Here is a 109928-nt window from a genome sequence, read left to right as displayed (position 1 = left end):
CCAGCGGAACGTAATCGTCGCGCGGAATCGAGATCGACGTCGCCTTGCCGCCGTTGCCGGGGACGTGCAGCAGCATCAGCACATTGGCGTTGTAGCCGCCGTCCTGCTGGTCCCCGGCGTGCAGCGAGTTGTAGATGTCCTTCGGCAGCGGGTTGCCGTTCTCGTCGAGCCGCGAATCGAGGCCCATGATGAGGATGTTGGTGTCGCCGCCGCTGGAGGTCGACTGCCCGTCGAGCACGTCGGAAACCTGCAGCCCGGACACGATGCCGTTGTAGGCCGCCCAGCCGTAGCCGGTCAGCGAAAGCGTCAGCGCGGCCGCGAGAGCCAGCGCGACCCGGCCGGTGATCCGCCGTCGCCGGGCAGCGGCGCGGGCGGCGACACCGCGCGCCGCCGCACTGCGGGATGCGGCGGCGCGTCTGTCGTTGGGGTCGGTCATCAGGCCTTCCGGTGCCGGGGCGTCACGGTTACCCACTGTTGTGCACACTCGCTGTGTACACGCTGAGAAGTAGTCTCACGCAGAGTTAACCCAGAGCCAGTTGGACGAGCTTCACGATGACGAGCGCCATCGCCAGGAGCAGATACGTGCGCAGCGCGGTCAGCCCGATCTTGCGTCCGGTCGACATCTCCGGCGGCGGCAAGTACTGCAGCGGCGGCATCCGCCACTCCGCGCGCCCGGTGCGATCGATCGGCGCGGCGCTCCGGCGGCGGCGAAGCAGCGCGTACCCGGCTGTCAGCACGCCGATCCCGCCGCTGACCGCCATGATCAGGAAAATCTGGTCCGCGCTGATGTCGGGGAACAGCACCGCCGCGGTGAGGATCACCGACAGCACCACCAACACCCCGACCACCACGGAGGTGAACAGGTTGGTGAGCCGTCCGTTGACCCACGGCCCGAGCACCGCTTTGTCGTTGCACAGCAGCAACAGGAACACCGTCGCCGACGGCAGCAGCACTCCGGCGAGCGTCTGCACTCCGGTGGTGAGCAGGCCGAGCGGCGAGCCCGGGATGAGCACGATGGTGGCCGACAGCGCGACGAGACCGGCGTACACGGCGTAGAAGCCCTTCGCGTGCCGCGCCCCGCGATGCAGCGAGTGCTTCATCCCGAAGACGTCACCGATCGCGTACGCGCTCGAGAGCGACACTGCGAACGCGCCGACGATCGAAGCGTCCAGCAGCGCGACCGCGAACAGCGCGCCTGCTGTACGTCCTGCGTAAGCCTCAATGCCGTCCGTGACGCCAGCTGTGTCCGTGAAGGACGTGCCGGTACCCGCGAAGGCCGCCGACGCGATTCCCATGATCGCGGCCGCGCCGACCATCACCACGACCAGGCCGATCCACAGGTCCGCCTTCTCGTACCGCATGAACCGCGGCGTGATGCGCTTGTCGATCACGTAGGACTGCTGGAAGAACAGCTGCCACGGCGCGACCGTGGTGCCGACGATCGCGATGATCAGCAGCATCAACTCGGCCATCCCGCCAGGTCCGGCGGGCATCGTGGGCACCAGTCCGCCGAGCATTTCCGCCGGTGCCGGGTGCGCGAACACGTACACCGGGATCAGCGTCAGCGAACCGAGGCAGAAGAAGATCGCGATCCGCTCGAACCGCCGGAAGCTGCCGGTGAACGCGGCTCCGATGATGACGGCCGCGGCCAGCACGACCGACGGGACCGTCGGCAGGCCGAGGTAGCGCGTCGCCATCGTGATGCCGATGAACTCGGTGACCAGCGTCAGCGCGTTGAGCAGGAACAGGTCGATCACCGAGAACGCGCCCCAGAACTTGCCGAAGCGTTCGAGGATCAGCCGTGCGTGCCCGACGCCGGTGACCGCGCCGAGGCGCAGCACCATTTCCTGGTTCACGTACAGCACCGGGACGAGCAGCAAGAGGGTCCACAGCAGCTTCGGGCCGTAGTTCTGCCCGGCCTGGCCGTAGGTCGCGAACGCGCCGGCGTCGTTGTCGCCGACCAGCACGATCAACCCCGGCCCGACGATCGCGAGCAGGGTCTTGAGCTTGGCGGACAGGCCGGTCCGGGGCGCGCAGTCGCCCGCTCTGATGGTGCCGAGCGCGCCGCGGATGTCGCCGACGTGCTGCTCGTCGAGGACGGCGGTGGTGCGCCGGTCGATGCTTACGGTGGTGTCGGTGGTCATGCCGAGCACTCCCTTCGGCCCTCTTTCAGGGCCGATCAGGGCACCCGCGACCGCCGGTTTCCGCGCACATGTGGCGACCCGGCCGGACGGACGGGGGAAACCGGGCTCAGCCGGGGATGCCGGAAGGTGGGGACAATCCGGGGTCCGGGGGCGTACTTCGCCCCGGGCTCGTACCGCTCATCGCCCTCACCTCCCCGCGGCTCGTTTCCGGTATCCGGTTTCCGGGCAGGGAAACCCCGCCCGGGAGCCACTCAACGCCATCCGCCGGATAACTGTCAAGCAATTGTACAAGTGTTGTAGTCATCAGTGTGACTCAGGTCACCGTCGAGATAATGTCGAGAACTCCGCCGCGGCTCCGTCCCCGCAGCACCTGACCGTACGACGTTGAGGAGACCGACATGGAACCGCAGGAAGTCGCCGAGGTCCTGAACCGCCCGCTCAGCCGCGAACTGCTCGCCCGCGACCTGACCCGGCTGGCGTACGTCGCGAAGGACGGCACGCCGCGCAGCATCCCGATCTCGTTCAGCTGGAACGGCACCGAGGTCGTCATGTGCACCACCAAGAACTCCCCGAAACTGCACGCGCTGAAGGAGAACCCGATGGTCGCGCTGACCGTCGACACCGAAGTGCACCCGCCGAAGATCCTGCTGCTGCGGGGCCGTGCCGAACTGGACTACACCGACGGGATCCCGGACGAGTTCCTGGAAATGAACGGTTCCTACGAGATCACGCCCGAGCAGCGCGTCGAATGGGAGGCGGAAATCCGTTCTCTCTACGCGGAGGGCATGGTCCGCATCGTCGTCACCCCGACCTGGGCGAAGCTCATCGACTTCGAAACCACGCTGCCGTCCGCGGTCGAGGAACTGGTGCAGCGCCGGGCTGCCAGTTCGGAGAACCCCGCCGTCACCGGCTGATCCACTACACTGAATCGCCTACACGCGAACGTGATTCCCTCCACGCGCGAAGGCGGAGCGCATGATCCTGGTGACGGGTGCGAGCGGCAATGTGGGATCAGCGCTGGTCGCGCACCTGCGCGCGGCCGGGGTGCCGTTCCGCGCCGCCTATCATTCCCCGGAGAAGGCAAGGAAAGCCGCCGCCGACGGAATTGACGCGGTCACCGTCGAAATGTCCGATCCGGCCACCGTGCAACCGGCGCTGGCCGGAGTGTCGAAGGTGTTCCTGCTCGGCGCGATGAGCCCCGGACAGACCGGCAACGAGTCCAATGTGGTCGAAGCCGCGGTGTCCGCCGGGGTCACGCACGTGGTCAAGCAATCGCTGTGGCGAGCAGACGAGGAACTCACGCCGATCGCCCGGCTGCACCGCCCGGTCGAACGGATGCTGGAAACGTCGCCGCTGTCCTGGACCTTCCTCCGCGCGAACTTCTACCTGCAAGCGTTTTCGGGAAACTGGTCCGGAACCATCCGGTCCGGAAATTTCTTCGCCAGCCCGCTGATCCGCGGCCCGATCGCATTCGTGGACGCCGAAGACATTGCCCGCGTCGCGTTCCGCGCCCTGACCGAGGACGGCCACGCAGGCAAGGCGTACGCACTCAGCGGCCCTGAGGCACTGACGTACAACGAGGCCGCGGCGGTGCTGTCCGACGTGCTGGGCCGTCCGATCGCGTACCGCGGAATGTTGAACGAGCAAGCGCTTTCGGCGTTGGCGGAAGCGGGAATGTCGTCGTTCCACGCCAAAGCGCTGGTCGAGGTGTGCAATACCTATGTGGACGGCGGGGCGGAAACCGTGACGTCCACGGTCGAGGAGGTCACCGGCCAGCGGCCGCGGAGTTTCCGCGAGTTCGTGACGGCGCATCGGCGGTGTTTCGAGCCAGCCTGATCCGTCTATTGTGGACGATATGTTCCCGCTCTAGGCAGCAGGCTTCCCGCTGTAAGCATTGAGAATCTCGGACAACGAACCCTGCTGCCGCACCTGTCCCTCATCCATCCACAACGCGGTGTCACAAAACTCCTTGAGCATCTCCTCGGAATGATTCGCGAACACCAGAATCCCGGATCGTTTCACCAGATCCCGGAGCCGATCGCGCGCCTTGCCGAGAAACGCCGCGTCGACCGCGCCGAGTCCCTCGTCGAGCAGCAGGATCTCCGGGTCGATCGTGGTCACGACCCCGAGCGCGAGCCGCACTCGCATGCCTGCCGAGTACGTGCGCAACGGCAGCTCGAGATAGTCGCCAAGCTCGGTGAACTCCGCGATGTCCTCGACCCGCTTCAGCATCTGCCGTCGGCTCATCCCCAGAAACAACCCCTGGACCAGGATGTTCTCCCGCCCGGACTCGCCCGGATCCAGTCCGACCCCGAGATCGAACACCGGCGCGACCCGCCCCGCGACCCTCCGGACGCCGCGCGTCGGCTCGTAAATCCCGGACAGCAGCCGCAACAACGTGGACTTCCCGGCCCCGTTATGCCCTACCAACCCGACCCGGTCGCCCTCGCCGAGCCGGAACGACACGTCCCGCAACGCCTCGATCACCGGCACCTTCGCCTCGGTGCCGATCTTCCCGCCGATCTTCCCGAGCACGCGCTTCTTCAGCGACCGCGTCTTGGCGTCGAAGATCGGGAAATCGACATAGGCGTTGCGTATCTCGATGCTGACCAAGATCCCTCCCCAGATGTGAATGGAAACTACCATTCGCATTTGGTCCGCCGCCAGGTAAGGTTCCCCGAGTGAGTCAGACCAGCGAGGGCTTCCGCCCGCCGCAACAAGCGCGCAGCCGGGCTTCGCTGCAGAAAGTCCTGGCCGCAGCCGAACGCGTGCTGGCCGAGCAGGGCTTGGAATCGTTCACTGTCGCCGAGGTCGCCGCGCAGGCCGGGATGTCGGTGGGCGCGATCTACCGCCGCTTCGAGGGCAAGGAACAGCTGCTGTACGCCGTCAAGGACCAGCTGCTGACCGAGCTGGAAGCCACCGTCCGAGACGCCCTCCAGACAGCCGCCCCCGGCCTCCGTCCGATCTTCGACGCCTTCGTGGCCGCCCTGGCGAAGACGTTCCAGGAACACGACCGAATCTTCCCCGAACTCCTGGACGCCCAACGCTCCGACGGCCGAGACCGCGGCCTCGCCGCCCTGTCCGCGATCCAAGGCGCTCTGCTGGAAGCCCTGGCACCCTTCCTGGCTGAGACCGACGGCGTGGAAATGGCAGCCCGAACGATCATCGGTGCATGCATCCACCGCGCCGCGACCTGCAGATTCTGGCCGGACGACCGGTCTTGGGCGACGTGGGCGGAGGAGGTAGCGGAAATGGCACTGGCGTACCTGTCTTCACCAGCCGCAGCGCCGCACTCGGGCCCCGCTAGGATGTAGGCAGCAGTACGCGAATGCCCTCGTAGCTCAGGGGATAGAGCACGGCTCTCCTAAAGCCGGTGTCGCAGGTTCGAATCCTGCCGGGGGCACATCTTCACTGGTCACCGAGGTGGTCAGGGGTTTGCTTCCACTGCGCTCGTGTCCGGCTCGGCGGCTGTGGCTGGGGCCGCGTCTTAGTAGAAAAGAATGTCCTCGCCGGACGGGCAGGTCTCCGAGATGGTCGGGACCGCGTGCATGGTGCGTCCGTGGGTGGCCTGCCGCCATCTCGTCGACCTCCCCGAGGGCTATCACGCCGCGTCAAGGGGGCGGTTCGGGTGGCATGCTGCGGACTGCGGCGAGGTGCCCCCTTGACGCGGCGTGATCGGGCTGCGCCAGGTCGACGAGATGGCGGAGAGGCCACCCAGTTGCAGGTGGTCATTTTCTGGAAACCACTGGCCGCCAGTTGTGGGCGCGGCACGCCAAAAAAGCCTCGCCGAAAGCTGCGTGTGCTGGTCAGCTGCATCATCCATCGTGATCGACCGGCGAGCGACGCCCACGCCCGACTTTCGGGCCTACAACCCGATGCACCACAACACCTACCGTAAAGCATGGTCTAGACCTCTCATGAGAGGAAACCCGCGATGAAGTTTTCCCGCTCCGCCGTCAAAGTCGGGATACTGACCGCCGTGCTCGGGACGGTTTCGGTGTTCACCGCCGTCCCGGCGCTCGCGCACGGCTCGATGGGCAACCCGATCAGCCGGATCATGCAATGTTTCCAGGAGGGTCCGGAGAATCCGCAGTCCGCGGCGTGCAAGGCCGCCGTCGCGGTTGGGGACAGCTGGCCGATCTACGACTGGGACGAGGTCAACATCGGCGACGCCAGCGGTCGCAGCCGTGAGATCATTCCGGACGGCAAGTTGTGCAGCGCCGGCCGGGACAAGTACAAGGGGCTCGACCTCGCCCGCGACGACTGGCCGGCCACCACGATGCCCAGCAGCGGCCCGTACACCTTCCAGTACCAGCTGACTGCCGCGCACGAGGGCACCTTCGAGCTGTACGTCACCAAACCGGGCTACGATCCGACGAAACCGCTCAAGTGGTCCGACCTGGAAGACACCCCGTTCTACAAGCAGGACAACCCGCCGATCGCAGGCAACGCCTACCAGCTCCAGGCGAACCTGCCCGGCGGCCGCACCGGCAGGCACCTGATCTACTCGATCTGGCAACGCCACTGGCCCGACTCCGGCGAGGCCTTCTACTCCTGCTCGGACGTGATCTTCAACTGAGCGGTCCGCCCGGCGGCGGTAGCGAAGGCCGCTGCCGGGCGACCAGCTCAACGCGCCAACGCGCCCCTAGTCCGCAGAAACCGCCAGCACAGATACGCGCACACGCCTACCGCGGGCGCCCCGCCCAGCAACGTCGCGGCAATCCCAAGCGGCGTAACCAGTCCGGCAAGGTACAACGGCACCAAAGCCGCCGTGGCGAGAACGTATTTCGCCAAGAAAATCCCGGTGCACAGCTGATAACGCCGTCGCCGCGGAGGATCCCGCCGCCAGCCAAGCCGTTCGCCTCGCCCCAGCACCACCCCGATCACCGGCAGACGCACCAGGATCGACAGCAGGAACACCGCACCTCCGGCCGCCTGCATGAGCACCGCCGGCAGGTAGAAGTCGACCGCTCGCCCGGTGCTCCCGGCCAGCAACGCAGACGCCCCCACGATCACCAGTCCGATCGCCGCCTGCCAGTACTTTCGGTCGGTGAACGCGTGAATCCCGGCGAACACCGCCACCCCGCCGACCGCGATCAGCGACGCGGTCGACACCTGATCGGTCACCAGATAGGCGATCAGGAACACCACTCGCGACGCGATCCCTTCGGCGACAGTGCGCCAGCCGCCCACCGCGGCGAACAACGATAACGACTTCTCGGTCAGCAGCGCGAGTCTCATGCGCTCGCCTTGACCGGCACGGAGTTCCGCATGGTCTCTTCGTACGAGCCGATCGCGTCGAGCAGCTCGCGTTGCCCGCGGTTCGCCTCGATCAACGCCGTGCAGAGACGATGCGCGTCCTGCATCGCGAGGTTGCCGCCGAAACCCGGGGCTAGATGGATGGCATCGCCGAGGAGGGTCACCGGGCTGGCGGGCCAGGCGGGGATCGGCGGGATCATCCCGATGCGCAGCGTGGCCGTCATTTCTGGCCACGCCTCGTCGACGATCCGCTGAAAGGCGCGAGGAAGATTCTCGGCTGGGCCAGGCAAAGCCCACATCAGGTAGTCCTCGACCCCGGCGACCGCACCCTCGCGCAGGGCGGGCAGAAATCGTTGCCGCGCCACGGTCGGCGGCGAGGTGAAACGCAGCGCGCTCACCACCATCGTTGAGTCGCGGATCCTGGCGACAGCGGGATTGTTGCCGATCAAGCCGGGTAATCCAGTCACTGCGGACAAGGCAGTCGCGCCCATCAGCATGCGTCGTCCGGTATCGACCACCTGCGCCTGCGGCAGGTACTGCCGACGGACCGCCGAACCGATCCCGTCCGCGCCGACCAGGACGTCAGCCGTATCCGTGCTGCCGTCGGCAAACCACGCGCGGACCGTGCCGTCGGCTTGTCGCTCGAACCGCGTGAACTCCGCATCGAAGCGAACCGCGTCTTCCACGCCGGTCAGCAATACCGCCCGCAGCAACGGACGATGTGCCTGCCGTCCAGGTCGTGCGCCGGACGGCTCGGTATCCACGACCGCGAACGCTCCGTCCACTTCGGACACTGAAAGGGTCTGGTCACGCAGCCCGCCCATCGTGGCGTCGATCATCGCGGCGTGCGCTGAAGGCAAGGACCCCCGCAACGCCGTGCTGCCTCGGTCGTCGATATGCAAGCTGACGCCTTGCGCCCGTCCCCGAGTGCCGTCTCGCTCGTACACGGCGACGTCGAGGCCCGCCCGGCGCAGCCCCTGGGCGAGCGTCAACCCGCCCAGACCTGCGCCGATCACGATCACTTTCATCGCAACCCCCGGTTTCTTCATCACTGATGAAGTTCAGGCTAGCGCGGGTCGACAGGAAACTCCACCAACGATGAAGAAAGCTCGGTTAGACTCACCGGCGTCATGGCAGAACAGAACGCTCGCCCCGGACGCTGGCGAACCGGGGCGGAGAGCAAGCAGCGGATCCTGGACGCGGCACGCGCGCTGTTCCGGCAGCACGGCTACGGCGGCACCACCGTGCGCGCGGTCGCGGGCGAGGCGGGCGTCGACCCGGGGATGGTGTTCTACTTTTTCGGCAACAAGCAGGGCCTCTTCGCCGCGGCGATCGAGATGTCCGCCCAGGCCCCGCCCGCCATCGAGGCGGTCTTCGCCGGCGGACTCGACGGCCTGGGGGAGCGCATCGTCCGGACGCTCGCGGAGAACCTGGACGCCTCGGGCCGGACCCCGCTCGCGATGCTCACCCGCGCCGACGACCAAGCCGATGCCCTGCTTCGCGAGTACATCGACCGCGAAATCACCGGACGGCTGGCGAAGCTGATCGACACCCCGGACGCCGCGTTCCGGGCCGGAATGGTCAACGTCCAGCTCTTGGGGCTCACCGTGGCGAGGTATGTCGTGCGGATCGAGCCGATCGCGTCAGCGCCGGTCGACGAGCTGGTCGCCCGGTTCGGGCCGCTCGTGCAGCGCTGCTTAACCGAGGACGGCTAAGCGAAAAGCCGGTCGAGATACTGGTCGATAGCCACCAGCGCGGCCCGGGGTTCGATCACGTCCAGCTCAAGCAGCGGCGTCAAGCCCGTCAACGCGAGGACGAGGTTCGTCTCGACGGCCGGGTCGCGATCGACGGCGATGTGCCCGTCGGCAATGGCTTGCCGGATCAGGTGCTCGACTAGCGCTCGCTTTTCGCGCAGGTCGTCACGCAGCTTCGTGTGCAACTCCGGGTCGTGCAGTGCTTCGAGGACGTACGCGGCGCTCATCCGGCTCGTGGCGCGAGCGTCGGGATGCAGCGGCAGCATCTCGGTGAGCGTCACTCGCAGCACCTCTCGAGGGTGCGTGGCGCCGGCGAGGCTCTCCGCGACCCGGCGCGAGGTCTGTTCCGCGGCGAACTCCATCGCGAAAGCGAGCATCGCGGTCCGGGTCGGAAAGTAGTGCTGCACCTGACCGAGAGACGCTCCCGCCTCGTGGGCGACCTCGCGCATGGTCGCCCGGTCCCAGCCTTGCTGCGCCACCACTCGCCACAACGCGCGCGCGATCGCTTCCCGGCGCTCGCGGTGGTCGACCTTCTTCGGCACGTCAGGCCTTTCCCTCGTTCCAATACAAATGACATAATACACTTGACTTGAAACCTGAGGGGGTTGAAAGATGGCCGACAAGACGCAGCCGGCGGTCCGGACGGTCGAGGGGGCCGTGGCGGGCCGCTGGCGGGCGGGGATGGCGGAGTTCCGCGGAATCCCGTACGCCCAGCCGCCAGTGGGCGCTCTCCGGTTCGCCGCGCCGGTCCCGGTTTCGCCATGGGACGGCACGCGGCAGGCGACCGAATTCGGTCCGCTGCCTCCGCAATCCGGGCCGGTCCAGATGGAATCGGCGCACGAGACGGACTGGCTGACCCTCAACGTCTCGACGCCGGACCCGGGCGCGGCGGGACTGCCGGTGCTGGTGTGGCTGCCGGGCGGCGGATACGTCATCGCGGTGAGCAGCGACCCGACTTATGACCCGGCCCTGTTGTGCGAGGCGGGACTGGTCGTAGTGAGCGTCAACTACCGGGTCGGCGTCGAGGGATTCGCGCTCGTCGACGGCGCGCCGGCCAACCGCGGGTTCCTGGACCAGATCGCCGCGCTGGAATGGGTGCGGCGCAACATCTCCCGCTTCGGCGGCGACCCCGACCGAGTGTGCGTCGCCGGGCAATCGGCGGGAGCCGGGTCGATCTCGTCGTTGCTCGTGCCGGCGCGGGGCTTGTTCCAGCGTGCCATCACCCATTCCGTGCCCGGCGTTTTCGTTCTTCCCGCGCTCGCGAAGCAGGTCACCGCGGTGCTCGCGAACGGGGAAGACCTCCGGAACGTCGACCCGTGGCAGTTGGCCGACCGGCTCACCGCGTTCAACGCCAGCCTGCCCGGCCAGCGCGACCGCTGGGGTCCGATGGCCCAGGTCGGTGCCGGGGTCTGCCCTGTTCTGGACGAGACTTCCCTTCCCCGGACACCCTGGTCCGCACTCGAGGACGGCGTCGAGCTGCTCGTCGGCCACACCCGTGACGAGTTCCGGCTGTTCTCCGTCATGGCCGGGCGGGTCGGCACGTTCACCGCCGCGGACGCCCAAAAGGCACTCGATCTCTTCGCCCCGGACCCGGATGGCTACCGCGTCGCCTACGCGGAAGCAAGCCCGGAGGAGCTGATGGAGACGGTCTATTCAGACGCGCTCTTCCGGATGCCGAGCCAGCAGCTGGCCGAGGCGAACGCCTTGGCCGGTGGCCGGTCGTATCTGTTCGAGCTGTGCCTGTCCGCGCCTGGTCTGGGCGCGTGTCACAGCCTCGATGTGCCTCTCGCGTTCGGAACCTTGGACAGTCCGACCGGTCGCCAGGTGTTCGGCGAGATGCCTGATGCCGCAACGATTCGGGTGTCTGAGGAGCTTCGACAAGCGTGGGTCGGCTTCGCGGCCAATGGCGATCCTGGATGGGCTGCCTATCGTCCCGATGAGCGACTGACCCGCGTTCTGGACGTCGAGTCGAAGACTGTTCCGTATCCGGAAGAAGCTTCGCGGAAGATCTGGGAGCACCACACGCCGGTCCCGTTCAACCTTCCCGCGTAGGCGGCCTGATCTGCCGGTACCAGTCGAGAAGAGCGGGCTGGTCGACGCTGCCGGGGTCGATCTCCGGATCCTCCCCTCGCAGCAGCCGTTTCACCGGGACTTCCAGTTTTTTCCCGGTGCGAGTATGCGGAATCCCCGGTGCTGCAATGATTTCGTCGGGAACATGCCGTGCTGAAGCACCTTGGCGGATTGCGGCGACGATCCGCTGTCGCAGCGCATCGTCGAGGCTCGTCCCATCGATCAAGGTGACGAACAACGGCATCCAGTACCCGCCGTCGGCCTGCTCAACGCCGACGACAAGAGCCTCCGCGATCTCCGGAAGTTCCTCTACCGGAGCGTAAATATCGCTGCTGCCCATCCGCACGCCATGCCGGTTCAGCGTCGCGTCTGACCGGCCATGGATGACGACCGAGCCGCGGTCGGTGATGGTCGTCCAATCGCCGTGCCGCCACACGTCCGGGAACGTGTCGAAATACGCGGCCCGGTAGCGGATGTCGTCGGGGTCGTCCCAGAATCGCAGGGGCATGGACGGCATCGGCCGTCGCACGACCAGTTCGCCGACCGTGCCGCGCACAGAGTCCCCGTTGGGTCCCAAAGAATCGAGCGCGACACCGAGGCAGGGAGCCGACAACTCGCCCGCCCACACCGGAGTGGTAGGAGCCGCACTCGCGAAGGCCGTGACGACGTCCGTTCCGCCGCTGCTCGAAACGATCTGGACCCCCGGCCCGAGTTCGTGCTCGGCCCAGCGGTGCAGATCGGCCGGGAACGTCGATCCAGTGACGCCGAGCCGCACCAACGCGCTCAGGTCGTGTTCACCGAGCCGGACATCGGCCTTGCGGCAGGACACCAGGTAGCCAGGGCTGGTTCCCAGCGTGTTGACCCGCAAGCGGGCGACCAACTCCCACAACGCATCCGGACGGCCGAAAGCGGGGCTGCCGTCGTAACAAACCGCGGTCGCTCCGACCAGCAGAGCGCCGACGAGGGAGTTCCACAGCATCCAGCTCGGCGTCGTGTACCAGAGGATCCGATCGCCAGCCCGCAGGTTCTGGTGGAACGCGGCATGCTTCAGCTGCTCAACGACCACGCCGCCGTGCCCGTGCACTATCCCTTTAGGACGCCCCGTGGTTCCCGAAGAGAACAGAATCCACAGTGGATGATCGAAAGGAACTGGTACGGGCGGCAGCGAATCACCGCTCGTGATCGACGACCAGGGAAGCGCTCCAGGCACCGAGTCCGGGTCGTCGATGACCACTGTGGCGGCCAAAGAGGACAGTCCGGTCCGCAGGGCAGCCACGTCGGCGCTGCGTTCGACCACCCGGCCGCCGTGCCGCGATCGGGTCGCGGCAATCAGCACAACCGGCGAGAGTTGCGCGAATCGCGCTTCCGCAGCCGATCCGACATAGTCCAAACCGCATCCTGCCCACACCGCCCCGAGGCTCGAGGTGGCCAGAAACGCCACAATCGCCTCCGCCGAATTTGGCAGATACCCCACGACCCGGTCACCGGACGACACGCCCAGCGCGGCTAACGAAGCGGCGACGCAACCGACCTGGCGGCGCAACTCACCCCAGCTCAGCGCCGCCGGAGCGCCGTCCTCGGCCACCGCGATCACGGCCGTGGCGGCATCGTCACGGCCCCGGAACACCTCGGCCGCGTAGTTCAGCGTGCTCCCCGGGAACCAGACGCTGCCCGGCATCGCCTCGGTCGCCAGCGCCGGTTGTCCCGCCGGACGCGCGGGCAGCCCGAAGTAGTCCCACACCGCGGACCAGAAGCCGTCGAGATCCTGCACCGACCACTCCCACAGCGTCCGGTAGCCGCCGGTCAGGTCGCGTCCAACGCGGGCCGAGGCGTACTGCGCGAAATCGGTGATCTGCGCTTCCGCTACGGGAACCCAGCCGGTCATTCGCGCTCCCATTCCGCGACCGTCGTCTGCACGGCCCGGTCCGCGAGGGCCTCGAACAGCGGCCGTCCGCCGGTGTCCGCCAGGGTGACGAACAGCCGTTTCCCACCGTCGCTACAGCACGCGATGGGAAAGGCAGTGCCGGTATCGATCGTCTCGCGCACCGTGTCGTCCCGGACCAGCACGACCGCGTGCCCGGTGGTGGTCGCCACCCAGATTCCTTCCGGCGTCGGCCAGATTCCGTCCGGACGAGCGTTGGGACCGACCAGGCTGGCGAGGTCGGCGTAGCGGCGTCGGTCGGTCAGCGTGCCGTCCGCGCCGATGGTGAAGGCGGTCAACCGTTGCGCAGCGGTTTCGGCGACGAGCAGAGTGCGCCCGTCGTCGATGAATCCGAGACCGTTGGGGAAGTCGAGGTTCTCGGCGACGACGGTGGCCGATCCGTCGACGCCGACCCGCACCAGACGACCGGGCCGCGGTGGTTCACCAGGCTTGAACCCGACGTCGTCAACATAAAGATTGCCTTGCTCGTCACCGACAAGATCGCCGAGCGGACCGGTCGCCACGGCACTGAGGTCCGCGTAGGTGGCGAACTGCCCGCCATCCCAGGCACCGATGCGCTTCTCGTGCATCATCGCCGCGACGAGCTTGCCGTCGGGCAAGAACCACAGCCCGTTGGACGGAGAGTCCAGCTTCGCAGCGCTCCAGGTTCCGCCGTGATCCGTCCACAGTAGACTGCCCTGGGTATCAGACAGCCACAGCGCGCCCTGATGCCAGCGCGGTCCCTCGCCCCAGATCATCCCGGTGCCGTACGGCTTCACGCGCGCACCTCCATGCGTCGCGCGAGTTCCTTCGTCGCCGTCTCCAGTTCCGCCGTGTCAGCGGCAAGGGCGAACGCGTACCGGTCCGGACGAATAATGGCTGCGGTAGCCGAATTCGCGGCTAGCCACTCTTCGACCGCCGGACCGGCGTCGGTGACCACCACGACGTCCAGGCGTCGCCACAGCTCCGCGATTTCCGCTGACACAGCCTGCTTGCCCACGACGACGAAGTTGTATCCAGTGATATCGTCGAGCCGGATACCGTCAGCGCGCGGTTGTGGGCTGAGCCAGCCGAGCTCATTGCTCAAGCCAGGACCGAGCGGCGGCCTGAGCGGTTCGAGGGTCTGCGGCTCGCCCAGTTCCGGGTGGGCGTCGCCGATGCCGAAGGACTCAATGAGGTTGGCCTGCCGGGCGGACTCGGCGATGTACGGGCGAACGTGCGGGGCGCGCTCGGTCTCGTAGGTGTCGAGCAGGCTGTCGGAGCAGGTGCCATGGACGACGGCGGCGAGTTTCCATGCGAGGTTCGCCGCGTCGCGGAGCCCGGAACACATGCCCTGCCCGAGCATCGGCGGCATCTCGTGCGCGGCGTCACCGGCGAGGAGCAGCCTGCCCGAACGCCAGCCGTGGACGAGCCGCGCGTGCCATTCGTAAGTGTCGGCTCGCATGATCCGGTAGCTGCCCGGTTCGATCCAGCGGCTGAGCGCGTCGTACACCGCCTGCGGACGTTCGAGCGCGGCGGCGTCGTCTCCGTCGAGGAGCATGAATTCGAACCGCAGCATCGGGGGAAAGATCGGCACGTAGGTAATCGGCCGTTGTCCTTGGCACAGAATGAATCCGGATTCCGCTGGTAGCGCTGGAGGATGCTCGAACGGATGGATGTCGATGATCAGCGAGCGTTGCGTCCCCTCCAGATCTTCGACTTCGGAGCCCATCAATTGCCGGACGAACGAATTCGCACCGTCTGACCCGACGGCGTAGGCCGCTTTGAGCGTCTTGACCTGATCCCGGTCGGTCACGGTGAGGTACACCGCGTCGGCGTCCTGGGCGATCTCGGTGACGGACCAGCCGAACCACAGGTCGACGTTCGGATCGCTCGCGAGCAAACCGCGCAGCCGGGATTCGAAATCCGGTTGGTGGAACTGGTAATCCGTCCGCCAGCCCTGTCCGGATTCCCCTCGTGCGTGGGCGAATTCGAGGAAAGGCGTCCCGTCCGGCAGTTGCAGCATCCAGCCGGTCTGCCGCAGGAACCGCTGCTCCAGATCGGCCGCGCCCAGCGTTTGCAGGGCGCGCATCGATTCGTCGTCGAGATGGGTCGCTCGCGGATGGTGGCAGACGATCCGGTTCGGATCGATCGCGGCGACCCGGAGTCCTTTCGCGCTGAGCAGCCGTGCAAGGGCCAAGCCGACCGGACCGCAGCCCACGACAGCGATGTCGTAAGTGTCCATAACTGTTCCTCCGCTCAAGCCGGTTCTTCGACCGGCTGCGACGTGGGGGTGCTCCGGATACTTCCCAGGACAACGGTGAGAAGTGCCCCGAAGACCGCCGGTACCGCGAAAATCAGGAAATTCCACTGTGGAGCGAACCCGGCGGCAAGAACCCAGCCGCCGAGCACCGGCCCGGCGATCGCGCCGATCCGGCCGATTCCCAGCGCGACCCCGATCGCACTCGCCCTGGCATGCGCCGGATAGGTACGGGCGATGTAGACGTTGATCAATCCCTGTACGCCGAACGCGCCCGCGCCGCCGATCAGCACGATTACGGAGAGCACGATCAACGGCGACCGAATGCTCAAGGCGGCCATGGCACCCGCGGCGACGACGAAGCAAGCAATAATGGGGGTTCTCGACCCCGCCCGGTCGGCGAGCACCGCGATCGCCAGGCCGCCGGCCGTCGCGCCGACATTGAGCAGGGTAAGGAACATCAGCGATGAATCCAGCGGATACCGGGCAGCTTGCATCAATTGCGGCAGCCACGTGTTGATCCGGAAGATGAGCAAGAACGAACAGATCACCATCACGCAGAACAGCGCTGTCGTTCCCGTATACGGCGGCCGCAGCACAACGCGCAAGCCGCCTGCTCCCGTCGGCTCTCGCCGATACACCGGAGATTCGGGCAACCAGCGGTAAGTCATCGGCAACAGCAGCAGTCCGACCGCGCCGCCGACCACGTACTCCGGCCGGAAGTTGTCTCCCCGCAGGAAAGCCGCGGCCACGACGGCGGCCAGCGATCCGCCGACCGTAACTCCACATTGGACGATCGCCGAACTGATGTTCTTCCGTTTCGGCGGCGCGAGCTCGAAGATCAGCGGCCCCATCGCGGGATAGACCGCGCCGACGCCCAACCCGACAACGAGTCTGCTGGCGCCGAAAAGTTCCGGACTGGGCGCGAACGCACAGGCGAACATGCCCAGCGAGACGACGGCGATGCTGAGCAAGGTCGTCCGGCGGCGTCCGTATCGGTCGGTGAGCGGGCCGACCAGCAGCGCGCCGAAGAGCATGCCCACCGGAGTGAGACTGCCCAACGTGCCCAGTTCGGGAAGGGAAAGGTGCCACGGCTGGTGCCGGAGCAACAACGGCGTCGTCGCGCCGAAAGCAACGAGGTCGTACCCTTCCAACGTCATGACGGCCAGCCCGATCGCGATGGCCCGCCACGGCATCGTCCTCACGTGCTTGCCTTTGCCGTCGGCAGACGCAGCACTCGCTCGGCGTTGCCGTGGCTGATTTTCTCCCGGTCGCGGTTGCTGATCGGCGCTTGTTCGAGGAACCGGACGGCCTCGGCGTTGTCCTCGAAGGGGTAGTCGACGGCGAACAGGATCGCGTCCGCGCCGACGGCCAGGATCGCACCGGCGAGTGCGGCCGGGGAACACACACCGCTGGTGGTGATCAGAATATTGTCGCCGAAGTATTCCGACGGTTTCCGCGCGAGCGTCCGGTGTTCCTGCCGGTCGTAGCGCGAATCAAGGCGCGCGAGCTGGAACGGCAGGAACTCGCCGAGGTGGCCGAGAATGAGTGTGGCACCCGGATGCCGATCGAAGACGCCGCCGAAAACCAGCCTAAGCGCGTGTCCGCTTGTCTCCGCCGCCCAGCTCCACAATGGACCCCTCAGCTCAGGTCGCCCCTCGAGCACCCGCCACGGCTCAGCCGGGGGAGCGCCCGGGTGCAGGTAAAGCGGCACCTGCAACTCCTCGAGCGCCGACCACACTGGTTCGTAGCGCGGGTCGTCGAGGTAGAGGCCATTGGTGTGGTCGTTGACGAGGGCCCCGTTGAGCCCGAGCGTGCCGACGGCGCGATGGAGTTCCGCCACCGCTGCCTCGGGATCCTGGAGCGGCAACGCGGCCAGTCCGCGGAACCGATCCGGGTGCTCGGCGATCACCTCGGCTAGCCGATCATTGGCGATCCGGGCGTCTTTTACCGCCTGGCCAGCGTCGGCGAGGCCCTGAATTCCGGGTGCGGTAAGGGAAAGCACCTGGACGTCGATGCCATGCTGGTCCATTTCTGGCAGCCGGTAAGTCGTGTAATCGCAGAGCCGTTTACCCCAGTCTTCAACCCACCGCGCGGCGGTTTCCGTCTTGGGCACTGAGTAACCGGCCTGCAGTTCGGGAAGCGCGAACGCTTCCTCCATGGCGATGAAACGCAAGGTCTTTGCCTTTCCTGCGAAGGTTTGCTCAACTGCCTTCCGCGTGCGCGCCGGTCATATGCGCCGCGAGGTCTTCCGGATTGATGAACGACGGCGGAGGCGGCGGACCCCATTCGTAGAGCGACTGGATGCCCTCGAACGACCGCGGCGTCCAGAGCTGGTCGTCGACGATGGCGTCCATGTCGGAGTAGTACTCGGCGAAGTTCCCGGCCGGATCCTTGAGATACCAGAAGAAATTCGACCCGATGTGGTGGCGGCCCAGTCCCCAGACGTGGCGTTCCGGATTCTCGGCGAGCATGGTCATCGCTCCTCGTCCGACATCGTCCACATCGGACACTTGCCACGACGTGTGGTGCAGGAAATTGAGCGGAGCCTGCTGTACCAGCAGATTGTGGTGATCGGTAGAACACCGCAAGAACGCCGCGCGGCCCGGGACCACGTCGCTGACCTTGAACCCGATGCCGTCGGTGAAGAACCGCTGGGTCGATTCCTGCTCGACCGTCCCGATCACCACGTGCCCCAACGAGAGCGGCCGCACCGGTTCGGTCCGGGACAGCACTGGAGCCCGGGTGTTGGCGCGGTCCAGCCGGCCAGGCCCGTTGTACGGGGTCGCGGGTACGGTCGCGCGTACCAACCGAGGCGCGACGACCGCTTCGACCGCGATGTCCGCGATCGGTTCCCTGGCGCGCAGGGTCTCGGCGTCGCGCTGCACCGGAACGCCCAGCCGATCGAGGTTCGCGGCGATGCGTCCGAGGTCGTCGGTGTTATCGACCGCGACGGTCATTCCCAGCAGCCGACGGATCCGCGAGTGCTGAAGGACGAACTGCTCACCACCCTCGACCGTGGCGAACCGGCCCGGCGCGAGCTGCGTAAGCCCGAAGTCGGCGTAGTAGCCAGCGGTGCCCGCGACGTCCGGTACGCCGACGGTCAGTGATTTCAATCTGTGCAATGCCATGGAATTGCCCCTTTCACCCGGCGACGCAGGTCTGCCGGAGCTGTCCGATGCCCTCGATCCGCGTGACCACTTCGTCGCCCGGACGCAGGTAGCGCTGCGGAGACCGCGAATGCCCGACGCCCGAAGGCGTGCCGGTGAAGATCAGGTCCCCAGGCAGCAGCGGGCACACCGCCGACAACCGGGCGATCAGCTCGGCGACCGAGAAGACCATCGACGACGTACGCGCCTTCTGCACGCTCTCGCCATTGACAAGGCATTCGATCGCGAGGTCATCGGGGTCGGCGAATTCGTCGGCGGTCACCAACACCGGTCCGGTCGGCGCGAACCCCGGGAACGACTTGCCGAGCGAAAACTGCGGGACCGGCCCCGCGGCCTGCACGACCCGTTCGGAAAAGTCCTGTCCCACAGTCAATCCCGCCACATGCAACCAGGCGTCCTCGGCCGCGGTCTTCTCCGCCCGGCGGCCGATCACGACCACGAGCTCCGCTTCCCAATCGACGAACTCGCTGGGCAGCCTGAGCTGAGTGTCCGGCCCGGTGAGGGAAGTGGCGAACTTCGTGAACGTCGCCGGTGACTCCGGCAGCGCCAGCCCCGCTTCCTGCGCGTGCTCCCGGTAGTTCAACCCAATCGCGAAGATCTGTCGCGGCCTCGGCGAAGGGCTCCCGGCTTGACTCTCGGGCGCGGCCGGCCCGCCGATCGCCGCCCGCCCCCACTCCGCGAACTCAGTCCAGCGCTCGAAAACCGCGAGCGGATCGGCCGGAAACCGCCCGCCGCTCGCGCCCTCGACGTCGATCACCTTGTCGTCGAGCACCAGGCACATCCGGCCCGCCCGTGTCGTCGTCTTCATTTCTCCGCGTCCTTCCGCTGCTTCCCGGCCAGTGAACACCTGGGAATCTCGATAAGTCAACTAAATCTCGAGATTCTGAGGTGAATGCGGAACCGGCTACGATCTGCGACATGACTGGCGCACGCAGCACAACCCGCGCCGAGGACGTCTACCTGCGTCTTCGCGCCGACATCCTCAACGGCCGGCATGAGCCCGGATCGCGACTGCGGGTGGAAGCGCTCAAGGGCGACTACGACGCCAGCAGCGGCGTCCTGCGTGAAGCACTTCCCCGTCTCGTCGGACAGGGACTCGCTACTTTCGCGCCGCAGCAAGGCTTCCGAGTCATCGATGTCTCCCCGGAGACCCTGCAAGACCTCACCGAGGCGCGCGTGGTCGTCGAGACGCACGTGGTCCGCGAATCCCTCGCGCACGGCAGCATCGAATGGGAATCGGACCTGCTCGCGGCGCACCACAATCTCGCCCGCACGACGTTCGCCGACGAGTCAGACGCGATCAACGAGCGATGGCTGGCCGCACACGCCCGATTCCACCAGGTCCTGCTGGAGGGCTGCCCCAACCAGCACCTGCGCGCGGTGGCGACGCAACTGCGGGAATCCGCCGAGGTCTACCGATGCTGGGCCCGCACCTCAAGCGAGGACAGCCACCGGGATGTCGCCGCGGAACACCGCCTGATCTGCGAACGCGCGATCGAACGAGACGTCCCGGGCACGGTCGAAGCGCTGCGGGACCACATCGAGCTGACTACGAAGCTGCTGCTCGACGGGTATCGGAACCGGGGAGGCGAATAGGTGGTGTGACCATGCGTCAAGTTTTGCCGCGTCGCGCCGCTGGCGTCCAAGACTGGCTCGCTATCCGGCGATAACCTGACGGCATCGTTGAGGCCTACTGGCCGCCGCGTTCGATCAGGTACTGCTGTTCGAGTTCCGGATAGCTGAGATCGGCCGGGAACTCGTCCTCGGACAGCAGCCCGATCGCCCAGGGAACGGGACAAGGCGAACTGTGCTCGGGTTCGGGGCACAGCAGGAGCTTTATCTGCTCGACCAGGTCCCGCGACTGGTCCTCGGTTGCGTAGATGCCGACCCTGATCTCATGGGTCTTGCGTTCGTCCGTCATCGGATGGCCTTCCCGGATGCTCGTCATGACCAGCAATAGCGAGCGGAATGGCTTGAGGGCAAACGGTTTTTCCTCAGCCCCGGTGCCATGGTTCTCGCTCAGCTCGGGACGATCAGCGCGACGGTTGCGGCGAAAATGATCCCGCCGCAGCCGCCGAGCAGCACGGCACCGACCACTCGAGGTGTCCCGTTTCTGGTGAGCACAAGGAAAAGCCCCGCGGCCCCGAGCACGAGCGCGACCGCGCCAAGAATGAGCAATGCCGCCGGAAACGCCATCGCTGGCCCGGCGGGCTGCGGGTCGGTGAACGACGGGCTCTCGGGAAGCGTGCCAGTCGCGGGAAAAGGGTGAGCCACCGTTTTGCTGGGCTGCGGTTGCGTGCCGGAACAGCCTGCCAGCAGCGCCAGCACCGTTGAACACGTAAGAATCTGACGTGGACGGCGCATGCGAACTCCCTCTGGGGCAAGCGCGGCGACGGGCGCTGGCGAGAAACGCATCTGGACGCTACTCGTTGGCCGTATTTGTCACGCTGGGCACAATTTCCTTCGCCACGGCGGCACTCTCCGCAACCGTCGAGGCGATCGCCTCATGGCCTTCCGACGGTCGTGCGGCCTGAGGCACGAACCAGGCTCCACCGCCCCGGCAGCCGACCTTCTCGACCGCGATGGACCGGCCACCGGTGTGCGGCCGATGAACATCCGCTTCTTCTGGATCGGTTACGCAACTCGGCGGTGCCCACCCGAAGAAGTCACTCAAGTGGGTGACCAGCAACGGGGTCGACTGCTGTTCTCGGCCGCTCCGGTGGACCAGTCGCGTCACCTGGTCGTGTCTGGTTTCGAAACCGTGAACAACAGTAGGTAATCTTCCGTAACGGGTGCGGGGAGCCGCCTCCAACCCACGGTTTGCCGGAGGGCTTCGTTGATCAAGCTCATGTTCGCCGACGACGAGGAACTAGTTCGGTCGGGACTGCGCGCCATGATGTCCGGGGCGTCGGACATCGAAATCGTGGGCGAGGCAAGCGACGGCAGATCGGCGGTCGAGGTCGCCCGTCGCTATCACCCTGACGTCGCGCTGCTCGACATCAAGATGCGCGCCCCTGACGACGGCATTCGCGCGCTTCGGGCCATTCTCGCGCTGCCCGATCCGCCGACCGTCGCCATGCTCACCACCTTCGACATCGACGAGTACGTCAGCCTCGCGCTGCGGCTCGGCGCCAACGGCTTCCTGCTGAAGGACATCGACCCGGCGGCATTGCTGCGGGCCGTGCGCGACCTGGCCAAGGGCGGGGCCGTCCTCGACCCGGGCGTGGCCGTGCGCATGGTGCAGAGCCACCGCGACGAGCAGCGGGCCGCGCAGCCGGCGCGCAAGCTTCTGGCCTCGCTGTCCGAGCGCGAACGCGAGGTCGTCGCGCTGATCGGGCAGGGGCTGTCGAACGCGGAGATCGGCGGGCGGCTGCACCTGTCCGAGGCGACGGTGAAGGGGTACGTGTCGGCGGTCCTGTCGAAGATCGGCGCGGCCAACCGGGTGCAGGCCGCGCTCCTGGCCTACCGCGGCGGGCTCCTCGACCAGTAGAACCAGCACATGCTGCTGACCGCGCTCGAGTTCCTCGGGCTGGTGGCGTTCGCGGCGTCCGGGGCGCTGGCCGCGGTCCGGGCGCGGCTGGACGTGTTCGGCGTCGTCGTGGTCGGACTGACCACGGCGCTCGGCGGCGGCATCATCCGCGACGTGCTGCTGGGCATCCATCCGCCGACGTCCCTGCGCAACTGGCCGTACCTGGCCGTTTGCGCGGCGACGGCCCTGATCGTGTTCGCCTTCCATCCGCAGGTCGCCCGCCTGCGGCACGCGGTGCTGCTCGCGGACGCGGTCGGGCTCGGTGTATTCGCCACGGCCGGGACGACGCTCGCGCTCAACGCGGGCGCGACCGGGTACGCCGCCTGCCTGATCGGCATGACCAGCGGCATCGGCGGCGGCGCGCTGCGCGACCTGTTGCTGCGGGAGATCCCGCTCGTGCTCCGCAAGGAGATCTACGCGATGGCGGCGCTGACCGGCGCGGTGTGCGTCTGGGCGGGGCACGCGTTGAACCTGCCGGCCGGTGCGGTCACGACCGGCTCCGCGGTGGTCGTGGTCGCGATCCGCGTGCTCACGCTCTGGCGACACTGGAACGCTCCGGTCGCGCGGCCGCCGGAAGAGCGCTCGTTGTGATTTCCGCGTCCGCGACCCCTAGTGCGGCCAGTGCGAATGTGCCCCCTGCCCGCGGTCGTCCGGGAACGCTCTTTGTGTGTTCTGCGTGTGTTCTTAGGCGGGTCTCAGCACTCTGCGTAAGACTGACGCCATGCGCATCCTCGTAGTGGACGACGACCGTGCCGTCCGTGAATCGCTCAGGCGGTCTTTGGAGTTCAACGGCTACACCGTGGAGCTCGCGAGCGATGGTGCGCAGGCATTGGAGACGATCCTCGCCAACCGTCCGGACGCGATGGTTCTCGACGTCATGATGCCGCGCCTCGACGGGCTCGAAGTGGCCCGCCGGCTCCGCAGCACCGGCGATGACCTGCCGATTCTCGTCCTGACCGCGCGCGACACCGTCTCCGACCGGGTCTCCGGCCTCGACGCCGGCGCCGACGACTACCTGCCCAAGCCGTTCGCCTTGGAGGAGCTGCTCGCCCGGTTGCGCGCCCTGCTGCGCCGCGCCGCGCCGGACGGGCAGCAGGGCGAGACGTCGGAGGTGCTGTCGTTCGCCGACCTCACGCTGGACCCCGGCACTCGCGAGGTCCGCCGCGGCGGCCGCGAGATCAGTCTCACCCGCACCGAGTTCGCGCTGCTCGAGCTGTTCCTCTCGTACCCCAAGCACGTGCTGACCCGCGGAAGGATCCTGGAGGAAGTATGGGGTTACGACTTCCCGACGTCGGGCAACGCGCTGGAGGTCTACGTCGGCTATTTGCGCCGCAAGACGGAGGCGGACAACGAACCGAGGCTGATCCACACGGTGCGTGGAGTGGGGTACGTCCTGCGCGAGACGCCGCCGTGACCGACGACCCGGCGGGCGCGTACGCCGCGCCGGCGGGGGAGGTCCCCGATCCGCGGGGCACCCGGTGGAGCACCCGCCGGTTCTCGCTGCGCGGCCGCGTCACGCTGCTGGCCGCCGCGTGCGTGGCGGGTGCGGTGGCGCTCGTTTCCCTGTGCGCGTACCTCGTGGTGCGCAACAACCTCCTCACCCAGCTCGACGACAACCTGCTCGCCCGCGCCCAAGCCGCGGCGAACTCGCCGCAGGTGCCGACCGACCAGCTCCGCGAGGTGCCGGGTGCGCTGCTGGCCAGCGCGGACCTGCAGATCGGCCAGCTCAACGGCGTCACCGGCGACCTGATCTATCCGCAGCCGGGCACCCGGCCACCGGTGGGTCCGGCCGAGATGCGCGTCGCGACCGGCGTGCTGCCCCAGTCGCTGCGCACGGACGCGACCACCGGCATGCGAGTGGTCGCGGTGCCGCTCGGGCACGGCCAGGCGATCGTGCTGGCGCAGTCGATGGCTCCGACCATGCGCGCGCTGAACCAGCTGTCCGTGGTGCTGTTCCTGGTCGGCGGCGCCGGAATCGTGGTGGCCGCGGGCGCGGGCACGGCGGTCGCGCGCGCTGGCTTGCGCCCGGTCGACCGGCTGACGTCGGCCGCCGAGCGGGTGGCCGCGACCGGCGACCTGCGTCCGATCCCGGTGAGCGGCGACGACGAACTCGCCCGGCTCACGCACAGCTTCAACATCATGCTCGGCACGGTCGCGGACTCGCAGGAACGGCAACGGCAGCTGGTCGCCGACGCCGGGCACGAGCTGCGCACCCCGCTCACTTCCATGCGCACCAACCTGGAATTGCTGCTGTCGGCCAGCCGTCCGGGTGCCCCGTCGCTGCCGGACGAGGACCGCACCGACATCGAGGCCGACATCCGCGGCCAGCTCGACGAGCTCACCCAGCTCATCGGCGACCTCGTGGAGCTGGCGCGGCAGGACGAACCGCGCGAGCAGGCCGAGCGCGTCGATCTGATGGACGTCGTCGAGCGCGCGCTCGACCGGGCGCGCCGCCGGGCGGGCGAGATCGAGTTCGAGGTCGCGCTGCAGCCGTGGGTGCTCACCGGCGACAACAGCTCGCTCGAACGGGCGGTGCTGAACCTGCTGGACAACGCGGTGAAGTTCTCGCCGCAGGGTTCGCGCGTACGGGTCACGCTGCGTCCGCTCGGCGACGGCACCGCGGTGGTCGAGGTCGCGGACTCCGGACCCGGCATCGCCGAGGAAGACCTGCCCAAGGTGTTCGACCGGTTCTACCGCTCGTCGGAGGCGCGCACCCTGCCCGGATCCGGGCTTGGCCTGGCGATCGTGAAGCACGCGGCCGAACGGCACGGCGGCACGGTTTACGCCAACCGGGCACCGGAAGGCGGGGCTCTGCTCACGATCCGGCTACCAGGGGCGCCGGTCGCCTGAAATGTCCGCCACGCTTGGCGGTCGCCCGGCAGGGGGACGCTCGATCTGCATGTCGCGCACACCTGATGTTGAATCGTGTAGGATTTTGTGTAGTTGATGGTGTGCTTGGGGAGTGGCGGTGCTCGCGCGGCAGCGACAGGCGGTGATCCTCGAGGAAGCACGCCGGACCGGTGCGGTCCGGGTCAGTGACCTCGTCGCGAGGCTGGGCGTCTCCGATATGACGGTCCGCCGGGATCTTGACGTGCTCGCGGGCCGCGGCCTGGTCGAGAAGGTCTACGGCGGCGCGACGTCGCTGGTCGGCAAGAGCACCGACGAACCCGGGTTCGAGGCGAAGTCGGTGCGCCAGCGCGCGCAGAAGGAAGCCATCGCCGAATTGGCCGCCACCCTCGTCAAGCCGGGCACCGCGATCGGCCTGTCCGCGGGCACCACCACCTGGACGCTCGCGCACGCGCTCGACGGCATCGAGGGCCTCACCATCGTCACCAACTCGATCCAGGTCGCCGACGTGCTGCGCAGTGCCGCCCAGCCGGACCGCACGGTGGTCCTGACCGGCGGGGTGCGCACTCCGTCGGACGCGCTGGTCGGCCCGGTCGCCGTGCAGAGCCTGCGCACGCTGCACCTCGACCTGGTGTTCCTCGGCGTGCACGGGATGGCGGTGGGGCCCGGGTTCACCACCCCGAACCTCACCGAAAGCGAGACCGACCGCGCGCTGGTGGAGGCCGGACGGCGGCTGGTGGTGCTCGCCGACCACACGAAGTGGGGCACCGTCGGCATTTCCACGATCGCGGACCTGGAAGAAGCGCAGGTCGTGGTGACTGACGACGGCCTGGACGACCGCGCGCGAGAAGACCTCGCGGAGCGGATCGGAGAACTCATGATCGCCGAAACGGCGGAGAACCTCGAGGCAGAAGAAGCGTGAAACGCACTGTGCGGCACCTGGCCGACGGCCGGGAGATCATCTATTTCGACCACACCGACGCCCACGAGCGGCTCGCCGCGGACGCCCGCGACCTGCCGCCCGTCGCGGCGGCCTCGGAGATCCGCCGCGACCCGCTGACCGGCGAGTGGGTCGCGATGGCGGCGCACCGCCAGACGCGCACGTACAAGCCGCCGGCCGACCTCTGCCCGCTCTGCCCGACCCGGCCGGGCAAGCCGAGCGAAATCCCCGAAGCCGACTACGACGTCGTCGTGTTCGAGAACCGGTTCCCGTCGTTCTCGCAGCAGGCGACCGGCGATCCGTCCACTGTGGACGGCTTGGGTCTGGTGCCGACCGCGCCGGGCCTCGGCCGCTGCGAGGTCGTGTGCTTCACCAGCGACCACGACGGCGCGTTCTCGCGGCTGACGCCGGAACAGGTGCGCCTCGTGGTGGACGCCTGGGCCGACCGCACGGCCGCGCTCGCGCAGACGCCCGGCGTCGAACAGGTCTTCCCGTTCGAGAACCGCGGCGAGGAAATCGGCGTCACGCTCTCGCATCCGCACGGCCAGATCTACGGCTATCCTTTCGTCACGCCGAAGACCGAGCGGATGCTGGCGGTCGCGCGCGAACACGGCGGATCGGTGCTCGGCGACGTGCTGGCGGCGGAACAGAAATCCGGCGAGCGCGTGATCGCCGCGGGCGAGCACTGGACGGCTTTCGTGCCGCCGGCCGCACGCTGGCCGGTGCACATCCAGATCGTGCCGCACCGGCAGGTGCCGGACCTCCCGGCGCTCACCGACGCCGAGCGCGACGACTTTTCCCGTGTGTACCTGGACGTGCTGCGCCGCTGCGACGCGCTGTACGACCGGCCGCTGCCTTACATCGCGGGCTGGCACCAGGCGCCGGTGCGGCGGGACCGGGAACTGTCGTGGCTCCATTTGGAGCTGTTCTCCGTGCTGCGGGCCAAGGACAAGCTGAAGTACCTGGCCGGATCCGAGTCGGGCATGGCGGTCTGGATCAACGACGCCACGCCCGAACAGATCGCGGAACGGCTTCGCGCGGCAGGCTGACCGGAACTCGCGGCATACTCATCTACGAAACACAGGTTCGACTCAGGAACCTCTCAGGCCCAGCCGCTTAGGTGAGGACATGACCGAGAACGACCCCCACGCGCCCGACTCCGCGGCGGGTCGCCAGGACCCGGGTGCCCAGCCGGGCGCCGAAGGCCAGGCGGCCTGGCAGCAGACCCCCGCTCAGCCAGCGAGCCAATCCCCGTCAGCCGATCCGGCGGGCGGCGACGCGGGTCAGCAAGCTTCCGGCGCGACCGGCACGACTGCCGCGTACGGTTCGGCCGCTGAGGGCTCGGCGGGGACGTCCGGCACCGGCACGGCGAGCGGTGACGCTTCCGGCGCGTACGGAGCGCCTGCGGGTCAGTACGGCGCCGCCCCGGCCGGCGGCACGGCGTACGGGGCCGGTGCTGCTCCGGCTGGAGGCATGCCGAACCCGTGGTCGGCCCAAGGCGCGGCATCGCCCGCCGGTGCGCCCCAGAGCGGACAGTTCCCCGGCGCGCAGCAGCAGCCCGCGGCAGGTCAGCCGTACGGCAGCCAGTACCCCGGCGGGTCGCAGACTCCGCCCGCCGGATCCCCGGCCAACCCTTACAGTGCACCGGGAACCGCGGTGTACGGCGTCCCCGCGCAGCGCGAGAAGAAGGGGTCGGCGGGCAAGCTCCTCGCGAGCGTCGCCGCCATCTCGCTCGTGATCGGCGGCGTGGCGGGCGGGACCGTCGGCTACCTCACCGGCGGATCCGGTTCGTCGGTGAGCGCGCTCGACGCGCCGAAACCCGCGCAGCAGACCGGCAATGTGCCCGCCGGCTCGGTCGAATCGGTGGCGCAGAAGCTGTCGCCGAGCGTTGTCGAGCTGCAGGTGTCCGGCCGGACCGCGGCGGGCGAGGGCTCCGGCTTCGTGCTCAGCAGCGACGGCTACATCCTCACCAACAACCACGTCGTCCAGGTCGCCGCGAACGGCGGCCAGATCCAGGCCGTGTTCCAGGACGGCAAGAAAGCCGCGGCGAAGGTCGTCGGCCGGGACCCGACCACGGACATCGCCGTGGTCAAGGTGTCCGGCGTCGGCAACCTGACGCCGGTCGAGCTGGGCCGGTCCGACGACCTGCGGGTCGGGCAGCAGGTGGTCGCCATCGGCTCGCCGTACGAGCTGACCGGCACGGTCACCTCGGGCATCGTCAGCTCGCTGCACCGCCCGGTGCAGGCGGGCGGCGACGAGACCGACCAGACCACGGTGATGGACGCGATCCAGACCGACGCCGCGATCAACCCCGGCAACTCGGGCGGCCCGCTGTCGAACATGAGCGGCCAGGTCATCGGCATCAACTCGGCCATCTACAGCCCGAACTCGGGCCGCGGCCAGGGCAGCGGCGGCGAGGGCGGCAACGTCGGCATCGGCTTCGCCATCCCGATCGACCAGGCCCGCCGCACCGCGCAGGACATCATCAAGACCGGGCACGCGACCCAGACGTTCATCGGCGCGAAGGTCACCGACGCGCCCCAGGGCGGCGCCCAGCTCGGCGACATCACACCGGGCAGCCCGGCGGAGAAAGCCGGCCTGAAGTCCGGCGACGTGGTGACCAAGATCGACGACCGCGTCATCGACAGCGCCAACACGCTCGTCGCCGCGATCCGCACGCGCGCCCCGAACGACCAGACGACCTTCACCCTCGCCGGCGGGCGCACGGTGCAGGTCACCTTGGGCGGGCAGGCGGTACCAGCCAACTAGAACGCTCGGCCGCCGTGGCGCGGCCGAGACCAGCCACGGCTCGACCCCCTATCCGCGCTTGGGGCCGAACCTTTGCAGGCCGCGCGCGACCGGAGCATCCGAGCCGGTCGCGCGTGGCCGTTTTTACTGACCAGCGCCCGAAAACCGGCTCCCGCACGAAAACACGGAGAGGCTCTCCGTGCCGCCTCCGACTCGGCACGGAGAGCCTCTCCGCGTGCGGTGAGGTGCCCACGCGCCAGACGTCCCAAACGCCGAATCCGCGGGAAAATTCCGGTACCGGAAGAAAACCCAGGTCAACTATGTTCACGGACCCGAATTTTCCGTGCCGCGCGATACCGGACCCGGACAATCCGGACGATCACCGTCACCAGGACGGCGATCCACACCACCGCGAGCGTCGCCACCAGTCCCAGCCACGCGTTGCCGTCGTGCAGCCCAGGTTTCGGCGGCACGCCATACGTCCGCCACAGCAGCGGAAACGCCACGAATCCCAGCACGGCCGTCAGCGCCGCGCCGACCTGCACTGGTCCCCGCCACGGCTTCGGCAGGATTCGCGCCAGCAGCAGGCCAACCACGCCCGCGATCGGGGCGAACACCGCGTCGTTGACGATCGGACCGCCGCCGAGCCACAGCAGCGTCGTGAAGCTGTCCGGCCACGCCGGTGCCGCGTAGTCGAGGAACAGCACGGTCCCGTACGCCAGCGCCGCTAATCCGGGCAGCGCCAGCACAATCCGCGCGGTCTTCACTGCACCTCCAGCTTCGAGACCCACTTCGTCTGCAGCACGCCTGGCCTGCTGGGCGCGATCACGCGGCACGGATAGCCGTGGTCAAGGTTCAGCACCTCGCCGTTGAGTTCCAGCGCCAGCAACGTGAGTGGGTCGGCCGTGTGCTCGCCAGGCAGCACGCTGACGCCGTACAGCCCGGTCTTCTCCAGCGACGACACCCGCACGTCGACCCCCGGCGAACTGCCGCTCGCGCGCAGCAGGTCCGGGAACGAGATGCCACGCCACGTCGCCATCTGGCTCCATCCCTCGACGCACGCGATCGGCAAGTCCACAGTGGTCTGCGGCAACGCCCGCAACTCGGCCAGCGTGAACTGCCGCGTTCCCTCCGGCGTCACCACGGACAGCCGCCACCCGGGATCCTGCGCGGCCCGCGTTACTTGCGCCGCTACGGCCGTGCGGTTGACCGGCAACTTCTGCGAGCCCTTGTCCGAGCGCCACGACAGCCCGGAGACGTTCCGCAGGGCGGGAACCGTCGCTCCCGCGGTGGCCAGCACGGCGACTCCGGTCGCGATCCCCGTGGTGGTCAGGAATCCTCGCCGCGACAACCCCGGTCCAGGCGGCTCGACCGGCGCACGCTCCCGCGTCAGCGCCCGCCGGATCACCGGGAGCTTCACCGCGACGTGCACGAGGATCGACCCGATCGCCACCCACGCCACCGCGTAGTGCACCTGCGGAAAGTAGAAGTTCCACGGGTAGTTCTGCGCGACGTTCAGCAATCCCGAACTCAGCTCGAAGAACGCCGCCCCGGAAAGGACAAGGATCGACAGCCGCTCCACCGCGTGCGGCACCGAGCGCACCAGCGGCCGCTCGAACAGCTTCGGGTAGACACTCCACAGTTTGGCCAGCAGCAACGGAATCGCCGCGATCCCGGACAGCACGTGCGCGCCCTGCGTCACCCGGTACAGCCAGACCGGTCGGCTGGGCCAGAAGAACCACTCCGGCGGATGCTGGATCAAATGGCTCAACAGGCCGGTGACGAAGCAGATCAGGAACGCGAGTCCGAGCAGGCTGCCGACCCTCGCCGTGACGCGCTCACCGTGCGCGCCGCCCTTGAACTGCTCCGACTTCGGGACCCGGCGATCGACGGCGCGAGCCCGTTCGCCGATCTTGGCCTGCGCCGCGGTGACCCGCGTGTCGAACCCGCGCCAGGCGGCCGCCAGCCGTCCGCGTTTCACGCGCGTGCCAGCTTCGCGAACCAGCGGTGCCCGCGACTGGTCGTCCACACGACCCGGAACCCAGTCCGTACCGCGATTTCCGCGATGGCGTCGACGCCGACCCACGCCCACGTGAACCATCGGCCATCCGCGGGATCCGGCCGCAGCCGGACGTGATCCCGGCGCACGCCGTGCCCGGGCTCCTCCAACTCGACGAGCACGTCACCGTCGGACGTGAGCAACTCGCGTACTCGCCGCAGCAGCGCCTCTGGATCGCCACCGATCCCGATGTTGCCGTCGGCCAGCAACACGTGATTCCATCGCCCCTCGCCGGGTAAGCGAGCGAAAACGTTGCGCTGCAACGCACTTGCCCCACGCCGTCGAGTCAGCCGCACCGCGACCGGCGAGCTGTCCACACCAAGGGTCACTACGCCTCGGCGCGTCAACGCGGCAGTGAGACGGCCAGGTCCGCAACCGACATCGAGCGTCGGACCCTCGCATGGGTCGAGTAGCACGGCGTCGCCCGCGTGGCAACCGTCGACCCAACGACCGACCGGAAGCTCGATGCGGCCTCCATTCGCCAGCTCTAGCCAGCAGTGATGGCCCAGCAGCCCGCGGTCGAATTCCTGGCCAGTTGCGAGTTTCATGCCATCGCTCCCACCGCGTCGACCGCAGCCGCGAACCTGCCGTCGGGCCGGATCGCGGCCACTCGCGTCGCGTCCTCCATGGTGTCCACATCGGACAACGTCGGCAGCTTGCCAACGCGCAGACCCGCGCCCGTCAGCGCCGCACGAGTGCGAAACCCGGTGTCCGGACGCGACATCGGAACTCCGGCGAGCACTTGCGCCTGCCGCGGATCAGCGAGCCCAAGCCCCCACCAGCCGCCGTCTTCAGCGTCGCCCAGCACCGCGCTGCTGGCTCCGGTGACGACCGGCTCGATCGCCGACGCGAACAACCCGGGCGAGACCTGCGGCGTGTCCATGCCGATCTGCAGCACGGGCAAACCGGCATGCACCGCAGCGGTGTCGGAGTGCGCGTTGGCCAGCCGGATGCCGAAATCCCAGCCTCGCTGCGCAATCACAGTCGCCTTGCGCAATGCGCGACCGATTTCGGTACCCCTCGCCGCTGCTGCGAGGTCGCCCGTCATCGCCACGACGGTGATCGCGCCGTCAGTGGCGAACGCAGCGTCCAACGTGTCCAGCAGCGCAGACGCGGCGATCTCCGCTGCCTGGTCTGGCGTCGCGGGTGGGCACAACCGCGTCTTCGCGAACCCTGGCACCGGGGCTTTCGCGACTACAAGCAGGCAGAACGTCATCGGACCAGCACCCGCCCGAAGTCCCGCACCGCCCGCAACGTGCCGTGCACCGAACCGGACACCTTCGATTTCGTGCCCCGCGCCCGTTCCCGGTAAGTGACGTCGAACTCCCGGACCACCCAGCCCGCGCGCTGAGCCTTCACCAGCAGCTCGAGCGGATAGCCGAACGCCCGGTCGGCAACGCCGAGAGCCAGCAACTCCCGGCGGCGTACGGCCCGCAGCGGCGCGATGTCCCGCACGGGCAGTCCACGGGACCGCAAGAGCAGTGAGAGGACGGCATTGCCCGCTCTTGCGTGCCACGGCCAAGCCGCCCGGGACACCGGCACTCGGCGTCCGACCGCGAGGTCAGCGCCATCCACGACCGCGGCGACCAGACGGGGCAGTTCGGCCAGATCGAGCGATCCGTCAGCATCCGCGAAACAGACGATGTCAGCGGTCGCGTTCTCCAGCCCGGTGTGGACGGCAGCACCATAACCGCGCCGCGGCTCGTCGACGACCTTCGCGCCGTGCGCGGCCGCGACGCCGGGAGAACCGTCGCTCGATCCGTTGTCGACGAGGATCGCGCGATACCCCGGCGGGAGGCTCGCGAGCACACCGGGCAGTGCGGCCGCCTCGTCGAGGCAGGGGAGGACGACGTCCACTCCGAATTCGTTCACGAGGCGTACGGTAAGTCTGGAAAGGACAGTGCAGAACCCTTGTGGTGCTTACCAAATCCTGACGTCAGTCAAGATCTTACCGACTTCTCACGGATCCGCGGGAAACCTGCCAGGCCGCCGCCAACGGGGTTATCGTGACCGGCGATGAGCGAGTCGACGAAGGCTGCCCGGCTCGCCGAGCCGCCGCCCCCGGTTCCCGTCCGTACCCGGTTCCGCGCTGATCTCGTGACGGTCGGCGGCACCCTCGCGGTGATCGCCGCCGCGACCGCCGTTGGCGTGTACTACAACCGGCCAGGCTCGGGCGTGGTGATCTATGCGTTCGCACCGCCGCTGTTCGCGCATTGGCTGCCGCACGTCGGCCCCGGCTCGGTGTTCGCGGTCCTGATCGCTGCCGGCGTCGTCCTGTACGGCCCGGCCTTGGCCGCCCGGCTGCGATGGCGGCGCGCCCTGGCTGCTGGCTATCTGGCGTCCCTCGCCTGGATCTTCTCGCTCGCGATGGTGGACGGCTGGACCCGCGGCTTCACCGGCCGGCTCACCACGCCGCAGGAGTACCTGCACGAAGTCCCCGGCATCACGGACATCCCGCGTTTTCTCCGCGAATTCTCCTCGCGCATCCTCGATTTCCAGCCGAACTCGTGGACCACCCACGTGTCCGGCCATCCGCCAGGCGCGACGCTCGTCTTCGTCTGGCTCGACCGGCTCGGCCTCCACGGCGGTGCGTGGGCGTCGGCCGCTGTGGTGCTGGTGGCCGCATTGGTCGCCGTCGCGGTACCAGCGACGATCGCCCTGCTCGGCCGTCCCGACGCAGCCCGCGCGGCCCTGCCGTTCGCCGTGCTCAGCCCAGGCGCGGTCTGGCTGGGCGTGTCCGCGGACGGTCTCTTCGCTGGCGTAACCGCCACCGGCATCGCGCTGCTCGCCCTCGCGTCGGTCGGCTTCCGCGAACGCCGTGGCTACGCCTGGCCCACCGGGCTGGCCGCCGGGATTCTCATCGGATTCGGCATCTTCCTCTCCTACGGCCTTGTCCTGCTCGGCTTGGTCGCGCTGGCCGTCGCCCTGCTCGGCCGACAATGTCGGGCCGCGGCAGCCGCTGTTCTCGGCGCGTTGGCAGTGGTCGCCGTGTTCGCCCTAGCCGGATTCTGGTGGTTCGACGGCTACCACCTCGTCGTCGAGCGCTACTACCAGGGCGTCGCGGTGGTGCGGCCGTATTCGTACTGGGTGTGGGCCGACCTGGCCGCGGTGGCGGTCGCGTGCGGGCCAGCGGTGGTCGCGGCGGCCCGCCGGGGAGTGGCTTCGGCGGTCTTCTTGCCGTCTCGCAAGACGCTCCTGCGCGATCCGGTGCTGCTGATCGTGATCGCGGCCGTGCTCACGATCGTGTTCGCCGATTCGTCCGGCCTGTCGAAGGCTGAGGTAGAACGGATCTGGCTACCGTTCGGCGCGTGGCTGATCCCGGCCACGGCGCTGCTTCCGGCGGGCCACCGCCGCTGGTGGCTGGCCGGACAGGCGGTGGTCGCGCTCGCGGTCAACCACCTGCTGCTGACGAACTGGTGAGGTGAGGCATGGAAGACCAAGCGGGTCGCGTGCTCGTGGTCGACGACGACGAGACAGTGCGCGACGTCGTCCGCCGCTACCTCGAAACCGCCGGTTTCACCGTCGACCTGGCCGGCGACGGCACGGCGGCGCTCGCCCAGTTCGCCGAGCGCGTGCCGGACCTGGTGGTGCTCGACGTGATGATGCCCGGCCTCAACGGCCTGGAGGTGTGCCGGCGGCTGCGGCAGACGAGCCAGGTGCCGATCGTCATGCTCACCGCGCTGGGCGAGGAGGAAAACCGCATCGCCGGGCTGCAGTTGGGGGCCGACGATTACGTCACCAAACCGTTCAGCCCCAAGGAACTCACGCTGCGCGTGGCGTCCGTGCTGCGCCGGGCCCGGATGCCACGACCCGAGCCGCACACCGCTGAGCTGGTAGACGGCAACCTCCGGCTCCAGATGACCGCCCGCCAGGCGACGCTCGACGGCGCGGTGCTGCCGCTGACCACGCGCGAGTTCGACCTCCTCGCGTTCTTCCTCTCCCACCCCGGCGTCGCGTTCAGCCGGGCTGACCTGCTGGAGAAGGTGTGGGGCTGGGACTTCGGCGACCAGTCCACAGTGACTGTCCACGTGCGACGGCTGCGCGAGAAAATCGAGCGTGACCCGGCCAAACCGATCCGCGTAGCGACGGTGTGGGGCGTCGGCTACCGCTACGACCGGACACAGCCATGATCGGCTCGGGCGAGTCGGCGTGGGACATGTTCGTCCACGTCCTGCACATTCTTCCGCTCGCCTTGCTGTTCGCCCTGCCGGTGGCAGCCTTGGGCGGGCTCGCGCTTTACCTGCTGCGGCACCGATCGCTGGCCACCACGATGACCACGCTCGTGCTGACCCCGATCGCGGCGATGCTGGTCGGAATCCTCGGCGTAAGCGGCTTCATGTTCACCGAAGCACTGACCACCGAACTGCTCGTGTGCCTGCTCGTGGCACTGGTCGCGGTGCCCGCGGCGATGGTGCTGGGCCGGGTCATCGCGCGGCGCAGTGTGTGGGAACGAGAGGCGCGGGAACGCGAACGCGCGGCGGAGAAGTCGCGTCGCGAATTGGTCGCGTGGATCAGCCACGACCTTCGCAGTCCGCTGGCCGGGATCCAGGCGATGGCGGAGGCACTGGCCGATGGCGTGGTTTCGGAACGCGCTGAGGTGGCCGACTACGCCCAGCGCATCAGCGGCGAGACCACCCGGCTGTCCGGCATGGTCGGCGACCTGTTCGAGCTGTCCCGGATCACCGCGGGAGCGCTCGAACTGAGCATGTCGGCGGTCCCGCTGCGCGACGTGGTGAGCGACGCGGTCGCCGCGCAGGCACCGGTGGCGGACCGCAAACGCGTGCGGGTGCTGGAAAACGCGTCGGCGTGGCCGGTGGTGTCCGGCAGCGATCCGGAGCTGGCGCGGATCGTGCGGAACCTCGTGTCCAACGCCATCCGGCACACTCCGCCGGACGGCACGGTCGCCGTGCAACTCGGCATCGACGGCGACCAGGCGCTGCTGGCGGTGGACGACGGCTGCGGCGGGATCCCGGACGACGAGATCAGCCGGGTCTTCGACGTCGCCTTCCGCGGCACGCAAGCCCGCACCCCCGACCGCAGCGGCACCACCAGCGGCGGCGGGCTGGGCCTGGCGATCGCGAAGGGCCTGGTGGAAGCACACCGAGGCCGGATCGGCGTGCAGAACCACGGCCCAGGATGCCGCTTCGAGGTGCGGTTGCCGCTGGCGGCGTCCTGATCCGTCTATTGTGGACAGTCAGGGCGCGGCAACGGCCGAGATCGGCTCCACGGTGCGGTCGGTCGCGATCCGGAAGAACGGCTCGTCCGGGAAATGCGCGGCCGCGACGATGGTCCCGGTACCGGCCACCTCACCGAGCCAGCGACGGCGGGTCAGCTCCGCCTGCCCCGGATCGACGTCGGATGCGGCCCCGATCGTCGGATCGGCCATTTGCTCAGGAATCTGGAACACGTCACCGATCAGGACGGCGCGACGGTCCTGATCCGCGACCTCCAGCACGTAATGCCCCGGCGTGTGCCCGGGAGCATGCCGAACGGTGACGCCGGGTGCAACCGTTTCGCCGTCCAGCATCGGACGCAGTTTGCCCTGGGCGCGAAGGGCTTCCAGCGCTACGCGGCCGCAGTCGTGCCGCCCTGCCGGTTCGACGAACGCCGCCCAGTCGGGCGCGCCGTACCGCACTTCGGCGTTCGGGAAGTACGGCTCGCCGCTCGGCGCGACCCAGCCGATGTGGTCGGCGTGCAGGTGAGTCAGCACCACGGTGTCGATGTCTTCGCGGGCAACCCCGGCTTCGGCGAGCGCGGCGGGCAAGCCTCCGGTGTGCTCAGTTTCAGCGGCGCTGACCACCGGGTGCAGTTGCTCTTTGGAATGCTGCGGCAGATGCGGCTCGCCGCTCGGACGCGGACCGAAACCGGCGTCGACCAGCACTGTGCGGCCGCCCGTCCGGATCAGGAATGCGCCAAGGACCACGGGCACGGTGGTCGGTGCCGAGCGCTTGCCCAGGAGTCCTGGAAAGAACGACGACGGCAGCTGCAGCCGTCCGTCGGTCAATGCGTGGATTTCGATGTCCCCCACCACGATGGAACGCATGCTCAGCATCAAGATCCGGTACGGCCGATTCATTCCGGAAAGTGATCTTCACCTCATCGGGTGACGGGCGCGCGCAGCTCCGCGGTGGCGAACGCGGCGATGCCTTCCGCGAAGGAGGTTTCCGCCTGGAATCCGAGCAGCTCCCGTGCTCGAGCCGGGTCGGCGACCACGTGCCGGACATCAGCCGGCCGCGCGCCGCCGACGATCCGCGGCTCCCGTCCTCCGCAGGCACGGGCCAGCTCCCGGGCCAGGTCGCCGACACCGTGCGGCTGCCCGGAACAGATGTTCAGCGGCGTCAGGTCTGCCTCCGGACCGTCGCTCCGGAGCGCGAGGACGTTCGCTCGGGCCACGTCGTCCACGTGCACGAAATCCCGCTGCTGCCGTCCGTCCTCCAGCACGGTCGGCGCTTCTCCGCGCTCCAGCGCCGAGCGGAACAGGGACGCCACTCCGGCGTACGGCGTGTTCTGCGGCATCCGCGGGCCGTAGACGTTGTGGTAGCGCAACGCCCAGACCGTGCCGCCGGTCTGCCGCGCCCAGGCACCCGCGAGGTGTTCTTGCGCCAATTTGGTTGCCGCGTACGTGCTTCGAGGCAACAGCGGCGCGTTTTCGGGCACGAGTTGCCAGCCCAACTCGGCACCGCAGTGCGGGCAGGTGGGTTCGAATCGTCCGGCGTCCACATCGGACTGCCGGCGAGCTGACGGTGGAACGACGCCGTGTTCCGCACACGCGTAGCGACCCTCGCCGTAGACCACCATCGACGAGGCCAGCACGAGCTTGCGCACCTTCGCCGCGTGCATCGCGGCCAGCAGCACGGCGGTGCCGTAGTCGTTGTTCAGCGCGTACGAGGGTGCGTCGGAGGGATCCACTCCGTGCCCGACCACCGCGGCCTGGTGGCAGACCGCGTCGACGCCGTCGAGCAGCTCGGCGACGATCTCGGTGTCGGTGACGTCACCGCGCAGGAAGCGGTGCCGCTGGGTGTATTCGGGTGGCGTGGTGGAGCCGTGCGCGGTGGACAGCAGGTTGTCCAGCACGACCACCTCGTCGCCGTCGTCGGCCAGCTGGTCGGCGATCCGGGACCCGATGAACCCGGCGCCGCCGGTGAGGAGCACTCGCACCTCGCCGACGTTAGGCCGCTTGCCCTGGGGCGCGCGCGGCCTGCGCGGACCACGTCACCGAATCGTCAGAAATCACCGGGCCCGCGGCGGCGAAGGGGGCCCGGAACCGGATACGGTGTCGGCATGGAACGGAGCGCACAGCGGCTGGGCCGGGCACTCGTGGTGATTGTGGACGACCGGGTCGCGCACGGGGAGCACGAGGACACCTCCGGGCCGCTCGTCACCGAGCTGCTCGAGGAGGCCGGGTTCATCGTCGACGGCGTCGTCGTGGTCGAGGCCGAGACCGCGGGCATCCGCAACGCGCTCAACACGGCGGTGATCGGCGGTGCGGACCTGGTGATCACGGTCGGCGGCACCGGAGTGTCGCCGCGCGACCGCACACCGGACGCGACCGCCGGTGTCCTCGACCGCCCGATCCCGGGCATCGGCGAGGCCCTGCGCGCCTCGGGGCTGGCCGCTGGCGCGGTCGACGCCGGGATCTCCCGCGGCCTGGCCGGCGTTTCGGGCAGCACGCTGGTGGTCAACCTGGCCGGTTCGCGCGCGGCTGTGCGCGACGGCATGGCGACCCTTTCGTCGCTGGTCCCGCACGTGATCGACGAGCTCTCCGGCCTCGAAGAGGTCTGAGCTCGGCCGGTTCGCGGCGGATGTCTCTCTGCACTTGTCAAACAACAGGTGGGACGATGGACCCATGCCGCACGAAGAACGACGTCCCCGCGTGACCGAGGCCCAGCGCCGCCGCCGGGTCGACGAGATCTTCGGCGACGTGCTGCCGGAGACCACGTCCGATGAGCGGGGCCGGGGCCCGGAGACCACTCCTGATTCGTGGTACCTCGAGAACCGGCCCCCGCATCACGATCGCTGACCCCTCAGTTGCCGCTGGAGGAGCCGTTGCCCCGCTGCGCGCGCAGCAGGTCGCGGATTTCGGTGAGCAGCTCGACGTCCGTCGGCTCGGCCGGGCCCTTCTCCTCGCCGCGCTTGCGCCGCTCCTGGACGTGCTTCATCGGCAGCACGATCAGGAAGTACACGATCGCGGCGACGATCACGAAGTTGATCGCCGCGTTGATCACGCCGCCGAAGTCCATGAACGTCGAGTCGTTGCCGTGCAGGACGTTGAAGCCGAGGCCTTTCGCCGCGTCCGAGCCGCCGAGCGCGTTGATCAACGGCTTGATCAGGCCGTTGGTGAACGCCGTGACGATCGCGGTGAACGCGGCGCCGATCACGACGGCGACCGCGAGGTCGACGACGTTGCCGCGCATCAGAAAGTCCTTGAAACCTTTCAGCACTGCTGCTCCCAGGGGATTCGGGACAGGCGTCTGGCCGTCGTAGGACAGCCGTCGCCCGTCGGAACAGGGTCGGGTTAGCGGAGAGTAACCGTTACCGGTCGTTCGAGCGAGGAAGCAGCGACCTGCGTGGCAACCTGCGCCGGCAGCGCGAGCAGTACCAGCGGACCCTTCTGCGGCGGGCCCAGTGTGCGGTTCCCGGCGTCGTCGGAACGCCGGACGGTGACCACCGTGGCCCCTCTGGCCAGCACAGATGCGGAATTTGTGGTATCCGCGCCCGCGACGACGTCGACGCGCTGACCCGGCTGAAGCAACTCGGCGACGGCCGCGTCCGCGAGCCGGACGGCGACCGTGACCGCGCCGGGTTCACCCGTTACGGGGAGGTTGTTGCCGAGGAGCCGGACGTCGGTGATGGGCTCGCCAGCCCGCGCCGCGCCGGACAGAAGCCGCCCCACCGCCGCGTCTGACGCCGACAGCGCGCCGGACGGGCGGAGGTCGTCGGGCAGCGCGACAGTCCGCACGTCGGCAGCGCGCAGGACGGAGCCCGCGGGCAGGTCGCGTGCGGAGACCACCGTTGCGGTGGCGGGTGCGCCCCGTGCGGAGGGCGGGAGGAACAGGACGAGCAGGCCGGCCAAGAGCAAGGCCGCCGCGAGACACCGGCGGAGCATCCGGGCTCGCCGACCGCGCGGCAGACGGACGTCAGGCAGCGCGGGAAGGCGGCTGAGCAAGGTGTTCACGGTTGTCCCCTCGTCGGTTCCGATGCGACGGGATGCCGCACGAAACCGACGTTAAGGACGTCGCGAACCGGCCGAAAGGGCCGATTCGCGAACCTGTGGACAACTGGCCCCTTGTGGATAACTCGGGGGTCAGGAGGGCGTGGAAGCCGTTTTTGTCGTGCTCGTCGTGGAGGATGTGTTCGAGGACGAAGAAGACGTCGACGAAGAGGAGGTGGTGGACGACGAGTCGGACTTGGCGCTCTCGGTCTTGGCCGGAGTCGCGGAAGTGCTCGACTTGCTCGAATCACGCGAATCCGTGCGGTAGAACCCGCTGCCCTTGAAGACCACGCCGACCGAGCTGAAGACCTTGCGCAGTGGACCGGAGCACTGCGGGCAGACGGTCAGGCTGGGGTCGGAGAAGGACTGCACCGCCTCGAAGCGGTGGTCGCATTCCTTGCAGGCGTACTGGTACGTGGGCACTGAAGCTCCTTCATGCACTGGCACTCGACCTACAAGAGTGCTAACCCAATTGTGCTGGACGACATTCCCTCAGCGCAATTACCCCTTGCTCACAGTGCTGCGGCGGAAGGGGTGGCGGCGGGTTGGCGCTGGTCAGGACGTCCAAAGCGGGTGCGGCTCGGTGGCTGGACTGCGGCTGGTCCGGCCAGTGAGGCCCGTTGCTGGGCCGGTTGGCGGGTCTGGACGGCGCTTGTGGGCGGCTCGAAGGGCGCCGGTTTGGGCGGCTGTGGGTGTGTTGCTGGTGTGGGTTGTGGGCGGATGCGTGGTTTCGGTGTTTTGGGAGGTTGGGTGGTTCGTGGGTGAACGCTGAGGCGGGTGTGGTGGGCGGAGCTGGCGACTTGTCCGGTTGAGCGTGCGCAGCGCGAGCGACCCGGGTGGAGCTGGTGGCTCGGTGCTGGGCGGTGGCGGATGCCGGGTGTCGGTTGCGGCTGGCGGTGTGGTCCTTGCCGGGCGTCCGCGGACGGTGTCTTCGGTTCGGCGCTGGTCGGCGGCCATACGCTTCGGGCGGCGGCACCGAACCCGACGGGCCGATCGGGCGGCCGTGGCCACTCGCCTCGTCGAGCGGCGGCATTGAACCCGGCATGCCGGTCGAGTGGTCAAGACCACTCGCCTCGCTCAAGCGGCAGCACCGAACCGACAGCCCAGTCGAGTGGTCTTGACCACTCGTATCACCGAGCGGCAGCGGCTGTCGGCAGCTGGATGAGGCCGGAGGGCGTCAGGACGGCCGTCATGGGCACGTCGTGGGGTTCGGCTGGGAGGCGGTCGACGACCTCCTCTGCGCGCACCACAGCCACGCGGGCGGTGTCGGGCGCGGCGGTCAGGGTGCGGTCGTAGTAGCCGGCTCCGCGGCCGAGGCGGGTGCCGTGGCGGTCGACGGCCAGGGCTGGGATCAGCAGCACCTGTGCCGAGGCCACCGCGCTGGTGCCCAGGCGTGGGCCTGACGGTTCCAGGACGCTGCGGAAGCGTCCGGGGATCAGGGCGTCCGGGCCGGTGTACTCGGCCCAGTCGAGCGGGCCGGGAGTGTCCGGGATTACAGGCAGCAGGACGCGCGCGGCCAGGGCGTTCACCAGGGAGATTTGGCCGGGCTCGGTGCCGAAAGGGAGGTACGCGCACACCGTTTCCGCGTGGATTGACGATGCCGCGGTGGCCAGGGCGGCTGCCTCGCGAGCGTGGGCTTCGGGGGGCAGTTCGGCGCGGGCGCGAAGGATTCGGGTCCGCCACTCCGCCTTGCTCGGGGTCTCATTGCCCGGCTCGTGCATGAGACCAGGTTAGGCTTTGCGCCCATGACGGGCGCCTCAACCACCCAGACCTTCAGAACCGCCATCGTGCCTGCCGCAGGCCTCGGCACGCGATTCCTGCCGACCACGAAAGCGGTGCCCAAAGAGCTGCTGCCGGTGGTCGACACGCCGGGGATCGAGATCGTCGCGACCGAGGCGGCGAGTGCGGGGGCGAAGCGGCTGGTGATCGTCACCTCGCCGGGCAAGGAAGCCGTCGTCCGGTACTTCGAGGCGAAGCCGGACCTGGAGAAGACGCTCGAGGAAAAGGGCAAGACCGAGCTGCTGGCGAAGGTCCGCCGCGGGCCGGAGCTGCTGGACGTCGCGGTCGCGATCCAGGAACAGGCCCTCGGGCTCGGGCACGCGGTCGCGCAGGCCGAGCCGAACCTGACCGACGAGGACACCGCCGTCGCCGTGCTCCTGCCCGACGACCTCGTGTTGCCCGCCGGGGTCCTCGACCGGATGTCGGCCGTCCGCGCTCAGCACGGCGGAAGCGTGCTCTGCGCCTTCGACATCCCGAAGGAGCAGATCTCCCCGTACGGCGTCTTCGACGTCACCGACACCGACGACCCGGACGTCAAGCAGGTCCACGGCATGGTCGAGAAACCCAAGCCGGAGGACGCGCCGTCGACCTACGCCGCGGCCGGGCGGTACCTGCTCGACCGGGCGATTTTCGACGCGCTGCGCCGGATCGAACCCGGCGCGGGCGGTGAGCTGCAGCTCACCGACGCCGTCGCGCTCCTGATCCAGGAGGGGCACCCCGTGCACATCGTCGTCCACCGCGGCGGGCGGCACGACCTGGGCAACCCGGGCGGATTCCTGCGCGCCGCTGTCGATTTCGCGCTCGAGGACCCGGATTACGGGCCGTCGCTGCGCGCCTGGCTGACCGAACGGATCGGAAACGATCGCCCATGACGGACTCCCTCGATTCCACCCCCGCCACCCCGGCCGAAGAAGTCGCGACGCCCGAACCGGCGGTTCAGGCCGTCGCCGCGGCGGAAACGGCGGAAGCCATTGTCCCGACGGAAGAATCCGCTGAATCCGGAGACTTCCGCTCAGTCGACGAGCAGATCGCGCTGACCCTCGACGCCGCCGTGCGCCCGCGGCCGGTTCGCGTCGCGATCTCCGAAGCGCAGGGCCTGCTCTGCGCGGAGGAAGTGGTCGCCGAGCACGCGCTGCCCGGGTTCGACCAGGCCGCAGTGGACGGATACGCGGTCCGGAGCGTCGACGTGCGCACGGCCGGGCAGGAACCGGTCCAGCTGCCGGTCGTCGGCGAGATCCCGGCTGGCTCGCGTCAGCCGCGCCGGTTGCAGCCGGGCCAGGCGGTGCGCGTCGACACCGGCGCGCCTCTTCCCACGCTCGCCGACGCCGTGGTCCCGACCGCGTACACCGACGGCCACCAGGCCAAGGTCACCGTGACCCGGTCCGTGCCGTCGGCCGGCTACGTGCGCCGGGCCGGCGAGGACGTGCAGATCGGCGACGTCGCGGTGCGCAAGGGCGACACCATCGGTTCCGCGCAGGTCGGGCTGCTGGCCGCGGTCGGCCGCGCGAAAGTGCTGGTCTACCCGCGGCCTCGGGTGTCGATCGTGTCGGTCGGCGACGAGCTGGTGGACATCGACCGCACGCCGTCGGTCGGCCAGGTCTACGACGTCAACTCGTACGCGCTGGCCGCGGCCGCGCGCGACGCCGGCGCCGAGGTGAGCCGGGTCGGCATCGTGCCGGGCGACCCGAAGCGGCTGCGCGAGGTCGTCGAGGGACGGCTGCTGATGTCCGAGATCGTGGTCGTCGCGGGCGGGGCCGGCGGGTCTTCCGGCGACGAGGTGCACGCCGCGCTGTCCGACCTCGGGCACATCGACCTGACCAGGGTCGCGATGCACCCAGGTTCGGTGCAGGGCTTCGGCAGGCTCGGCCCGGACTCGGTGCCGACGTTCCTCATCCCGGGCAATCCGATGAGCGCGCTCGTGGTGTTCGAGGTGCTGGTGCGGCCGCTGATCCGCACCGCGCGCGGCACCCGCAACCCGCACCGCCGGGTGGTCGGGGCTCGGCTGCTGTCGTCGATCACGTCCACGAAGGGCCGTCGCGGTTACCTGCGTGGGCAGCTGCTGCGCGACGAAGCGAACGGCGAGTACCTGGTGCAGCCGCTCGGGACGTCGGGCGCGCACCTGCTCGCGTCGCTGGCCGAGGCCAACTGCCTCATCACCGTCGAAGAGGATCTCACCGAGGTGGCCGCGGGCGACCAGGTCAAGGTCACCTTCCTCGCCCAGCGCGCCTGATCCGTGGCCGCACTCGCCGACTCGGTCGAAAACCGGCACCCGGGCTGGCCCGCCACGCTCGGCCCGCTGCGGATCCCGGCAGGCGTGCTCGCCGTGCGCCCGGTGCGGCTGCGCGACGCGGGCGAGTGGAGCCGCGTCCGGCTGCGCGACCGCGAGCACCTCGAGGAGTGGGAGCCGACCGGGATCGGGCCGTGGGCCGACCGCAACGCGTTCTGGTCGTGGCCGTCGCAGTGGGCGGCGCTGCGCGGGCTGGCGCGGCGGGGCCAGTGCCTGCCGTTCACGATCACGGTGGACGGAAAGTTCGCCGGGCAGATCACTGTCGGTAATGTGATCCGCGCCGCACTCCGGTCGGCCTGGATCGGGTACTGGGTGTCGTCCGAGATCGTCCGGGGAGGCGTGGCCACCGCGGCCGTCGCGCTCGTGACAGATCACGCTTTCGATGTCGCGGGCCTGCACCGGCTGGAAGCGACCGTGCGGCCGGAGAACAACGCCAGCATCCGCGTGCTCACGAAGGCCGGATATCGGCAGGAAGGGCTGTTCGAGCGGTACCTCGACGTGGCTGGCGCATGGCGTGACCACCTGTGTTTCGCCGTGACGAAAGAGGAGACCGGCGACGGCCTGGTGTCCCGCCTGGTGGCCTCCGGGCGCGCCGACCTGGCCTGATGGTGACTACGCGTTCTAAACCGATCACGCGTTACCACATCCTGTGAGATTCACCTAATGCGGTGATGCATTTTCGTGATCGAACCCGGCGAGTCTGCGCCTCCTGTGTGACTGTTGTGGCTAGCGTGACTACAGCAGAGGATCGGGGGAGGTGACGGGAGATGCCCAGTTCGGTGATCATCGTCGCGCTCGCCGCGGCATGGCTCGTCGTTCTCGTGCCCATGGTGGCTCGCAAACGCCAGCAAGTCGCGCGGACGCCAACCTCCGCGCTGGCCGCCCGGGTAGTGCGAAGGGGCAGTGCTCGCAACGAGGGACAGGAGGACGACGCCGTGTCCGACAATGCGAATCCTTCGGTGGAGGATGATCTCGCCGAACTCGAGGCGGAACTCGACGCTGACCTGGACGAGGAGCCCGAACCCGAGCCGGAGCCGCTCCCGCAGCCCGCGCGCGCCGAACGTGCCGCCGCGCCGCGCCGCGAACGCCGCAGCTACCGGCCGGGCCGAGGCGGCTTCGACCCGGAAGCGGCGGAGATCGCGGCCAAGGCCAAGTACGCGTTCCGTCAGCGAGTGGTCGTCATCCTGCTGATCGCAGCCGTCGTCACGGCTGCGATCGCCGGATTCGCGCTGTCGCTCGCCTGGTGGGCACACGCCGCGGTCGACCTCGCCCTCGTCGGCTACCTCGTGTACCTCCGCCGTCAGGTCCGCATCGAGAACGAAATCCGGCAGCGCCGGATGGCCCGCTACTCGACGACGGCTCCTGCTCCTGTTCACGAGGCGTACGACTCTTTCGAGGAGGAGGAAGAGGAGGACGTCGAGGTCGTCGCACCCGAGGTGCCGCGCGACATCGTGGAGCGCAAACCGTCCCCGATGTCCCGCATCCGCCGCCAGGCCGTCGTGGTCGACCTGGACGACGAGGACCCCGCATTCGAGGAACTCGCCGAGCCCACCGCGGGCCCGTACCGCCGGGCCGTCGGAGAATGACCCCCGCTGTTCGGTGCCTGGAGGGCGCTGCTAAGCTTTCCAAGCACTGAACAACAGGGGCTCACGCTCCTAGGGGCTGTAGCGCAGTTGGTAGCGCGTCTCGTTCGCATCGAGAAGGTCAGGGGTTCGATTCCCCTCAGCTCCACAGTGGATTAAAGGCCCTTTCCGGGATCCGGGAAGGGCCTTTTTCGTGTTGTACAGCAGCAAAGTACCGCAACGGCTCAGGCGACGACGTCGACCAGGCCGCGGCAGGCGATAGAACGCCCCGGGTTCCAGAATGTCGTGCGTGCCTTCTGCCCGCCCGGCTCAGGTCATGCGGAGCCGGGCGGGCAATGCTCGACAGAATGCGTTACTGGCCGATCATGTCGTTCATCCAGCCGGTCACCGCGTCGTGCAGCAGGGGCGCGTTGGGGGCGTAGTTGATCGAGTGTCCGTAGCCTGCCACCACGAACGTGCGCAGTTGTGCCTCGGGCGAGTAATACGTGGCTTCGCCCTGCCGCAGGCTTTCCGCGCTGGAGCAGTCGCTGGCCAGCGGGCCGCAGAAGACGTTGTCCTCCTGGCCCATCGCCAGGAATACCGGCACGTTGATCTGCCTGCTGTAGGGCAGCACCAAACCGATCAGGACGGCGTCCACGATCTCGCCGGGCGCGATCAGGTCTTTGTTCGCTTCGTCCTCGTCGATGACCTGCTGGTTGTACGGCGCGGGGTTGTGGAAAGCGTCGTATCGCATGCCTGGCAGCGTGGTCAGGTATCCCGGGTCCAGCCCGGCGACCTTGGACATCCGCGCGTCCAGCACCGCCGGGCTCAGTGCGGCCACCGTGGGCGTCACGGTCAGCGCGGCGACCCGGTGAGTGAATCCGGTGATCACCACGCCGTCGACGTCGTGGAAGGTGCCTGCCTCGATGATCGTGGTGGCCGATCCGAGCGAGTGCCCGACGAGGACGATCTTGTCGAACCTGGGCCCCACCGCGCCGGTCCGCATCGCTTGGATGGCGTGGTGCACCGCGTTGGCTTGGCTGCTCGCGGTCAGCAGGGAGCTCGGCGGTTTGGAGCTGCGTCCGGAGCCGACCCGGTCTATCGCCAGGGTGGCGTATCCCGCGCTGTTCACCGCTTTGCGGAACGACTGGGTGTCTGGCAGGCCGGGCGGGTCGTAGTAGGTCGAGTTGTACGTGCCGCCGGGCACCAGCACCTGCAGGGTGCGGCTGCCGCCGGGCGGGACGCACAGCTTGCCGTACATGGTCTGATCGTTAAGCCCGAGCAGGGGCAGATCCACCAGCGACACGGGGATGTTCAGGTCCTGGCAGGACGCCTCGTCAGCGGACGCCTGCGGTGGGGTGAGCACCGTGCTGACGCACAGCAGAGCCATCGCCGCGGCGACGGCCCGGCGCAAGAGCAAATGCACAAAAACTCCATATTCCGTTGTGTGAACTGCTAATCCCGCGGACGCACCGTCATCGGCATGCCGCGCGGGTAGGCGATGGTCGTGTAGCGCACCCGGACCGGGCCGGCTGGTTCGAGGCGCCACCGCGCGAGGATCGTGGCCAACCCGATGACCACCTCGGCTCGCGCGAACAGGTGGCCGATGCACTGCCGGATCCCGTTGCCGAACGGGATGAACACCCCGGGCGGCAACGAGCGCACCCGGTCGGTGGACCATCGGTCCGGGTCGAATGTTGCCGGGTGATCCCAGTACCGGGGGTCGGTGTGCATGGCGAGCGGGCTGAACATCACCTCGTCGCCGGGGCGCAGCCGCACCGGGCCGAGGTCGATTTCCTGTTCGGTGCGGCGCATCAGGATCCACAGCGCGTACATCCGCAGCACCTCGCTGACCACCTGCCCGGTGTAGGCCAGCGCGGGCAAGTCGTCGAAGGCGACCGGGCGTCCGCCGAGGACCTGGTCCGCCTCGGCCCGCACTCGTTCCGCCATATCGGGATTGCGGCCCAGCTCGTGGCAGGCCCAGGCCAGGATCAGCGCGGTGGTCTCGGTGCCCGCGGTGAGCAGGGTCATCACCTCGTCGTGCACCTGCTCCCGGGTCATCCGCTCGCCGGTCTCGGCGTCCCTGGCCAGCAGCAGCGTGGACAGCAGGTCGCCGTGGTCGATGTCCGGGTCGCGGCCCGCCATCAGTTCCCGCACCACGGCTTTCATACGCGCGATGGCCTCGTCGAAGCGGCGGTTGAACGGCAGCGGCAGCTTCTCCGCGAATCCAGGGGAGAGCACCCGGTACATGCCCAGCTGAATGATCAGCGGGATCGAGCCGCGGGCCTCGCGGATCGCTTCCTCGCCCAGTTCGGTGCCGAACAGCGCCTCGCCCACGTTGGTCATGGCAAGGGCTTGCATGTCCGTGTCGATCTGCCGCACCTCGCCTGGCTGCCAGGACCCGGCCATGGCGGCGGTCGCCCGGACCCAGCCCTCGGCGTAGCGGCGCAGGTGCGGCTGGCTGAAGGCGGGCAGCATCAGCTTGCGCTGCCTGCGGTGGAAGGGCCCGTCGGAAAGGGCCAGGCCGTTGCCCGCGTACGGGCGGAATTTGCGGAACATGATTCCGCTGCCGAAGCTGGATCCATTTGTCACGAGCACGCGGTGAATAATTTCCGGATTCGTGAGGAAATAGGTGTGCAATGGTCCCAGGAACAGCGTGACCACGTCACCGTGTTCCCGAAGTCCGGCGGTGAATGGGACGGGACGGCGGACCAGCTCGACTGTGTGTCCCAGCAAAGGCCACCGTCCAGGTGCCACCCGGACGGGCACGCGAACTCCTTGACATTGGGGAGAATCGGGAGGCCCGCTATTTTACGGTCCATTCAGCGGCACTGGCAGCGCCCGATTGGGTAGTACCTTAACCACGATTGACGGATTAAGTCATCGTGACCAGGGTGAGTATGCTGTTCCGGCTCCCGAACCTATGAGGTGCGCGATGGCGGGTACACGGGACTGGGTCCCGGCCGGAGTAGACACGAGTTCACCGAACGTCGCCCGGATCTACGACTACTGGCTCGGCGGCAGCCACAACTTCGAGACGGACCGCACCACCGCGGACCACCTCGAGGGGACGCTGCCGTGGATCCGGCAGTCGGTCCGGCTCAACCGCGCCTTTCTCGGCCGCGCGGTGCGCTTCATGATCTCCCAAGGCATCCGGCAGTTCCTCGACTTGGGCGCGGGCATCCCCACCGTGGGCAACGTGCACGAGATCGCCCAGCGGGAAGTCCCCGAGACCCGGGTGGTCTACGTCGACAAGGAGGCGGTGGCGGTCGCGCACGGCGAGCTGCTGCTGGCGGGCGACGACCGCACCGCGGTCCTGCACGCGGACGTGCGCGACGTGGCCGGGGTGCTGGACAGCTCGGAGGTCCGGCGGCTGATCGACTTCTCCGAGCCGGTCGGCCTGCTGTGCATGCTGCTGCTGCACTGGATCCCGGACGAGGACGACCCGGCCGGGCTGGTGCGCGCTTACCAGGAACCGCTGGCCCCGGGCAGCCTGGTCGCCTTCACCCACATCAATTCCGACGCGCACCGGGAGTCGTTCGCCGCGGCCAGCGACCAGATGGCACAGCGGCGCGGCGAGGTGCCGCACACCCGGTCCCACGACCAGATTCTGGGCCTGCTGGGCGATTTGGCGCTGGTCGAGCCGGGCCTGGTGGGCTGTGGCAGCTGGCGGCCGGCCGGGCCTACCGACATCGCCGAGGACCCGTCGTGGAACGAACTGATCTATGCAGGTGTGGCGCGGAAGTCGTGAGCCCATGACCGAACCGGACAGACACTCGACCCCGGAACCGTCCGAAGACGGGCGTCGCCAGCGCGGCTTGCTCGCGCGCAAGTGGGCCTACTTGCTGGGCGGGACCGGCTACGTGCCGCTGACGCACGCCAGTTTCGAGACCGAACTGGTCGCGCTTCTGGACGACCTGTGCACCGAGGTGCACGAGAGCGGGCGGAGGCATCCGCCGGGCCGTATCGGTTCGCTGGGGGCCGCGGGCACCCGGCTGGTCGAGCTGAACTGCGCGGGCGGGCAGCCGATCACCGTCACGATGGGCGTGCTGAGCAAGGGAATGCTCGCGCTGCCCGAGTTCCAGCCCGTCGAAGAGTTCGCCGAACGCGTCGTGGGCGTGCTCGGCGCGCTGGCCGCGAGCGTGGTGGCGGCCGCGCAGGACGCCACTCTCGCGCAGCAGGAGAGCCTGAAGATGTCCCTGCTCAAGGCAGTGCGGGACGCCAAGTACGAGTTGCGGACCGCGCAGGCGCGGTTCGACGAGGTCGCCACGTCGTCGGCGAGCGGCATCCTGGTCTCCGACCTGGACGGCAAGCTGGTCACCGTGAACGCCGCGGCGGGCGTGATGCTCGGGCACGCGCCGGACGAGCTGACCGGGTCCGACCTGTTCGACCTGGTTCATCCCGATTACGCGCCGGTTCTGCGCGAGGACTACCGCGCGCTGCTGGCCGGCAAGGTCGAGCGGATCAAGCAGTCGCAGCGGTTGCTGCATCACGACGGCGAGGCCGTTTCGGTGTCGTTGACCGCCTCGCTGCTGCACGGCACCGGGGACGAGCCCAGTCACTTCGTCACCGTGGTCGAGGACGGCACCGAGTTGTTCCTGCTGCAGAAGGAACTCAGCCGCCAAGCCCTGCACGACGTGCTCACCGGCCTGCCCAACCGGCAGTGCTTCAACACGCGGATGGAGACCGTGCTGGGCGAGGCCGACCCGGAGCTTGGCGTGACGCTCCTGCGGCTGGAGCTGGACGCTTTCGCAGTGGTGCGCAATGGCCTCGGCGAGCGCGCGGCCGAACAGCTGCTGATCACTGTGTCGCGACGGCTGAAGTCCGTGCTGGCAAAGGAGAAAGCCCTTGTCTCCCGGTTCGGCGACGCGGAGTTCGCGGTGCTGGTGGAGAACGCGCCGGACACCCCGCCGCCAGTGCGCCTGGTGCACGAGCTGCGTCAGGAGCTGGCCGAACCGACCTATGTGGACGGTCACGGGCTGGCCCTGTCGATCAGTGTCGGAGCGGTCAGCCGGACCGCCGACGGCCGCGACGCCGCCGATCTGCTGCGCGAGTCCCATCAGGCACTGCGCCGGGCCAAGGCCAACGGGCACGGGCAGTGGGAGCTGTCGCATCCCGAGCAGAACCGGATGGACCGCAAGACCGACGAGCTGGCCGCGGTCATGCCGGGCGCCTTCGAGCACGGGGATGTGCGGGAGCGGTACCGGCCGCTGATGCGCTTGGCCGACGGCGTGGTGCACGGTGTGGAGGTGCTGCTCAGCTGGGATCCGCCCGGCGCTGGCGCGCTGTCCGACGAGCGTTGCCGCAGCCTGGCCGAGACCACCGGGCTGATGCTGCCGATGGGCGAGTGGTTGCTGAACACCGCCTGCAAACAGGTCGGGTGGTGGCGGCAACGACTTGATCGCGACCTGCGGCTGCTGGTCAGCCTGAGCCCGCACCAAGCGGCGGACACGGATCTGCTCACCCGGGTGGTCGGCGTGCTGGAGGAGACGCGCTTCCCGGCCGAGCGGTTGCTGGTCGAGCTTCCCATGCTGGCTTTGGCCGCCGATCTCGGCGAGTCCAGGGACAATCTGGCGGAACTGTCCGGACTGGGCGTGCGGCCGGTGATCAGTGTCAGCGGACTGGGCGACGGCGCGCTGGCCGCGCTGGTCGACCTGCCGGTGTACGGCGTGCGGCTGGACTGCGGGCTGCTGGACGGGGTCGCGCCGGACTCGCCGGTGGTGGATCTGTTTCGGGAGCTGCCGGGCTTGGCGCATCGGGTCGGGGCGGAGGTGATCGTGGACGGGTTGAGCACTGCGGAGCGGGAGAGATTCTGGCGGGATGCTGGGGCTGAGCTGGCGCTGGGTGCGCATTGCGGGGAGTCTTGCCGTCCGGAGGAGCTGGCGGATGCGTTCGGGGACTCTGGTTGGCGGAAAGGCTAGACAGTTGGCTAAGCGTGCTTTTCCGCCCGATCAGCCGCAGAGCGAACCGAGGGTGTTTTCGAGTGCGCTGGTGAGGTAATCGGCGGTACCGGGGCCGCAGGCGATGGCCACGTCGCCGTGCGGTCCGTCCAGCAGATAGGTGAGGACTCTGCCGTGGTCGAGGCTGTCCACGGCGGTCAACGGCATGCTGGCGCTACGGGTACCGGCGGACCGGGCGGCGACGAACAACTGGTGGCTGGCGGCCCTTCGCGACTCCATCAAGGTGCGGAGCCGGTCCTCGGGCGAGGTGATGGTGTAGTCGCTGCTGGTGTCCAATGTGTACGAATCGCTGACCCTGCCCCGGTCGTATTCGGCTTTCGGGACGGTGAATTCGGTGATCGTGGCGGCCGGGAAATCGGGCAATTGTTCGACGACCGCGCGGATCAGCTGGTTCGCGCCGATCGTCGTCAAGGTGAGCAGGTCGTCTTCAACGGCGGCGAGGACGGCGTGGCGGCCGGTGCGGACCGCTAGCATCGCGCGGTCCCGGTCTCCGCTGCTGGACCAGCCGTAGCATTCGGCTTCGGCGTTGGCGACCGCCAGCATCAGGTCGCGGAACTCCGCGGTGACTCTGTCGGTACGCAAGTCGAAGAAGCCGGGCTCGGCCAGAACCTGACGGGTCAAGGTGTCCAAGCGCATGGCGGCATCTTTTTCGACCCACACATCCACGACGCCCAGAACCGGATGTGCCGGGCCGATCTGTTCCCATTCCCAGGCTTTCGCGACCGCCAGGCGCGGGACGGTCACCGGGGCGTCGAGCAGCATCACGTTGTTGTTCCCCCCACTGCCGTTCGATGCTCGCTATTCGCCGATGACCGGCGGCGTCGCTCTGCCGTCGTAGCCGAACAACGAGTTCGGGTCGGCCTCCTGCAAGTAGGACGCGGCTTTCTTCTCTTCGTCCGCTTCGCCTTTGCCGCCTTTTCCCGCGCCGCCGGCCATGGGCATGCCGTTGGTTCCTTTGGCACCGGGCGCACCCGCGCTAGGCCCGCCGCGCACCCCGCGCTCCGGCTCGCCGAACCGGTTGGTCCCGGTCGACTTCCCCGCCTCGCCGGGGCCGCCAGGTCCGCCGCCGCGCGCGGAGGCGCCGGGACGGCTGACGCCAGCGCTGGGTGTTCCCGTTCCGCCGATGGGTCCGAAGGACCCGGGCATGCCGGTGAGCTGGCCGGGATTGGGGTAGCTGCTGGAACCGCGGGGAGCGTAGCCGGAACTGGAGCCACTGGGCCCGAACTGCACCGGGGTGTGGTCCATGCCGGGGGAACCGGGCGGGACGTAGCCGGAAGTGCCGGTGCTGTCGTCGCCGTGCGAGACCGGGGGCGCATAGGTCAGAGGCTGACTGTCGCCGGGAATGGCGCTGTGCCGAAGAGGCATGGTGCTCAGTCCGGGCGGAGCCGCTGCTGCTGGGCCGGGCTGATCGGTCGGACGGTAGGCGTCGGGTCGGTGGACAGGCGGCGTGGTGACCTGCGGCCGGTGCTGCTCCGGTGTGCCGCTCTGGCCGGGGTCTTCGGCCGGTGCCAGGTGGTAGGTGCCGTCCGCGGAATCGGGGACCTGTCCGTAGTCGATGGGCATTTTCCGGGCGTGGCCGTCGCTGGTTCCGGTGAACCCCTGATACACGGCGTTATTCTGCTCGACGGCCGCGTTGCGCGCGTTGATCTTCTTCTCGTTGTCGGTGTCCCAGGGGGTGAGCACGTCCCACGCTGAACGGCTTGGCGGGTCGTCGGAGACGTCCTGCAGCGAATCTCGAGCCGAGGTGAACGCGTGCGACTGGTCGGCGAGAGTGGACTGGCTGTCGTGCAGCGCCACCGACGCGGACGCCGCGACATCCGCCAGCGGGCGCAGCGATCCCCTTGCCGCGTCTCCGCTCTGTCCTGACCAGGCACTTTCCAGACGGCCCACGGTTGTCAGAGTGTCGGATTCGATGCCGTGCTGCTCGGCGGACTGAAGTGCCGCGGCGTGCTGCGCCCGTCCGAGACTGTCCGGCCCGGGGCCCGCTTTCACCCGTCGCACGAGTTCGCCGGGCAGGATGATGAGGCCTTCGGCCTGCATGTGCTTCAGGACCGCCAGATACCCGTCGGTCAACGACGACATGCTCACGCGCCGCCCTTCAGCGTGGTGACGGCCAGGTCGGCGACGTGCTGGGCGTCCTGGCAGGGATCGGCGCCTTTCCCCGCTTGAGAATCGGCCAGTTTCACATCCACCTCGAAAGCGGCGTCGTCAGCGATGCCGATCGCGACGCTGCATCGGCCGGTCGGCCGGTCGTCGGTCGGCCCGTAAGCCACCGCGGGGTAGCCCTGCACAGGCGCGAGTTCTTCGAAGAAGCCTTCGTTCTTCTTCGCGTAGACGTGGCCGAGACCGTCTTTCCACGCGTACACGAGTTGCACGCCGATGCCTGAGCCGCGGCTCGGATTCGACCACCGGCATTGTTTGGCGATCCCGGTGTCCTGCGCCGGCTGTACATCGGGCGATACATCGGAGAACAACGTCTTCACCTGTGCGTCGGTCAGCACCTTGCAGGGGTCGCCTTGGACGAGAGACGCCGGCAACGGACTCGCGACCCTGGGGACCTCGGACGAAGGCTGCCGTACGTCGCTGCTCGGCGATCCGCTACTGGGCAAGGGGTCGGGTTTCCCCCCGTTGCCGCCGCAGGCGGCCAGTCCGGCGGCCAGCAGCAGCGCGAGCAAGGGAACGCGGAAACGGATCGAACGCATCAGAAGCGTCCCTCGCCCTGCTGACCGATGTCCCGGCCGGCCTGCTGGTCGTGTGCGTCGTGGATGCCCAGCGCGTCTTTCATCTTCTGGATGATCGAGCCGAGGTATGCGCTTTGCCGCATCATGTGGCCGCGATAGTAGTTCCCGGAGTTGTTGCTGGCGTCGGTGTTCCGCAGCGAGGCCGGGTCCTTTCCCGGCGGGGTGATGGTCCACATCGGGACGGCCTTTTCGATCTGGGAATCGATGCGCGTCCGCAAGTTCTGAAGGTTCTTGAGCTCGGCGGCCATCGCGTCCTTGCTCAGGTAAAAGCCGGGTGCGCCGCCGCCGGAGGAACCACCGCCGGTTCTGGACGTGCCGTCGGCGAGGAAAAACCGCGCTCCCGCGAGTGCCCCGGCGAGCGTCCCGAGGGCACCGGTACCGCCGGACGGCGTCATTTGCTCAGCCATCTGCATCCTCCCCTTGCGTGGCTGCTCGAACCATAGCTTCGCTAGGCGGGACCGGTGGTATTCAGCCGGAAATCGGAATATGCCGTCGTGCTTGAGGGCTAATCGGGTTAACGGACTCCGGAGTCGTTTATTGGCATCCGGATAAATATTCGGGTGAATCCCACTTCTGTGCTCAGCCGAGGCCGTCAAGGAATGGGCGGTGTGCGTTCTGGAACGCCCATCCGTAATACCGATCCCAGTTAACCGACCAAGTCATCAACCCCCGCAACGCAGGCGACGGCCCGCCGCGCAGGGTGTACGAGCCGCAGCCCGTTCCACGAGCCAGGCAAGTCACCGCGGTGTGGACCTCGTCAGGCGAGACGTAGCCGTTTCCTGCGCTGACCGCGGCGGGCAGGCCGACGGCGATCTGGTCCTCGCGGAGGCCTGGGAAGGTTTGGCCGGTGTTCGCGACCTTGAACCCGGACTTCAGCATGTCCGTCATCGCGATCAGGAAATCCGCGCCGCCCATGGTGTGGTACTGGTTGTCCAATCCCATGACCGGACCGGAGTTGTAGTCCTGGACATGGAGCACCGTGAGCGAGTCGCGCAGGGCGTAGATGACTGGCAGGTACGCCCCAGTCCGGCTGTCGCCCCCGCCAGCACCGCCGTAGAACTGGTAGCCCACCTGGACGAAGAACGTTTCCGGGGCCATGGTCAGGACGAATTTGGCTCCGTAGCGGGCTTTCAGGGTCTTCAACGCCGAGATCAGGTTGACGATCACCGGTGTGGTCGGGTTGTGGAAGTCGGTGTCACCAGAGTTCAGGGACAGCGACTGGCTTTCGAAGTCGACGTCCAGGCCGTCCAAGCCGTACTTGTCGATGATCGCCGCGACGGAGTTGACGAAGTTGTCGCGGGCGGCGGTGCTCGTCAGCTGGACTTCGCCGTTCTGGCCGCCGATCGAGATCAGGACCTTCTTGCCTTGCGCCTGTTTCGCGCGGATGGCTGCGATGAAGTCCGCGTCGCTTTCCACGCCTGGGCATTCGGTGGTCGAGCAGCGGTTGAAGCGGACGTCGCCGGAGGTCACCGACGTTGGTTCGGCGAAGGCTAGGTCGATGATGTCCCACGCGTTCGGGACGTCGGCGAGCTTCAGGTACCCGGAGCCGTTCGCGAAGCTTGCGTGGACGTAGCCGATCAGTGCGTGTTTGGGCAGGCCGGCGCTGGTGCAGCCGCTGGTGGTCGCGGAAGCTGCGGGGGTGTGCGCGGATTCGGCTTTGTCGTTGTAGGCGGTCACCGAGTAGCTGTGCGAGGTGCAGGCGGTGAGGCCGGAGAGCGTCGTGGACGTTCCGGTCACGGTGGCGCGCAGGGTGTTGTCTTCGTAGACGCGGTAGCCGGTGACCGTTCCCGCGGCTGCGCCCCAGCTCAGGGCGATCGACGTGTCGGTGACGGTGCCGACGGTGGGGGTTCCCGGGACGCCTGGTGCGCCGGGGGTGTCGCCGCCGGGGCCGTCTAGGACTACGTCGTCTGCGTAGTACGTGCCGGCGCCGTACCAGCCGTGCAGGTACAGCTCGGCAGACGTCTGGCTCGCGGTGGTGGTGAAGGACAGCGAGAGCTGGCTGTACGTGGAAGCGTTCGTCCAAGTGGAGGAGCCGCCGGTAATGCCCAGGTACACCGGTGCGCCTTGGACCCAGGCGGAGACCGAGTAGGTCGTGCTCGGGCGCACGGACACTGTTTGGGTGCATTGGCCCTGGTCGGAAGCGCCGGGGGTGACGGCCAGGGCGTAACTCCCCGAGTGCACCGGCGTCTTCACGGCCGCGCCTGCCGGGCACGTCCAGCCGGAGGTCGAACCGGCTTCGAAACCGGGGTTGGCGAGCAGGTTCGCTGCCTGCGCGGGGCCGCCGACGACAAGTCCGGCGGCGGCTAGCAGGAGCACGACGAGGAAACGAGCACGCTTCATTGCGGTTCCTCCGGTCCGATGCGACCCCCGATCGATATTGTCTAGACCACTCGCCGAGTTGTCCAGACCTATTCGACCGACGAAAGTCGGCTTTCCGAAGAAGGGTCGCCTCAGGCCGTGCTGTCCGGAGTCAGGGCGCGGAGCAGTTCGCGCAGGGATTCCTGTTGTGCGGGGCTGAGCGGTGCAAGTGGGGAGCGCGCGTCCAGGTGGCGCAGTGCTTCGGTGCGACGGCGTTTGCCCGCGGGGGTCAGCACGATCTGCTTGGCCCGGCGGTCCGCGGGGTGCGGCTGACGCTGGATCAGGTCCTGCTCTTCGAGCCGATCCAGGACGAAAGTTGCGTTCGAGGCCTCGCACACCATCCGGGCGGCCAGTTCGCGGGCGGTGATCGGCTCGGACAGTTCGCGCAACGCGATCACCTGGCTGGGCGTCAGGCCCATCTGCTCGGCCACGCGGCGCACGTGGACGTCCAGCGTGTGCGCGAGGTGGTGGACCAGCTTGCATACGTCGCGGTCCACGCCCGGAGTCCCTGCCATGTCCCGCAGTCTAGCGGAACTGATTCGAGCTGTGATAGTTCTAGTTCGAATCATTCGAACTAGAACTACTGTGGGGTGTCGTGCCGCTCTCGGTTTTTTCCTTGCTGCTCGTAGTTTTCAGTCTCACCACCGGCGAGTTCGTGATCGCCGGGATCCTGCCCGACGTCGCCGCCGGGCTGTCGGTCTCCGTGGGCTCGGCTGGACTGCTCGTCACCGCCTACGCGATCGGGATGATCGTCGGCGGCCCACTGGTCACGCTCGCTACCGCGCGGGTCCCGCGCAAGCCGCTCATCGCCGGGTTGATCGTGGTGTCCATGGTGGGCAACCTGGGATCGGCGTTCGCTCCTGGCTACGCGCTCGCGGTGGTGTCGCGGTTCGTCGCCGGGCTGGTGGTGGCGACGTTCTTCGCGGTCGCGATCGCGACTGTGGTGTCGATGGCGCCGCCGGGAAAGGCGGTTTCGACCATCGCGAAGGTGACCATGGGGTTGAACCTGGGCATCGTCGCGGGCAGTCCGCTCGGCACCGTTCTCGGCCACCATCTCGGCTGGCGGGCAACTTTCGGGGCGGTCGCGGTGGTCAGCGGGATCGCGCTGCTGCTGGTCCTGCGGTTCGTTCCCGCGCAGGCCGCGGCCGGTTCGGTGCGCGGGGAGTTGCGGGTGCTGGCCGATCGAAACGTCTGGCAGGCGATCGGCCTGACCGTGCTCGGCAACGTGGGCGTGGTGACCGTTTTTACGTATATCGCGCCGTTGCTCACGGACGTCAGTGGATTCAGCAGCGATCTACTCCCCGTGCTGCTGGTTCTTTACGGGGTCGGCGCGGTCGCGGGCAACTACCTCGGCGGGCGGTGGGCGGACAAGGCGCTGTTGCCGTCACTGGTCTGGATGCTGGCGGCGCTGATCGTGGCACTGGCGGCGGCTTGGCTGGGCAGTCCGGTCAAACCGGTGATGATCGGGTTGGTTTTCGTGCTCGGGATGCTGGCCTTCGGGATCGTTCCGGGAATGCAAGCGCGGGTGATCGCGGCGGGGAGCAGTGCTCCGACGTTGGCGGTGGCGGTCAACGCGTCCGGGTTCCAGCTGGCCACCGCGGTCGCCGGGCTGCTGGGCGGACAGGTGATCACCCGTGCACCACAGTCGATCTACCTGCTGGCCGCGGTCCTTACCGCGGCTGGCCTGGGCATCGCGTTGTACTCGCTTCGCCGGGAGCAACTGAGTACCGACTCGCGTCGGTAATTCCTCACGATCTTCGGCGTTACAGTGACCAGGCGAGGGGTTGCGGCCGGAGGAGTCATGGAGCTGGAACTGCGCCATCTGCGCGCGCTCGTGGCCATCGCTGACGCGCACAGTCTCGTTCGCGCGGCCAAGGCGCTGCACGTTTCGCAGCCGGCGTTGTCCGGGTTGCTGCGGCGGGTCGAACGGTCGGTCGGCGGGAGTCTGTTCGCGCGGTCGCCGACGGGGTGTGTGCCGACGGCGCTCGGGGAGGACGTTGTCGCGGACGCGCGTGCGGTGCTGGCTGGGATGTCCGCGCTGACTGAGCGGGCCGGTGCGCGGCGGGAGTCGGCTGGGGCGGTGCGGATCGGCGGGTACAGCGGGTTTCTGCATCTCTCGTTGGCGAGGTGGTTGCGGGATCAGCCGTGGTGTCCCGCGGTTCGGGTGCATGAGGAGCAGGACGAGGCCCGTACGGTGGCGGCGCTCGCGGACGGCGAACTTGACCTCGCGCTGGTTTACCTTGCGCCGCTTCCGGATCGGATCGTTCCGGACGACGTCGAGAGTGTCGTGATCCAGGCGCGCGAACCGGTTTTCGTGATTCTGGCTGAAGATCATCCGCTGGCCTCGGGCGAGGACATCTCGCTGGAGGAGCTTGCCGCGTATCCGTGGGCGGACGATCCGCCGTGGACGACTCGGTGGTCGGCGTATCTGCGGGAAGTCTGCCGGCAGCGAGGGGTCGTGCTCGATCAGCCGCATCGGCCGCAGTGTCTGGCTACTTTGCTGGACCTGGTGCGCGAGGGGATGGCGGTCGCGCCGGCGTTGGCGACTCGGGAGGATCGGCAGGGCGGGATCGTGGTGCGGGCGATCGAGGACGCGCCGCTGTGGCAGGAGCTGCGGTTGTGTTACCGGCCGGGTACGGCGGTCGCGGACCGGATCGGCGAGATATCTCAGAAGGTGGCCGGTGACTACGCCAACCGGCAGGGGTGCAGTGCCGCGTTCGACCGCTGGTGGCACGCACTCCTGCCGGCCGGGGCCTAGACGGTGACGCGCCAGTTGCTGTTCGGCGTCGGCACCTCGAACTGCAGTGACGAGCAGCTGTAATCGCTGGGGTTCGGGTTGGCGGTCGGCTGCAACGGCGAGTTCGACTCCGTCGCGGGCGTCCACTGGCCGCCGATGCGCAACTGCAGCTGGCTGGACTCGAAGACCTTGCCCTTCGCGTCCGAGCAGTAATACGCCTGGCTGGTCGACGGGTCGACGGTCGAGTACAGCTCGAAGATGTCCCAGCCCTCGTTGAGGGTGCTCTGGTCGCTGCCGCTTTGGCTGAACAGATCGTCCCACTTGCCGGTCTTCACGTTGTAGAGCGAAGCTGTCCAGCTGTTGGCGCCCGCGTCGGTCTGGACTTCCTGGACGGTGAACGCCGGGTGTCCGTCCACTGTGGACGTGTAGTTCGACAGGAACGAGCCGTCCAGCGGGACGACCTTCGCGGGTCCGACTGTTCCGCACCAGTCCCAAGCCCAGACCTGGCCGCCCTGGTCGAGTCCGTACGCGGTGACGACTTCGATGCAGGAATGGCCGGTGGGCTTGACGGTCGGGGCGTAAACGACGTCCGCGCTGTTCGAGAGGCGGAGGTCCGGTACGACACTGTGCGTCACGAGAATTCCGTCCGCGCCGGTGGACAGCTGCGGTTCGGGGCCCCAGAAGGTGTGCGCTTGTGCGTCGAGCCGCGGCTTGACGCTGCGGCCGGATTTTTCGCGGCGCAGCTTGAGGAACTTGTCCGCCGCGGTTCCGGCGGCGGCTTTCGCGGCGGCACCGGTCAGCCCGGGCACTACCCCGCTGTCCGGCGCCGCGGAGACCGGCGGGCTGCCGGCGACGACAGCCGCGGCCGTCAGGGCGGAAGTGAGCAGGGCAAAGAGTTTCCGCATCGATGCATCTCCTCGTCGTAGGCGAAGGAAACGCGCGGAGGGAAAAGGGTGTCCGTCCGCGGGACACGGATGTTAAGTCGGAATTTTTGGTGCCAGGCACCGACTTTCGACGGTGTGTTCCGATCAGTGCAGCTCAGCGAGGGCATAGGTTTTCCCGCGCGCCGCGGGTTATGCCGCCAAGCGGAGTAATCAGCGCGGCTTGGCCCGGACGCGGATGCGTTCGCCCTGCTTGCCGAACAGGCTGAGGATTTCGACCGGGCCGTCGCCGGTGCTGCCGAACCAATGCGGGATCCGGGTGTCGAATTCGGCGACCTCGCCCGCTTTGAGGACGACGTCGTGTTCGCCGAGCACGAGCCTGCCCTTGCCGCTGAGCACGCAGAACCACTCGTGGCCGGGATGCGTGCGCGGAGCGGGTTCGCATGGGGCGGCGGCGAAGATCATCTTGAGCGATTGCAGCTGACCGGGTTGCCGGGTGAGCGGCACGACGGTCCGGTCGCCGCGGGTGACCGGTTGCAGCGGGGAGGTGCCGATGAGTTCGTCGATTGGGATCCGGTGGGCGCGGGAAATAGGGAGAAGGAGTTCGAGGGTGGCCTTGCGCCGGCCGGATTCGAGGCGGGAGAGGGTGCTGATGGAGATGCCGGTGGCGGTCGACAGCTCGTCCAGAGTGCGGTTCCGCTGCCGCCGGAAGAGCCGGAGCCGGGGGCCGATCTCGGCGATGATGTCCTCCACGCGAACCAGCATGACACTCCTAGCCGCAGGACTGAACGCAATTAGCCCGACGGCTATCCGCGATCGACCGCGGACGGATGTTTTGCCCGCGCGACCGCCCTAGCGTGGGTCGCATGGTCCCGGCAGTCGCCCTCTTCTTTCTCGCTCCGCTGGTCGGCGAGTACCTGCTGGGCAACACCCCGGTGACCGATGTCGGCTCGCTTTTCCTGTTCGCACCGATGTACGGCGGCGGTGCGCTGCTGATCCGCGAGGTCGCGCGGCGCACCGGACGCGGCTGGGCGGCGATGGTCCCGTTCGCGGCGGCGTACGCGCTGCTGGAGGAGGGGCCGATCGACATGATGCTGTGGAATCCGGCTTACGGCGGGTTCGACATCGCTGCCGCTTACGCCGAAACGTACGTCCCGGCGCTGGGCACGAGCGTTCAGATGCTTCAGGACGTGCTGACCATGCACACCGTCTGGAGCATCTGCGTGCCGATCGCCATCGTGGAAGCCTTCTGCCAGTATCGCGCTCAGCCGTGGCTGGGCAAGGTCGGGCTGTCCGTGGTCGCGGTGGTGTTCGTTTCGGGGTCGGCGGCGTTGTGCGCGATGCAGATCGCGTCGACGGGGTTTGTCGCCTCGGCCGGTCAGCTGGGTTGGGCGTTCGCGGCCGTCGCCGGGTTGGTCGGGCTGGGATTCTGGCTGGGCAGGAGGTCGGTGCCGCCTCGGGACGGCGTCGCTCCCGCACCCGCGGTCGTGGGGGTCGCGGCGTTCGGGGTGACGAGTCTGGTGTGGTGCCGGGAATTCCTGCCGGAGGAGGTCTCGCAACGGGTGGTCGCGGCCGGGTGGTGCTTGCTGGTCGCGGCGGCGGTCGCGCTGGTGTACCGGTGGTGCCGGTCTGCCGGGTGGGGCGCGCGGCATCGGCTCGCGCTCGCCGCGGGTGCCCTGGTCACCTATGTCTGGGTCGGTTGGCAGCATGCTCGTGACATGGACATTCCGCGACCGACGGCGCTGCTCAGCACCATCGGGTTCGCGATCGCGGTGGCGGTGCTGTTGCTGGCGGCGTTCAACCGAGCTTCAGCGGACCGAATCTAGCGCCGCGTTCACGAACGAAGCCACCTGCGGCCGCCGGTCCTGTTCGTTCCAGGCGAGCACCAGCTGGCTGGGCGGAGCGTCCTCGATCGGCACGCAGACGACACCCGGCGGGACCTGGTCGACCAGCGACCGCGGCAGCACGCCGACCATCCGTTCCAGCGAGATGAGGTGCAGCAGCTGGACCACGTCGGCGACCTCCGGCCCGGTCCCCTCGACCCCGGGCACGCCTTTCCACGACGGCATCGTTTCTCCGTCCAAATCGGACAGTCGAACCGATTCGCGTCCGGCCAGCCGGTGCGCGGCGGGGACGATGGCGACGCGGTCCTCGGCGTGCAGGTTTTCGTAGTCGAGCCCGGTCAGGTCGTCGAACGGGATGAACAGGAGGCCGACGTCCGCGCGTCCGCTGAGCAGGAAATCAGTGCGGTCGGCGGGGCCGCTGAAGAGGATGTCGACCTGGTGGGCGTCGGGATGGCGGGAGTACTCGGCGAGGATTCCGGACAGCAGTCCGGCGTCGCCGCCCGGTTTGAGCACCAGGCGCAGGTGGCTTTCCCCGGCGCGGCGGGCGTTGCGGGCGGCGGCGCTGACCGCGTTGAGCGCGTGCCGTCCGTGTTCCTGCAGGGCTTCGCCGGCCGCGGTCAGTTCGACGTGCCGGCTCGAGCGAGCGAACAATTGCACACCGAGCCGGGTTTCGATGCGCTGGATCGCCTTCGACAACGCCGGCTGGGCGATCGACAGCCGCACGGCGGCGCGGCCGAAGTGCAGCTCGCTGGCGACGGCCAGGAAGTACTCGAGTTCGCGCGTCTCTAGCTCAGCCATGCCTCCAGGTTATCGTCGAATAGCGAATCGGTCTTGGACGTCCGGCCGAAATGCGGGCAAAACTTGTAGCATGATCACGCACACGATGATTGTTTCGTTCGACCGGCCGGTGCCCGACGCCGAGCTGGATCAGTACCTCGGAGATATCAAAGAGGCCATGCTGGCGACCGGGTTCGCCGAGTCGGTGGAGACCCGCCGCCACCTGCCGATCCCTGGCGAGGACGCCATCCCGGCGCTCATCGCGACGGCGATCGTCCAGGTCACCGTCGCCGACCTCGACACGCTGGCCAAGAGCTTCACCGCGCCCGAACTGCACGAGGTGATCGACCGGTGGCAGGCGCGGCATCCGTACCGCGTGGCCTGGGCGAACCACGAGTCCCTCTCGTGAGCGGGCGGCGTGGGCTCGTCACCGGGGCGGGCAGCGGGATCGGCCGGGCGGCGGCGATCGAGTTCGCCCGAGGCGGGGCGGCGGTGGCCGTGCTGGACATCGACGAGGCCGCGGCGGCGGAGACCGTCGAGCTGATCAAGAAGGACGGGGGCGATGCGCTGGCCGTCCGGGTTGACATCGGCGATGAGGCTTCGGTGCAGGCGGCGGTCAAGCGGACCGTCGAGGCGTACGGCGGGCTCGACTTCGCGGTGAACAACGCCGGTTTGTCGTCGCACAAACGCGTCGACCAGCTGACCCTCGCCGAATTCGAGCGGGTCGTGCAGGTGAACCTGTCCGGGACCTTCCTTTGCATGAAGTACGAGCTGCCGCACCTGAAGGGCGGCGCGATCGTGAACGTCGCGTCCAACGGCGGGCTGTACGCGATCCCGAACGCTCCCGCTTACGTCGCGGCGAAGCACGGGATCGTCGGCCTGACCAAGGTCGCGGCGGTGGATTACGCGGCGGACGGCATCCGCGTGAACGCGGTGTGCCCGGGGCCGACGCGGACGCCGGGGTTCGACAAATGGGCCGGCGACCCCGACCTGATCGCCCGGCAGGAGGCGATCACTCCGCTCGGCAGGCTGGCCACGCCGGAGGAAGCCGCCGCGGCCGTGGTCTGGCTGTGCTCGGACGCGGCGTCGTATGTCACCGGGACCACGCTGTCGGTCGATGGCGGACGGCGGGCGTAATTCCTAGAGCGCGCCCGCCAGGAGCTGGGCGGTCTCGGCGGGGGATTCGACGGGGAAGTGGTGGCTGCCGAGGTCGACCAGCTCGATTCGGATCCGGTCGCCGTAGCGGTCGATGGCCTCCTGGGTGATGATCGAGCGCACGGCGAACAGCACGACCGGCTGAGCGACTTCGCGCAGCGCCGCGTCCATGTCCCAGCGCGCTAGGCCTTCGAGCGAGTGCAGGCCGGCGGGCTGGCGTACGGACCCCATCTTCTTGGTATACGAGTCCACTAAGGACGGATCGGTGCCTTCGGGCGAGCCGGCCTCGACCATGCCGCGCATCGCACCGGCGAAGTCCTCCCGGAACGGCCGCAGCAACGCTTGGACGTCCGTCTCGCTCTGCGCGGGGAACAAGTTCAAGTAGTGCAACGCTTCGAGCGCGATGACCTGGGTGACCGTGTGAGGAAGCTGGCGGGCGGTCTCGACCGCGACCGCTCCGCCGAGCGAATGCCCTGCTACGACGGAGGAATCTACCGACTCGGCGGCCAGTACGGTGGCCACGTCGCGAGCGAATTCCTCAATCGTCCAAGTGTCGCGCTCCGACCGTGAGTCGCCGTGCTCGGCGAGATCGACGGCCAGCACCCGGACGTCGGACGGGAGGTGCTCGATGATCGTGTCGAAGTCCCCGCGGTCGCAGCCCCAGCCGTGAATGAGCGTCAGCGCGAGCCCGTCGGCGGGGCCGGTTGCGGTGTAATGGATTCTCGTGCCGTCCGGGCGGCTGGTTTCGCGGTTCATGGTGATGTTCCTCGTCAGAAAGCGCGCTGGTAGCGGACGGGCCAGGTCTCTTTGGGCTGGTTTCGCAAGGCGAGGTACGGATCGCGCAGCAGCGGGCGTCCCAGCAGGACAGCGTCGGCCTTGCCCTCGCGGATGACCTGGCCCGCCGTGGCGAGGTCGGTGATCTGACCGACTGGCGCGACCGCCAGCCGGGACGCTTCCTTGAGTGCGGCGGCGAAATCGACGTTCAAACTCTTCCGATCCGGTGGCCGGGCACCCCGATCGCGCACGAGCACGCCAGAGGTGACGTCGAGAAGGTCGATCCCGATGGCCGCCAGTTCCTTGGCGAACTCGGCCGCGTCGTCGATCGTGATGCTCTCCTCGACCCAGTCGGTGGCGGTGATGCGGACGAACACCGGCTTGTCCTCGGGGAACGCCTCTCGCACGGCGCGGGCCACGCGCAGCGGGAAGCGCATCCGGTTCTGCGAACTTCCGCCGTACTCGTCGGTGCGCTGATTGGACAGCGGGGACAGGAACTGGTGCAGCAGGTATCCGTGCCCGGCATGGATTTCGACGGCCTGGTAACCGGCCAGCTCGGCCATCCGGGTCGCGTGCGCGAACTCCTCGACGACCCGGTCCAAGTCCGCCGAGGCGGCCGGGCGGGGCATCGCCAGATTGCCGAACGGGATCGCCGACGGTGCGATCAGTTCCCAGCCGCCGTCGGCGACCGGCACCGGTTCGTTCTGGCCGTCGCCGACCCACGGGACCTGGTGCGATCCCTTGCGGCCCACGGCGTTCAGCTGCACCGCGGGCACCGCGCCGTGGCCGGAGACGAACGACGTGAGCTTCCGGTGCGCCAGCGCCTGTTCTTCGTTCCAGAGCCCGAGATCGGCCAAGGTGCATCGGTTGTCCGGGCTGATCGCGGTGGCCTCGACCATGACCAGCCCGACGCCGCCGATCGCGCGGGAGCCGTAATGCGCCAGATGCCATTCGGTCGGCAGACCGTCCGGGTCGGCCGCGTACTGCGCCATCGGGGACATCCAGACGCGGTTGCGGAAGGTGACGTCGCGCAAGCGCAACGGCGTGCTTTCCGGGAACTCCGCGCTGGACGCGCTGAACTCGCTCATGCCACTACACGGTACGCCTCATTCCGCATTGCGGCACACGTGCTGGTCAGTCAGCGGCAAGCAGGCGACTGACCTCGGCCGCGGCGGCCACGACCAGCGGCGCGAAAGTCTTCTCCTGCACGCGGGTGTACCTGGTGTCGGGCACGGCGAGTGTGATCGCCGCCACCGGCTGTCCGGCCGGATTCGTGATGGCCGCGCCGATCGACGACACCTGCGGGCGGAACCACGACGAGGACCCGTTGAGCGCGTACCCGCGCTTTGCGGCCTGCGCGATGTCACGACGGAGCGCGGCGAAATCCGGTGCCGGGGTCTGGGCGAACTCGGGAAGTTCGTGCGTGAACAGCTCCTCGACCTCGGATTCGTCGAGCAGCGCCATGATCGCCGTGCCGCCGGACGTGGCGAGCAGCGGCACCCGCGTGCCGACATCCAGCACGACTCGCACGATCTGGTCGGTGTCCTGGCTGGCGACGACGACGAGACTGTCGCCGTCGCGTTCGGCCAGCATGACGGTTTCGTTCGTCCCGGCCGCGAGCCGCTTGATGACCGGGTCGGCGATCTCCTTGAGGTCCGGCTTCCCGCAGTCGCGCAACCCGAGCGCCAGCACCCTCGGCGCGACACCCCAGCGCGCGCGTTCCTCGTCCACGACCTTCAGCCATCCCGCCTGCTGAAGTGTGATCAGGCCGCGCTGGACGGTGCTCTTCGGGATCTCCGTGGAGCGCGCCAGTTCGGAGACGCCGACCGGCTGTCGCTGGGCGACTTCTTCGAAGACTCGCAGCGTGCTGAGGACGCTGTTCATCGACCGGACACCCGGCTTGTCGGCCTCTTCGTCGCGCATGTGCCTCATCGTGGCACAGCGATACGATGAGGGCGCGCGTCGTCTTGGGGAGGAAGCATGACCGAACCGTGGCAGTGGAGCGAGCAAACCTGGCGGGACCACGTCGGCCGTGTGCGTGCTGGACGGCCGTTGCGGCCGGAATCCTGGCCGGGCGGCGCGAAGGTAGCGGTGGCGTTGTCGTTTGATTCGGACCACGAGACGCTCGCGCTGCGCGACGGTCACGTGCTGCCGGGCAAGCTGTCGCAGGGGGAGTACGGCTCGCGGGTCGGCGTGCCGCGAGTGTTGAAGCTGCTTGAACGGTTCGGGGCGCCTTCGACGTTCTTCATGCCTGCGGTGTCGGCGTTGCTGCACGACGGCGAGGCTCAGTCCTATGTGGACGCCGGACACGAGGTGGCGCTGCACGGCTGGATCCACGAAATCAATGCTCAACTGCCGCCTTCAGCCGAGCGTGAGCTCACCTTCCGGGCTGCGGACACCTTGGAACGGCTCACTGGCACGCGTCCAGTCGGCATCCGCACCCCGTCCTGGGACTTTTCCGCAACCACCCTCCCGATCATCCGCGAACTGGGCTTGGCCTATGACTCGTCACTGATGGCGGACGACGACTGCTACGAGATCCTCGCTGACGGTGAGCCGACCGGCGTCGTCGAGCTTCCGGTGGAGTGGATCCGTGACGACGCCCCGTATTTCACGATGAATCGCTTCGGCTCGCAGCGCCCGTACACCCCGCCGCGGGGAGTGTTGTCGATCTGGCGCGACGAGTTCGACCTCGCTCTGGCTGACGGCGGGCTTTTCCAGCTCACCATGCATCCGCACGTCATCGGACATCGTTCCCGCATCGCGATTCTCACCGAACTGCTGGAGCACATCGCTTCGCACGACGGGGTCTGGTTCGCTACGCACGCTCAAGTCGCGGCTTACGTTTCGGAACCCGTCGCCCGTGAATAGCCGCCACGACAACGCCGACGACCGCGGCTAACGCTCCGGAAAGGACGAACGTCGTCCCCATCCCGACGGCGTCGATCACCGGCTGTGCGATCAGCGGCGACGAGAACTGCCCGAGGAACAACGCGGACGTCAGCAATCCCAACGACCTCGTCCGCACGCCGGGGGCGGCCGTCGAGACCAGCCAGCCGTTGACGGTCGGGTTCTGCAGCCCGATCCCCAGCCCGACCACGACCATGCCCAGCGCGGCGGTCCACAACGCGCCCGCGGTGCCGAGCACGACCAGCCCGACGGCGAACGCGGCGAACATCGTGATCGCCAACGCCGGGAAGGACCAGCGGACGCGCAGGCGGCGGAAGTTCAAGCCCACCAAGGTCATCACCAGGTTGACCGCGGCGATCAACGCTCCCGCGACGGCCGGACCCGCGCCGCCGACTTCGGCAAGCCAGAACGGGGCTTGCGTCGGAACGGTGTAGAAGACCACGACGCCGATGAAGATCAGCGCGTACAACCCGAGCAGCCGTGGCTGCCAGGGTGACGCGGCTGTGGTGGGGTCCGTCGGATCGGCCGGCTGGACGGGTGCGTCCGGCACGAATCGCAGCACGAGGACCAACATCGGAATCGCCAGCAGGTAGATGGCGAACGGTCCGCGCCAGTCCACCGCGGCCAGCAAGCCGCCGAGCAGCAGTGCGACGACGCCGCCGAAACCCATTGCCGCGCCTTGCAATCCGAGCACCCGGCCGTGCTCGTCGGCGTGGTGGTGATCGGCGATCAACGCGGTCGACGTGGTCATGATCCCGGCGATGCCGATCCCGAGCACGGCCCGTCCGACGAGCAGCGCGGGGAGAGAATCCAGCAGCAGACCGGATCCGCCGCCGACGGTGTAGAGCGCGAGGCAGGCGACCAGCAGCGGCACACGTCCGGTCCGGCCGCTCAGCTTGGCCAGCAACGGTGCGGACACCATGATCGCCAGCCCGGGCAGCGTGAGCACCAGCCGGACGAGAAGTTCCGCGTGCGGTTCGGCGGCGAAGTGCTGTTGCATGCCGGGCAGCGCGGGGGTGATGGTGGCGCTGGCCATGATGGTCATGGTGCTGACGCCGAGCAGCGTCGCCAGCAAGGACTTTGGTGGGCGCCGCACTCCGGCGTCAGTCGTTTCGGTCACGACGCCGAAGGTAGAACCTCAACTTAACTTGAAGTCAATGCCGCGACCGCGTGCTGGTAGTGCTCGGCGGTGGGCGCGGAGTCCGGTGCGGCGAGCCAGATCAGGGACGCGCCGTTGATCGCGACGTGGTACAGCTGCGCCAGTCCGTCCAGTTCGGACGGTGGAAGCTGCGGATGGACGGCACCGAGGATCTTCGTGAGCGCGTCGGTGCTTTGCCGCATCGCCGGAGCCATCGTCGTCGGCGAATCGCCCGTGCGGACGAGGCGGGTGAGGTGTTCCAGGGACGTCAGCAGGTGGGTCTGCACTGAGGCGAACGCCTCGGGCAGTCGTCCGCAGAACTCGGCGAAGGTTGTGCCGGGGTCGGCTCCGGCTGGGGTCTCGCCGAGGGTTTTCTCGATCCAGGCACCCAGCGCGTCGCCGATGGCTTCGTTGGCGGCTTGCGCGAGCAGCGCGTCTTTCGTGCCGAAGTGGTAGCCGATCGCGGCCAGGCTGACGCCTGCTTCGGACGCGATGTCGCGTGCCGTCGTGCTCAGGCCGCGCTCGCGCAAGCAGGCGCGTGCGGCCTCCAGGAGATCCTCTCGGTTACCCACGGCGAACACCTTACCCGGCTGTCTCAGACGATGTTTTGCACAACGTCTTGCACAATGTACTAATCCGCCGCTACCGTCGGACCAGTGAAAATCGTGATCAGTGGGGGCGGGATCGCCGGGAACGCGCTGGGGGTGGGGCTGGGCCGTCGCGGGATCAGCGCCACCGTGCTCGAACGGGCGGACGGTCCGCGGATCGGCGGGCACACGGTGGATCTGCGCGGGCACAGTCAGGACGTGCTCCGTGAGTGGGGGCTGCTCGAGGATGTGCGCGCGGTGCGGGTGGCAGAGGAGCGGATGGTCGCGGTCGGCCGGGACGGGGGCGAGTTGTGGCGGATGCCCGCGCAGGTCGGCGGGATCGTGGCCGACGTCGAGGTCGGCCGTGAGGACCTGAACACGGTGTTGGCGAAGGCGTCCCCCGCGGAAGTTCACTACGGAGAACACCTGGTGGACGCGGACTTCACCGGCGGCGGAGTGCGGGTGGAGACCAGCCGCGGTCGCCGGATCGACGCGGATCTCCTGGTGATCGCCGAGGGCACGCGATCTTCTTCGCGGACACGATGGTTTCCGGCTGCGGAGGCGCGGTACTTGGGCGGCTATCTCGCCTTCGTCGCGGTGCCGTATCCCCGCGAATTCGGTGCGGACATGCGGATGTTCGCTGCGGGAGGCGGTGTGATGGTCGCCATCCGGCCAGGCCGCGTCGGTGGCCAAGCCTTGATCGCCGTACGGGCGCCTCGACGTGAAGACCTTGCCAGAGACATTGGGACACAACGGAAATTCATCACGGACAGCATCAAGCAGGCCGGGATCGCGGGCGATTGGCACCTGCCGTCGGTGCTCGACGCGATCGCGCACGACCCTGGTTTCCACTGCGACGAGCTGGTGAAAGTCACCGTGCCGTCGTGGTCGGCCGGGCGGATGGTGCTGCTCGGCGATACGGCGTGGGCGGGCTCGCCGATGACCGGGCTCGGCACCGCGATGGCGATCATGGGCGCGGAAGCGTTGGCCGCCGCTGTCGAAGCAGGCGACCTCGGCAGTTACGAAACCCGGATGCGCCGGTTCGTCCACTGGGGACACCGGGACGCGACCCCAGCGATGTTGAAACGGTGGGCTCCCGGCACCGCCCGGCAGGTGCGGCTGAACGCGATGGTGATGCGGATGTTCACGCGTACGCCGTTGCGCCGCTTGCTCGCGAGGGCCGACAATCCGCCGCCGTGGTATGCCTAGCCCTACCTGCGAGACTACGGGCAAACCGATCGAAGCCGGGCGCCGCGCTGGCTAATCTGGATCGCGTGGCTACCGTCTCTCCCACCGCGAAACCGCGCACCGTACTGGATGCCTTGGCGCGGCGGACATTCCTGATTTCCTCTTGGCCGTGGCGGGCGTTGCTGTACGGGCTGAGCACCGGCCCGATGACGCTGCTGTTCGGGCTTCCGTTCGGGTTCTGCCTGCTGCCGCTCGCGGTGCTGGTCAGCCGGGTCGTGCAGGGGCAGACCTCGAACCTGGCGCTGGTCGCGGTGTTCTCGGTGTTCGGCATGCTGCTGTTCCTGAGCGCGGGTCCGGCGTGGGCGGCGGTGGTGGCCGGGGTCGAACGGCAGCGGCTGCGCATGGTCGACCTCAACCCGGTGACCGTCCCCTTTGGACCCGTCGGCGAACCGGGCTGGTGGCCCCGAATGCGGGCGCGCTACACCGAACCGGCGTCGTGGCGCGAACTCGGCTACGCGGTTCTGTTGTGTACCGCGATTCCCGCGGTGTACGCGGTCGCCGGGATGGTGGCGCTGTTCGCGGTGGTCTTGGTGGCCAGTCCGCTGCTGGTGAACGCGAACGACACGATTTCGATTGGCTTCACTGAAGTTTCCACTCCGGGAGGGGCCGTTCCGTACGCGCTGGGCGGCGTGGTGCTGCTGGTGCTGTCGGGCTATCTGTTGTCCGGATGTGCTGGCCTGCACGCGATGTTGGCCCGTTCGCTGCTCACCGACGGTGCGGCCGAGAAGCTGCGCGGCGAGCTGACCGAGGTGTCGCAATCCCGCACGCGGCTGCTGTCGGCCTTCGACGCGGAACGCAAGCGCATCGAACGCGATCTGCACGACGGGGCGCAGCAACGCCTGGTCGGGCTGAGCTTGCAACTCGGGCTCGCGAAGGTCGACCTGCCGCCGGATTCGGCGGCAGCGAAGGCGGTGTCGGACGCGCACGATCAGGCCAAGAAGCTGATGGTCGAGCTGCGTGAGCTGATCAACGGAATCCACCCGCGGGCGCTCGCCGAACTCGGCTTGCCCGCCGCGTTGGAGGAACTCGCTGACGGTTGCGCGGTGCCGGTCACCGTTGATGTGGCGGTGCCTTCGCGGTTGCCGGAGCCGGTGGAATCCACCGCGTACTTCGTGGTGGCCGAGTCGCTGACCAATGTCGCCAAGCATTCCGCGGCCAGCTGCGCCTCGGTGACCGCCAAAATTGTCGGTCGGGTCCTTACCCTTGAGGTATGGGACAACGGGGCAGGAGGTGCTGATCCGGCACGAGGTACTGGGATCACCGGGTTGAGCGACCGGGTCGCCGTGCTGGGCGGTCGGATGTGGGTGCGCAGTCCGGTCGGCGGGCCGACCGTCGTGCGAGCGGAGCTGCCGTGCTGAGGGGAGAGCCGATGCGGGTCGTCCTCGCCGAAGACGAGGTGCTGCTGCGCGAGGGATTGTGCGGGTTGCTGGAGCGGTTCGGCTTCGAGGTCGTCGCCGCGGTGGGCGATGCCGAAGGGCTGCACGCCGCCGTGCGCGAGCACGATCCGGACCTGGTGCTCACCGACATCCGGATGCCGCCCGGGCATTCGGACGAGGGCTTGCGCGCCGCGGTCGAGCTGCGGCGCACGCGGCCGGAGCTGGCCGTGGTGGTGCTGAGCCAGTACGTCGAACACCACCACGCGGCAGAGCTGCTCGATTCCGCCGAGGGGCGCGGCGTCGGCTACCTGCTCAAGGATCGCGTGGTCGACGTCGAGGAATTCGTCGGGACGCTGCGCCAGGTCGTCGACGGCGGGACGGCGGTGGATCCGCAGGTGGTGCGCCAGTTGCTGCGCCGCCGAGCCGACCCGATCGCCCGGCTGTCGGCGCGGGAGCGGGAGGTCTTGTCGCTGATCGCCGAGGGCCATTCGAACGCGTCGATCGCCCGGAAGCTGGTGGTGTCCGACGCCGCGGTGGGCAAGCACGTGGGGAGCATCCTGTCGAAACTCGACCTTCCGCCGACGGACGACGGAAACCGGCGCGTGCTGGCAGTGCTGGCGTTTCTGCGCGGGGGCGGCTGAAAGCGGTGCGAGCGCAGTGTCCGTCTGCGCTCGCACCGCTGGGGTCAGGCGGCGTTGACCACTGCGGTCAGGCTGGCCGCGAGTACGGAACGGTCCCGTCCAGCTGTCCACTGTGTACCGCTGTCGGTGCGGTATTCCAGCAGTGTCAACGCTTCGCTGTCATTGCCGGAGCCGATGCTCGTTTGGTGCAGCGCCACGATGTCGACCTTCCGCCCGTGCGCGCCGAGCGCCGCGGTGAGCGCTTGGACCGGACCGGTTCCGGTGTGCGTGGTGGTGTGCTCGGTCCCGTCGACGCGCAGGGTGATGCTGGTGTGCTCGTCGGCCGAGTTTTCGAAGCGGGACAACGCGATCGCCGGGTTCGGCTGCAGGTAGGCGGCTTCGAAGAGTTGCCACAGTTCGGTCGCGGTCACCTCGTGGCCGGAGTCGTCGGTGTGCTCCTGGACGCGGCGCGCGAACTCGATCTGCAGCCGGCGCGGCAGCGTGATCCCGTACTCGCTTTCCAGCAGGTAGGCGATTCCGCCCTTGCCGGACTGCGAGTTCACCCGGATCACGGCGGCGTAGTCGCGACCGAGGTCGGCCGGGTCGATCGGCAGGTACGGGACGCGCCAGTCCAGCTCCCGCGCGGGCACGCCGGTTTCCGCGGCACGCGCGTGATGTTCGGCGAAACCCTTCTTGATCGCGTCCTGATGGGTGCCGCTGAACGCGGTGTGCACGAGGTCGCCGACGTACGGATGCCGCGCGTGAACCTCGATCCGGTTGCAATACTCGACGGTGCGGCGGATCTCGTCGATGTCCGAGAAGTCGATCATCGGGTCGACCCCCTGCGCGTGCAGGTTCAGCGCCAGTGTCGCCAGGTCGACATTGCCGGTGCGCTCGCCGTTGCCGAAAATGCAGCCCTCGACGCGTTCAGCCCCGGCCAGCACGGCGAGTTCGGCGCAGGCGACACCGGTGCCGCGGTCGTTGTGCGGGTGCACGGACAGGATCACCGAATCGCGGCGGGCGAGGTTGCGGTGCATGTACTCGATCTGGTCGGCGTACACATTGGGCGTCGCGATCTCGACGGTCGCCGGCAGGTTCAGGATCACCGGACGGTCCGGGCTCGCTTGCCACGTCTCGGTGACCGCGTCGCAGACCTCCAGCACGTAGTCCGGTTCGGTCAGGTTGAAGACCTCGGGGGAGAACTCGAAACGGACGTTCGGCAGGTCGCCGGCCGCGCGCAGAACGTCGCGGGCGCCGTCGAGGATCAGTTCTTTCAGCGACGCCTGATCGTGGCCGAGCACCACCGTGCGCCAGGTCGGCGCGGTGGCGGTGTACAGGTGGATGACGACGTCGTTGCGGATGCCGCGGATGGACTCCACGGTCCGCTCGATCAGATCGCGCCGCGCCGGGGTGAACACGACGATGGTGACGTCGTCCGGGGCCAGATCGGTGTCCGCCAGCAGCCGGACGAAGTCGTAGTCGGTCTGCGAGGCGGACGGATAGCCGACCTCGATTTCCTTGTACCCCATGCTGATCATCAGCTCGAAGAACCGGCGTTTGCGCGCAGGGTCCATCGGCTCGGCCAGTGCCTGGTTGCCGTCGCGCAGGTCGACCGGCACCCAGAGGGGAGCGTGCGTGATGCGGTTGCCGGGCCAGGCGCGGCCGGTGTTGGGGACGTCGACGCGCTGGTAGACGTCGCGGTAGCGGTGGGACGGCATGCGGGAGGGTCGCTGCCGGTTCCAAACGGTGTTCATCTGCGGTCCTTCGGGTAGTCGGAAGCCGACCGGCGCGCGTGCTTGCCCCACGGCGGGGGGCCGGTCCGGTCAGGCCCCGCCGTGGCGGCGAAGGAGAAGGAAGCGCGTGAACATCGAGGCGGAGCGTAGCACAACTCCTCAGACAAGTAGCGGGGTTGGGGCAGCTGGCCGCGGCGGGCGGCGCGAGCGCTTAGGATTGACCCGTGGAGCTGGAATTCGTGCGGACCTTCGTCGCCGTCGTGGACGGAGGGCAGTTCCAGGAAGCGGCCGCGGAGCTGGGGATCACGCAGCAAGCGGTGTCCAAACGCGTCGGTGCGCTGGAGCGCGAGCTGGGGGTGCAGTTGTTCACCCGCACCGCGCGCGGTGCCCGGTTGAGCAGCGACGGCGAGGCCTTTCTGCCGCACGCGCGGGTGCTGTTGGACGCGGAGAAGCGCGCGCTCGCGGCGGTACGTCCGGAGATGCGCCCGCTGCGGGTGGATGTTCTGAATCGACGGACCAAGTCGGCGCAACTGGCGCTGAGTTTCCACCGGGCGTTCCCGGAGGTGGAGCTGCAGGTGGTGACCACCGGTGCCGAGCTGAGCTTCGACGCCGCCGTCGCCGCGGTCGCGGCCGGCTCGGTCGACGCGGCATTCCGTGGGGTGCCGAAGCGCGACCTCCCGGGCGGCGTGACGAGCGGAGTGGTGGACTACGACGCGCACGAGCTGCTGGTCGGCCCGCGTCACCCGTTCGCCGACCTGCCGTCGGTGCCGATCGCGAAACTGGTCGGCCACCGGATCTGGATGCCCGGGCTGTCGGCGAGCACGGAATGGGGCGCGTACTACGCGGAGCTGTCCGAGGCGTTCGACCTGACCATCGACGTGTCCGGTCCGGTCTTCGGCAACGAGACGATGCTGGACGAACTGGCGACGTCGCCGGACCTGTCGACCTTCGTGGGCGCGGGCTCGCGCTACTTCTGGCCGGACGAGTACGACCTCCGCCGCGTACTGGTGGTCGACCCGACGCCGGTGTATCCGATGTCGCTGCTGTGGCGGCGGGAGCCAGCGCATCCGGACGTGCTGAAGCTGCGGGATTATCTGGTGGCGGGGCAGGAACCTGGGGACGGGGTTTGGCTGCCTGGCTGGGAGCAGTAGATCAGAGCGGGTGTTCGTACCAGACGTTCGGCTCGACGTACACGCCCAGATCCTGCTCCGTTGACGCCAGTACCGGTGCGATTCCGCCAGGCACGACGGTGTGTCCGTCTTCGAGGCGGACGCCGGTCCACTGCTCCCACTGCGCGAGCGTGCCGGTGACGGTCATCGCGAACGGCGCGATCTTCCGGAACTCCGCACCGAGCCGCTCGTGACTGCGCAGCCAAGGATCGGTGCCCCGGCCGAGGTAGTCCACAATGGATTCCAGAGGTGGTTTGCCGGTCGGCCGCACCGGCACGACCAGCCGGGAAAGTCCGGCCCGGCGCGCCCGGTTCTTCAGCTCGACGAGCGCCTGCGCGGCAATCCCTTGCCCGCGCGCGGATTCCGCGACGTACACCTCCAGCGCGACGAGCGTGGTCGGCTCGCGGCCGTCGAGATGGTCTTCGGCGGCCCAGACGAGGGCACCGTCCCAGCCGTGGTCAGGCAGCTCGGTTCGTTCCGCGGTCGGGAAGGCGACCGGGATCGCCGCCGCTCGCGCGACGGGAACCTCGCCATCGAGGAGGACCAGGAAGAACTCGGGCCAGTGCGCGGCGATCCGCTTCGAGCTGGCCAACCCGGCGGTGAGGCCTTGGCCGAGGAACTCCCCGCCGACGAATCCCAACTGGAGCGCGGGACCGCGCAGCTCGGGCCGAGTGGCAAGGTCTTCGATGCGAATCATGCGGTCTCCCGTCGCTGCCCGGCGCGCTTGTCCGCGAGGGACTTCTTCACGGAATCAGCGGCCGTGCGGGTCCCCCTCTCACCGACCGCAGCTCAGGAAAGCGGCACCGACCTCACCGCACCGGAAGCGCCGACCTCCGCCTCCCCAACGCGGCCGGGTCGAGATTCGCCCGGGTCCCGGCCCGGTGCCCCTCCCGATACCCCGATCCCGACAACCGTCGTGGCGCAGCCGAGCGCAGGTCTCCGTACTCGCGGTCAAAAGCCTGCTGCACCAACGCCGTCCGGTCCCGCACCACCAGTTCCGCCGACTTCCCGCCGGCGACATCGGAGTACGTCCGCGCGGCGTTCTCCTCCGCGACGCTCAGCCGCTCGTGCACCGCGCGCGCGAACCCGTGCAGCCACGTCCGCCGATAAGCCGCCAGCGATTCGCGGAACACCCGCTCCTCGGGACGCACCCGCGTGAGCTGCGTGCTCGCCTGCAGCAAAAGACTGGTGTACAGCAGTTCGACCCGCGCGAGATCGGTGCGGAAGCCGAACACGGTGACCTCTTCGACCCCTTGGCCGACTCGGTGCAGCAGGGTCCGGCAGCGCAACGGGTAGGCGATGCTGGTGAGCAGGCTGGCCTTGTCCCGGCTGTACGGATTGGCGATCGGCAGCCTCAGCACGGTGATGTCGTCGCCGCTTTGGCCGGACGCGGCCAGCATCGCGTTGTCGATCCCGTGCCGCGCGATCAGTTGCGCCGCTTTGGTGTTGTACAGCTCGGCTTCGGCGGGCGTGACGGCCGGGTCCTCGGCCTTGGCCAGCAGCTTCCGCACGCGCTCCAGCAACGTGTCGTGGTCGGGCATGACCCCCCTCTCCAGCAGGCGCGGCCCGTGCGGACCGGCATGGGGTGCACGGTAGGCGTGGGGTACGACAATATTCGATCAGATGTTCGGGAGTGACACTGGGCGCCCGGTTCGTCGCAGCCGTAGGCTCGGGACGTGTCTCCGCCCGTCACGCTGGACGTCGCGGTCGTCGGCTCGGGGCCGAACGGCCTGGCCGCGGCCGTAGTGCTCGCGCGGGCCGGGCTGTCGGTCGAGGTCTACGAGGCGGCTGCCGAGCCGGGCGGCGGGGCGCGGTCGAAGCACCTGTTCGACTCCGACGTTATCCATGACATCTGCTCGGCGGTCCATCCGATGGCTGCGGCTTCGCCGTTTCTCCGGCAGTTCGATCTCGACCTCTGCCATCCCGAAATCCCGTACGCGCAGCCGATCGACGAGAAGACCACAGCGATCGCGTACGCGGACCTCGACCGCACCTGTACGCGGCTAGGAAGCGACGGCGCGAGGTGGCGGCGCTTCATGACGCCATTGATCGAGCGCAGCGCTGAGATCACCGAAGCGCTCCTCGGCGACCTTCGCCACCCGCCGCGTCCGCGTACGGCGGCGTACATCGCGACGCGCGCTCTCGCGGCGACAGTGAGCCCGTTCAAGGGCAAGGAAGCAGCAGCGCTGATAGCGGGTATCGAGGCGCATGCGCTCGGAAAGCTGCCGTCACTCATCGGCGGCGGTATCGCGGTACTGCTGAGTCATCTCGCGCACACCACTGGCTGGCCGATTCCCCGAGGCGGTTCGCAACGCATCACTGACGCTCTTATCGCCGATATCGAGGCACACGGTGGTCGCGTACGCACCAACGCGCGCGTCAACGACGTACGCGAGTTAGCGCACGCGCGCGCCGTACTGCTGGACCTAGCGCCCAAAGGCGTACTAGACCTGGCAGGGCCGCTCCTGCCGGGGCAGTACCGCAAGGCGCTGGAGAAAGTCCGTTACGGACCTGCGGCAGCGAAGGTCGACTTCCTGGTCTCCGAAGAAATCCCCTGGCGCGAAAAGGAACTCGCCTACGCCGGGACTGTCCACATCGGAGGGACACGGGCCGAGGTGCACGCGGCGGAAAACGCGGTAGCGTCCGGGAAACGGGCGAGAGACCCGTTCGTCCTTCTCTCCCAGCCGATGGCCGCCGACCCGACCCGCGGTCTCCCCGGAAAGCAGCCGATCTGGGCCTATGCTCATGTGCCGCAAGGAGATCCGCTCGATCCGACCGCGGCGATCATCCGGCGCATCGAACGCTTCGCTCCGGGTTTCCGCGACACGATCCTCGCATCGCGCGCGATCCCGGCGAGCGAGTTCGAGGCGTACAACCCCAATTACGTCGGCGGCGACATCGCGGCCGCAGCGGTCACGATGCGCCAGGTGCTAGGGCGGCCGGTCCCGCGCTGGGATCCGTATCGGACTCCGTTGCGCGGCGTCTACCTGTGCTCGGCCGCGACGCCGCCCGGGCCGGGCGTGCACGGAATGGCCGGTCAACACGCCGCGGAACGCGTGCTGCGCAACGAATTCGGCTACCGTCCGGGCCGCACCAGGCCGGTTTCGTAAGCGATCACGACCGCTTGCGCCCGGCTGGAGATTCCGAGTTTGGGCATCAGCCGGTTGAGGTGGGTCTTCACCGTGGCCTCGCTGACCAGCAGCTGAGCCGCGATCTCGCCGTTCGGCTTCCCGGTGCCGACCAGCCGGAGCACCTCGCGTTCGCGCTCGGTCAGCCTGCTCAGCTCCGGCGCGGGCTCGGCGGGCGGAGCGCTCGTGTACGACTCGACCAGCCGCCGCGTGATCGTCGGGCCGAACAGCATGTCCCCGCGCGCGACCGCTTGGATGCCGGAGATCAGCGTCTCCGGCGGACTGTCCTTGAGCAGGAACCCGGCCGCGCCGGCTCGCAACGCGCGGTACACGTATTCGTCGAGGTCGAAGACGGTCAGGATCAGCACACGCGGGTTCTCCGGACCGGCGAGGATGCGGGCGGTGGCGGACACGCCGTCGAGGCCGGGCAGCCGGATGTCCATCAGGATCACCTCGGGCCGCAGCCGCGCCGCCTCGTGCACGGCTTCCAGCCCGTCGCGCGCTTCGCCGACCACCTCGACGCCCGGCGCGGCGTTGAGCAGCGCGACGAGGCCGGCGCGGACAAGGTCCTGATCGTCCACCACGAGCACACTGGTCACTGGGGTTCTCCGGAGGTCCGGCCTGGGTACGGGAGGGTCAGCACTACCTCGAACCCCGCCGGTTCGCGAGGCCCGATTTCGATTTCGCCACCGTACATACGCGCCCGCTCGCGCATGCCGACGAGGCCGTGACCGGCGGGATTGCCGTCGGCGCGCGGTCCGCCGCCGGAGTCGGCCACGCGCAGCCGCAGCGCGTCGGCCAGGTACTCGACGTCCAGCGAGGCGAACGAATCCGGCGCGTGCTTCAGCACGTTCGTCAAAGCTTCCTGCGCGACCCGGTACGCGCACAGCTGCTGGCCCGACGGCAACGTCCGCGGCGTTCCGGTGACCCGCAGCCGTACCGTGAGCCCGGCCTCGCGAACCCGGCTGACCAGTGCGGGAAGCTCTTCGAGACCGGGCTGCGGACGGTATTCGCCCGGTTCGTGATGCGGCGGCCGCAGGACGCTGAGCAGGCGGCGGAGTTCGTCCAGCGCCTCGGTGGTCGTGCCGGTGATCGTGTCGAGCGCGCCGCGTGCGGTGTCCGGCGCGGACTCGAAGACGTACCGCGCGAGGTTGGCCTGCACGGAGATCACCGACAGATGGTGCGAGACGACGTCGTGCAGCTCGCGGGCGATGCGCAGCCGTTCTTCCACGACCGCCAGCTCGGCGCGGTCGGCACGTTCCGCGGTCGCGTGCAGGGCGAGCCCGCGGAGATAGACCGAGTGTCCAATGAGGACGGTCGCGGACGCCTGCAAGACGGCGATCACGGTGTCGCCGATCGGGTTCGCGCTGTCGCTGACGAGCAGCGTCACCTCGAAACCGGCCATCGCGAACAGCGACGGCGGCCAGGCTTGCCGCACCGGATAGCGCGCCCAGACTGTGTAGGCGGCGATCAGCACGTCGGGACGGCCGAGCGTCGCGCGATACCCGGCCAGCGCGAACGCGCCGACGAGCACGGTGACCGCGATCAGCACGCCGATCGGGTAGCGGCGCCGGACCGCCAGCGGCACCGCGCCCGCCACCGCGAGCAGCAATCCGGGCAGCCCCGGACGGTCGCCGAGGGAGCCGTGGTGGACCGCCGCCCCGGCGAAAAGGAATAGTCCGACCGCAGCCGCCAGCAGCGAATCCGCGAGGAGCGGCCGCGCCCGCCAGATGCGCATCACGCGCCCGAAACTACCTTCCTGACCGGCGGTTTCCCAATTCTCTACCGCAGTCGCGGCAGTCCGCCTACCGCCAGGGTTTACGCGCGGATGCGGCGAGAGGTGGATTCCCGGGGGCGGATCGAGCGGTTACGGTCGGTGCTGAATGGTCATCCATTCCCGCTGCTCGGCGGAGAGCCAGGGGTGGGGAGGATTCCGGGCTCTCCGCTGAGCTTCACCCCAGATACGCGTCCAGCGTCACCGCCAATGCCGATTCCGGCGAAGGCGCGAAGCTCGCTCCCGCCAGTCCACCCCACAACCACAGTTGTGCGAGACCGTGCAACGCGCCCCACAGTGACGCCGCGACGAGCCGAGGATCTGTACCCGGACGAAGTCGGTCGTCGTCCGCTTCAGCGCGGTCGAGGCGCACTAACTCGGCGAATGTGTCGAAGACGGCACTGCTGGCCGCGACCAGCCCAGGCTCTTCTGGGTCGATGAGATCGCGACGGAACATCAGCTCGAACATGGCGGGGTTCGTAACGGCGAAGTCAACGTACGCGTGACAGGCAGCCGTGACGCGTTCGCGCGGGGTGCCGTCGGGCAACTGTGCGCCCCTCTGGAGCAGCTGTGTGAAGCCAAGCGTCGCTACGGCCGACAGCAGCTCCGCGCGTCCCGAGAAGTGGCGAAGCGGCGCACCGTGCGAGACGCCAGCCGCCTTCGCGATACCGCGCAGTGTCACGGCCTCGACGCCGGAGCCGACGAGCAAATCCGCAGCCGTGCGGATCAACCGCTGACGCGCGCTCATACCTGAGCTTCGGAGAAGGCCACGGGCAGCAGCTCCGGGCGCTTCGGCAGGAAGCCGTCGCCGGGAGACCGGCCGATGAGCCGGTTGCGCAGCCGCGTGATCCCCACCGGCAGCACTTCTTGCCACAGCCAGCGCAGGTCGGCGATCGCGGTGCTCTGGGCCGGAACGCCGGGCAACGGCTGCAGCCAGCTGCCGTCGTGCGCCACGCCGAGCCGGTCGAGCACATGACCGGCGACGCGGAGATGCCCGGCCTGCGACAGATGCAGCCGGTCCGGCCCGAAGTAGCGCGAATCGTGCGCGGCCTGGTCCGGCCACAGGTCGACGAGCTTCGCGCCGTAGCTGACGGAAGCCTCACGGATGGCGTCATTGAGCGCGGTGACCCGCGGCCGCATCCGCCCGCCGAGCGGCATGCGATGCGCGATGTCGCTCAAGGTAAAGGTGACGACGGTCGGCGCGATCTGCGTGCACTGCCGGATCGCGGTGTCCACGCGCCGCGCGACCGTGCGAGCGTCCCAGCCGCGGCTCATCACGTCGTTGCCGCCGCCGAACAACGCGATCAGATCCGGCTCATGCCGCTCGGCGGTGGGCAACTGCTCCGCGGTGATCTGGTCGAGCCGCCGCCCGCGAACGGCGAGATTGGCGTACCGGAACGAGGTCTCGTCGCGCGCGAGCCGCCCGGCGACGTAATCCGCCCAGCCGCGGTACTGGCTGTGATCCGGGTAAGGATCGTCCAGCCCCTCAGCGCAGCTGTCGCCGACGGCGACGAACGTGTGGAAACCCATTCCGCTCTCCGTAACCCCTGGTTCATCTTGTAGACACTGTCTATCAAAGTATGTAGACGGTGTCTACCCGAGGTAGGTCACGTGGGTTGTGCGCGGTGCGTGGCAGGCTCGCCGCATGCTCGATGACGTCGCGAAGGAGCACCTGCACGGCGATCTGCGAGAGCTCCGCGAGGTGCTGCTCTGGAAGCTCGACGGGCTGGGCGAGTACGAGATCCGCCGCCCGCTGACCCGGACCGGCACCAACCTTCTCGGGTTGGTCAAGCACCTGGCGCTCTGGGAATCCCGGTACCTCGGCGAGGTTTTCGACCGGCCGTTCCCCGAATCTCTGCCCCGATGGGACGACCTCGGGCAACGCGGTGCCGACCTATGGGCCGCCGAGGGCGAGGCGCGCGAGGACATCATCGATCGGTATCGGCGCGTCTGGGCGCACTCTGACACGACAATCGCGGCCCTGGCCCTTGATTCACCCGGGCACGTGCCTTGGTGGCCGCGATCCGAGGTGACGCTGTTCACCGTCCTGGTCCATCTGCTCACGGAGACCAGTCGGCACGCCGGACACGCCGACATCCTGCGCGAGCAACTGGACGGCTCGACCGGCACGGCCGCCGGTTACGTCGCCCAGGAGCGCGACGCGGAATTCTGGGCAGCCCGGCGCAGTCAAATCGAGGAAGCCGCAGCCAACGCCAAGTCCCGTTGTGATCGCCAGCCATAGCGGCGAGCGCGGCCAGGGAACGTTCGGCGACTGGCCAGGGCACCGGACCGCGGGGGCGGCACCTCGACAGCCGTCAAGTTCGTCCGGACTGGACAGTGTTGACTGAAGCTTCAGTCACGGAGGTGCGGATGGCAGGCAAACGGGATCGCATCCTGCGGGCCGCGGTGGGCATGATCGCCCGAAGCGGCGTCCGGGGGCTGCGGGTCGAGGAGGTCGCCGCGGAGGCCGGCGCGTCGACCGGGTTGATTTATTACCACTTCAAGGACCGTGCCGGGTTGCTGCGCGCCACTCTCGATCACGTCAACGACCGTGCCGAGCGTTACACCGCGCAGGAGGTGCCGGATTCGGCGGACGCGCGGGCCGTGCTGGAGCAGACGCTGCTGCTGGAACTGCAGGACACCGCCGAGGTCCGGGAGAACAGCACGGCATGGGGAGAGTTGCGGGCCAGTGCCGTCTTCGAGGACGACCTGCGGGAGCGTCTCGCCGAAGCGACCCGGCTGTGGGTCGCCGAGATCGCTGAACTGGTCGAGGCAGTGCGCTTGGCTGACGTCGTGGCGCTGGGCGGTCTCACTGATCCCGCTGACGTCGCCGAGCGGCTGACGGCGCTGGTCGAAGGGCTGTCCGAGCGCTGGCTGTCCGGGACCCTCGACCTCCAGCGGGCGCGTGCCCTCGTCCGGGGGGCCATCGTCGCCGAGCTGGGTTGATCAAATTGACTAAATTTTCAGTCAGTGTCAGAGTGAGGCTCCGCCGACCCGCTTGGAGCTCGCTCGATGACGCACGAATTCGTTTCCCGCCGCACCGCGCTCACCGCCGCGCTAGGGCTCGGCGCCGCGCTGGGCGTGGCCGCGTGCGGCACCGAAACCCCGGCTCCGGCCCCGGTCGCACCACCGTCGCCGGGCAGCAGCGGCGCGGCGTCCGCCGGCCGGGTGTTCGGGGCCGAATGGGAGAAGCACGCCCGCACCCTCATGGCCTGGCCTGCTTCGGACGGCGTCTGGGGTCCTGACCTGCCCGCGGTCCAGGCCGCCATCGCCGGGCTCGCCCGGGCCGTCGCCGGTTTCGAAAAGGTCGTCCTGCTGGCCGGTCCCGAACACCGTGCCGCCGCCCAGAGCGCGGTCGGCTCCGACGTCGAGGTGGCCGAGATCCCGGTGGACGACCTCTGGGCCCGCGACACGGCCCCGGTCTTCGTCCGGGACGCAGGAAAGCTGACCGGCGTCGATTTCGGGTTCAACGGCTGGGGCGGCAAACAGCAGCACCCCCGGGACGGCGCGGTGGCCAAGGCCGTACTGGAGAAGTATCAACTGCCTCGCATCGCGGCTCCGCTCGTCGCCGAGGGCGGCGCGCTGGAAACCGACGGCCGGGGCACGCTCCTGGTCACCGAAAGCTCGTTGGTCAATGACAATCGCAACCCGGGCAAGGACCGCGCGCGCGTCGAAGACGAACTGAAACGGACGTTGGGCGTCACCACCGTGATCTGGCTGGCCGGAGTGAAAGGCGAGGACATCACCGACGCGCATGTCGACTGTCTCGTCCGCTACGTCGCGCCCGGTGTCGTCTTGCTGGACAAGCCGTTTCCCGGTGCCCCGGCGGATGTCTGGTCGCGTGCCGCCGAACAGGCGCGCGGAGTGCTGGCCGGTGCCGCCGACGCGGCTGGCCGGAAGCTCGAAGTCGTCGACTTGCCCCAGCCCGACCCGGACCGGATCACCGGCCGGGGCGAGGCGTTCGTGTCGTCCTACGCCAATTTCTACGTCGCCAATGGCGCGGTGTTCCTGCCGAAATTCGGCGACGAGGCCGCCGATGACCGGGCGCGCGGCATCCTGGCCGAGCACTTCCCCGGCCGGGAGGCCGTCCTGGTCCCGATCGACGCGATCGCCGCTGGGGGCGGCGGGATTCACTGCTCGACCCACGACATGCCCGGCTAGCGCCGCGGAGATCGCGGGCACGCGAAGGAGTCGGCCGGACGCTCGGCGCTCAAGCGTTTTTGTCGGTGCCTTGCGCCACTATGGCGGAGTGACCGCATGGAGAGATCAACTCAGCACCCTCGCTCAAGACCGGCTGCCCGCTGAGGTGGCGGCTAAATGGATCGAGCTGTTCCAACCCGGGATCCGGCTTACCGCCAAGGGCACCGGGCCGCGCGTGGGGCAGCTTGGCGGAAATCCGGCGCTGCCGGATGCGGTGGAATGGCCGATCTGGGAGGAGAAGGGGCCGCTCACGTTCGTCGCCGCGGTGGATTGTGCGGCGCTGCCGCGGGAGTTCTTGACCATTCCGTTGCCGGAGACGGGGACGCTGCTGTTCTTCGCGTTCGACGGACGCTACGAACCCGATCACTACCGGCACATTCTGCCCACCGATGCCGACGGCTATCGAGTGGTCTTCGTGCCCGCGGGCACCCCGGTCGCCGAGCGAACGCCTCCGGCCGACCTCGAGCCCTACCCGCAGCGTGACGTTTTCGCGGAGATCGTGGCCACTGCCCCGGAAAGCGAGCACATCCTGCTGGACCAGACCACGACCGCGAGCGGAGTGTCCCTGGCTGAAGCTGTCGAGGCAGGCCCCGAACCTGAGCGGATCGGTGCCCTGGTGTTCGGAAACCTCACCTGGGAGGTCAACGAAGGCACGCCGCAACATCAGATCGGTGGCTTCGCCACACCGGTCCAGGACGCCGTGGAGAACGAGATCGCGGCGGAGGTGCTGGAAGGCGGGTGGCAAGATCCGCGGCTCAAGGAGGAAGCGGCCCGCTGGGTGCTGCTCGCGCAGTTCGACAGCGACAACGAAACCGACATGATGTGGGGCGACGTCGGGATGGTGTACTGGCTCATCCGAGCCGACGATCTTAAAGAAGGCCGGTTCGAGGCCGCCCGCTGCTTGATGCAGTGCGGCTGACGATCAGCCCGAACGGAAGCGGACCATGAAGATCTTGGTGGTGGGCGGCAGCGGCCTGCTAGGGCAGCACGTCCTCGACGAACTGCGGAAACGCGGGCACGAAACGACCGCCGTCGCGCGTACGGCACGTGAGGGAGTCGACCGGACGCTCGACGTCTCGACTGCTTCGCACGACGAACTGCGCGAAGCGCTCGACGGACACGACGGCGTTGTCTTCGCTGGCGGTATGGACGATCGAGCGGTCGGACGCGGGCCGGTCGAGCCTCGGCTGCGCGCGGGCAACGTCGCACCTGTCGCCGCGTTGTTGCGCGCGGCGCGCGAAGCAGGCTGTACGCGGGCGGCGGTGCTGGGGTCGTATTACACGTACTTCGACCGCGTACGCCCGGAGTGGGGGTTGGCCGCGAAGCATCCGTACGTGCGCAGTCGGCTGGAGCAGGCCCGAGTCGCACGCGAGACAGCGGGGCCGGGGTTGCCGGTGGCGGTGATCGAAGTGCCGTTTGTCTTTGGTGTCGCGGAGGATCGGGTGCCGCAGTGGTCGGTGCCGATCGTGAAGTGGGTCCACTCCACCTCGCCGCTTTTCGCGCCTCCCGGCGGGACTGCGGCGACGAGTGCGCGTGGAGTCGGGGTGGCGACGGTGGATGCGCTGGAGGCGGCGTCCGGCGCGGATGTCCCGGTGGCGGAGGAAAATCTGCAGTGGACGGACATGTTCGCCCGGCTGGCCGCGGCGGCGGGACGGCCACGCCGGGTGCGGTCGATGCCGTCCTGGCCGGTGCGCGGTGCGTTCAAGCTCGGCGGATTTCTCAACGGGCTGAGCGGGAAGCAGCCGGGGTTGACGGTGCAGCACATGGACGGATTGTTGTTGCGGGAGTTGTATTTGGAGCTGAACTATCCGGCTCCTGTGGACGACGCGATCCGGGAGACTGCTGCTGCGCGGTAAGAATCAGCCCAGCCGGGCGCGGTGAGTCCGCACTGCGGCCAACCGCGGATCCGACGGAGAGAGCACGGCGGACAACGCGTCCAGAATAGCCAGATCGTCCGCGCCACAGGAGGTTTCCCAGAACGACCACAACGTATCCGCATCCCCGCTGTTCAACGCCAGCTGCCGGACCTGCGCGCTGATCGACTCGCGTTCCTCCAGGATCGCGGGCGATTCCGACTCGGCCAGCAACGGACCCTGGAACGACCGGACCGCCGCGGCGGCGTCTCCGGCGCGCAGGGCGGCTTTGGTGCGCAGGAAGTCCGCGTCCACGGTGGCCGCGAGACGGTACGGGCGCGTCTGCAACACCCCAGTGCCGAGCTGGGTGCGCAACCGGTGGATCTCGGCGCGCACGGTCACCGGATTGCCAGCCTCACCGTACAGTTGCAGCGCCAGCTTTTCCGCCGACAAGCCGCGCGGCTGAAGCGCGAGCAAGGTGAGCAGTTCGGCGTGCCGCAAGGTGAACGGGATGTCTCGACCGTCCACAGTGGTCGATCCGGGACCGTCGGTGAGGTATTCGAGCGACAACCGGCGGCGGGTCGCGGAGCCGGACGTGGCGATCCGCAGCAGGTAGCCCTCGTCCAGCGGGTCGACGGTGGCGATCCGGCCGTCCGGCAGCGTCACTGTGCCGCCGCCTTTTCGTACCTCCACAGTGGACGGAAGGGTGCACGATTCCGCCGCCAGCACCCGTCCGCCTGCCGAAAGAAGCGCGCCGGGGCGGCCGCGCAGTGACGCCAGGTGTGGCATGTTCGCCCGCCGCACCTTCTCGTCGCGGACCGCCAAATCCGCCCGCAGCCGTCCCTCGGCCAGCTGAGCCGTGGCCGTGACCAGCGACAACATCGCCGGATGCACGGTGCGGAGCGGACCGCTGACGTCGATCGAACCGAGCAGCGCGCCGGTGTCCGGGTCGCGTACGGGGGCCGCGGCGCAGGTCCACGTGTGATAGCGGCGGACGAGGTGCTCGGCCGAATAGATCTGCACCGGCTGGCCGGTCGCGAGCGTCGTGCCCATCGCGTTCGTGCCGATCGCCTCTTCGCTCCACCGCGTGCCCTCGGTGAGCGCGACCTGGTCCGCGCGCAGCAGCACGCCGGTCGCGCCCTCGCGCCACAGGATCAAGCCGTTCGCGTCGGTCACGATCATCATGTGCTCGGCGTCATCGGCGATGCTCACCAGCATCTCGCGCAACAGCGGCAGCACCGGGGCCAGCGGATGCTCCGCGCGCAGGTCGGTGAGTTCGTCCGCCTCGAAGATCAGCGGGGCCTCGCCCGCGTCCGGGTCGACGTGCGCGGCCAGCGAGCGCTCCCACGACGCCGACACCACCGAGCGGGGCGAACGTGGCGCGGTGGATCCGGACAGGACCGCCTCACGGACATGCCGCAGGAGCCGCGCGTACGACTCCGGATCGCGCAGCAGGTCGGGTTCGGGCAGCTCCGCCACGTGGTTGAGAGTAGAGACCCTGGTCACAAGGCTGCAACGTTGGCGCAACGTTGCCCGGCCTACGGTCGCCGCCGACCGTCACCGACCAGCAACGAGGCAGGGCAAGATGGCCGTATACGCCGCACCGAACACCGACGGCGCCGTCGTCGACTACGAGACCCGCTACGACCACTACATCGGCGGCGAATACGTCGCGCCGGAGGGCGGGCAGTACTTCGAGAACCCGACGCCGGTGACCGGGAAGACCTTCACCGAGATCGCCCGCGGCACGGCGGCCGACATCGACCGGGCGCTCGACGCGGCCGAGGGCGCCGCACCCGCGTGGGGCCGGACCTCGACCGAAGAACGCGCGAACATCCTGCTCAAGATCGCCGACCGGATGGAGCAGAACCTCGAGCGGATCGCGGTCGCCGAGGCCTGGGAGAACGGCAAGCCGGTCCGCGAAACCCTCGCCGCCGACATCCCGCTCGCCATCGACCACTTCCGCTACTTCGCCGGCGCGCTGCGAGCCCAGGAAGGCGGCATCTCGCAGATCGACGACAACACCGTCGCCTACCACTTCCACGAGCCGCTCGGCGTCGTCGGCCAGATCATCCCGTGGAACTTCCCGCTGCTGATGGCGGTCTGGAAGCTCGCCCCGGCGCTGGCCGCGGGCAACGCGATCGTGCTCAAGCCCGCCGAGCAGACCCCGGCGTCGATCCACCTGCTGATGTCGATCATCGGCGACCTGATCCCGCCGGGCGTGCTGAACATCGTCAACGGATTCGGCGTCGAGGCGGGCAAACCGCTCGCGTCGAGCAACCGCGTGCGCAAGGTCGCGTTCACCGGCGAGACGACGACCGGGCGGCTGATCCTGCAGTACGCCAGCGAAAACATCATCCCGGTGACCGTCGAACTGGGCGGCAAGAGCCCGAACATCTTCTTCGACGACGTCGCCGCGGCCAACGACGCGTTCTACGACAAGGCACAGGAGGGCTTCGCGCTCTTCGCGCTGAACCAGGGCGAGGTCTGCACCTGCCCGTCGCGCGCGCTGATCCAGTCCGGCATCTACGACCGGTTCCTCGGCGACGCGGTCGAGCGCGTGAAGAAGATCAAGCAGGGCAACCCGCTCGACACCGAGACGATGATCGGCGCGCAGGCCTCGAACGATCAGCTCGAGAAAATCCTGTCCTACATCGACATCGGCAAGCAGGAGGGCGCGAAGGTCCTCACCGGCGGCGAGCAGTCCGACCTCGGCGGCGACCTCTCCGGCGGCTACTACGTGCAGCCGACGGTGTTCGAGGGCGACAACAAGATGCGCATCTTCCAGGAGGAGATCTTCGGCCCGGTGGTGTCCGTGGCGAAGTTCGACGACTACGACGACGCGCTCAAGATCGCCAACGACACCCTGTACGGCCTCGGCGCCGGCGTCTGGTCGCGCGACGGGAACACCGCCTACCGGGCGGGCCGCGACATCCAGGCCGGTCGCGTGTGGGTGAACAACTACCACGCCTACCCCGCGCACGCGGCCTTCGGCGGCTACAAGGCGTCCGGCATCGGCCGCGAGAACCACAAGATGATGCTGGACCACTACCAGCAGACGAAGAACCTCCTGGTCTCCTACTCCGACCAGGCACTGGGCTTCTTCTGATGCCGCAACGGGTGGACCTGACCCCAGCCGCCGCCGACCTCCTGCGGCGGCTGGTGCCAGTCCACGGACCGGTGATGTTCCACCAGTCCGGCGGATGCTGCGACGGCAGCGCCCCGATGTGCTACCCGGCGGGCGAATTCCGGGTCGGCTCGCACGATGTGCACCTGGGCGACCTGACGGTGGACGGCATCGACGCGGTGCCGGTGTGGATGTCCGGGCCGCAGTTCGAGTACTGGCGGCATACGCATCTGACCATCGATGTGGTGCCTGGGCGGGGGAGCGGATTCTCGCTGGAGGCGCCGGAAGGGGTGCGGTTTCTGATCCGCTCCCGACTGCTCAGTGACGAGGAGTCGGCGGAGCTGAACGGTTGATCGCGGTGCCCGGTGCACGTTTCTCGCGCACCGGGCACCGCTTCGCTGACCGCTGTACGGCCGAAAACCCTTGGTGCGCCTGGTCATTGCCTTGCTAGGTTCTTCTTATGTTTTCGCGGATGTTCGCGGTGCTTGCCGCACTCGGTGCCGCGGTCACGGTGGCCGGATGCAGCAGCCCGCCGGATCCGCGGGCGTACCCGGGCAGCGAGGACGGCGTCAGCTGGGAAGAAGCCTCGGCCAGGTTCCAGATGACGCTGCCGTCCTGTCCGGTCAAGGATTTTCATTTCGACGTCCAGCCCAGGCTCACTGAACGGCTCGCCTTCGCCTTCGTCGCGCCGAAGTCGTGTGTGGACGATTACCTTCGGAAGTACGGTGCGGACCCGGCCGAACCGAGTCTCCGTTGGCCGATCGACAAGTTCGGCCCGCCGTTCGACGCGGACGAGATGCGGCAGTTCGGCTGGACCTACGATCCCAAGGCGAAGGCCGACCTTTACACCCACCTCGAGACGCCGTACCACGCGACGTTCGATGCGTTCGTCAAGCCCGGCACTGAGGAGACGGTCTACGTGCGGAGCGTTACCCCTGGTTTCCCCGACCCGTCCAAGTAACCCGGCCCGCTTGCTAGGTTCATCCCATGCTGTCGCTGAAAGACGTCTACGTGGGCGAGCCGACCGTACTCGGCCACCAGCGGGACCAGCCCGTGCTGAGCGCTATCCGGAAAACCCGGGTCAACACCGAAGAGTTGGTGCTGTCCGAACTCAACCTGGCTGGCGACCGCCAGGCCGACCTTTCGGTGCACGGCGGTCCCGACAAGGCCGTCTACGTCTACCCGGTCGAGCACTATCCGGTGTGGACCGACGAGGGGTACTCCGTGGCGCACGGCGACTTCGGCGAGAACCTCTCCGTAGAAGGCGCGCTCGAGAGCGACGTGCGGATCGGCGACATCTGGGCCTGGGGCGACGCGCTCGTGCAGATCGCCCAGCCGCGGCATCCGTGTTTCAAGCTCGCCATGCGGACCGGCCGCAAGGACGTCGTGCCCGCGATGATCGACACCCGTCGCTGCGGCTGGTATCTGCGCGTGCTGCGACCGGGCACGGTCCCGACGGCCGGGCCGCTCGAGGTCGTGGAGCGGGCCGAGGGGCCGACCGTCGGGGAGACGTTCCTGGCGGCGGCGGCGAATTACGCGCGGCTGCCCGAGCCGGGGCCGATGCTGGAGTTGGCTGACCGGGTGCTGTCGACGCAAGCGTTGCCGGAGGGTTATCGCAAGGGTATCCAGTCCAAAGTGGACCGGGCTAGGGAATCACTTCCAGTCGACCTGGGGTGAACGGTAGAAGTCGATTCCCTGGGCTTCCCAGCGCGGCGCTTGCTTGGCGATGCGGCCCCGGTAGCTGTCCCAAACCCGCGAATCGCGAGGCGACCAGCCGATTTCCGCGACACCGGGCAGGCGCGGGAAGGCCATGTACTCGATGTCGTCGTTGGTCCGGATGGTTTCCGTCCACAGCGGAGCCTCGACCCCGGCGACGGACTTCTCCGCGACGCCGGGAACGAGCGTCGCCGGGTCCCATTCATAGGCGTCGCGGACTTCGACCAAACCGGCCCAATCCTGACCCAGCTTCGTCGATTCCGTGTACTTCATGTCGAGATAGGCGTGGTTGGCGGGCGACATGATGAACTTGTTCCCGCGCGCCGCCGCGGCGGCCACGTCCGCGTTCGGGCCGCCCTGGTCCCAGTACTGCGGCACGGCGGACGTCGGCAGCGGCGCCTTCGCCATCTCGTGCCAGCCGGTGATCAGCTTGCCGTACTTGGCGACCATCGGGGTTACCTTCTCGTAGAAGGCTTTGTAGTCCTCGGCGGACGTCGAATGAGCTTCGTCGCCGCCGATGCCGATGTATTTGCCTGGCGTGATCGCGGCGAGTTCGCGGATCACGTCTTCCACGAATCGGTACGTGGTAGGCGACTTGATGCACAGCGAGCTGTAGCCGACTTCGATGTCGGTGCGCGGCGGGACCGCGACCCCGTCGCAGTTGAGCTCGGCGTACACCGACTGCGCGGCATTGGTGTGCCCAGGCATGTCGATTTCCGGGACGACCGTGATGTGTCGGCTCGCGGCGTACGCGACGATGTCGCGGTACTGCTCCTGCGTGTAGTAACCGCCCGGGTCGCCGTACGCAGCCGTCTTGCCGCCTTCGGTCGCCAGCTTCGGCCAGCTCTTGATTTCGATGCGCCAGCCCTGGTCGTCGCTGAGGTGCAGGTGCAAGGTGTTGATCTTGTACTGGACGATCTGGTCGATGTACTTCTTCACCTGTGCGGGCGTGAAGAAATGCCGTGCGACGTCGAGCATCGCGCCTCGGTGGGCGAAGCGCGGGTAGTCGAGCACGCTGCCGCCCGCGATCGTCCACGTCCGGTGCTGCACCGTCTTCGCCTCGATCGACGAGGGCAGCAGTTGCCGCAGCGACTGGACGCCGGTGAACAACCCGGCGGAAGTGTTGGCGCGCAGCCGGACGCCGTTCTTCGTGACGTCGAGCTGATATCCCTCGTCGCCGACGCGCGGGTCGGCGTGGCCCAGGTCGAGCGAGATCGCGGACAGTCCCGGGCTCACCGGGACGACCGGCAGCGGGTAGCCGGTCGCGGGCCGCAGCAGGCCGCGCAGGTACGCGGCGACGTCGCCAGTGCCGTGTCCGGCGCGGATCACCGTCAGCGGCGTGAGCCGGAAGGTGGCGTCCGCCTTCGCCACGGCGTGCACCGGCACCGGTACGAGGTCGGTGACCTGCCGTTCGCTGGGCGCGGGACTCGCCGCGGCCGGCCCGGGCACTCCCACCGCGGCGAGCCCGAGCACGGTCACCCCAAGCACGGCCCTGGACAGGGTCTTCCTCACGGCATACCTCCGGTCGCGTCGCGGAGAAGGCGGACTCCAAGAGGTATAGACCACTACCGGGGAGGCTGACAACGCCCGAAAGGGTCGGCTGACGACTGATGTCCCGTTCGCCGGGATGCCCGCCACGCCCCAATGCCACATTGGGTGCGCTCAGCGCACCGAACGCCACATTGGGTGCGTCGCATGCACCCAATGCCACATTGGGGCAATGCTCAGGGCCGCAAGATCGCCCGCAACGCGTCGAGCACCGTCGGGTCCTCGATGGTCGACGGAACCGCCTCGTCGCGACCGTCGGCGATCCCGCGCATCGTCTTGCGGAGGATCTTCCCCGAGCGCGTCTTCGGCAGCGCGTTGACCACCGAGACGTCCCGGAACGCCGCCACCGGCCCGATATCGCGGCGGACCAGCGCGACCAGTTCGTCCCGCAACTGCTCCTCGGGCACCTCCACGCCGGACTTCAGCACCACGAACCCGCGCGGCACCTGGCCCTTCAGCTGGTCCGCGACCCCGATCACCGCACACTCCGCGACCGCCGGATGCGACGCCAGCACGGCCTCCATCGAGCCGGTCGACAGCCGGTGCCCGGCCACGTTGATCACGTCGTCGGTGCGGCCCATCACGAACAGGTAGCCGTCCTCGTCGAGGTAGCCCGAGTCGCCGGTCAGGTAGTAGCCGGGATAGCGCGACAGGTACGCCTCGCGGTAGCGCTCGTCGTCGCCCCACAACGTCGGCAGCGAACCCGGCGGCAGCGGCAGTTTCAGCGTGATCGCGCCCTCGCGGCCCGCTGGCAGTTCCTCGCCCGCCTGGTCGAGAATGCGGACATCCCAGCCGGGCACCGGTTTCGTCGCCGACCCGGGCTTGACCGGCATCGGTTCGAGACCGCGCGGATTGGCCGCAATCGGCCAGCCGGTTTCGGTCTGCCACCAGTGGTCGACGACCGGCGTGCCGAGAATGTCGTGCGCCCAGTGGTAGGTCTCCGGGTCGAGCCGCTCGCCCGCCAGGAACAGGGTGCGGAACCGGGACAGGTCGTACTTTTTGAGCTCGTCCGCGTCCGGATCCACCTTCTTCACCGCGCGCAACGCCGTCGGCGCGGTGAAGAGCGCTTGCACGCCGTGCTCGGAAATGACGCGCCAGAACGCGCCAGCGTCAGGAGTTCCTACGGGTTTTCCCTCGTACAGCACCGTTGTCGCGCCCACCAGCAGCGGTGCGTAGACGATGTACGAATGTCCGACGACCCAGCCGACGTCGGAAGCCGTCCACCACACATCCCCGGCATGGACGTCGTAGAGCGCGCCCATCGACCACGCCAGCGCGACCGCGTGCCCGCCCGCGTCGCGCACGACGCCCTTCGGCCGTCCGGTGGTGCCGGACGTGTAGAGGATGTACAGCGGGTCGGTCGCCTTCACCGGAACCGGATCCACCGGGTCGGCATCGGCGACAAGCTCGGTCCAGTCGAGGTCAGTGCCGGACAGCTCCGCGCGCGCCTGCTCTCGCTGGAACACCACGACATGGTCCGGCTGGTGCTCGGTGGTTTCGAGAGCCGCGTCGATGATCGGCTTGTACTCGACGACCCGGGTCGGCTCGATCCCGCACGACGCGGCGAGGATCAGCTTCGGCTTCGCGTCCTCGATCCGCGCGGCCAGCTCCTTCGGCGCGAAACCGCCGAACACCACGGAGTGCACCGCGCCGATCCGCGCGCAGGCGAGCATCGCGATGACGGCCTGCGGAATCATCGGCAGGTAAAGGATCACGCGATCGCCGCGGGTCACCCCGAGCGACGCGAGCGCGCCGGCGAAGATCGCGACCTCGTCCCGCAGTTCGGCGTAGGTGTAGCGGCGTTTGCGTCCGCTGACCGGCGAATCCCAGATCAGCGCGTCCTGCGCGCCGCGGCCGCCGTCGGCGTGCCGGTCGAGTGCGTTGTAGGAGGTGTTCAGCTCGCCGTCGGGATACCAGCGGTAGAACGGCGCGGCGGACGAATCGAGCGCGCGGGTGGGCCGCTGCGTCCAGTCGATCGCCCGGGCGGCTTCGAGCCAGAACTGCTCCGGCTCGTCCAGACTGCGCCGATACGTCTCGGTGTACGCGCCCACGAGGTCTCCTTTGACTTCCGACGGCCGAATCTGCCCTCATGATGGCCTTTCCCCCGGCGGGTCGCAGGTCAGCCCGGTCCGGGGAGATCGATGCAGTGGATCACGTTCCCCGCTCGACCCGGCAACCCCGCGGAGGCCGTGTGCGTCCTAAGCTGGACCGTGGGGAACGGCCGCGCAGCGGCATGAAGACAACACTGACAGTGAGGGGAACCAGCCGGTGAGCGGAATCGCGAGCGCGCTGCTCTCGCTCGCGCACACCTTGTTCGGCCCGGACTTCTGCCCGGGCGACTGGGTGTGGGCGACGACCACAGCGGGTGCGCTCGTCGCGCTCTTCCCGGCGGCCGGTGCGCTGATCGTGGCGATCGTCCGCAAGGGGACCGGCAACCGGTACGACGCGACCACGCTCACCGTGTTCGGGCTCATCGGCGTGGTCAGCGTGCTGGTGCTGCCGTGGCTGATCTCCTCGGGCATCTCGGAAACGTTCCGCGCGGCCAACGCGGGCCAGTCGACCGGACTGTCCGGGGCGGCCTCGCTCAGCAAGGACTACTGCTCGTTCGTCGGCACGCAGAAGGCTTACCTCGGCGGCGGGTCGAACGTCTTCGAGACGCTCTTCTACCCGCGCGGCCTCAAGCTCTCCTACGCGCTGTACCTGCTCGCGTTCACCGCGCTGCCGGTCGGCTCGCTGCTGTTCGTGATGCTGCAGGCGCGCACCGCTTTCCGGCGCGGGCCGAAGTGGCCGTCGCGGTTCTTCTGGATTCCGTTCGTGGTCATGGCGGTCGCGTCGGCGGGCATGTCGGCCAACACCGCGGTGCACTTCTGGCTCGGGTTCCTGCCGTTCAGCGTCCTGGGGCTGATCCCGGTCGCACTGGTCGGGCCGCCGCCGTGGTCGGTGATCAACCGGCCGGAGCCGCGCCGCGACGAACCGCCCGCCGCGCAGCCTCCGCCGCGCCGGGAGCAGCTGCCGCCGCCTCCGCCGCCGCAGAACAAGCCGTACCCGGCCACCGCGCTGGCGTCCGCTCCGGAGCCGCCGCCGGCCGGGGCGCTGGCCGCCGCGCCCGGCATGATTCCGCCGCCGCCCGGCTCGCGCAACGCGGGCAGCAGCCGGTACCGGCGCGTCCGCCAGCTCGGGACCGGCGGGTTCGGCACGGTCTGGGAAGCCGTCGACACGCAGCTCAACCGCACTGTCGCGCTGAAGATCGCGCACGCGCCCGACCGCGACACCGAGGAGCGCATGCAGCGCGAGGCGCGTGCGCTGGCCGTGGTGAACCACCCCAACTGCGTCCGCGTGTACGACCTGGCCGAGGAACCGGACGGGCTCGCGCTCGTCATGGAGTACCTGCAGGGCCGCCCGCTCGCCGAGGTGGTCGACGGACAGGGCCCGATCGACGACGTCGCCGCCGGACGGCTGTGGTCGACGATGGCCGGCGCGCTGGTCGCGGCGCACGAGCGGGGCGTGCTGCACCGCGACGTGAAGCCGTCCAACGTCATCCTCGACCCGGCGGGCATCGCGCACCTCATCGACTTCGGCATCGCCCGCAGCCAGGGCGATTCCAAGATGACCGCCACCGGGATGATGATCGGCACGCCCGACTTCGTCGCGCCGGAACAGGCGATGGGCTCCCCGGCGAGCCCGGCGTCGGACGCCTGGCAGCTCGCCGCCACGGTCAGCTACGCGCTGACCGGCCAGCCGCCGCGCGGCACCCGCGAGACGCCGATGGCCGCGCTGATGGCCGCGGCGCGCGCCGATCCGGTCACGCACATGCCGCAGCGTTCGGTGCACGCACGGATCCTGGCCGCGTCGCTGGATCCGGAACCGCGCCGTCGCCCGACGCTGAACTCGGTGCGCCGCGAGGTCGACGGCTGGCTGAGCCGGCAGGGCAAGGCGCTGGACGGGCCGGTCACGCAGATCGTTCCGCGCCGCTCACCGCGCTGAGCCTCGTGAGTGTTGATCACGGTTCTAACCGCGATTAGCACTCACGACGCCTTCACCGCCGCGAACTCCAGCCGCTTCCTCTCGACCCCCACGCGCACCTGCTCGAACCCGGCCGCCCTCAGCCGGGCGGGCAGGGTGTCCGCGTCGAGGACGTTCATCGTGTCCCCGATGTGCAGCAGCCGGAATCCGAGGCTGAGCTGGCTGTCCACGCCGCAGTAAGTGCCGCTCGGGCGCAACACCCGGAACGCCTCCGCGAAGATCCGGTCCTGCAGCGCGTCGGTCGGCACGTGGTGCAGCATCGTGAAGCAGACGACTCCGGAAAACCGGTCGTCCGCGAACGGCATTTCCGCACCGTTGCCCTCGACGACGTCGACCCGGTCGCCGTATTTCTCCCGCAGCAGCCGGGTCGACGCCGGATCGATTTCCAGCGCGGTCAGCCGCGGCAGAGCGTCGACCAGCACCCGGGTGGTGGCCCCGAAACCCGGTCCGATTTCCAGCACGTCGTCGCCCAGTTCGAAACGGGCGAGCCAGTCCGGCAGCACGCCGGCCACCGCGGCGGCCCACTTCTCCGAGCTGCAGAGCTTGCGGTGCATCAGGTTCATCGGCATGGTCCCGACGCTAGGGACGAGCCATGCTGACCGGAAGGCGATAGGCTGTCACGTCATGTCGCAGTACGGTCAAACCGGCGCGATGCTGCTCGGCGACCTCCCGATCGCGGCCGGCGCCTGGTTCCCCTGGCACGACCATCCGGCGCACCAGCTCGTCTGGGCCGCGCGCGGGGTCGCCGCGGTGATGGTCGGCGACGCGCAATGGGTGCTGCCGTCCACGCGCGCGCTCTGGATCCCGGTCGGCGTCTGGCATCGCACGGGCGCGGTCGGGAACGCCGAGCTGCGCGGAATCTACGCCGATCCGGAGCAGTGCCCGGTCGACTGGCCGTCCCCGCGGATCGTCATCGTCCGGCCGTTGCTGCGGGAACTGCTGGAGCACCTGTCCGCGGACGGCATCAGCGACGACGCCCGCCGCCGCGCCGAAGCGGTCGCGTTCGATCTGCTGGAGCCGATGGACGTCGCGCCGATCGTCGTCCCCGCGCCCGCAGACCCACGAGCGCGGGATGTCGCCGACGCGGTGCTCGCCGACCCCGCGGACTCGCGCGGCCTGGCCGAGCTGGGCCGGGAAGTCGGCGCGAGCGAGCGGACGCTGGCCCGCGCGTTCGTCCGAGACTGCCGGATGACGTTCGGCACCTGGCGCACGCAAGCACGGCTGCGCGCGGCATTGCCGTTGCTGGCACAGGGTTTGCCGATGACGACCGTCGCACACCGGGTCGGGTACGCGACAGCCAGCGCTTTCGTAGCCGCCTTCCGCCGGGCGGTCGGGGTGCCGCCGGGCGCTTACTTCAGCGCCACGAAGGCAGCCACATTTCCGCCTGCCAATGGTCGTTCGTGATCGGGATTCCGTTGAGAATCGGCCACAGCCAGGCGAAGTTCGCCACCACCAGCCCGACATAAAGCGACACGACGAGCAGACCGGTGCCTCTGCGTTCGAACCCGCGTTTGGCGCTGCCGAGAATCTGCCCGAGCGCCAGCACCAGCCCGAGCACCAGGAACGGGGCCATCGGCGTGGCGTAGAAGAAGTACATCTGCCGGTCGATGTTGGTGAACCAGGGCAGGTAGCCGGCGAAGTAGCCGGTGAGCACGGCGGCGTAGCGCCAGTCCGCGCGGAAGAACCAGCGCCATAGGCCCCAGCCCAGCACCGGGACGGCCAGCCACCACATCGCGGGCGTGCCGATCAGCATCGTCGCGCCGAGGCAGCGCGATTCGCCGCAGCCGGTGACATTGCCGTCGTAGTAGTAGAGCATCGGCCGCAGGCCCATCGGCCACGTCCACGGCTTCGACTCCCAGGGATGCGGATTGTCCTTGGGCGTCACCAGGGTTTCGTGGAAATGCAGCACGTTGGCGGTGTAGCTGCCGAGCGAGCGCAGCGCGGGCGGGATCCAGCCGAACATGCCCGGGTCGAGGTTCTTGATCTCGGTGTAGTGCCGGTCGGTCGCGGTTTCGCTGGCGAACCACGCCCAGTACGCCGCCAGGTACATCAGCACCGGCACGACGAGGATCGCCCACAGCGCGGGCGCGACATCGCGCCGGATCGTGCCGACCCACGGCCGCCGCACGCCCGCCGCGCGCCGGGCGGCGACGTCGAAGAACACGGTGAGCAGGCCGAACGCCGCGATGTAGTAGAGCGCGGACCATTTGACGCCGAACGTCAGGCCGATCATCAGCCCGGCCGCGAACCGCCACCAGCGGAAGCCGAGCTTCGGACCCCACTGGGATTCGCCGATCCAGCCCTCGCGCACCGCGACCGCCAGCCGTTGCCGCACCTGGTCGCGGTCGCAGAGCACGCAGCCGAACGCGGCGAGCACGAAGAACGCGATGAAGATGTCGAGCATCCCCATCCGCGACTGCAGGTGCAGCACGCCGTCGCAGATCACCAGCACGCCCGCGATGCCGCCGAGCAGCGTCGAACGGGTCAGCCGGCGCGCGATGCGCACGGTGAGCAGCACGATCAGCGTGCCGGCCACCGCCGACATGAACCGCCAGCCCCAGCCGTTGTAGCCGAAGAGCCACTCGCCGAACGCGATGAAGTCCTTGGCCAGCGGCGGGTGCACGATCAGCTCGTACCCGGCGTTGTCCTCGTACCCGCCGTTGCGCAGCATCTGCGCGGCCTGGGGCACGTAGTGCTTCTCATCGAAGACAGGGCTGTTGTGGTCAGTGGGAAGGCCCAGATTCTGCAGCCGGACGACGCCGCCGATCACGGTCAGGACGAACGTGACGATCCAGCCGCGCAGCCGGTCGGCGGGCATGGCCCGGCCGAGCAGGGTGGCTTCGCGGTCGGTCGGAGGACGGCGCGCGTCGACCGGGTCCGGCCGCACGCTCTCGTCGTCGGCACGGGTCAGCAGCGCGGTCACGGGGCCCGATAGTACGGCCTGATCCACCGGTGGCGTCTGGTTAGGCTGACTGCCATGACTTCTGCGTCCGGACGGCTCGTGCTCGCCGCCACCCCGCTGGGCGATCCCGGCGACGCGTCCGCCCGGCTGATCGAGGCGCTGGGCTCGGCGGACGTGATCGCCGCCGAGGACACTCGACGCCTGCGCGGCCTCGCTTCCGCGCTCGGCGTGTCGCCTTCCGGCCGGGTGGTCAGCTTCTACGAGGACGTCGAGACTGCCCGGCTGCCGAAGCTGCTGGAGGCACTGCACGGCGGCGAGACGGTGCTGGTGGTGACCGACGCCGGGATGCCGAGCGTGTCCGATCCCGGCTTCCGCCTCGTGGCCGCTTGTGTCGAGGAGGATCTGCCGATCACTTGCCTTCCCGGCCCGTCGGCGGTGACGACGGCGCTCGCGTTGTCCGGGTTGCCCTGCGACCGGTTCTGCTTCGAGGGCTTCGCCCCGCGCAAGCCTGGCGAGCGATCGAAGTGGTTCGCGGAGCTGGTGAGCGAGCGCCGGACTGTCGTGTTCTTCGAATCGCCGCACCGGATCGCGTCCCTGCTTTCCGACGCCGCCGCCGCGCTGGGCGGTTCTCGGCGTGCCGCAGTGTGCCGGGAGCTGACGAAGACGTACGAAGAGGTCAAACGCGGCACCCTCGCGGAACTTGCCGAGTGGGCAGCGGACGGGGTGCGCGGCGAGATCTCGGTGGTGCTGGAGGGGGCGGCTCCTCGGCAGGCGTCGGTGGCGGATCTGGTGCCGGAGGTGGCGGAACGGGTCGCTTCGGGGGAACGACTGAAGACCGTCGCGGCTGAGGTAGCGGGTGCGGCCGGGGTGTCTACAAAGGAGCTTTACGCGGCGGTGCTCGCGGCGCGGAAGTGAGTTAGTACCGGCGGGCGTTGTCTTCGGCTAGGAACTGCAGCCACTTCGGGTCGCTAGGTGCGGTTTTGGTGATCGTGGCCAGTTCCTCCGGCCGCCAAGTGCGGATGCCGTCGGTGTGCACGACGTGTTCTTCCGTCAGGCCCTCATCGGGAATCTCCTTGGTACTGGAGAGGAACTCCGTGACGGTGGCCGGATCCGCGACGGTGCGGGGAGAAGGAACGGGCACCAGTGCGAGTTCGCCATCTCCGGCGACCACGAGGTCGCCGTTCGACGTCGCGGCCAGCGCGGTCACTGCCGAGCGGAGCAGTTTGTGCTTCTTGGTTCGGTCGCGCTCGACGTCAACCTCCAGCAAGGTGCCGGACGGCGTCCCGATCCACAGCGCGCCGGGCCGTGCACCGAAGGCGATGGTGAGCCAGGACGAGATGGAATACTTTTTGAGCGAGGTCTTCAGGATTCGGCGCAGCGAAGGGAACTCGAACACCAGGACCTGATGTTCGTAGGTGTTGCCGCGAATCGCCAGGTACCGCCCGTCGGAGCTGAAGACCGGAAGCCCCCAGCAGTTGGATTCCAGAATCAGGGCCCGGTCGAGGAACCGCAGCTTCTCGCCTGGACGGGAGAAGAGCACAAAGCTCGCGCCCTGATCGCTCTGCAGCGTGGCGACCAGCCCGCCCGCCGGATGCGGGGCGATCCCGGTGTCCCACACCCGGGCGGACGAGGTGGCCCCGGTCTTGAGGTCGATGACGTCCGAACGGTCGTAGATTTCGGGCGGGGTCGGCGACGTCCACAGCGACTGGCCGTCCGGACTGAAGGCCACGTGGTGGGACACAGCGATATCCAGCGCGGAGGTGCCGGTCCGGGTCCAGCGCACCGTTTCCCCGCCGGAGGACACGACCAGTTCCGGCCGCTCCGGGTGCCAGGCGACGACAGGCCAGTGGTCGAACTTCCCGTACTCCGGGGAATCCGCGCCCACCGCGCCGATTTCGCGAAGCACTCGCTCGGCGTAGTAGAGATGCACCGCGGGCCGGTCCTGATCGATCCCGGCGACGAGCGGCAGTTTCGGATGGCACACCAGCTTGCCGATCGAAGCGGCGGGGATCCGGGCGATGGCCTGGATGGCAGTCACTAAGAGATTTTACCGACTGCGCAACAGCATTTTCGCTGCTACCAAAGCCTTTTCCGCATCCGGCTCCTCGCCGGTGATCGCATCGGTGTAGATGAACGACTCGCCGACCCGCACGAGCAGATACGCCAGATCCGCCACCGGCAACGGCGTCTCCAGCCGCCCCGCCGCGACCTCGTCCGACAGCAACGCCTGGACCTTCTCGATGGTCCGCGATTGCACCAGACTCGCCTTGGTCGTCAGCAACCGCAGCGCACGCTCCGGCTCCCGGCGCAAAAACGCACGGAACGGCGAGGACGCGTTGACCGTCCGCACGAACGCCCCGATCGCCTCCGCGACGCCGTCCCCGCCGCGGCCCGCATAACTCACGTTATCCAGCACCGCGGACGTCTCCGCCCACAGGATTTCGCTCAGCAGGTGATCGCGGCTGCCGACCCAGCGGTGCAGGGTCGCGCGGCTGACGCCGAGGTCGCCTGCCAGGTCGCGCATGTCGACACGGTCCCCGGCGAGGAACCGGGCGCGGGCGAGGCGGAAGGCCGCGACGGCGTCGGGTCGCGAGGTGCGGGTGGACAGTGGCGTGTCGATGGGTGAGACGTTAGCAGAGAGTGTCCCATGGATGAGACATGTGGCAGAATGTCTCACGACGAGAGGAGCCGCGAAGATGCGTGCTGTGCAGGTGACCGAATTCGGCGGTCCCGAGGTGCTGAAGCCGGTCGAGCTGCCCGATCCGGTGGCCGGGCCGGGGCAAGTGCTGATCGAGGTCGACCGTGTCGGGCTGAACTATGCGGACACGCACCAGGCGGAAAACTCGTATCTCGCCCCGAGCAAGCTGCCGCTCGTGCCCGGCGGCGAGGTCGTCGGTCGTACGGCGGACGGCAAGCGGGTGGTCGCGCTGCTCAACGACGGCGGCGGTTACGCCGAGCGCGTCGTGGCCGACGAGGCCATGACCTTCCCGGTTCCGGACGGCGTCGACGACCTCAACGCACTGTCGATGCTGGTCCAGGGCGCGACCGCGTGGATCATGCTGCGCAAGAACGCTCATCTCGAACCCGGCGAGTCCGTCGTCGTGCACGCCGCGGCGGGCGGCGTCGGGTCGATCGCGGTGCAGCTGGCGAACGCGTGGGGCGCGGGCCGCGTCATCGCGACCGCGAGCAGCGAGGAAAAGCGCGCGCTGGCGATCGAACTCGGCGCGGACGTCGCGGTCGATTCCCGCGCGGAGAACATGACCGAAGTCCTCCGGGAAGCCAACGGCGGCAAGCGAGTCGACGTCGTCCTCGACATGGTCGGCGGCACCACCACCGACCAGAGCATCGTCGCGTTGGCCCCGTTCGGCCGTCTGGTCTTCTACGGGATGGCCGGCCGCCGCTCGCCGAAGCCGATCGAATTGCGCAACCTGCTCGGCCACAGCACGACCGTGGCCGGGATGTGGCTGCCGCACGTGTTCCGCTTGCCGGGCAACGTTTTCGGCACCGCGCTCAGCGACCTGTTCACGATGGTGCTGGACGGAAAACTCCGCGCGATCGCGGGCGGCGAGTACGCGCTGGAGGACGCCCGGAAGGCGCACGAGGCACTGCGTTCCCGTGGCACGACGGGGAAGCTGCTGCTCGACCCGCGTAGGTAAGGCTCGTGAGTGCTGATCACGGTTCTAACCGCGATCGGCACTCACGAGGCCTGGCCAGCAGATCCTCCAACGGCGCCGCTTTGTGCAGGCATTCCTGCCATTCCGCGGCGCTGTCCGAGTCGGCCGTGATCCCGCCGCCGACGCCGAGCGCGATCCGGTCCCCGGCGATCTCGAACGTCCGGATCGCCACGTTCAGCTCCAGCCCCGCCAGCGGCGACACCAACCCGACCGCGCCGGTGTACACGCCGCGCGCGGCCGGTTCCAGTTCGGCGATCAGGTCCAGTGCTCGGATCTTCGGCGCACCGGTGACCGAGCCGGGCGGGAACGTCGCGGCCAGCAGCCCGGAGTCGGTCACCCCGTCCGCCAGCACACCCTCCACAGTGGACGCCAGATGCCACACCCCCGGCGCGGGATGCACCGCGAGCAGCTCCGGCACCACGACGCTGCCGACCTCGCACACCCGGCCGAGATCGTTGCGCACCAGGTCGGTGATCATCACGTTCTCCGCGACGTCCTTCGCCGACTGCCGCAGCAGGAGCGCGTTGCCGTCGTCCGCCGGACCGCGCCGGGGCAGCGTCCCCTTGATCGGCGACGACCGCACGCGACGGCCGTGCCGGGCCAAAAACAGTTCCGGCGACAGCGAAACCACCGAACCCCATTCACCGGCGACGTAAGCCGCCCGCCGCGGAGCCAGCCGCCGCACCCCCTCGGCGAACAACGCGGCCGGTGAACCCTCGAACGTCCCGGTGAACCGCGAGCAGACGTTCGCCTGGAACAGTTCGCCCGCCTCGATCTCGTGCACGCACGCCTTCACCGCCTGCTCGTGCCCGGACGGCCGTCGCAAAGCACTAGCCGACCATGACAGCCCCGCGGATCCAGCCAAAGCCCGCTCCACCACCGCGAGCTGCCCGTCTGCGTCACCGTCAAGGGACTCGAACCAGCACTCGCCAGCCGCGTCCCAGTGCAGCACGTGATCCGCCCAACCCCAGGCCGACGCCGGAACCCCGGTCGAACGTCCAGATGGGTCCGCCTGGTCATAGGCCAGAAAACCGAACCACCCGCCGCCGATGCGCCCCGAAGGACCCGAAACGGGAGAAACCGAAGGGAACGACCGCGGAGTCACCGCCAGGAACGGTGCCACCACTGCCCGCGACCCGAACCAGTCCCCGCAGACCGCGGCCGGTTCGGGCAGGCCGTGCGCCCGGGCGTACGCGGACAGCAGAACGAGCACCCGCGAAGGTGACAGGTCGGTCCGCAGCCGCTGGAAACGCATCGCGCCATTGTGCCGGAAACCGGCGGTGACCAGCGGAAAAGGTGATCAGAGCAGCACATCGGACAGCGCGAACGGATACACCACCGCGTCCTGCGCCACCGGGCCGTCGACGCCGGGCACGTCCGGCGCGAAGGCGTGCTGGTGCAGCCCGAGCCGCGAGTGGAACCAGCCGGGCCGTCCGGGAATGCCGTTGTGCCGCACGAGCCACAGCACGACCTCGGAATCAGCCCAGCGGTCCGGGTGCAGGCGGTGTGCCCAGCAGTCGTGTCCGGCGTACACGAGCACCCGGCGGATCTTCGCGGCGTGCCGCACGTGCTTGATCCACGCCTTCACGAACCGGTCGTCGACGCTTTGCGCGTCCACCTCGAGCGCCGGGGCGAGCGAACCGGGCGCGAACGCTCCGAGCTTGCTCGCCGTCCGGACGAAATGGTCGGCCTGGTCGTGCACCGCGCCAGGCCGCGCGTAGTGCCGGGCGCCGGTATGGATGCCCGCGTGCTGGGCCGCGGCCAGCATCCGCTCCGCGCCCGGATCGCTCCAGTTGACGTTCTCGCTGATCGTCACCGAAGCGAATCGCACGTCGGCGCCGCGCACCGCCGCCCAATCGAGCACTTGCTCGCGATGAGTGAGCGTGAGTCCGCGCCCACTCTCCGGTTCCGCCACCACGCACCCCTGACAAGCCCCACGACGGGTGAAAGGCCACCCTACGTCCGGAATTCCGGAGCGGGGTGACCTTTCCCGGCGTGTCGATAGGCTTTGATCAGGCGTTTTCCCGTTGGAACGTGCGCGTTCCCCACCACACCGCCAAGACGGCCATGACCAGCACGACCACGCCCCCGGTGAAGAGCGCGTCCATCGAGAAGTCGCCGCGGAAGCTGTTGCGCTCCACGTCGACCACGTGCCGGAACGGGTTGATCTGCGAGATCGTGTACAGCCACTTCGGCGCCAGCCCGGACGTGATCGGGATGAGGATCCCGGACAGCAGCAGCAACGGCATGAGCACCGCGTTGAGCAGCGCCGGGAACGCCTCCTCGCTCTTGAGCGTGAGCGCCAGCGCGTAGGAGCACGACGCCAGCGTGAGCGCGAGCAGGAACACGATCGCCAGACTCAGCAGCACGCCGCCGAACGGCGCGTTCAGGTCGAACACCAGGTAGGCGAGCAGGATGATCAGCACCGCCTGCACGGCCGCCTGCAACGCGTTCGCCAGCACCTTCCCGAGCAGCAGCGCGGCCCGGTGCACTGGGGTGACACGCAGCCGCTCGACCACGCCGGACCGGAATTCGGCCAGCAGCCCGAAGCCCACGAACGAACTGCCGAACAGCGCCAGCTGCGCGATCAGCGCGGGCGTGAGCACCATCCAGCCGTCGACCTCGGACATCCCCTGCGCGCCGAGCGATTTCACCAGCAGCGGGCCGAAGAAGAACAGGTACAGCAGCGGCTGGGCGAGCCCGATCAGCAGCCACGCCGGATTCCGCAGCGCGCCCGCCATGTCGCGGCGGAAGATCAGCCAGGTGTCACGCAGCATCGGACGCCTCCGGTTCCGTCGCCGCGGGCTGCTCCGCTTCGCGCAGCGACCGGCCGGTGAGAGTAAGGAATACGTCGTCCAAGGTCGGCCGCGTGACCTGCATGGCGGTCGTCGCGATTTCCTTGGCGTCGAGCGCGCGCAGCAGCTCCGGCATCGCGGTGTCGCCGCGCGGCACCCGGAACCGGATCGACCCCTCGCGCACGGCGAACTCGTGCGCGCCGGGCAGTTGCCGGGCCAGGTCGGCGGCGGCCGCGGCGGATTCGGGATCCACCTCGATCGCCACGCTGTCGCCGGAGACCTGCGCTTTCAGCGCGTCCGGATGCCCCTCGGCGACGATCCGGCCGTCGTCGATCACGATCAGCCGGTCAGCCAGCGCGTCCGCCTCGTCGAGATAGTGCGTCGTCAGGAAGATCGTCACGCCCTGTTCGGTGCGCAGCCGCCGGATGTGCTCCCACAGGTTCGCCCGGCTCTGCGGGTCGAGCCCGGTGGACGGCTCGTCGAGAAAGACCAGCCCCGGCGAATGAATCAGCCCCATCGCGATGTCGAGCCTGCGCCGCTGACCCCCGGACAGCGTTTTCGTGGCCCGCTGTTCGAGCCCGGCCAGGTCGAGCTGCTCGGTGAGCACTTTGCCGCGCGCGATCGCGTCGGCCTTGCTCATCCGGTACAGCCTGCCCTGCAGCTCAAGCTCTTCGCCGACGCGCGATTCGGGCGCGGTCCCGCCGCCCTGTGCGACGTACCCGATGTTGCGGCGCACCCCCGCCGCGTCGGTGAGCAGGTCGTGCCCACCGACGGTCGCCGTGCCCGCGGTCGGTCTCAACAAGGTGGTGAGCATGCGCAGCGTCGTGGTCTTGCCCGCCCCGTTCGGGCCGAGGAACCCGACCAGCTCGCCCGCCTCGACGTCGAGATCGACCCCCTTCACCGCGTGCACTTCGCCACCGGCTCGGCCCTTGCGGCGAAACCGCCGCTCGAGTCCGCGTGCCGTGATCATGGATTGCCCCTCTCCTCCCAAGAAGATCAGCTAGTCAATCTTGACTAGCTGACGCGCACACTGTGCCCGAGAGAAGCGGCTTAGTCAAATTTGATTACTCAGGAGCCGACGGGGTGAACGGCGAACCGGGGTCGTCGGCCATCACGTACTCGCCCGCCTCGAGCCTGCCGATCAGCCCGCCGAGCCATTCCCGGCTCGCGCTGGCGATCCCGCCCCACAGGCGGAACAGTTCGGTCACGTGCGCAGGTTTGCCCCAGGTGTCGTCCTCGAGGCTCAACCGCGACCGGCGCTCTTCCGCTTCGAAGTGGATCAGGTTCTGCTGGAGCAGGCTGATCGTGTACTTCCGCGGGAGCGCGGGCATCAGGCTCACCGCCGCGCACAGCTCCGCGTTGCTCGCGCTCGGATCGGACAACCCCTTCGCGATGAGGACCTGGAACTCCTGCTCGCCCGCGTGCGAGAGCCGGTAGGCGACCCGGTCCGGACCGCCGTCGCCCGGTTCGACGTCGATCTTCTCCAGCAGGTCCTCGGCGGCCATTTTCTTGAGCGCGTGGTAGATCGAGCCGGGCTGGACGTTCGCCCACTTGTCCGCCGACCACGACAGCAGTTCGCGGCGCACCTGGTAGCCGTGCGCGCGGCCGAACATCCGCACGACCCCGAGCACCAGCAGACGCGTCGCCGACACCGGCTCTCCCTTCCCCGACCACCACGAAACGCGCTGGAGCGCATCCGTAGGCTAAACAGGTATGAGCACCCCTGTGTTGACCGCGGTGGCCTGGCCCTACGCCAACGGCCCCCGCCACATCGGCCACGTGTCCGGATTCGGCGTCCCGTCCGACGTCTTCTCCCGCTACCAGCGAATGGCCGGCAACCGGGTGCTCATGGTGTCCGGGACCGACGAACACGGCACGCCGATCACCGTCCAGGCGGACAAAGAGGGGATGACCCCGCAGCAGACCGCGGACAAGTACACCCGCCAGATCGACGAGGACCTGCGCGGCCTCGGCCTCTCCTACGACCTGTTCACCCGCACCACCACCGGCAACCACGCCGCGGTGACGCAGGAAATCTTCCTCGCGCTCAACCGCAACGGCTACGTCGTCCCGAAGACCACCCGCGGCGCGATCAGCCCGTCCACCGGACGCACGCTGCCCGACCGCTACATCGAGGGCACCTGCCCGATCTGCGGCTACGACGGCGCGCGCGGCGACCAGTGCGACAACTGCGGCAATCAGCTCGACGCGGCCGAGCTGATCAACCCGAAGTCGCGGATCAACGGCGAGACGCCGAAGTTCGTCGAGACCGAGCACTACTTCCTCGACCTGCCGGCGTTCACCCAGACCCTCGGCGACTGGCTGGGCACCAAGAACGACTGGCGCCCGAACGTCCTCAACTTCACCAAGAACCTGATCGACGACATGCGGCCGCGGCCGATCACCCGCGACCTCGACTGGGGCGTCAAGATCCCGCTGGACGGCTGGCGCGACCAGCCGCTCAAGCGGTTCTACGTCTGGTTCGACGCGGTCATCGGCTACTTCTCCGCGAGCGTCGAATGGGCGCGCCGCAACGGCACCCCGGACGCGTGGCAGGAGTGGTGGGCCAACGACGCCGCGCGCGCCTACTACTTCATGGGCAAGGACAACATCACCTTCCACGCCCAGATCTGGCCCGCGCTGCTGCTCGGCCAGAACGGCGACGGCGATCGCGGCGGCGAGCCGGGCAAGTACGGCAAGCTGCACCTGCCGGACGAGATCGTGTCCAGCGAGTTCCTCACCATGAGCGGGTCGAAGTTCTCCACGTCCCGGGGGACCGTCATTTACGTGCACGACTTCCTGCGGGAGTTCGGGCCGGACGCGTTGCGGTACTTCATTTCGGTGGCCGGTCCGGAGACTCAGGACACGGACTTCACGTGGGACGAGTTTGTTCGGCGGACGAACTTCGAGCTGGCTAACGAGTGGGGCAATCTCGTTAACCGGTCGATCTCTATGGCGCACAAGAACAATGGGGCGGTTCCGGCTCCTACTGCGCCTGCTCCGGCGGATGAGGAGTTGAAGGCGCTGTCTCGGCAGGCGTTCGAGACTGCTGGGGGGCATCTTGCGCGGTCGCGGTTCAAGTTGGCCGCGGCTGAGGCGATGCGGGTGGTTACGGCGGCTAACCGGTATCTGTCGGATCAGGAGCCTTGGAAGCTCAAGGAGGATCCGGACCGGCGGGACGCGGTGTTGCACACGGCGTTGCAGGTGGTCAGTGACGCGAATACGTTGCTGACGCCGTTCCTGCCGCATTCGGCGCAGAAGGTGCATGAGGCGCTGGGTGGGACTGGGGTTTGGGCTGCTCAGCCTGAGCTGCAGGAGGTTGAGGATCTTGACCTGCCTGGGCGGGTTAATCCGATCCTCACCGGGGATTACGCCGGGGAGCAGGCTAAGTGGGAGTCTCGGCCGATTGAGGTTGGGCGGCCGTTGGAGAAGCCGACTCCGTTGTTTACGAAGCTGGATCCGAAGTTGGGCGAGACTGGGCCGGAGTGGGCTCCGATCGTGACTGACTGAGGTCTCGGGGGCGGCTCGTCGCCTGGCGGCGACATTGCGCCCGCTTTGGGGGCCACCACCCCGAAGCCCGATTGTGCTGACGGTTCGGGGGTGCTTGTCAATGGGGGTGAGTTGGCGTGTAAAAGACCCCCGAAACGCAGGGGGGCGTTGG

At 68.7% G+C, this 109928-nt stretch carries 111 protein-coding genes and 2 tRNA genes (1 of these 113 running past the window's edge); 52 read left to right on the top strand and 61 right to left on the bottom strand.

Features of this window, described 5'->3' with window-relative positions:
- Both ACWDNU_RS01685 and ACWDNU_RS01680 read right to left on the bottom strand, forming a co-directional pair.
- Nucleotides 1–436: the start of an LCP family protein gene (locus ACWDNU_RS01685; RefSeq protein ID WP_449667299.1), read on the bottom strand. The gene continues 806 nt to the left of window position 1, outside the view; the window shows 436 of its 1242 coding nt (coding positions 1–436); its start codon is at nucleotides 434–436; the stop codon falls past the left edge of the window.
- An 85-nt stretch (nucleotides 437–521) separates the two neighbouring features.
- Nucleotides 522–2144 (bottom strand): NRAMP family divalent metal transporter, encoded by a 1623-nt coding sequence (locus ACWDNU_RS01680; protein ID WP_449667298.1) that lies wholly within the window; start codon nucleotides 2142–2144, stop codon nucleotides 522–524.
- Between the two features lie 398 nt (nucleotides 2145–2542).
- Between ACWDNU_RS01680 and ACWDNU_RS01675 the strand changes: the two genes are divergently transcribed.
- Together ACWDNU_RS01675 and ACWDNU_RS01670 are read left to right on the top strand one after the other, a co-directional pair.
- A complete protein-coding gene (locus tag ACWDNU_RS01675; RefSeq protein WP_449667297.1) occupies nucleotides 2543–3058 on the top strand; it encodes a pyridoxamine 5'-phosphate oxidase family protein in 516 nt (171 codons plus the stop codon).
- 61 nt (nucleotides 3059–3119) lie between these two features.
- On the top strand, nucleotides 3120–3980 hold the full coding sequence (locus tag ACWDNU_RS01670) for an SDR family oxidoreductase (protein ID WP_449667296.1): 861 nt from the start codon (nucleotides 3120–3122) through the stop codon (nucleotides 3978–3980).
- A gap of 30 nt (nucleotides 3981–4010) precedes the next feature.
- Here ACWDNU_RS01670 and wzt read toward each other — a convergent pair whose 3' ends face one another.
- The gene (gene wzt / locus ACWDNU_RS01665; protein WP_449667295.1) at nucleotides 4011–4757 is read right to left on the bottom strand and encodes a galactan export ABC transporter ATP-binding subunit Wzt/RfbE; all 747 of its coding nucleotides are present in this window, start codon (nucleotides 4755–4757) and stop codon (nucleotides 4011–4013) included.
- A 68-nt stretch (nucleotides 4758–4825) separates the two neighbouring features.
- Here wzt and ACWDNU_RS01660 point away from each other — a divergent pair, with 68 nt between their 5' ends.
- The 3 genes from ACWDNU_RS01660 (at nucleotide 4826) to ACWDNU_RS01650 (ending at nucleotide 6723) form a co-directional block, all read left to right on the top strand.
- Complete coding sequence (locus ACWDNU_RS01660; protein WP_449667294.1) at nucleotides 4826–5458, top strand: TetR/AcrR family transcriptional regulator; 633 nt, start codon at nucleotides 4826–4828, stop codon at nucleotides 5456–5458.
- 16 nt (nucleotides 5459–5474) lie between these two features.
- Nucleotides 5475–5547: transfer RNA gene (locus ACWDNU_RS01655), tRNA-Arg, on the top strand.
- Nucleotides 5548–6078: 531 nt separating this feature from the next.
- Complete coding sequence (locus ACWDNU_RS01650) at nucleotides 6079–6723, top strand: lytic polysaccharide monooxygenase auxiliary activity family 9 protein (protein WP_449667293.1); 645 nt, start codon at nucleotides 6079–6081, stop codon at nucleotides 6721–6723.
- Nucleotides 6724–6770: 47 nt separating this feature from the next.
- On the opposite strand, the gene ACWDNU_RS01645 is transcribed toward ACWDNU_RS01650, so the two are convergent.
- Together ACWDNU_RS01645 and ACWDNU_RS01640 are read right to left on the bottom strand one after the other, a co-directional pair.
- Nucleotides 6771–7385 carry a DUF3159 domain-containing protein gene (locus ACWDNU_RS01645; protein WP_449667292.1) on the bottom strand — a complete coding sequence of 205 codons (615 nt, stop codon included), beginning with the start codon at nucleotides 7383–7385 and terminating at the stop codon, nucleotides 6771–6773.
- Nucleotides 7382–8431 carry an FAD-dependent oxidoreductase gene (locus ACWDNU_RS01640; RefSeq protein WP_449667291.1) on the bottom strand — a complete coding sequence of 350 codons (1050 nt, stop codon included), beginning with the start codon at nucleotides 8429–8431 and terminating at the stop codon, nucleotides 7382–7384. The genes ACWDNU_RS01645 and ACWDNU_RS01640 overlap by 4 nt, the downstream gene beginning before the upstream one ends.
- Before the next feature lie 102 nt (nucleotides 8432–8533).
- On the opposite strand from ACWDNU_RS01640, the gene ACWDNU_RS01635 reads away from it, so the two are divergent.
- Entirely contained in the window at nucleotides 8534–9118 is a 585-nt protein-coding gene (locus ACWDNU_RS01635; RefSeq protein ID WP_449667290.1) for a TetR/AcrR family transcriptional regulator, read from the top strand.
- On the opposite strand, the gene ACWDNU_RS01630 is transcribed toward ACWDNU_RS01635, so the two are convergent.
- Nucleotides 9115–9699, bottom strand: coding sequence for a TetR/AcrR family transcriptional regulator (locus tag ACWDNU_RS01630; protein WP_449667288.1), 585 nt, complete (start codon nucleotides 9697–9699; stop codon nucleotides 9115–9117). The genes ACWDNU_RS01635 and ACWDNU_RS01630 overlap by 4 nt on opposite strands.
- A gap of 70 nt (nucleotides 9700–9769) precedes the next feature.
- On the opposite strand from ACWDNU_RS01630, the gene ACWDNU_RS01625 reads away from it, so the two are divergent.
- The gene (locus ACWDNU_RS01625) at nucleotides 9770–11209 is read left to right on the top strand and encodes a carboxylesterase/lipase family protein (RefSeq protein ID WP_449667287.1); all 1440 of its coding nucleotides are present in this window, start codon (nucleotides 9770–9772) and stop codon (nucleotides 11207–11209) included.
- Here the strand turns inward: ACWDNU_RS01625 and ACWDNU_RS01620 are convergent.
- Genes ACWDNU_RS01620 through ACWDNU_RS01590 form a run of 7 tightly spaced genes read right to left on the bottom strand, consistent with a single transcriptional unit; the run spans nucleotide 11193 to nucleotide 19365 of the window.
- Complete coding sequence (locus ACWDNU_RS01620) at nucleotides 11193–13112, bottom strand: acetoacetate--CoA ligase (protein ID WP_449667286.1); 1920 nt, start codon at nucleotides 13110–13112, stop codon at nucleotides 11193–11195. The genes ACWDNU_RS01625 and ACWDNU_RS01620 overlap by 17 nt on opposite strands.
- Entirely contained in the window at nucleotides 13109–13927 is an 819-nt protein-coding gene (locus ACWDNU_RS01615; RefSeq protein ID WP_449667285.1) for an SMP-30/gluconolactonase/LRE family protein, read from the bottom strand. Before ACWDNU_RS01615 ends, ACWDNU_RS01620 begins: the two co-directional genes overlap by 4 nt.
- Nucleotides 13924–15372 (bottom strand): bifunctional 3-(3-hydroxy-phenyl)propionate/3-hydroxycinnamic acid hydroxylase, encoded by a 1449-nt coding sequence (locus ACWDNU_RS01610; protein ID WP_449667284.1) that lies wholly within the window; start codon nucleotides 15370–15372, stop codon nucleotides 13924–13926. The genes ACWDNU_RS01615 and ACWDNU_RS01610 overlap by 4 nt, the downstream gene beginning before the upstream one ends.
- A gap of 14 nt (nucleotides 15373–15386) precedes the next feature.
- Nucleotides 15387–16583 carry an MFS transporter gene (locus tag ACWDNU_RS01605; protein WP_449667383.1) on the bottom strand — a complete coding sequence of 399 codons (1197 nt, stop codon included), beginning with the start codon at nucleotides 16581–16583 and terminating at the stop codon, nucleotides 15387–15389.
- A 5-nt stretch (nucleotides 16584–16588) separates the two neighbouring features.
- A complete protein-coding gene (locus ACWDNU_RS01600) occupies nucleotides 16589–17563 on the bottom strand; it encodes an amidohydrolase family protein (RefSeq protein ID WP_449667283.1) in 975 nt (324 codons plus the stop codon).
- Between the two features lie 28 nt (nucleotides 17564–17591).
- Nucleotides 17592–18518, bottom strand: coding sequence for a VOC family protein (locus ACWDNU_RS01595; RefSeq protein WP_449667282.1), 927 nt, complete (start codon nucleotides 18516–18518; stop codon nucleotides 17592–17594).
- A gap of 13 nt (nucleotides 18519–18531) precedes the next feature.
- Nucleotides 18532–19365, bottom strand: coding sequence for a fumarylacetoacetate hydrolase family protein (locus ACWDNU_RS01590; RefSeq protein ID WP_449667281.1), 834 nt, complete (start codon nucleotides 19363–19365; stop codon nucleotides 18532–18534).
- Nucleotides 19366–19475: 110 nt separating this feature from the next.
- Here ACWDNU_RS01590 and ACWDNU_RS01585 point away from each other — a divergent pair, with 110 nt between their 5' ends.
- The gene (locus ACWDNU_RS01585) at nucleotides 19476–20153 is read left to right on the top strand and encodes a GntR family transcriptional regulator (protein WP_449667280.1); all 678 of its coding nucleotides are present in this window, start codon (nucleotides 19476–19478) and stop codon (nucleotides 20151–20153) included.
- Nucleotides 20154–20247: 94 nt separating this feature from the next.
- Here ACWDNU_RS01585 and ACWDNU_RS01580 read toward each other — a convergent pair whose 3' ends face one another.
- Nucleotides 20248–20505: a hypothetical protein gene (locus tag ACWDNU_RS01580; protein ID WP_449667279.1), complete on the bottom strand. Its 258-nt coding sequence runs from the start codon at nucleotides 20503–20505 to the stop codon at nucleotides 20248–20250.
- 71 nt (nucleotides 20506–20576) lie between these two features.
- Nucleotides 20577–20921 carry a hypothetical protein gene (locus ACWDNU_RS01575; protein ID WP_449667278.1) on the bottom strand — a complete coding sequence of 115 codons (345 nt, stop codon included), beginning with the start codon at nucleotides 20919–20921 and terminating at the stop codon, nucleotides 20577–20579.
- A 472-nt stretch (nucleotides 20922–21393) separates the two neighbouring features.
- On the opposite strand from ACWDNU_RS01575, the gene ACWDNU_RS01570 reads away from it, so the two are divergent.
- From ACWDNU_RS01570 to ACWDNU_RS01540, 7 genes are all read left to right on the top strand, one after another.
- On the top strand, nucleotides 21394–22047 hold the full coding sequence (locus ACWDNU_RS01570; protein WP_009083595.1) for a response regulator: 654 nt from the start codon (nucleotides 21394–21396) through the stop codon (nucleotides 22045–22047).
- A 9-nt stretch (nucleotides 22048–22056) separates the two neighbouring features.
- Nucleotides 22057–22677 (top strand): trimeric intracellular cation channel family protein, encoded by a 621-nt coding sequence (locus tag ACWDNU_RS01565; protein ID WP_370933960.1) that lies wholly within the window; start codon nucleotides 22057–22059, stop codon nucleotides 22675–22677.
- Between the two features lie 130 nt (nucleotides 22678–22807).
- Entirely contained in the window at nucleotides 22808–23500 is a 693-nt protein-coding gene (locus ACWDNU_RS01560; protein WP_370933961.1) for a response regulator transcription factor, read from the top strand.
- Nucleotides 23497–24936, top strand: coding sequence for a HAMP domain-containing sensor histidine kinase (locus ACWDNU_RS01555; RefSeq protein WP_449667277.1), 1440 nt, complete (start codon nucleotides 23497–23499; stop codon nucleotides 24934–24936). Before ACWDNU_RS01560 ends, ACWDNU_RS01555 begins: the two co-directional genes overlap by 4 nt.
- A 118-nt stretch (nucleotides 24937–25054) precedes the next feature.
- Nucleotides 25055–25855, top strand: a complete 801-nt coding sequence (locus tag ACWDNU_RS01550; RefSeq protein WP_449667276.1) for a DeoR/GlpR family DNA-binding transcription regulator — start codon at nucleotides 25055–25057, stop codon at nucleotides 25853–25855.
- On the top strand, nucleotides 25852–26922 hold the full coding sequence (galT, locus tag ACWDNU_RS01545; protein WP_449667275.1) for a galactose-1-phosphate uridylyltransferase: 1071 nt from the start codon (nucleotides 25852–25854) through the stop codon (nucleotides 26920–26922). Before ACWDNU_RS01550 ends, galT begins: the two co-directional genes overlap by 4 nt.
- Nucleotides 26923–27001: 79 nt before the next feature.
- Entirely contained in the window at nucleotides 27002–28642 is a 1641-nt protein-coding gene (locus tag ACWDNU_RS01540) for a trypsin-like peptidase domain-containing protein (protein ID WP_449667274.1), read from the top strand.
- Between the two features lie 293 nt (nucleotides 28643–28935).
- On the opposite strand, the gene ACWDNU_RS01535 is transcribed toward ACWDNU_RS01540, so the two are convergent.
- From ACWDNU_RS01535 to ACWDNU_RS01515, 5 genes are all read right to left on the bottom strand, one after another.
- The gene (locus tag ACWDNU_RS01535) at nucleotides 28936–29388 is read right to left on the bottom strand and encodes a hypothetical protein (RefSeq protein WP_449667273.1); all 453 of its coding nucleotides are present in this window, start codon (nucleotides 29386–29388) and stop codon (nucleotides 28936–28938) included.
- Nucleotides 29385–30533: a molybdopterin-dependent oxidoreductase gene (locus ACWDNU_RS01530; RefSeq protein WP_449667382.1), complete on the bottom strand. Its 1149-nt coding sequence runs from the start codon at nucleotides 30531–30533 to the stop codon at nucleotides 29385–29387. Before ACWDNU_RS01530 ends, ACWDNU_RS01535 begins: the two co-directional genes overlap by 4 nt.
- A 65-nt stretch (nucleotides 30534–30598) precedes the next feature.
- The gene (locus ACWDNU_RS01525; protein ID WP_449667272.1) at nucleotides 30599–31228 is read right to left on the bottom strand and encodes a methyltransferase domain-containing protein; all 630 of its coding nucleotides are present in this window, start codon (nucleotides 31226–31228) and stop codon (nucleotides 30599–30601) included.
- On the bottom strand, nucleotides 31225–31896 hold the full coding sequence (locus tag ACWDNU_RS01520; RefSeq protein WP_449667271.1) for a TIGR04282 family arsenosugar biosynthesis glycosyltransferase: 672 nt from the start codon (nucleotides 31894–31896) through the stop codon (nucleotides 31225–31227). The genes ACWDNU_RS01525 and ACWDNU_RS01520 overlap by 4 nt, the downstream gene beginning before the upstream one ends.
- Nucleotides 31893–32537: a glycosyltransferase family 2 protein gene (locus tag ACWDNU_RS01515; protein ID WP_449667381.1), complete on the bottom strand. Its 645-nt coding sequence runs from the start codon at nucleotides 32535–32537 to the stop codon at nucleotides 31893–31895. The genes ACWDNU_RS01520 and ACWDNU_RS01515 overlap by 4 nt, the downstream gene beginning before the upstream one ends.
- A gap of 159 nt (nucleotides 32538–32696) precedes the next feature.
- Between ACWDNU_RS01515 and ACWDNU_RS01510 the strand changes: the two genes are divergently transcribed.
- The 3 genes from ACWDNU_RS01510 to ACWDNU_RS01500 are packed head-to-tail and all read left to right on the top strand — an operon-like array spanning nucleotide 32697 to nucleotide 35856.
- Nucleotides 32697–34100 (top strand): hypothetical protein, encoded by a 1404-nt coding sequence (locus ACWDNU_RS01510; RefSeq protein WP_449667270.1) that lies wholly within the window; start codon nucleotides 32697–32699, stop codon nucleotides 34098–34100.
- An 8-nt stretch (nucleotides 34101–34108) separates the two neighbouring features.
- Nucleotides 34109–34810: a response regulator transcription factor gene (locus ACWDNU_RS01505; protein ID WP_449667269.1), complete on the top strand. Its 702-nt coding sequence runs from the start codon at nucleotides 34109–34111 to the stop codon at nucleotides 34808–34810.
- On the top strand, nucleotides 34807–35856 hold the full coding sequence (locus tag ACWDNU_RS01500) for a sensor histidine kinase (RefSeq protein WP_344280821.1): 1050 nt from the start codon (nucleotides 34807–34809) through the stop codon (nucleotides 35854–35856). Before ACWDNU_RS01505 ends, ACWDNU_RS01500 begins: the two co-directional genes overlap by 4 nt.
- Before the next feature lie 18 nt (nucleotides 35857–35874).
- On the opposite strand, the gene ACWDNU_RS01495 is transcribed toward ACWDNU_RS01500, so the two are convergent.
- A complete protein-coding gene (locus ACWDNU_RS01495) occupies nucleotides 35875–36723 on the bottom strand; it encodes an MBL fold metallo-hydrolase (protein WP_449667268.1) in 849 nt (282 codons plus the stop codon).
- 53 nt (nucleotides 36724–36776) lie between these two features.
- A complete protein-coding gene (locus ACWDNU_RS01490; protein ID WP_449667267.1) occupies nucleotides 36777–37838 on the bottom strand; it encodes an NAD-dependent epimerase/dehydratase family protein in 1062 nt (353 codons plus the stop codon).
- 123 nt (nucleotides 37839–37961) lie between these two features.
- On the opposite strand from ACWDNU_RS01490, the gene ACWDNU_RS01485 reads away from it, so the two are divergent.
- Both ACWDNU_RS01485 and ACWDNU_RS01480 read left to right on the top strand, forming a co-directional pair.
- Entirely contained in the window at nucleotides 37962–38462 is a 501-nt protein-coding gene (locus tag ACWDNU_RS01485) for a MogA/MoaB family molybdenum cofactor biosynthesis protein (protein ID WP_009083558.1), read from the top strand.
- A gap of 64 nt (nucleotides 38463–38526) precedes the next feature.
- The gene (locus tag ACWDNU_RS01480) at nucleotides 38527–38700 is read left to right on the top strand and encodes a hypothetical protein (RefSeq protein ID WP_167493483.1); all 174 of its coding nucleotides are present in this window, start codon (nucleotides 38527–38529) and stop codon (nucleotides 38698–38700) included.
- Between the two features lie 4 nt (nucleotides 38701–38704).
- On the opposite strand, the gene mscL is transcribed toward ACWDNU_RS01480, so the two are convergent.
- The 4 genes from mscL to ACWDNU_RS01460 form a co-directional block, all read right to left on the bottom strand.
- A complete protein-coding gene (mscL, locus tag ACWDNU_RS01475; protein WP_370933972.1) occupies nucleotides 38705–39121 on the bottom strand; it encodes a large-conductance mechanosensitive channel protein MscL in 417 nt (138 codons plus the stop codon).
- 74 nt (nucleotides 39122–39195) lie between these two features.
- Entirely contained in the window at nucleotides 39196–39855 is a 660-nt protein-coding gene (locus tag ACWDNU_RS01470; RefSeq protein WP_370933973.1) for an SAF domain-containing protein, read from the bottom strand.
- A 129-nt stretch (nucleotides 39856–39984) separates the two neighbouring features.
- Nucleotides 39985–40314, bottom strand: coding sequence for an FmdB family zinc ribbon protein (locus tag ACWDNU_RS01465; protein ID WP_182889668.1), 330 nt, complete (start codon nucleotides 40312–40314; stop codon nucleotides 39985–39987).
- A gap of 707 nt (nucleotides 40315–41021) precedes the next feature.
- Nucleotides 41022–41612, bottom strand: coding sequence for a 5-formyltetrahydrofolate cyclo-ligase (locus tag ACWDNU_RS01460; protein WP_449667266.1), 591 nt, complete (start codon nucleotides 41610–41612; stop codon nucleotides 41022–41024).
- Nucleotides 41613–41636: 24 nt separating this feature from the next.
- Between ACWDNU_RS01460 and ACWDNU_RS01455 the strand changes: the two genes are divergently transcribed.
- From ACWDNU_RS01455 to ACWDNU_RS01435, 5 genes are all read left to right on the top strand, one after another.
- Nucleotides 41637–42542, top strand: a complete 906-nt coding sequence (locus ACWDNU_RS01455; RefSeq protein WP_449667265.1) for a UTP--glucose-1-phosphate uridylyltransferase — start codon at nucleotides 41637–41639, stop codon at nucleotides 42540–42542.
- A complete protein-coding gene (glp, locus tag ACWDNU_RS01450) occupies nucleotides 42539–43900 on the top strand; it encodes a molybdotransferase-like divisome protein Glp (RefSeq protein WP_449667264.1) in 1362 nt (453 codons plus the stop codon). The genes ACWDNU_RS01455 and glp overlap by 4 nt, the downstream gene beginning before the upstream one ends.
- 3 nt (nucleotides 43901–43903) lie before the next feature.
- Nucleotides 43904–44563, top strand: coding sequence for a GNAT family N-acetyltransferase (locus ACWDNU_RS01445; protein ID WP_116198910.1), 660 nt, complete (start codon nucleotides 43904–43906; stop codon nucleotides 44561–44563).
- Nucleotides 44564–44724: 161 nt separating this feature from the next.
- A complete protein-coding gene (gene sepX / locus ACWDNU_RS01440; protein ID WP_449667263.1) occupies nucleotides 44725–45543 on the top strand; it encodes a divisome protein SepX/GlpR in 819 nt (272 codons plus the stop codon).
- A gap of 72 nt (nucleotides 45544–45615) precedes the next feature.
- Nucleotides 45616–45688, top strand: a tRNA-Ala gene (locus ACWDNU_RS01435).
- Nucleotides 45689–45892: 204 nt separating this feature from the next.
- Here the strand turns inward: ACWDNU_RS01435 and ACWDNU_RS01430 are convergent.
- Entirely contained in the window at nucleotides 45893–46945 is a 1053-nt protein-coding gene (locus ACWDNU_RS01430; protein ID WP_449667262.1) for an alpha/beta hydrolase, read from the bottom strand.
- A 29-nt stretch (nucleotides 46946–46974) separates the two neighbouring features.
- Entirely contained in the window at nucleotides 46975–48288 is a 1314-nt protein-coding gene (locus tag ACWDNU_RS01425; protein WP_449667261.1) for a cytochrome P450, read from the bottom strand.
- Between the two features lie 166 nt (nucleotides 48289–48454).
- Between ACWDNU_RS01425 and ACWDNU_RS01420 the strand changes: the two genes are divergently transcribed.
- Both ACWDNU_RS01420 and ACWDNU_RS01415 read left to right on the top strand, forming a co-directional pair.
- Nucleotides 48455–49270, top strand: coding sequence for an SAM-dependent methyltransferase (locus ACWDNU_RS01420; protein WP_449667260.1), 816 nt, complete (start codon nucleotides 48455–48457; stop codon nucleotides 49268–49270).
- Nucleotides 49271–49274: 4 nt separating this feature from the next.
- Nucleotides 49275–51440: a putative bifunctional diguanylate cyclase/phosphodiesterase gene (locus ACWDNU_RS01415; protein ID WP_449667259.1), complete on the top strand. Its 2166-nt coding sequence runs from the start codon at nucleotides 49275–49277 to the stop codon at nucleotides 51438–51440.
- Nucleotides 51441–51470: 30 nt separating this feature from the next.
- Here ACWDNU_RS01415 and ACWDNU_RS01410 read toward each other — a convergent pair whose 3' ends face one another.
- From ACWDNU_RS01410 to ACWDNU_RS01385, 6 genes are all read right to left on the bottom strand, one after another.
- A complete protein-coding gene (locus ACWDNU_RS01410) occupies nucleotides 51471–52241 on the bottom strand; it encodes an ESX secretion-associated protein EspG (RefSeq protein ID WP_449667380.1) in 771 nt (256 codons plus the stop codon).
- A 36-nt stretch (nucleotides 52242–52277) separates the two neighbouring features.
- Nucleotides 52278–53567 (bottom strand): hypothetical protein, encoded by a 1290-nt coding sequence (locus ACWDNU_RS01405; RefSeq protein ID WP_449667258.1) that lies wholly within the window; start codon nucleotides 53565–53567, stop codon nucleotides 52278–52280.
- Nucleotides 53564–54181, bottom strand: coding sequence for a DUF3558 domain-containing protein (locus tag ACWDNU_RS01400; RefSeq protein WP_449667257.1), 618 nt, complete (start codon nucleotides 54179–54181; stop codon nucleotides 53564–53566). The genes ACWDNU_RS01405 and ACWDNU_RS01400 overlap by 4 nt, the downstream gene beginning before the upstream one ends.
- Entirely contained in the window at nucleotides 54181–54627 is a 447-nt protein-coding gene (locus ACWDNU_RS01395) for a hypothetical protein (RefSeq protein WP_449667256.1), read from the bottom strand. Before ACWDNU_RS01395 ends, ACWDNU_RS01400 begins: the two co-directional genes overlap by 1 nt.
- A 172-nt stretch (nucleotides 54628–54799) precedes the next feature.
- Complete coding sequence (locus tag ACWDNU_RS01390) at nucleotides 54800–56560, bottom strand: chitinase (protein WP_449667255.1); 1761 nt, start codon at nucleotides 56558–56560, stop codon at nucleotides 54800–54802.
- 110 nt (nucleotides 56561–56670) lie between these two features.
- On the bottom strand, nucleotides 56671–57093 hold the full coding sequence (locus ACWDNU_RS01385; RefSeq protein ID WP_449667254.1) for a MarR family winged helix-turn-helix transcriptional regulator: 423 nt from the start codon (nucleotides 57091–57093) through the stop codon (nucleotides 56671–56673).
- A gap of 80 nt (nucleotides 57094–57173) precedes the next feature.
- Here ACWDNU_RS01385 and ACWDNU_RS01380 point away from each other — a divergent pair, with 80 nt between their 5' ends.
- Entirely contained in the window at nucleotides 57174–58322 is a 1149-nt protein-coding gene (locus ACWDNU_RS01380) for an MFS transporter (protein ID WP_449667253.1), read from the top strand.
- 57 nt (nucleotides 58323–58379) lie between these two features.
- Nucleotides 58380–59336 carry a LysR family transcriptional regulator gene (locus ACWDNU_RS01375; RefSeq protein ID WP_449667252.1) on the top strand — a complete coding sequence of 319 codons (957 nt, stop codon included), beginning with the start codon at nucleotides 58380–58382 and terminating at the stop codon, nucleotides 59334–59336.
- Here the strand turns inward: ACWDNU_RS01375 and ACWDNU_RS01370 are convergent.
- Together ACWDNU_RS01370 and ACWDNU_RS01365 are read right to left on the bottom strand one after the other, a co-directional pair.
- On the bottom strand, nucleotides 59333–60220 hold the full coding sequence (locus tag ACWDNU_RS01370; protein WP_449667251.1) for a carbohydrate-binding protein: 888 nt from the start codon (nucleotides 60218–60220) through the stop codon (nucleotides 59333–59335). The genes ACWDNU_RS01375 and ACWDNU_RS01370 overlap by 4 nt on opposite strands.
- A gap of 189 nt (nucleotides 60221–60409) precedes the next feature.
- Nucleotides 60410–60961: a helix-turn-helix domain-containing protein gene (locus ACWDNU_RS01365; protein WP_449667250.1), complete on the bottom strand. Its 552-nt coding sequence runs from the start codon at nucleotides 60959–60961 to the stop codon at nucleotides 60410–60412.
- Nucleotides 60962–61062: 101 nt separating this feature from the next.
- On the opposite strand from ACWDNU_RS01365, the gene ACWDNU_RS01360 reads away from it, so the two are divergent.
- On the top strand, nucleotides 61063–62022 hold the full coding sequence (locus ACWDNU_RS01360; RefSeq protein WP_449667249.1) for a hypothetical protein: 960 nt from the start codon (nucleotides 61063–61065) through the stop codon (nucleotides 62020–62022).
- Here the strand turns inward: ACWDNU_RS01360 and ACWDNU_RS01355 are convergent.
- Nucleotides 62005–62838: a LysR family transcriptional regulator gene (locus ACWDNU_RS01355; protein WP_370933992.1), complete on the bottom strand. Its 834-nt coding sequence runs from the start codon at nucleotides 62836–62838 to the stop codon at nucleotides 62005–62007. The genes ACWDNU_RS01360 and ACWDNU_RS01355 overlap by 18 nt on opposite strands.
- A 70-nt stretch (nucleotides 62839–62908) precedes the next feature.
- Between ACWDNU_RS01355 and ACWDNU_RS01350 the strand changes: the two genes are divergently transcribed.
- Nucleotides 62909–63226: a hypothetical protein gene (locus ACWDNU_RS01350; RefSeq protein WP_449667248.1), complete on the top strand. Its 318-nt coding sequence runs from the start codon at nucleotides 62909–62911 to the stop codon at nucleotides 63224–63226.
- The gene (locus ACWDNU_RS01345; RefSeq protein ID WP_449667247.1) at nucleotides 63223–63954 is read left to right on the top strand and encodes an SDR family NAD(P)-dependent oxidoreductase; all 732 of its coding nucleotides are present in this window, start codon (nucleotides 63223–63225) and stop codon (nucleotides 63952–63954) included. The genes ACWDNU_RS01350 and ACWDNU_RS01345 overlap by 4 nt, the downstream gene beginning before the upstream one ends.
- A 3-nt stretch (nucleotides 63955–63957) precedes the next feature.
- On the opposite strand, the gene ACWDNU_RS01340 is transcribed toward ACWDNU_RS01345, so the two are convergent.
- The 3 genes from ACWDNU_RS01340 to ACWDNU_RS01330 are packed head-to-tail and all read right to left on the bottom strand — an operon-like array spanning nucleotide 63958 to nucleotide 66669.
- The gene (locus tag ACWDNU_RS01340; RefSeq protein WP_449667246.1) at nucleotides 63958–64728 is read right to left on the bottom strand and encodes an alpha/beta fold hydrolase; all 771 of its coding nucleotides are present in this window, start codon (nucleotides 64726–64728) and stop codon (nucleotides 63958–63960) included.
- A 14-nt stretch (nucleotides 64729–64742) separates the two neighbouring features.
- Nucleotides 64743–65834, bottom strand: a complete 1092-nt coding sequence (locus ACWDNU_RS01335) for an NADH:flavin oxidoreductase/NADH oxidase (RefSeq protein ID WP_449667245.1) — start codon at nucleotides 65832–65834, stop codon at nucleotides 64743–64745.
- Nucleotides 65835–65880: 46 nt separating this feature from the next.
- Nucleotides 65881–66669: an IclR family transcriptional regulator gene (locus ACWDNU_RS01330; protein WP_449667244.1), complete on the bottom strand. Its 789-nt coding sequence runs from the start codon at nucleotides 66667–66669 to the stop codon at nucleotides 65881–65883.
- A gap of 57 nt (nucleotides 66670–66726) precedes the next feature.
- On the opposite strand from ACWDNU_RS01330, the gene ACWDNU_RS01325 reads away from it, so the two are divergent.
- A complete protein-coding gene (locus ACWDNU_RS01325; RefSeq protein WP_449667243.1) occupies nucleotides 66727–67617 on the top strand; it encodes a polysaccharide deacetylase family protein in 891 nt (296 codons plus the stop codon).
- Here ACWDNU_RS01325 and ACWDNU_RS01320 read toward each other — a convergent pair.
- Nucleotides 67565–68776 carry an MFS transporter gene (locus ACWDNU_RS01320; protein ID WP_449667242.1) on the bottom strand — a complete coding sequence of 404 codons (1212 nt, stop codon included), beginning with the start codon at nucleotides 68774–68776 and terminating at the stop codon, nucleotides 67565–67567. The two genes, ACWDNU_RS01325 and ACWDNU_RS01320, sit on opposite strands and share 53 nt — an antisense overlap.
- A gap of 23 nt (nucleotides 68777–68799) precedes the next feature.
- Nucleotides 68800–69366: a TetR/AcrR family transcriptional regulator gene (locus ACWDNU_RS01315; RefSeq protein WP_370934000.1), complete on the bottom strand. Its 567-nt coding sequence runs from the start codon at nucleotides 69364–69366 to the stop codon at nucleotides 68800–68802.
- Between the two features lie 84 nt (nucleotides 69367–69450).
- On the opposite strand from ACWDNU_RS01315, the gene ACWDNU_RS01310 reads away from it, so the two are divergent.
- The 3 genes from ACWDNU_RS01310 to ACWDNU_RS01300 all read left to right on the top strand — a co-directional run bounded on the left by ACWDNU_RS01310 (nucleotide 69451) and on the right by ACWDNU_RS01300 (nucleotide 72646).
- The gene (locus ACWDNU_RS01310) at nucleotides 69451–70590 is read left to right on the top strand and encodes an FAD-dependent oxidoreductase (protein ID WP_449667241.1); all 1140 of its coding nucleotides are present in this window, start codon (nucleotides 69451–69453) and stop codon (nucleotides 70588–70590) included.
- Between the two features lie 65 nt (nucleotides 70591–70655).
- Nucleotides 70656–71987, top strand: a complete 1332-nt coding sequence (locus tag ACWDNU_RS01305; RefSeq protein WP_449667240.1) for a sensor histidine kinase — start codon at nucleotides 70656–70658, stop codon at nucleotides 71985–71987.
- Between the two features lie 11 nt (nucleotides 71988–71998).
- Complete coding sequence (locus ACWDNU_RS01300; protein ID WP_449667239.1) at nucleotides 71999–72646, top strand: response regulator; 648 nt, start codon at nucleotides 71999–72001, stop codon at nucleotides 72644–72646.
- A gap of 44 nt (nucleotides 72647–72690) precedes the next feature.
- Here ACWDNU_RS01300 and ACWDNU_RS01295 read toward each other — a convergent pair whose 3' ends face one another.
- Nucleotides 72691–74379, bottom strand: a complete 1689-nt coding sequence (locus tag ACWDNU_RS01295) for a 2-isopropylmalate synthase (protein WP_449667238.1) — start codon at nucleotides 74377–74379, stop codon at nucleotides 72691–72693.
- Nucleotides 74380–74582: 203 nt separating this feature from the next.
- Between ACWDNU_RS01295 and ACWDNU_RS01290 the strand changes: the two genes are divergently transcribed.
- Nucleotides 74583–75509, top strand: a complete 927-nt coding sequence (locus tag ACWDNU_RS01290) for a LysR family transcriptional regulator (RefSeq protein ID WP_370934005.1) — start codon at nucleotides 74583–74585, stop codon at nucleotides 75507–75509.
- A 1-nt stretch (nucleotide 75510) separates the two neighbouring features.
- On the opposite strand, the gene ACWDNU_RS01285 is transcribed toward ACWDNU_RS01290, so the two are convergent.
- Nucleotides 75511–76224 (bottom strand): GNAT family N-acetyltransferase, encoded by a 714-nt coding sequence (locus ACWDNU_RS01285; RefSeq protein ID WP_449667237.1) that lies wholly within the window; start codon nucleotides 76222–76224, stop codon nucleotides 75511–75513.
- 112 nt (nucleotides 76225–76336) lie between these two features.
- Nucleotides 76337–77068: a DUF2786 domain-containing protein gene (locus tag ACWDNU_RS01280; RefSeq protein ID WP_370934007.1), complete on the bottom strand. Its 732-nt coding sequence runs from the start codon at nucleotides 77066–77068 to the stop codon at nucleotides 76337–76339.
- Between the two features lie 135 nt (nucleotides 77069–77203).
- Here ACWDNU_RS01280 and ACWDNU_RS01275 point away from each other — a divergent pair, with 135 nt between their 5' ends.
- Nucleotides 77204–78637: a phytoene desaturase family protein gene (locus ACWDNU_RS01275; protein WP_449667236.1), complete on the top strand. Its 1434-nt coding sequence runs from the start codon at nucleotides 77204–77206 to the stop codon at nucleotides 78635–78637.
- On the opposite strand, the gene ACWDNU_RS01270 is transcribed toward ACWDNU_RS01275, so the two are convergent.
- From ACWDNU_RS01270 to ACWDNU_RS01255, 4 genes are all read right to left on the bottom strand, one after another.
- Complete coding sequence (locus ACWDNU_RS01270) at nucleotides 78604–79254, bottom strand: response regulator (protein ID WP_370934009.1); 651 nt, start codon at nucleotides 79252–79254, stop codon at nucleotides 78604–78606. The genes ACWDNU_RS01275 and ACWDNU_RS01270 overlap by 34 nt on opposite strands.
- The gene (locus tag ACWDNU_RS01265) at nucleotides 79251–80393 is read right to left on the bottom strand and encodes a sensor histidine kinase (protein ID WP_449667379.1); all 1143 of its coding nucleotides are present in this window, start codon (nucleotides 80391–80393) and stop codon (nucleotides 79251–79253) included. Before ACWDNU_RS01265 ends, ACWDNU_RS01270 begins: the two co-directional genes overlap by 4 nt.
- 214 nt (nucleotides 80394–80607) lie before the next feature.
- Complete coding sequence (locus ACWDNU_RS01260; RefSeq protein ID WP_370934010.1) at nucleotides 80608–81177, bottom strand: TetR/AcrR family transcriptional regulator; 570 nt, start codon at nucleotides 81175–81177, stop codon at nucleotides 80608–80610.
- On the bottom strand, nucleotides 81174–81959 hold the full coding sequence (locus tag ACWDNU_RS01255) for an SGNH/GDSL hydrolase family protein (protein ID WP_370934011.1): 786 nt from the start codon (nucleotides 81957–81959) through the stop codon (nucleotides 81174–81176). The genes ACWDNU_RS01260 and ACWDNU_RS01255 overlap by 4 nt, the downstream gene beginning before the upstream one ends.
- Nucleotides 81960–82074: 115 nt before the next feature.
- Here ACWDNU_RS01255 and ACWDNU_RS01250 point away from each other — a divergent pair, with 115 nt between their 5' ends.
- The 5 genes from ACWDNU_RS01250 (at nucleotide 82075) to ACWDNU_RS01230 (ending at nucleotide 86485) form a co-directional block, all read left to right on the top strand.
- Complete coding sequence (locus ACWDNU_RS01250; protein ID WP_449667235.1) at nucleotides 82075–82671, top strand: DinB family protein; 597 nt, start codon at nucleotides 82075–82077, stop codon at nucleotides 82669–82671.
- Between the two features lie 128 nt (nucleotides 82672–82799).
- Nucleotides 82800–83375, top strand: a complete 576-nt coding sequence (locus tag ACWDNU_RS01245) for a TetR/AcrR family transcriptional regulator (RefSeq protein WP_449667234.1) — start codon at nucleotides 82800–82802, stop codon at nucleotides 83373–83375.
- Between the two features lie 66 nt (nucleotides 83376–83441).
- Nucleotides 83442–84590, top strand: a complete 1149-nt coding sequence (locus ACWDNU_RS01240; protein ID WP_449667233.1) for an agmatine deiminase family protein — start codon at nucleotides 83442–83444, stop codon at nucleotides 84588–84590.
- Nucleotides 84591–84678: 88 nt separating this feature from the next.
- Nucleotides 84679–85548 carry a YwqG family protein gene (locus ACWDNU_RS01235; RefSeq protein WP_449667232.1) on the top strand — a complete coding sequence of 290 codons (870 nt, stop codon included), beginning with the start codon at nucleotides 84679–84681 and terminating at the stop codon, nucleotides 85546–85548.
- A 25-nt stretch (nucleotides 85549–85573) separates the two neighbouring features.
- Nucleotides 85574–86485 carry an NAD-dependent epimerase/dehydratase family protein gene (locus ACWDNU_RS01230; protein ID WP_449667231.1) on the top strand — a complete coding sequence of 304 codons (912 nt, stop codon included), beginning with the start codon at nucleotides 85574–85576 and terminating at the stop codon, nucleotides 86483–86485.
- A gap of 3 nt (nucleotides 86486–86488) precedes the next feature.
- On the opposite strand, the gene ACWDNU_RS01225 is transcribed toward ACWDNU_RS01230, so the two are convergent.
- Nucleotides 86489–87961: a GAF domain-containing protein gene (locus ACWDNU_RS01225; protein WP_449667230.1), complete on the bottom strand. Its 1473-nt coding sequence runs from the start codon at nucleotides 87959–87961 to the stop codon at nucleotides 86489–86491.
- Between the two features lie 106 nt (nucleotides 87962–88067).
- Between ACWDNU_RS01225 and adh the strand changes: the two genes are divergently transcribed.
- From adh to ACWDNU_RS01205, 4 genes are all read left to right on the top strand, one after another.
- Nucleotides 88068–89591: an aldehyde dehydrogenase gene (adh, locus tag ACWDNU_RS01220; RefSeq protein WP_449667229.1), complete on the top strand. Its 1524-nt coding sequence runs from the start codon at nucleotides 88068–88070 to the stop codon at nucleotides 89589–89591.
- Nucleotides 89591–89962: a DUF779 domain-containing protein gene (locus tag ACWDNU_RS01215; RefSeq protein WP_449667228.1), complete on the top strand. Its 372-nt coding sequence runs from the start codon at nucleotides 89591–89593 to the stop codon at nucleotides 89960–89962. Before adh ends, ACWDNU_RS01215 begins: the two co-directional genes overlap by 1 nt.
- Before the next feature lie 119 nt (nucleotides 89963–90081).
- Nucleotides 90082–90570 (top strand): hypothetical protein, encoded by a 489-nt coding sequence (locus ACWDNU_RS01210; RefSeq protein WP_449667227.1) that lies wholly within the window; start codon nucleotides 90082–90084, stop codon nucleotides 90568–90570.
- 26 nt (nucleotides 90571–90596) lie between these two features.
- On the top strand, nucleotides 90597–91286 hold the full coding sequence (locus ACWDNU_RS01205) for an MOSC domain-containing protein (RefSeq protein ID WP_449667226.1): 690 nt from the start codon (nucleotides 90597–90599) through the stop codon (nucleotides 91284–91286).
- Here ACWDNU_RS01205 and ACWDNU_RS01200 read toward each other — a convergent pair.
- Together ACWDNU_RS01200 and ACWDNU_RS01195 are read right to left on the bottom strand one after the other, a co-directional pair.
- Entirely contained in the window at nucleotides 91263–92837 is a 1575-nt protein-coding gene (locus ACWDNU_RS01200; RefSeq protein WP_449667225.1) for a beta-N-acetylhexosaminidase, read from the bottom strand. The two genes, ACWDNU_RS01205 and ACWDNU_RS01200, sit on opposite strands and share 24 nt — an antisense overlap.
- Before the next feature lie 212 nt (nucleotides 92838–93049).
- On the bottom strand, nucleotides 93050–94924 hold the full coding sequence (locus ACWDNU_RS01195; RefSeq protein ID WP_449667224.1) for a propionyl-CoA synthetase: 1875 nt from the start codon (nucleotides 94922–94924) through the stop codon (nucleotides 93050–93052).
- Between the two features lie 217 nt (nucleotides 94925–95141).
- On the opposite strand from ACWDNU_RS01195, the gene ACWDNU_RS01190 reads away from it, so the two are divergent.
- Nucleotides 95142–96857 carry a serine/threonine-protein kinase gene (locus ACWDNU_RS01190; RefSeq protein WP_370934024.1) on the top strand — a complete coding sequence of 572 codons (1716 nt, stop codon included), beginning with the start codon at nucleotides 95142–95144 and terminating at the stop codon, nucleotides 96855–96857.
- Nucleotides 96858–96898: 41 nt separating this feature from the next.
- Here the strand turns inward: ACWDNU_RS01190 and ACWDNU_RS01185 are convergent, their stop codons facing one another.
- Nucleotides 96899–97465, bottom strand: a complete 567-nt coding sequence (locus ACWDNU_RS01185; RefSeq protein WP_449667223.1) for a class I SAM-dependent methyltransferase — start codon at nucleotides 97463–97465, stop codon at nucleotides 96899–96901.
- 55 nt (nucleotides 97466–97520) lie between these two features.
- On the opposite strand from ACWDNU_RS01185, the gene ACWDNU_RS01180 reads away from it, so the two are divergent.
- The gene (locus ACWDNU_RS01180; RefSeq protein ID WP_449667222.1) at nucleotides 97521–98300 is read left to right on the top strand and encodes an AraC family transcriptional regulator; all 780 of its coding nucleotides are present in this window, start codon (nucleotides 97521–97523) and stop codon (nucleotides 98298–98300) included.
- Here the strand turns inward: ACWDNU_RS01180 and ACWDNU_RS01175 are convergent.
- On the bottom strand, nucleotides 98251–99819 hold the full coding sequence (locus ACWDNU_RS01175; protein ID WP_449667221.1) for a dolichyl-phosphate-mannose--protein mannosyltransferase: 1569 nt from the start codon (nucleotides 99817–99819) through the stop codon (nucleotides 98251–98253). The genes ACWDNU_RS01180 and ACWDNU_RS01175 overlap by 50 nt on opposite strands.
- Before the next feature lie 54 nt (nucleotides 99820–99873).
- On the opposite strand from ACWDNU_RS01175, the gene rsmI reads away from it, so the two are divergent.
- Complete coding sequence (gene rsmI / locus ACWDNU_RS01170) at nucleotides 99874–100713, top strand: 16S rRNA (cytidine(1402)-2'-O)-methyltransferase (RefSeq protein WP_370934028.1); 840 nt, start codon at nucleotides 99874–99876, stop codon at nucleotides 100711–100713.
- 1 nt (nucleotide 100714) lies between these two features.
- On the opposite strand, the gene ACWDNU_RS01165 is transcribed toward rsmI, so the two are convergent.
- Both ACWDNU_RS01165 and ACWDNU_RS01160 read right to left on the bottom strand, forming a co-directional pair.
- Nucleotides 100715–101836 carry a hypothetical protein gene (locus ACWDNU_RS01165; protein WP_449667220.1) on the bottom strand — a complete coding sequence of 374 codons (1122 nt, stop codon included), beginning with the start codon at nucleotides 101834–101836 and terminating at the stop codon, nucleotides 100715–100717.
- A gap of 9 nt (nucleotides 101837–101845) precedes the next feature.
- The gene (locus ACWDNU_RS01160) at nucleotides 101846–102322 is read right to left on the bottom strand and encodes a QsdR family transcriptional regulator (RefSeq protein ID WP_370934031.1); all 477 of its coding nucleotides are present in this window, start codon (nucleotides 102320–102322) and stop codon (nucleotides 101846–101848) included.
- Between the two features lie 172 nt (nucleotides 102323–102494).
- Here ACWDNU_RS01160 and ACWDNU_RS01155 point away from each other — a divergent pair, with 172 nt between their 5' ends.
- Nucleotides 102495–103454 (top strand): quinone oxidoreductase family protein, encoded by a 960-nt coding sequence (locus ACWDNU_RS01155; protein WP_449667219.1) that lies wholly within the window; start codon nucleotides 102495–102497, stop codon nucleotides 103452–103454.
- A gap of 16 nt (nucleotides 103455–103470) precedes the next feature.
- Here ACWDNU_RS01155 and ACWDNU_RS01150 read toward each other — a convergent pair whose 3' ends face one another.
- From ACWDNU_RS01150 to ACWDNU_RS01130, 5 genes are all read right to left on the bottom strand, one after another.
- The gene (locus ACWDNU_RS01150; protein WP_449667218.1) at nucleotides 103471–104727 is read right to left on the bottom strand and encodes an aminodeoxychorismate synthase component I; all 1257 of its coding nucleotides are present in this window, start codon (nucleotides 104725–104727) and stop codon (nucleotides 103471–103473) included.
- 45 nt (nucleotides 104728–104772) lie between these two features.
- On the bottom strand, nucleotides 104773–105387 hold the full coding sequence (locus tag ACWDNU_RS01145) for a glycoside hydrolase family 25 protein (RefSeq protein WP_370934034.1): 615 nt from the start codon (nucleotides 105385–105387) through the stop codon (nucleotides 104773–104775).
- A 97-nt stretch (nucleotides 105388–105484) separates the two neighbouring features.
- Entirely contained in the window at nucleotides 105485–106249 is a 765-nt protein-coding gene (locus ACWDNU_RS01140) for an ABC transporter permease (protein ID WP_449667217.1), read from the bottom strand.
- Entirely contained in the window at nucleotides 106239–107237 is a 999-nt protein-coding gene (locus ACWDNU_RS01135; protein ID WP_449667216.1) for an ATP-binding cassette domain-containing protein, read from the bottom strand. The genes ACWDNU_RS01140 and ACWDNU_RS01135 overlap by 11 nt, the downstream gene beginning before the upstream one ends.
- Nucleotides 107238–107331: 94 nt before the next feature.
- Nucleotides 107332–107919: a PadR family transcriptional regulator gene (locus ACWDNU_RS01130; RefSeq protein WP_449667215.1), complete on the bottom strand. Its 588-nt coding sequence runs from the start codon at nucleotides 107917–107919 to the stop codon at nucleotides 107332–107334.
- Between the two features lie 61 nt (nucleotides 107920–107980).
- Here ACWDNU_RS01130 and metG point away from each other — a divergent pair, with 61 nt between their 5' ends.
- Entirely contained in the window at nucleotides 107981–109777 is a 1797-nt protein-coding gene (gene metG / locus ACWDNU_RS01125) for a methionine--tRNA ligase (protein WP_449667214.1), read from the top strand.
- The last annotated feature ends 151 nt before the right edge of the window (nucleotides 109778–109928 follow it).

This window comes from Amycolatopsis sp. NPDC003676 (assembly GCF_053587275.1).
The sequence above is the reverse complement of the archived record's forward strand: the minus strand, read 5'-3'. Positions and strand labels throughout refer to the sequence as shown.

What these genes read in the sequence shown, in the direction of transcription:
- ACWDNU_RS01505 (WP_449667269.1), top strand. Translation starts at nt 34,109, where the DNA reads ATGGAAGACCAAGCGGGTCGCGTGCTCGTGGTCGACGACGACGAGACA.
- ACWDNU_RS01625 (WP_449667287.1), top strand. Translation starts at nt 9,770, where the DNA reads ATGGCCGACAAGACGCAGCCGGCGGTCCGGACGGTCGAGGGGGCCGTG.
- adh (WP_449667229.1), top strand. Translation starts at nt 88,068, where the DNA reads ATGGCCGTATACGCCGCACCGAACACCGACGGCGCCGTCGTCGACTAC.
- ACWDNU_RS01595 (WP_449667282.1), bottom strand. Translation starts at nt 18,518, where the DNA reads ATGGCATTGCACAGATTGAAATCACTGACCGTCGGCGTACCGGACGTC.
- sepX (WP_449667263.1), top strand. Translation starts at nt 44,725, where the DNA reads ATGCCCAGTTCGGTGATCATCGTCGCGCTCGCCGCGGCATGGCTCGTC.
- ACWDNU_RS01495 (WP_449667268.1), bottom strand. Translation starts at nt 36,723, where the DNA reads ATGCGTTCCATCGTGGTGGGGGACATCGAAATCCACGCATTGACCGAC.
- ACWDNU_RS01260 (WP_370934010.1), bottom strand. Translation starts at nt 81,177, where the DNA reads ATGAGCGCGCGTCAGCGGTTGATCCGCACGGCTGCGGATTTGCTCGTC.
- ACWDNU_RS01155 (WP_449667219.1), top strand. Translation starts at nt 102,495, where the DNA reads ATGCGTGCTGTGCAGGTGACCGAATTCGGCGGTCCCGAGGTGCTGAAG.
- ACWDNU_RS01485 (WP_009083558.1), top strand. Translation starts at nt 37,962, where the DNA reads ATGGAACGGAGCGCACAGCGGCTGGGCCGGGCACTCGTGGTGATTGTG.
- ACWDNU_RS01250 (WP_449667235.1), top strand. Translation starts at nt 82,075, where the DNA reads ATGCTCGATGACGTCGCGAAGGAGCACCTGCACGGCGATCTGCGAGAG.
- ACWDNU_RS01390 (WP_449667255.1), bottom strand. Translation starts at nt 56,560, where the DNA reads ATGAAGCGTGCTCGTTTCCTCGTCGTGCTCCTGCTAGCCGCCGCCGGA.
- ACWDNU_RS01585 (WP_449667280.1), top strand. Translation starts at nt 19,476, where the DNA reads ATGACTGGCGCACGCAGCACAACCCGCGCCGAGGACGTCTACCTGCGT.
- ACWDNU_RS01620 (WP_449667286.1), bottom strand. Translation starts at nt 13,112, where the DNA reads ATGACCGGCTGGGTTCCCGTAGCGGAAGCGCAGATCACCGATTTCGCG.
- ACWDNU_RS01325 (WP_449667243.1), top strand. Translation starts at nt 66,727, where the DNA reads ATGACCGAACCGTGGCAGTGGAGCGAGCAAACCTGGCGGGACCACGTC.
- ACWDNU_RS01240 (WP_449667233.1), top strand. Translation starts at nt 83,442, where the DNA reads ATGACGCACGAATTCGTTTCCCGCCGCACCGCGCTCACCGCCGCGCTA.
- ACWDNU_RS01180 (WP_449667222.1), top strand. Translation starts at nt 97,521, where the DNA reads ATGTCGCAGTACGGTCAAACCGGCGCGATGCTGCTCGGCGACCTCCCG.
- ACWDNU_RS01300 (WP_449667239.1), top strand. Translation starts at nt 71,999, where the DNA reads ATGCGGGTCGTCCTCGCCGAAGACGAGGTGCTGCTGCGCGAGGGATTG.
- metG (WP_449667214.1), top strand. Translation starts at nt 107,981, where the DNA reads ATGAGCACCCCTGTGTTGACCGCGGTGGCCTGGCCCTACGCCAACGGC.
- ACWDNU_RS01285 (WP_449667237.1), bottom strand. Translation starts at nt 76,224, where the DNA reads ATGATTCGCATCGAAGACCTTGCCACTCGGCCCGAGCTGCGCGGTCCC.
- ACWDNU_RS01415 (WP_449667259.1), top strand. Translation starts at nt 49,275, where the DNA reads ATGACCGAACCGGACAGACACTCGACCCCGGAACCGTCCGAAGACGGG.
- ACWDNU_RS01140 (WP_449667217.1), bottom strand. Translation starts at nt 106,249, where the DNA reads ATGCTGCGTGACACCTGGCTGATCTTCCGCCGCGACATGGCGGGCGCG.
- ACWDNU_RS01355 (WP_370933992.1), bottom strand. Translation starts at nt 62,838, where the DNA reads ATGGCTGAGCTAGAGACGCGCGAACTCGAGTACTTCCTGGCCGTCGCC.
- ACWDNU_RS01500 (WP_344280821.1), top strand. Translation starts at nt 34,807, where the DNA reads ATGATCGGCTCGGGCGAGTCGGCGTGGGACATGTTCGTCCACGTCCTG.
- ACWDNU_RS01645 (WP_449667292.1), bottom strand. Translation starts at nt 7,385, where the DNA reads ATGAGACTCGCGCTGCTGACCGAGAAGTCGTTATCGTTGTTCGCCGCG.
- ACWDNU_RS01455 (WP_449667265.1), top strand. Translation starts at nt 41,637, where the DNA reads ATGACGGGCGCCTCAACCACCCAGACCTTCAGAACCGCCATCGTGCCT.
- ACWDNU_RS01565 (WP_370933960.1), top strand. Translation starts at nt 22,057, where the DNA reads ATGCTGCTGACCGCGCTCGAGTTCCTCGGGCTGGTGGCGTTCGCGGCG.
- ACWDNU_RS01135 (WP_449667216.1), bottom strand. Translation starts at nt 107,237, where the DNA reads ATGATCACGGCACGCGGACTCGAGCGGCGGTTTCGCCGCAAGGGCCGA.
- ACWDNU_RS01410 (WP_449667380.1), bottom strand. Translation starts at nt 52,241, where the DNA reads ATGCTGCTCGACGCCCCGGTGACCGTCCCGCGCCTGGCGGTCGCGAAA.
- ACWDNU_RS01480 (WP_167493483.1), top strand. Translation starts at nt 38,527, where the DNA reads ATGCCGCACGAAGAACGACGTCCCCGCGTGACCGAGGCCCAGCGCCGC.
- ACWDNU_RS01245 (WP_449667234.1), top strand. Translation starts at nt 82,800, where the DNA reads ATGGCAGGCAAACGGGATCGCATCCTGCGGGCCGCGGTGGGCATGATC.
- ACWDNU_RS01575 (WP_449667278.1), bottom strand. Translation starts at nt 20,921, where the DNA reads ATGCGCCGTCCACGTCAGATTCTTACGTGTTCAACGGTGCTGGCGCTG.
- ACWDNU_RS01360 (WP_449667249.1), top strand. Translation starts at nt 61,063, where the DNA reads ATGGTCCCGGCAGTCGCCCTCTTCTTTCTCGCTCCGCTGGTCGGCGAG.
- ACWDNU_RS01205 (WP_449667226.1), top strand. Translation starts at nt 90,597, where the DNA reads ATGCTGTCGCTGAAAGACGTCTACGTGGGCGAGCCGACCGTACTCGGC.
- ACWDNU_RS01460 (WP_449667266.1), bottom strand. Translation starts at nt 41,612, where the DNA reads ATGCACGAGCCGGGCAATGAGACCCCGAGCAAGGCGGAGTGGCGGACC.
- ACWDNU_RS01350 (WP_449667248.1), top strand. Translation starts at nt 62,909, where the DNA reads ATGATCACGCACACGATGATTGTTTCGTTCGACCGGCCGGTGCCCGAC.
- ACWDNU_RS01375 (WP_449667252.1), top strand. Translation starts at nt 58,380, where the DNA reads ATGGAGCTGGAACTGCGCCATCTGCGCGCGCTCGTGGCCATCGCTGAC.
- ACWDNU_RS01385 (WP_449667254.1), bottom strand. Translation starts at nt 57,093, where the DNA reads ATGGCAGGGACTCCGGGCGTGGACCGCGACGTATGCAAGCTGGTCCAC.
- ACWDNU_RS01395 (WP_449667256.1), bottom strand. Translation starts at nt 54,627, where the DNA reads ATGGCTGAGCAAATGACGCCGTCCGGCGGTACCGGTGCCCTCGGGACG.
- ACWDNU_RS01605 (WP_449667383.1), bottom strand. Translation starts at nt 16,583, where the DNA reads ATGCCGTGGCGGGCCATCGCGATCGGGCTGGCCGTCATGACGTTGGAA.
- ACWDNU_RS01650 (WP_449667293.1), top strand. Translation starts at nt 6,079, where the DNA reads ATGAAGTTTTCCCGCTCCGCCGTCAAAGTCGGGATACTGACCGCCGTG.
- ACWDNU_RS01560 (WP_370933961.1), top strand. Translation starts at nt 22,808, where the DNA reads ATGCGCATCCTCGTAGTGGACGACGACCGTGCCGTCCGTGAATCGCTC.
- ACWDNU_RS01210 (WP_449667227.1), top strand. Translation starts at nt 90,082, where the DNA reads ATGTTCGCGGTGCTTGCCGCACTCGGTGCCGCGGTCACGGTGGCCGGA.
- ACWDNU_RS01640 (WP_449667291.1), bottom strand. Translation starts at nt 8,431, where the DNA reads ATGAAAGTGATCGTGATCGGCGCAGGTCTGGGCGGGTTGACGCTCGCC.
- ACWDNU_RS01370 (WP_449667251.1), bottom strand. Translation starts at nt 60,220, where the DNA reads ATGCGGAAACTCTTTGCCCTGCTCACTTCCGCCCTGACGGCCGCGGCT.
- ACWDNU_RS01590 (WP_449667281.1), bottom strand. Translation starts at nt 19,365, where the DNA reads ATGAAGACGACGACACGGGCGGGCCGGATGTGCCTGGTGCTCGACGAC.
- ACWDNU_RS01635 (WP_449667290.1), top strand. Translation starts at nt 8,534, where the DNA reads ATGGCAGAACAGAACGCTCGCCCCGGACGCTGGCGAACCGGGGCGGAG.
- ACWDNU_RS01520 (WP_449667271.1), bottom strand. Translation starts at nt 31,896, where the DNA reads ATGACGTTCTGCCTGCTTGTAGTCGCGAAAGCCCCGGTGCCAGGGTTC.
- ACWDNU_RS01185 (WP_449667223.1), bottom strand. Translation starts at nt 97,465, where the DNA reads ATGCCGATGAACCTGATGCACCGCAAGCTCTGCAGCTCGGAGAAGTGG.
- ACWDNU_RS01420 (WP_449667260.1), top strand. Translation starts at nt 48,455, where the DNA reads ATGGCGGGTACACGGGACTGGGTCCCGGCCGGAGTAGACACGAGTTCA.
- ACWDNU_RS01265 (WP_449667379.1), bottom strand. Translation starts at nt 80,393, where the DNA reads ATGCGCATCTGGCGGGCGCGGCCGCTCCTCGCGGATTCGCTGCTGGCG.
- ACWDNU_RS01280 (WP_370934007.1), bottom strand. Translation starts at nt 77,068, where the DNA reads ATGCCCGACCACGACACGTTGCTGGAGCGCGTGCGGAAGCTGCTGGCC.
- rsmI (WP_370934028.1), top strand. Translation starts at nt 99,874, where the DNA reads ATGACTTCTGCGTCCGGACGGCTCGTGCTCGCCGCCACCCCGCTGGGC.
- glp (WP_449667264.1), top strand. Translation starts at nt 42,539, where the DNA reads ATGACGGACTCCCTCGATTCCACCCCCGCCACCCCGGCCGAAGAAGTC.
- ACWDNU_RS01670 (WP_449667296.1), top strand. Translation starts at nt 3,120, where the DNA reads ATGATCCTGGTGACGGGTGCGAGCGGCAATGTGGGATCAGCGCTGGTC.
- ACWDNU_RS01680 (WP_449667298.1), bottom strand. Translation starts at nt 2,144, where the DNA reads ATGACCACCGACACCACCGTAAGCATCGACCGGCGCACCACCGCCGTC.
- ACWDNU_RS01525 (WP_449667272.1), bottom strand. Translation starts at nt 31,228, where the DNA reads ATGAAACTCGCAACTGGCCAGGAATTCGACCGCGGGCTGCTGGGCCAT.
- ACWDNU_RS01540 (WP_449667274.1), top strand. Translation starts at nt 27,002, where the DNA reads ATGACCGAGAACGACCCCCACGCGCCCGACTCCGCGGCGGGTCGCCAG.
- ACWDNU_RS01400 (WP_449667257.1), bottom strand. Translation starts at nt 54,181, where the DNA reads ATGCGTTCGATCCGTTTCCGCGTTCCCTTGCTCGCGCTGCTGCTGGCC.
- ACWDNU_RS01365 (WP_449667250.1), bottom strand. Translation starts at nt 60,961, where the DNA reads ATGCTGGTTCGCGTGGAGGACATCATCGCCGAGATCGGCCCCCGGCTC.
- ACWDNU_RS01215 (WP_449667228.1), top strand. Translation starts at nt 89,591, where the DNA reads ATGCCGCAACGGGTGGACCTGACCCCAGCCGCCGCCGACCTCCTGCGG.
- ACWDNU_RS01230 (WP_449667231.1), top strand. Translation starts at nt 85,574, where the DNA reads ATGAAGATCTTGGTGGTGGGCGGCAGCGGCCTGCTAGGGCAGCACGTC.
- ACWDNU_RS01330 (WP_449667244.1), bottom strand. Translation starts at nt 66,669, where the DNA reads ATGCGCGACGAAGAGGCCGACAAGCCGGGTGTCCGGTCGATGAACAGC.
- ACWDNU_RS01160 (WP_370934031.1), bottom strand. Translation starts at nt 102,322, where the DNA reads ATGCGCGACCTGGCAGGCGACCTCGGCGTCAGCCGCGCGACCCTGCAC.
- ACWDNU_RS01255 (WP_370934011.1), bottom strand. Translation starts at nt 81,959, where the DNA reads ATGGGTTTCCACACGTTCGTCGCCGTCGGCGACAGCTGCGCTGAGGGG.
- ACWDNU_RS01510 (WP_449667270.1), top strand. Translation starts at nt 32,697, where the DNA reads ATGAGCGAGTCGACGAAGGCTGCCCGGCTCGCCGAGCCGCCGCCCCCG.
- ACWDNU_RS01340 (WP_449667246.1), bottom strand. Translation starts at nt 64,728, where the DNA reads ATGAACCGCGAAACCAGCCGCCCGGACGGCACGAGAATCCATTACACC.
- ACWDNU_RS01335 (WP_449667245.1), bottom strand. Translation starts at nt 65,834, where the DNA reads ATGAGCGAGTTCAGCGCGTCCAGCGCGGAGTTCCCGGAAAGCACGCCG.
- ACWDNU_RS01610 (WP_449667284.1), bottom strand. Translation starts at nt 15,372, where the DNA reads ATGGACACTTACGACATCGCTGTCGTGGGCTGCGGTCCGGTCGGCTTG.
- ACWDNU_RS01675 (WP_449667297.1), top strand. Translation starts at nt 2,543, where the DNA reads ATGGAACCGCAGGAAGTCGCCGAGGTCCTGAACCGCCCGCTCAGCCGC.
- ACWDNU_RS01580 (WP_449667279.1), bottom strand. Translation starts at nt 20,505, where the DNA reads ATGACGAGCATCCGGGAAGGCCATCCGATGACGGACGAACGCAAGACC.
- ACWDNU_RS01150 (WP_449667218.1), bottom strand. Translation starts at nt 104,727, where the DNA reads ATGCGTTTCCAGCGGCTGCGGACCGACCTGTCACCTTCGCGGGTGCTC.
- ACWDNU_RS01295 (WP_449667238.1), bottom strand. Translation starts at nt 74,379, where the DNA reads ATGAACACCGTTTGGAACCGGCAGCGACCCTCCCGCATGCCGTCCCAC.